The 115,343-nt window shown below is 42.3% G+C and carries 78 protein-coding genes, 1 tRNA gene, 3 rRNA genes and 6 pseudogenes; 49 read left to right on the top strand and 39 right to left on the bottom strand.

Annotation, left to right across the window (positions count from 1 at the left end; all coding sequences use genetic code 11):
• Positions 1-49: 49 nt before the first annotated feature.
• The 5 genes from CTT31_RS18890 to CTT31_RS18910 all read left to right on the top strand — a co-directional run bounded on the left by CTT31_RS18890 (position 50) and on the right by CTT31_RS18910 (position 6,435).
• A complete protein-coding gene (locus tag CTT31_RS18890) occupies positions 50-1,057 on the top strand; it encodes a LacI family DNA-binding transcriptional regulator (RefSeq protein ID WP_211857364.1) in 1,008 nt (335 codons plus the stop codon).
• A 6-nt stretch (positions 1,058-1,063) separates the two neighbouring features.
• Positions 1,064-2,650 (top strand): sugar porter family MFS transporter, encoded by a 1,587-nt coding sequence (locus tag CTT31_RS18895; protein ID WP_260492777.1) that lies wholly within the window; start codon positions 1,064-1,066, stop codon positions 2,648-2,650.
• A 314-nt stretch (positions 2,651-2,964) separates the two neighbouring features.
• Positions 2,965-4,713, top strand: coding sequence for a hemopexin repeat-containing protein (locus tag CTT31_RS18900; RefSeq protein WP_260492778.1), 1,749 nt, complete (start codon positions 2,965-2,967; stop codon positions 4,711-4,713).
• Between the two features lie 120 nt (positions 4,714-4,833).
• Complete coding sequence (gene ltaE, locus CTT31_RS18905; protein WP_260492779.1) at positions 4,834-5,844, top strand: low-specificity L-threonine aldolase; 1,011 nt, start codon at positions 4,834-4,836, stop codon at positions 5,842-5,844.
• Positions 5,845-5,931: 87 nt separating this feature from the next.
• Positions 5,932-6,435, top strand: coding sequence for a hypothetical protein (locus tag CTT31_RS18910; RefSeq protein ID WP_260492780.1), 504 nt, complete (start codon positions 5,932-5,934; stop codon positions 6,433-6,435).
• Between the two features lie 61 nt (positions 6,436-6,496).
• Here the strand turns inward: CTT31_RS18910 and CTT31_RS18915 are convergent, their stop codons facing one another.
• The 3 genes from CTT31_RS18915 to CTT31_RS18925 all read right to left on the bottom strand — a co-directional run bounded on the left by CTT31_RS18915 (position 6,497) and on the right by CTT31_RS18925 (position 11,756).
• A complete protein-coding gene (locus CTT31_RS18915; RefSeq protein ID WP_260492781.1) occupies positions 6,497-8,659 on the bottom strand; it encodes a TonB-dependent siderophore receptor in 2,163 nt (720 codons plus the stop codon).
• A gap of 105 nt (positions 8,660-8,764) precedes the next feature.
• Positions 8,765-8,926, bottom strand: a complete 162-nt coding sequence (locus CTT31_RS18920) for a DUF2256 domain-containing protein (protein ID WP_084204152.1) — start codon at positions 8,924-8,926, stop codon at positions 8,765-8,767.
• 562 nt (positions 8,927-9,488) lie between these two features.
• Positions 9,489-11,756 (bottom strand): aminotransferase class V-fold PLP-dependent enzyme, encoded by a 2,268-nt coding sequence (locus tag CTT31_RS18925; RefSeq protein ID WP_260492782.1) that lies wholly within the window; start codon positions 11,754-11,756, stop codon positions 9,489-9,491.
• 255 nt (positions 11,757-12,011) lie between these two features.
• Here CTT31_RS18925 and CTT31_RS18930 point away from each other — a divergent pair, with 255 nt between their 5' ends.
• Positions 12,012-12,914 (top strand): sulfite exporter TauE/SafE family protein, encoded by a 903-nt coding sequence (locus tag CTT31_RS18930; RefSeq protein WP_130165337.1) that lies wholly within the window; start codon positions 12,012-12,014, stop codon positions 12,912-12,914.
• A gap of 269 nt (positions 12,915-13,183) precedes the next feature.
• Positions 13,184-15,595, top strand: a complete 2,412-nt coding sequence (locus tag CTT31_RS18935; protein WP_260492783.1) for a TonB-dependent receptor — start codon at positions 13,184-13,186, stop codon at positions 15,593-15,595.
• 104 nt (positions 15,596-15,699) lie between these two features.
• On the opposite strand, the gene CTT31_RS18940 is transcribed toward CTT31_RS18935, so the two are convergent.
• The 4 genes from CTT31_RS18940 to CTT31_RS18955 form a co-directional block, all read right to left on the bottom strand.
• Entirely contained in the window at positions 15,700-16,575 is an 876-nt protein-coding gene (locus CTT31_RS18940) for an AraC family transcriptional regulator (RefSeq protein ID WP_260492784.1), read from the bottom strand.
• Between the two features lie 121 nt (positions 16,576-16,696).
• Complete coding sequence (locus tag CTT31_RS18945) at positions 16,697-17,899, bottom strand: response regulator (RefSeq protein ID WP_211857353.1); 1,203 nt, start codon at positions 17,897-17,899, stop codon at positions 16,697-16,699.
• 46 nt (positions 17,900-17,945) lie between these two features.
• Positions 17,946-19,151 carry an EAL domain-containing response regulator gene (locus CTT31_RS18950; protein WP_130165311.1) on the bottom strand — a complete coding sequence of 402 codons (1,206 nt, stop codon included), beginning with the start codon at positions 19,149-19,151 and terminating at the stop codon, positions 17,946-17,948.
• Between the two features lie 29 nt (positions 19,152-19,180).
• Entirely contained in the window at positions 19,181-23,875 is a 4,695-nt protein-coding gene (locus CTT31_RS18955; RefSeq protein WP_211857351.1) for an ATP-binding protein, read from the bottom strand.
• 70 nt (positions 23,876-23,945) lie between these two features.
• Between CTT31_RS18955 and CTT31_RS18960 the strand changes: the two genes are divergently transcribed.
• The 3 genes and pseudogenes from CTT31_RS18960 to CTT31_RS18970 all read left to right on the top strand — a co-directional run bounded on the left by CTT31_RS18960 (position 23,946) and on the right by CTT31_RS18970 (position 28,726).
• Positions 23,946-24,362: a GAF domain-containing protein gene (locus tag CTT31_RS18960; RefSeq protein ID WP_260492785.1), complete on the top strand. Its 417-nt coding sequence runs from the start codon at positions 23,946-23,948 to the stop codon at positions 24,360-24,362.
• A 572-nt stretch (positions 24,363-24,934) separates the two neighbouring features.
• A pseudogene (locus tag CTT31_RS18965) lies at positions 24,935-25,824 on the top strand (cation diffusion facilitator family transporter).
• Between the two features lie 118 nt (positions 25,825-25,942).
• Positions 25,943-28,726: a hybrid sensor histidine kinase/response regulator gene (locus CTT31_RS18970; RefSeq protein ID WP_260492786.1), complete on the top strand. Its 2,784-nt coding sequence runs from the start codon at positions 25,943-25,945 to the stop codon at positions 28,724-28,726.
• Between the two features lie 43 nt (positions 28,727-28,769).
• Here the strand turns inward: CTT31_RS18970 and CTT31_RS18975 are convergent, their stop codons facing one another.
• The 4 genes from CTT31_RS18975 to CTT31_RS18990 all read right to left on the bottom strand — a co-directional run bounded on the left by CTT31_RS18975 (position 28,770) and on the right by CTT31_RS18990 (position 33,256).
• A complete protein-coding gene (locus tag CTT31_RS18975; RefSeq protein ID WP_260492787.1) occupies positions 28,770-29,612 on the bottom strand; it encodes a putative bifunctional diguanylate cyclase/phosphodiesterase in 843 nt (280 codons plus the stop codon).
• A complete protein-coding gene (locus CTT31_RS18980; protein ID WP_260492788.1) occupies positions 29,569-31,206 on the bottom strand; it encodes a sensor domain-containing diguanylate cyclase in 1,638 nt (545 codons plus the stop codon). The genes CTT31_RS18975 and CTT31_RS18980 overlap by 44 nt, the downstream gene beginning before the upstream one ends.
• Entirely contained in the window at positions 31,167-32,303 is a 1,137-nt protein-coding gene (locus CTT31_RS18985; RefSeq protein WP_260492789.1) for a ligand-binding sensor domain-containing protein, read from the bottom strand. Before CTT31_RS18985 ends, CTT31_RS18980 begins: the two co-directional genes overlap by 40 nt.
• 71 nt (positions 32,304-32,374) lie before the next feature.
• On the bottom strand, positions 32,375-33,256 hold the full coding sequence (locus CTT31_RS18990) for a ligand-binding sensor domain-containing protein (protein ID WP_260492790.1): 882 nt from the start codon (positions 33,254-33,256) through the stop codon (positions 32,375-32,377).
• 481 nt (positions 33,257-33,737) lie between these two features.
• Here CTT31_RS18990 and CTT31_RS18995 point away from each other — a divergent pair, with 481 nt between their 5' ends.
• Positions 33,738-33,932 carry a (2Fe-2S)-binding protein gene (locus tag CTT31_RS18995; protein ID WP_260492791.1) on the top strand — a complete coding sequence of 65 codons (195 nt, stop codon included), beginning with the start codon at positions 33,738-33,740 and terminating at the stop codon, positions 33,930-33,932.
• 32 nt (positions 33,933-33,964) lie between these two features.
• Here CTT31_RS18995 and bfr (CTT31_RS19000) read toward each other — a convergent pair whose 3' ends face one another.
• Positions 33,965-34,429 (bottom strand): bacterioferritin, encoded by a 465-nt coding sequence (bfr, locus tag CTT31_RS19000; protein ID WP_010375235.1) that lies wholly within the window; start codon positions 34,427-34,429, stop codon positions 33,965-33,967.
• A 15-nt stretch (positions 34,430-34,444) separates the two neighbouring features.
• Positions 34,445-34,912: a bacterioferritin gene (bfr, locus tag CTT31_RS19005; protein WP_010607507.1), complete on the bottom strand. Its 468-nt coding sequence runs from the start codon at positions 34,910-34,912 to the stop codon at positions 34,445-34,447.
• A 272-nt stretch (positions 34,913-35,184) separates the two neighbouring features.
• Here bfr (CTT31_RS19005) and CTT31_RS19010 point away from each other — a divergent pair, with 272 nt between their 5' ends.
• From CTT31_RS19010 to CTT31_RS19090, 17 genes and pseudogenes are all read left to right on the top strand, one after another.
• The gene (locus CTT31_RS19010; RefSeq protein WP_045987649.1) at positions 35,185-35,511 is read left to right on the top strand and encodes a DUF2946 family protein; all 327 of its coding nucleotides are present in this window, start codon (positions 35,185-35,187) and stop codon (positions 35,509-35,511) included.
• A gap of 380 nt (positions 35,512-35,891) precedes the next feature.
• Positions 35,892-37,001: an efflux RND transporter periplasmic adaptor subunit gene (locus tag CTT31_RS19015; protein ID WP_211857345.1), complete on the top strand. Its 1,110-nt coding sequence runs from the start codon at positions 35,892-35,894 to the stop codon at positions 36,999-37,001.
• A gap of 13 nt (positions 37,002-37,014) precedes the next feature.
• Positions 37,015-40,143 carry an efflux RND transporter permease subunit gene (locus CTT31_RS19020; protein WP_211857343.1) on the top strand — a complete coding sequence of 1,043 codons (3,129 nt, stop codon included), beginning with the start codon at positions 37,015-37,017 and terminating at the stop codon, positions 40,141-40,143.
• Positions 40,144-40,200: 57 nt separating this feature from the next.
• Positions 40,201-41,085, top strand: coding sequence for a cation diffusion facilitator family transporter (locus tag CTT31_RS19025; protein ID WP_260492792.1), 885 nt, complete (start codon positions 40,201-40,203; stop codon positions 41,083-41,085).
• Positions 41,086-41,192: 107 nt separating this feature from the next.
• On the top strand, positions 41,193-41,711 hold the full coding sequence (locus CTT31_RS19030; protein ID WP_211857341.1) for a hypothetical protein: 519 nt from the start codon (positions 41,193-41,195) through the stop codon (positions 41,709-41,711).
• Positions 41,712-41,725: 14 nt separating this feature from the next.
• The gene (locus tag CTT31_RS19035; protein ID WP_211857339.1) at positions 41,726-42,337 is read left to right on the top strand and encodes a superoxide dismutase; all 612 of its coding nucleotides are present in this window, start codon (positions 41,726-41,728) and stop codon (positions 42,335-42,337) included.
• A 142-nt stretch (positions 42,338-42,479) separates the two neighbouring features.
• The gene (locus CTT31_RS19040; RefSeq protein ID WP_260492793.1) at positions 42,480-43,838 is read left to right on the top strand and encodes an AlkA N-terminal domain-containing protein; all 1,359 of its coding nucleotides are present in this window, start codon (positions 42,480-42,482) and stop codon (positions 43,836-43,838) included.
• Positions 43,835-44,296, top strand: a complete 462-nt coding sequence (locus CTT31_RS19045) for a methylated-DNA--[protein]-cysteine S-methyltransferase (RefSeq protein WP_039491647.1) — start codon at positions 43,835-43,837, stop codon at positions 44,294-44,296. Before CTT31_RS19040 ends, CTT31_RS19045 begins: the two co-directional genes overlap by 4 nt.
• Before the next feature lie 104 nt (positions 44,297-44,400).
• Positions 44,401-45,126, top strand: a complete 726-nt coding sequence (locus tag CTT31_RS19050) for a type 2 periplasmic-binding domain-containing protein (protein ID WP_249122359.1) — start codon at positions 44,401-44,403, stop codon at positions 45,124-45,126.
• Positions 45,127-45,182: 56 nt separating this feature from the next.
• The gene (locus CTT31_RS19055; protein WP_010374832.1) at positions 45,183-45,761 is read left to right on the top strand and encodes a thymidine kinase; all 579 of its coding nucleotides are present in this window, start codon (positions 45,183-45,185) and stop codon (positions 45,759-45,761) included.
• Positions 45,762-45,940: 179 nt separating this feature from the next.
• Positions 45,941-47,335: an ATP-binding protein gene (locus tag CTT31_RS19060; protein WP_211857335.1), complete on the top strand. Its 1,395-nt coding sequence runs from the start codon at positions 45,941-45,943 to the stop codon at positions 47,333-47,335.
• A 401-nt stretch (positions 47,336-47,736) separates the two neighbouring features.
• Positions 47,737-48,993: an efflux RND transporter periplasmic adaptor subunit gene (locus tag CTT31_RS19065; protein WP_260492794.1), complete on the top strand. Its 1,257-nt coding sequence runs from the start codon at positions 47,737-47,739 to the stop codon at positions 48,991-48,993.
• Between the two features lie 14 nt (positions 48,994-49,007).
• Entirely contained in the window at positions 49,008-49,730 is a 723-nt protein-coding gene (locus CTT31_RS19070; RefSeq protein WP_045964506.1) for an ABC transporter ATP-binding protein, read from the top strand.
• Positions 49,731-49,733: 3 nt separating this feature from the next.
• Positions 49,734-51,046: pseudogene (locus CTT31_RS19075) on the top strand (ABC transporter permease).
• Between the two features lie 18 nt (positions 51,047-51,064).
• Positions 51,065-52,267: an ABC transporter permease gene (locus tag CTT31_RS19080; protein ID WP_260492795.1), complete on the top strand. Its 1,203-nt coding sequence runs from the start codon at positions 51,065-51,067 to the stop codon at positions 52,265-52,267.
• Positions 52,268-52,373: 106 nt separating this feature from the next.
• Entirely contained in the window at positions 52,374-53,714 is a 1,341-nt protein-coding gene (locus CTT31_RS19085; RefSeq protein ID WP_211857332.1) for a sigma-54-dependent transcriptional regulator, read from the top strand.
• A gap of 8 nt (positions 53,715-53,722) precedes the next feature.
• On the top strand, positions 53,723-55,012 hold the full coding sequence (locus CTT31_RS19090) for a sensor histidine kinase (protein WP_211857331.1): 1,290 nt from the start codon (positions 53,723-53,725) through the stop codon (positions 55,010-55,012).
• 39 nt (positions 55,013-55,051) lie between these two features.
• On the opposite strand, the gene CTT31_RS19095 is transcribed toward CTT31_RS19090, so the two are convergent.
• From CTT31_RS19095 to CTT31_RS19115, 5 genes and pseudogenes are all read right to left on the bottom strand, one after another.
• Positions 55,052-55,690 carry a 2OG-Fe(II) oxygenase gene (locus CTT31_RS19095; protein ID WP_260492796.1) on the bottom strand — a complete coding sequence of 213 codons (639 nt, stop codon included), beginning with the start codon at positions 55,688-55,690 and terminating at the stop codon, positions 55,052-55,054.
• A gap of 63 nt (positions 55,691-55,753) precedes the next feature.
• Entirely contained in the window at positions 55,754-56,227 is a 474-nt protein-coding gene (locus tag CTT31_RS19100; protein WP_260492797.1) for a low molecular weight protein-tyrosine-phosphatase, read from the bottom strand.
• Positions 56,228-56,355: 128 nt separating this feature from the next.
• Complete coding sequence (gene hmpA, locus CTT31_RS19105; protein ID WP_211857328.1) at positions 56,356-57,525, bottom strand: NO-inducible flavohemoprotein; 1,170 nt, start codon at positions 57,523-57,525, stop codon at positions 56,356-56,358.
• Between the two features lie 25 nt (positions 57,526-57,550).
• A pseudogene (locus CTT31_RS19110) lies at positions 57,551-58,768 on the bottom strand (NnrS family protein).
• Complete coding sequence (locus CTT31_RS19115) at positions 58,769-58,993, bottom strand: hypothetical protein (protein WP_010374807.1); 225 nt, start codon at positions 58,991-58,993, stop codon at positions 58,769-58,771.
• Between the two features lie 161 nt (positions 58,994-59,154).
• Between CTT31_RS19115 and norR the strand changes: the two genes are divergently transcribed.
• The 8 genes from norR to CTT31_RS19155 all read left to right on the top strand — a co-directional run bounded on the left by norR (position 59,155) and on the right by CTT31_RS19155 (position 69,810).
• On the top strand, positions 59,155-60,717 hold the full coding sequence (norR, locus tag CTT31_RS19120) for a nitric oxide reductase transcriptional regulator NorR (protein WP_211857326.1): 1,563 nt from the start codon (positions 59,155-59,157) through the stop codon (positions 60,715-60,717).
• Positions 60,718-60,958: 241 nt separating this feature from the next.
• A complete protein-coding gene (gene bfr, locus CTT31_RS19125; protein WP_010374801.1) occupies positions 60,959-61,429 on the top strand; it encodes a bacterioferritin in 471 nt (156 codons plus the stop codon).
• A 3-nt stretch (positions 61,430-61,432) separates the two neighbouring features.
• Positions 61,433-61,915, top strand: coding sequence for a bacterioferritin (bfr, locus tag CTT31_RS19130; protein ID WP_211857325.1), 483 nt, complete (start codon positions 61,433-61,435; stop codon positions 61,913-61,915).
• 152 nt (positions 61,916-62,067) lie between these two features.
• Positions 62,068-63,297 (top strand): ABC transporter substrate-binding protein, encoded by a 1,230-nt coding sequence (locus tag CTT31_RS19135; RefSeq protein WP_260492798.1) that lies wholly within the window; start codon positions 62,068-62,070, stop codon positions 63,295-63,297.
• A complete protein-coding gene (locus CTT31_RS19140; RefSeq protein ID WP_260492799.1) occupies positions 63,294-66,605 on the top strand; it encodes a response regulator in 3,312 nt (1,103 codons plus the stop codon). Before CTT31_RS19135 ends, CTT31_RS19140 begins: the two co-directional genes overlap by 4 nt.
• A 78-nt stretch (positions 66,606-66,683) precedes the next feature.
• Positions 66,684-68,837, top strand: coding sequence for an exonuclease domain-containing protein (locus CTT31_RS19145; protein WP_211857322.1), 2,154 nt, complete (start codon positions 66,684-66,686; stop codon positions 68,835-68,837).
• A gap of 1 nt (position 68,838) precedes the next feature.
• Positions 68,839-69,207, top strand: coding sequence for a DUF1294 domain-containing protein (locus tag CTT31_RS19150; protein ID WP_039491603.1), 369 nt, complete (start codon positions 68,839-68,841; stop codon positions 69,205-69,207).
• A 90-nt stretch (positions 69,208-69,297) separates the two neighbouring features.
• Complete coding sequence (locus CTT31_RS19155) at positions 69,298-69,810, top strand: Mpo1 family 2-hydroxy fatty acid dioxygenase (protein WP_260492800.1); 513 nt, start codon at positions 69,298-69,300, stop codon at positions 69,808-69,810.
• A 48-nt stretch (positions 69,811-69,858) separates the two neighbouring features.
• Here CTT31_RS19155 and CTT31_RS19160 read toward each other — a convergent pair whose 3' ends face one another.
• Positions 69,859-70,815, bottom strand: coding sequence for an FHA domain-containing protein (locus tag CTT31_RS19160; RefSeq protein WP_260492801.1), 957 nt, complete (start codon positions 70,813-70,815; stop codon positions 69,859-69,861).
• Positions 70,816-71,405: 590 nt separating this feature from the next.
• Between CTT31_RS19160 and CTT31_RS19165 the strand changes: the two genes are divergently transcribed.
• Positions 71,406-71,993, top strand: a complete 588-nt coding sequence (locus CTT31_RS19165; protein WP_039491599.1) for a CBS domain-containing protein — start codon at positions 71,406-71,408, stop codon at positions 71,991-71,993.
• A 121-nt stretch (positions 71,994-72,114) separates the two neighbouring features.
• Here CTT31_RS19165 and CTT31_RS19170 read toward each other — a convergent pair whose 3' ends face one another.
• Positions 72,115-73,032 (bottom strand): M14 family metallopeptidase, encoded by a 918-nt coding sequence (locus CTT31_RS19170; RefSeq protein ID WP_260492802.1) that lies wholly within the window; start codon positions 73,030-73,032, stop codon positions 72,115-72,117.
• Between the two features lie 91 nt (positions 73,033-73,123).
• Positions 73,124-73,531 carry a hypothetical protein gene (locus tag CTT31_RS19175; protein ID WP_010374784.1) on the bottom strand — a complete coding sequence of 136 codons (408 nt, stop codon included), beginning with the start codon at positions 73,529-73,531 and terminating at the stop codon, positions 73,124-73,126.
• Between the two features lie 426 nt (positions 73,532-73,957).
• Here CTT31_RS19175 and CTT31_RS19180 point away from each other — a divergent pair, with 426 nt between their 5' ends.
• On the top strand, positions 73,958-74,350 hold the full coding sequence (locus CTT31_RS19180) for a tellurite resistance TerB family protein (protein WP_039491593.1): 393 nt from the start codon (positions 73,958-73,960) through the stop codon (positions 74,348-74,350).
• 125 nt (positions 74,351-74,475) lie between these two features.
• On the opposite strand, the gene CTT31_RS19185 is transcribed toward CTT31_RS19180, so the two are convergent.
• Positions 74,476-76,020, bottom strand: a complete 1,545-nt coding sequence (locus CTT31_RS19185) for a methyl-accepting chemotaxis protein (protein WP_260492803.1) — start codon at positions 76,018-76,020, stop codon at positions 74,476-74,478.
• 357 nt (positions 76,021-76,377) lie between these two features.
• On the opposite strand from CTT31_RS19185, the gene CTT31_RS19190 reads away from it, so the two are divergent.
• Positions 76,378-77,079, top strand: coding sequence for a MauE/DoxX family redox-associated membrane protein (locus tag CTT31_RS19190; RefSeq protein WP_260492969.1), 702 nt, complete (start codon positions 76,378-76,380; stop codon positions 77,077-77,079).
• Between the two features lie 91 nt (positions 77,080-77,170).
• Here CTT31_RS19190 and iadA read toward each other — a convergent pair whose 3' ends face one another.
• Genes iadA through CTT31_RS19205 form a run of 3 tightly spaced genes read right to left on the bottom strand, consistent with a single transcriptional unit; the run spans position 77,171 to position 82,706 of the window.
• Positions 77,171-78,337 carry a beta-aspartyl-peptidase gene (iadA, locus tag CTT31_RS19195; RefSeq protein WP_260492804.1) on the bottom strand — a complete coding sequence of 389 codons (1,167 nt, stop codon included), beginning with the start codon at positions 78,335-78,337 and terminating at the stop codon, positions 77,171-77,173.
• A 4-nt stretch (positions 78,338-78,341) separates the two neighbouring features.
• Positions 78,342-79,745 carry a putative basic amino acid antiporter YfcC gene (gene yfcC, locus CTT31_RS19200; protein ID WP_260492805.1) on the bottom strand — a complete coding sequence of 468 codons (1,404 nt, stop codon included), beginning with the start codon at positions 79,743-79,745 and terminating at the stop codon, positions 78,342-78,344.
• Between the two features lie 36 nt (positions 79,746-79,781).
• Positions 79,782-82,706, bottom strand: coding sequence for a TonB-dependent receptor domain-containing protein (locus CTT31_RS19205; RefSeq protein WP_260492806.1), 2,925 nt, complete (start codon positions 82,704-82,706; stop codon positions 79,782-79,784).
• Between the two features lie 489 nt (positions 82,707-83,195).
• On the opposite strand from CTT31_RS19205, the gene CTT31_RS19210 reads away from it, so the two are divergent.
• Positions 83,196-84,824, top strand: a complete 1,629-nt coding sequence (locus tag CTT31_RS19210) for a cyanophycinase (protein ID WP_260492807.1) — start codon at positions 83,196-83,198, stop codon at positions 84,822-84,824.
• Between the two features lie 99 nt (positions 84,825-84,923).
• Here the strand turns inward: CTT31_RS19210 and CTT31_RS19215 are convergent, their stop codons facing one another.
• Positions 84,924-85,691, bottom strand: a complete 768-nt coding sequence (locus CTT31_RS19215; protein ID WP_260492808.1) for a DNA/RNA non-specific endonuclease — start codon at positions 85,689-85,691, stop codon at positions 84,924-84,926.
• A gap of 731 nt (positions 85,692-86,422) precedes the next feature.
• Complete coding sequence (locus tag CTT31_RS19220) at positions 86,423-88,144, bottom strand: alpha/beta hydrolase (protein ID WP_188249508.1); 1,722 nt, start codon at positions 88,142-88,144, stop codon at positions 86,423-86,425.
• A gap of 859 nt (positions 88,145-89,003) precedes the next feature.
• On the opposite strand from CTT31_RS19220, the gene CTT31_RS19225 reads away from it, so the two are divergent.
• The 3 genes from CTT31_RS19225 (at position 89,004) to CTT31_RS19235 (ending at position 92,523) form a co-directional block, all read left to right on the top strand.
• Complete coding sequence (locus CTT31_RS19225) at positions 89,004-90,269, top strand: tyrosine-type recombinase/integrase (RefSeq protein ID WP_260492809.1); 1,266 nt, start codon at positions 89,004-89,006, stop codon at positions 90,267-90,269.
• A gap of 276 nt (positions 90,270-90,545) precedes the next feature.
• Positions 90,546-91,949 carry an AAA family ATPase gene (locus CTT31_RS19230; protein WP_260492810.1) on the top strand — a complete coding sequence of 468 codons (1,404 nt, stop codon included), beginning with the start codon at positions 90,546-90,548 and terminating at the stop codon, positions 91,947-91,949.
• 10 nt (positions 91,950-91,959) lie between these two features.
• Positions 91,960-92,523 (top strand): hypothetical protein, encoded by a 564-nt coding sequence (locus tag CTT31_RS19235; RefSeq protein ID WP_260492811.1) that lies wholly within the window; start codon positions 91,960-91,962, stop codon positions 92,521-92,523.
• Between the two features lie 8 nt (positions 92,524-92,531).
• Here CTT31_RS19235 and CTT31_RS19240 read toward each other — a convergent pair whose 3' ends face one another.
• Both CTT31_RS19240 and CTT31_RS19245 read right to left on the bottom strand, forming a co-directional pair.
• A complete protein-coding gene (locus CTT31_RS19240; protein ID WP_260492812.1) occupies positions 92,532-93,413 on the bottom strand; it encodes a site-specific integrase in 882 nt (293 codons plus the stop codon).
• A complete protein-coding gene (locus CTT31_RS19245; protein WP_095728257.1) occupies positions 93,406-93,627 on the bottom strand; it encodes a hypothetical protein in 222 nt (73 codons plus the stop codon). Before CTT31_RS19245 ends, CTT31_RS19240 begins: the two co-directional genes overlap by 8 nt.
• 632 nt (positions 93,628-94,259) lie before the next feature.
• Here CTT31_RS19245 and CTT31_RS19250 point away from each other — a divergent pair.
• Positions 94,260-95,927 (top strand): TIGR04141 family sporadically distributed protein, encoded by a 1,668-nt coding sequence (locus tag CTT31_RS19250; protein ID WP_260492813.1) that lies wholly within the window; start codon positions 94,260-94,262, stop codon positions 95,925-95,927.
• Between the two features lie 67 nt (positions 95,928-95,994).
• Here CTT31_RS19250 and CTT31_RS19255 read toward each other — a convergent pair whose 3' ends face one another.
• From CTT31_RS19255 to CTT31_RS19270, 4 genes and pseudogenes are all read right to left on the bottom strand, one after another.
• Positions 95,995-96,819, bottom strand: coding sequence for a hypothetical protein (locus CTT31_RS19255; RefSeq protein WP_260492814.1), 825 nt, complete (start codon positions 96,817-96,819; stop codon positions 95,995-95,997).
• 381 nt (positions 96,820-97,200) lie between these two features.
• Positions 97,201-97,413 (bottom strand): annotated as a pseudogene (locus CTT31_RS19260) (IS3 family transposase); the annotation flags it as partial.
• A gap of 18 nt (positions 97,414-97,431) precedes the next feature.
• On the bottom strand, positions 97,432-98,484 hold the full coding sequence (locus CTT31_RS19265) for an IS110 family RNA-guided transposase (protein ID WP_260492815.1): 1,053 nt from the start codon (positions 98,482-98,484) through the stop codon (positions 97,432-97,434).
• 192 nt (positions 98,485-98,676) lie between these two features.
• A pseudogene (locus tag CTT31_RS19270) lies at positions 98,677-99,644 on the bottom strand (IS3 family transposase); the annotation flags it as partial.
• A 65-nt stretch (positions 99,645-99,709) separates the two neighbouring features.
• Between CTT31_RS19270 and CTT31_RS19275 the strand changes: the two are divergent.
• Complete coding sequence (locus CTT31_RS19275) at positions 99,710-99,937, top strand: hypothetical protein (protein ID WP_260492816.1); 228 nt, start codon at positions 99,710-99,712, stop codon at positions 99,935-99,937.
• 518 nt (positions 99,938-100,455) lie between these two features.
• Here the strand turns inward: CTT31_RS19275 and CTT31_RS19280 are convergent.
• Together CTT31_RS19280 and CTT31_RS19285 are read right to left on the bottom strand one after the other, a co-directional pair.
• A tRNA-Pro gene (locus tag CTT31_RS19280) sits at positions 100,456-100,532 on the bottom strand.
• Positions 100,533-100,695: 163 nt separating this feature from the next.
• Entirely contained in the window at positions 100,696-102,114 is a 1,419-nt protein-coding gene (locus CTT31_RS19285) for an alanine/glycine:cation symporter family protein (RefSeq protein WP_010607547.1), read from the bottom strand.
• A gap of 594 nt (positions 102,115-102,708) precedes the next feature.
• Between CTT31_RS19285 and CTT31_RS19290 the strand changes: the two genes are divergently transcribed.
• The 3 genes from CTT31_RS19290 to rrf all read left to right on the top strand — a co-directional run bounded on the left by CTT31_RS19290 (position 102,709) and on the right by rrf (position 107,623).
• Positions 102,709-104,241, top strand: a 16S ribosomal RNA gene (locus CTT31_RS19290).
• Positions 104,242-104,508: 267 nt separating this feature from the next.
• A 23S ribosomal RNA gene (locus tag CTT31_RS19295) occupies positions 104,509-107,392 on the top strand.
• A 117-nt stretch (positions 107,393-107,509) separates the two neighbouring features.
• A 5S ribosomal RNA gene (gene rrf, locus CTT31_RS19300) occupies positions 107,510-107,623 on the top strand.
• Together the 16S, 23S and 5S rRNA genes form the textbook arrangement of a ribosomal RNA operon.
• 111 nt (positions 107,624-107,734) lie before the next feature.
• Here rrf and CTT31_RS19305 read toward each other — a convergent pair.
• A pseudogene (locus CTT31_RS19305) lies at positions 107,735-108,774 on the bottom strand (IS630 family transposase).
• Positions 108,775-109,102: 328 nt separating this feature from the next.
• Positions 109,103-109,960, bottom strand: a complete 858-nt coding sequence (rlmF, locus tag CTT31_RS19310; protein ID WP_260492817.1) for a 23S rRNA (adenine(1618)-N(6))-methyltransferase RlmF — start codon at positions 109,958-109,960, stop codon at positions 109,103-109,105.
• Between the two features lie 175 nt (positions 109,961-110,135).
• Here rlmF and CTT31_RS19315 point away from each other — a divergent pair, with 175 nt between their 5' ends.
• Positions 110,136-111,056, top strand: a complete 921-nt coding sequence (locus CTT31_RS19315; protein ID WP_260492818.1) for an alpha/beta fold hydrolase — start codon at positions 110,136-110,138, stop codon at positions 111,054-111,056.
• Here the strand turns inward: CTT31_RS19315 and CTT31_RS19320 are convergent.
• Both CTT31_RS19320 and CTT31_RS19325 read right to left on the bottom strand, forming a co-directional pair.
• Positions 110,998-112,464 (bottom strand): tetratricopeptide repeat-containing sulfotransferase family protein, encoded by a 1,467-nt coding sequence (locus CTT31_RS19320; protein ID WP_260492819.1) that lies wholly within the window; start codon positions 112,462-112,464, stop codon positions 110,998-111,000. The genes CTT31_RS19315 and CTT31_RS19320 overlap by 59 nt on opposite strands.
• A 98-nt stretch (positions 112,465-112,562) precedes the next feature.
• Complete coding sequence (locus tag CTT31_RS19325) at positions 112,563-115,160, bottom strand: TonB-dependent receptor plug domain-containing protein (protein ID WP_211857306.1); 2,598 nt, start codon at positions 115,158-115,160, stop codon at positions 112,563-112,565.
• Positions 115,161-115,343: the final 183 nt, after the last annotated feature.

The raw sequence follows: 115,343 nt of genomic DNA on the forward strand, positions 1-115,343 counted from the left end.
AAAATTGGTATAGTGCGCAGATACAACTGATGGAATAAAAGTAATAGGTATGGCAACGATTTACGAAGTCTCAAAAGCTGCTGGGGTATCATTAGCCACGGTGTCACGGGTGATGAATGGCAATGCAAAGGTGAGTGACAAAACCAAAGAGAAGGTGCTCGCGGCAATGTCAGAGTTAGGTTATAAACCTAACGCCATCGCACAATCTTTAGCTTCTAACCGCAGTAACAGTGTGGGGCTTATGGTATCTGAGCTACACGGTTCTTTCTTTGGTGACATGATGAGCACCATAGAGAGTACGCTGAGAACGGCGGGTAAACATGCCATTATTGCGGCGGGCCATAGTGATGAAGAAAAAGAGCAACAAGCCATCGAATTTTTATTGGATAGGCGCTGCGATGCCTTAATTGTGCATGCAGAAGCAGTCAGTGATGAATATCTCATTGAGCTTGCGGGACGAGATGTAGAACTGGTGCTAGTGAACCGCCACATTCCAGAGTTGGCAGAGCGCTGTTTTTATACTGACAACGAACTGGGTGGATACTTAGCGACTGAGGCGCTATTGCAGCGCGGACACCGAGATATCGCGTATATCAGTGGACCGCTATTTAAGCTTGACGCCAAAGCGCGCTTGGCTGGTCATCAAAAAGCCTTAGCTGAATACCATGTGTCATTTGATCCTAAGCTCTCATTTGAAGGCGGCTATCATGAAACCGATGGCATCGCGGGATTTAAGCATCTAATGCAAACAGGGCAGCGGTTTAGTGCCTTGGTTTGCGCAAACGATGAGATGGCATCAGGTGCGATGACTGCGGCCAGAGAAGCTGGACTTGATGTCCCATCAGCGCTTTCCGTTGTAGGCTTTGACGATGTGTTATTTACCAAATATCTTTATCCAAAACTCACCACCATAGATAACCCTATTCGTAAAATGGGCAATGCGGCCGCGCGTTGGGTACTTAAGCATGTGTATAAAGAGAAGCACCAACCCGATGTTGAAAATCTCTACCCACCAACCTTAATCTTGCGCGATTCTATCGCCGTAAAAGCAGAGTAATAAGCGATGACCAGCCTGTCGATATCCAATGCATTGAAGTACACCTTAATTGTATCGTTAGGCGGGTTTATTTTTGGCTTTGATGCGTCGGTGATTTCGGGCGCAATTGGCTTTATCAGCGAGGCCTTTAAGCTCACCCCATGGCAGCAAGGGATAGTTGTGAGTGCGCCTACCTTAGGAGGGTTGGTCGCAACACTTATTGCAGGGCCGGTGGCTGATGCTATTGGCCGTAAGCAAACATTGCTGATGACCGCGTGTTTGTATTTTGTCTCCGCGATTGGCTCGGCTTTTGCGACTTCGTTTGAAGCATTGGTGATTGCGCGTTTCATTGGTGGAATGGCATTTTGTTCTTTGATGGTGGCGCCCATGTATATTGCTGAGATCAGCTTAGCGGATCAGCGCGGGCGTTTAGTATCGGTTAATCAGCTCAATATAGTCGTTGGCCTATTTATCTCCTATTTCACTAACTATTTCTTACTTCAGCTCAGTCATAGCGAAGCAATGTGGGTGTCTGGTTGGCAAATAGATACTCAAACATGGCGTTGGATGCTTGGTGTTGAGGCGCTGCCAGCACTGGCGTGGATTTTGTTGTTACTGTTATTGCCACGAAGTCCTCGGTGGTTATTGATGAAAGATCAGCAGCTAGAGGCTAAACGCACATTAACGCGATTGTTTGGTAGCAACAATGCACAACAGCAACTTGATGCTATTCAAGCCGCGTTACCGAAACTGCAACTGAGTAGTTTGTCGCTTGCGCGCAAAATGGGCAGTTTGTTTAGTAAGCGACTTCGTGTTCCTTTGCTGGTAGGCATTGTGCTTGCCGTCGCGCAGCAAGTCACCGGGATCAATGTGGTGTTTTTTTATGCTCCGACCATTTTTGAGCAAAGCGGTATTGGTACTGATGCTGCATTTATGCAAGCGATTTGGATTGGTCTTATCAATGTAGTTTTTACCATCGTTGCGCTACTGACCATAGATAAACTCGGACGGCGGCCATTGTTACTTATTGGATTAACGGGCATTTGCTTTAGTATGGCGCTGTGTAGCTGGGGCTTTAAGCAAGCAACTTATCAGCTAAATACAGCGCATATTGCTGAAATTAAGAAAGAAGTAGCCGATTTTCCTGCGCATGCATTAGCGCCAATATTAGGCCAGACTTTCACCTCCGACGTTGCATTTAATGACGCGATAAAGCAGCGTTTAACTGCAGACGAGTATCGGCAATACAAGTCGGTGATTTTCGCACACAGCATTAATATGCCAGCAAAACTGGTTTTGCTTGGGATTTCTCTTTTTGTTGCGTCGTTTGCGATGTCGCTGGGGCCAGTCATGTGGGTAATGTTTTCGGAGATATTTCCAAATGCAATTCGAGCCGTTGCGATTTCCGTTGTCGGTGTGATTAATAATGCCGCCAGCTTTACTGTACAACTAGTGTTTCCGTGGGAGCTTGAATATTTAGGTGCAAGCACCACCTTCTTATTGTACAGCCTGTTTTCATTGCTTTCGTTTGCGCTGGTATTTTTGTTTGTGGAAGAAACCAAAGGTAAGAGCTTGGAGCAGCTAAGCGAAAGTTTGGAAGCGAAACCTAGTTAACCTGAGCTGCGGATAATTAATGCCTTTCTAGCAGCCAGTTTTAGCGCTAACTGCGTTGAATTCACTTCCAATAGCCAGCTATTGGTGCGTAAATTCGCCTTGTTTTCCCTAAAACTCTCTGGCTAGATAAGGAGAAAACTAAGTTGTGCTTTAGCAACAATGAGTTGGAACATTCCTTATCCAAACCTCAGGTTAGTTAGCAAAACCCGCGATAAAATATTTCTCTATGTAATTTTTTTGTAAACGATTATTCATGTTTGGGATTTATTATCTTCCTTGGACTAGTCCAGAAATTCACATTTAAAGGAAAGATAATGAAATTACCCGTGCTTAGCAGTGCATTACTTGCACTTTCATTTACCGCAAGTGCAGATGCACTTGAAAACAAAGTATTGCTCATTGGTATCGATGGCCTGCAATACGAAAAAATAGGTGTAAATAATACACCGAACTTTGATCGCCTATATCTAGCTCAAGCTTACACTGGCGGGATCGCAAAAACACAAACACAGCAAAAAACCAAAAGTGGCCCAGGTTGGGCGACAATTTTAACTGGGGTTTGGGTGAATAAGCATCAAGTGCCGAGCAACGACTCAGGCCTAGCAAACAAAGCCTATCCCAGCCTTTATCGTTACATCGCAGAACATGATGCTAACGCCGATATCTCAAGTTTTAGTACTTGGGGACCTATTCATACGCAATTCTTCAGTGACGATGTCGCCTTGATGGACAGAAGATCGGAGGGAGGCGGCGATGATGATAATTTAAATAAAGCGCTGGCTACATTAAATAACGGCTCACCAGATTTTGTCTTTTTACATTTAGATGAACCGGACGCTGTGGGCCACAGCTTATGCTTTGGTTCTGCCTACAATAAATCGGTAGAAGATGCGGACAAGCGACTGGGTAAATTACTCGACGCGGTTGAAGCAAGAGAGCAAAACGGTGAGAACTGGTTGGTGATGGTCACGACCGATCATGGCCGTACACCGGTTGTTGGTTGTCATCATGGTGAGCAAACTGAGCCGGAAAAAACCATCTTTATCGCCACCAACAAAGTGTTGAATAAAGAATTTAGCTCAAAAGATGTTAATCCTGCTAATACCGACTTCTCTGGTTTATATGGCTATCCAGCACAAACAGCGATTGTACCGACCATTTTATCTTACATGGGTATTAAAACAAATGTGCAAGCGGGTTTTGAAAGCACGCCGATGTACGGTGACTTAGGAATTCGTAAACTCAATTATGCCAATAAACTATTTACGTGGCTAAATGGTGCGAATGCGCAAACGCGTGTTTATCGAAATAATCAACTAATTGAAACTTTGCCTGCGGGTGTTGCCCAGTGGCAAGATCCGCAGCCCGTATCTGGCATCAATAACTATAGCTTTGAGCAACAGGGTGTGCATGTTGGTTATCGAGTTACCGAGCTGAAACTCAATGCGGCGCATCAGTGGCATAATACTAAAAGCTACTTTTTCTCTGAAGATGCGCGCTACTGGCGTTACGATACGGTGTTAGATAAAACGGATGATGGTTATCCGGTATCGGTGACTAATGGTAACTGGCCAGGACTTGGCGATTATGCAGAACAAATTCGTGCGAGTTTTTATAAAGACAGTGGTACGGTGTACTATTTCCTATCGGATGGTCAATACCTGAGCTATGACATACAGAGCGATAAGGTACGAGCAGGTTACCCTAAAGCAATTGATAACAATACTTGGCCGGGGCTTGCTGCCTACGCAAATAAAATAACAGCAACCCTTCGTTGGACGTCCGATAAGGTGTATTTCTTCCTAGATGATGGTCAATACTTACGCTATGACTTGGGAGATGACCGAGTGGACAGTGGGTATCCCAAAGCTATCAACGATAATACTTGGCCGGGACTTGGTGCTTACGCGACAAAGATAAGTGCAGCATTAAAGTGGAACGACACGCGTGCTTATTTCTTCTTAACTGATGGTCGCTATCTAAGATATAGCATTACTTTTGACAAAGTGGATGCGGGTTATCCTAAAGCCATTGATAATGGCACTTGGCCCGGGTTGCAGTAAACACTGCAAAAGTAACGGATCTTGAAGGGAGTGAACAACTCCCTTTTTCATCTTGTTTTATACTTCAATGCGCGTTTTTCAGTTATGCTGTGCGCTCCTCTTTTGACAAGGATAAGATTGATGGATTTTAGATCTGATACGGTTACGCAACCGACCCCCGCCATGAAACAAAGCATGTTTGACGCGCCGCTTGGTGACGATGTTTATGGTGATGATCCGACAGTGAATGCACTTGAACAGTTTGCCGCTGAGCGTCATGGTTTTGAAGCTGCGCTGTTTACCAGCTCAGGCACGCAAGCAAACCTGCTTGCACTGATGAGCCATTGTGAAAGAGGGGATGAATATCTTTGTGGCCAACAGGCGCATAATTATAAATTTGAGGCGGGTGGAGCGGCTGTGCTTGGCTCTATTCAGCCGCAACCATTGGAAAACGAGGCCGATGGCAGTATTTGCTTAGAAAGAATTAAGCAAGCGATTAAACCTGACGATTTTCATTTTGCGAGAACTAAGCTGCTTAGTTTAGAAAACACTATTGGTGGCAAGGTATTAAGTCTAGAATATATCGCACAAGCCAGAGCACTGTGTGACGAGCGTGGCTTAAAGCTCCATCTTGACGGTGCAAGAGTCTATAACGCTGCAGTCGCCTTAAAGGTTGATATCACAGAAATCGTAAAGCACTTTGATTCATTTACTATTTGCTTATCTAAAGGACTTGGCGCGCCGATTGGCTCTTTATTGCTTGGTGATAAAGCATTGATAGAAAAGGCGAGAAGGCTTAGAAAAATGCTTGGTGGCGGTATGCGTCAGGCGGGCATGCTCGCGGCGGCTGGTCTTTATGCTTTGCAACATAATGTAGAGCGTCTAGAGGAAGATCATCAAAACGCGCAATATTTAGCTGATAAACTTGAGCAACTGCCTGGGTTTAAGCCATGCAAGCACTTAGTACAGACAAATATTATCTTCGCTGAAGTGGAAGCCGGCATCGATCTTTTTACGATAGCAAAGCAGTTAAAGGCAAAGGGCATTAATATCACTCCAGGATATCAAGGCATGCGATTTGTGACGCATATGGGAGTGAATCGCGCCGATGTGGATGAGCTAATAGCAGAACTCACTAATTTGTTGATGTGATAGGTATTACACTTATTTACATTTGGTGTGTTCTATTTGGGAACGATTGCTGCTAGTTTTGTGCGAAAGTTATATAAGGAAAATTTAATGTTCTCTTCGTTGATAAAGACCACTTTTGGTATTTCTGCTTTGCTAATCAGCACCGCAAGTGTTGCCAATTCGGTCGATTTTTCTGCTGGTACTGGCTATCCATTTTTTGGTCAAATTGAACTGTCACTTCCACAAGCCGATAGTAATAGTCGATGGTATGGGAATTATCTCCTCGGTTTAGATGATGGGTTTTCTGTCGGTTATGAAAAAGCGGTATCTGAAAACAACAAACATGCTTTAGGTGTGGTGCTTGGCGCATTAGGGGCGAGAGATGCAGGTCCAGTATGTAAAGAAGAGGGCACTGTATGTGATATTTTCGAGCCGCTTATCGATCTCTTTGATAGTGAAACGACAAATGGTATCGGTGTAAGTTATAGCTACTATTTTACCAGTATCAATCAACCAGGTTGGCGGGTTAAATTGGTTGCAGGTTATGGTGAAAGTGATAGACATAACGTTGAGCGTGCTGATGGCAGTTTAATTTTTAGCTATCAGTTTTAAGTCATCGCCCTATTACCATTGGTCTCGGTTCTAGGGCGATTTAGTTCTTATAATTTAATCGTTAAAACTTGTATTTTACGTTGGCGCTGATGGTTCTACGCTGTCCGTAAAAACAGTCTCCACGGAACAAGCAGCTGGTAATCACCGTTTTATCGCTGACATTATCGACTTGTAAACTGAATTGATATTGTTCAATGTCATAGCCAATCATCATATCAACAAGCGTAAAGTTGTCGGTCACTAATTGCTGGTGCAGTGTTTGTCCGTTTAGTTCAACTGTACGACTGCCATCATAAGTTTCTCCCACATGTCTGATACCGGCACCAAACTTAAGCCCAGGAAGCCATTCATCTGCGCGGTACGTTGCCCAAATTGAAGCTAAGTGCTTTGGTGTTGCTGAGAGCTGAGTATCATCTGTGATTAACGTGACCAAGTCCTGTGCTACATAGAGTTCTGTGGATGATAGCGGAGAAACGTCTTGCTCTGTTTCCAAGTAAGAGTAAGCGGCATAGATATCAAGGTGCTGCCATTCAAGCTGGGCTTCAAGCTCTAATCCTTTTACTGCAATTTCACCGTCTTGTACTTCAAACTCAGGGGAAACTTTTCGTATTTGATTTTTGTCTTTAATTTCAAATATAGAAGCAGTGATAAGGTGTTCAGTACCCGTTGGCTGATATTTCAAGCCAAGTTCAACTTGCTCGCCCTCAAGCGGTTTATATGCGCCACCTTGTGGTTTTTGTCCAAATACAGCCTTAAATGATTCAGAATAGCTAGCATAGGGTGCTATGCCATTCTCAAATTGGTAAAGCACACCGATCCTACCTGTTGTGGCATTCTGACTATTTTTGATTGCACCTACCGTTTGCACCTGATTTGAAACGTCATCATAGCGAAGTGCCGCATTGAGTACCCAGCTGTTTACTTCCGCAGTAACTTGCGCATAAGCACCAAGCTGCTTGTTGTTGAGCGTATTCTCGGGGTTATCGACAACCGCTGTTGGTAACTCAGTGCTTTGTCCATACACTGGGTTATATAAGTCTAGTGGTGCAGCAACGCCGCGGCCGCGATCAGAATCCGTATCCGCATTTTGGTAGTCAACACCCGAAACCATAGTTAATCTCACCGTATCTAGTTCCAAATATTTATGGAATTGAAGATCCATCGTCACACTACGTGCACTTGAATCGGTGAGGCTGGCGATACGCTTAACAGTGCGTTTGTCGGCTTCAAATTTTGGTGGCCAAGAATAAATGGTACGGTACTCGGATGAACTATCGCTGTAGCGACCGGAGAACTTTATATGTGTGTCTAAATCAAAGCTGTGCTCAACGATAGCGGTGATCGCTTGTTGCTCAGTATCATATTTATCCCAACCTGGCTCGCTGACGAAACGTTCACTGGGAATTTGGCCATATTGTGCAGGTAGAATAGTGCCTTCATGCGGGAAGAATTGCGTTGAAGAGCCTGATTCATTTCTCTGAAGATTGGCAAGCAAGGTAATTTTAGTTTCATCTGAAGCAAGCCAGCTAAAGCTTGGTGCAAGCATCAGGGTGTTGTCATCAACATAATCGGTCTGCGTGCCGCTGTCTCGATACATGGCAACAGCACGTGCCTGATACTCTTGCTGCTCACCAAATGTGGTGTTGTAATCAAGTGCTAGTTGCTTACGGTCGTAGTTGCCCACTTGTGCCCAGATCTCACCTTCAGTGTCTGCTTTTGGCAATTTTGATACTGCGTTGACGATACCACCTGTAGACCCCTGTCCGTAAAGTACTGATGAAGGGCCTTTTAAGATCTCTACGCTTTCAAGCGCATAAGGGTTCGTACGGGTATTGTTGTAATTGCCAAAAAGCTTTTGCAGGCCGTCAACGTAGAGTAAGGGGTCGACGCCACGAATTTTAGACCAATCGCCTCGAGTATCAACACCATATGGCCCATTATAAACACCTGCAACATACCCAATCGCATCTTGCAGTGTTTCTGCGCCTAAATCAGAAATACGTTGCGCTGTTAAGACTGAAACTGAAACAGGCGTTTTGACGATAGGAACTGCTGTTTTTGATGCTGTAGCGCTAACGTATGAAATCAGACCTCTTGGGCTAACTTCGATGATTTCAATGTCGTCTTTATCTTGTTTTGTTTGCTCTTGTGCAATTGCGGAGCAAGACAACGCCAATGCAACACTGGCTATAAGGCTTGGATATTTGTATTTAAATGAGCGCATGATTAATCCCTATGATCTAAGTTTGCGCAAATGATATTGTAGATGAGAGTGATTATCAATATTATTGTTCTGTAATTTGCAAATATTACAAAGCTTTATTCTAGACTACGTATTGTTGTGCCTTATATCTGGGCGGTGCTCAGCTGCGCAGCGCTTTGAGCAGTATTTAACGTTTTCCCAATCTCTTTGCCATTTTTTCCGCCAATAAAACGGGCGTTTGCAAATAGGGCATACTTTATAAGGTAGGTTTACTTTCTTATGAGCCATTTGAGGTTTATACCAATTAGTCTTAATACTTGCTCAATTTGAAGGAGCAAATCTGACGCTAACTGCGTTAAAAATTTCTCATTTAGAACAACTAAATAACCTGAGCTGCGGATAATTAATGCCTTTCTAGCAGCCAGTTTTAGCGCTAACTGCGTTGAATTCACTTCCAATAGCCAGCTATTGGTGCGTAAATTCACCTTGCCTACAGGATGTAGGTACCTTAGCGAGAGCAGGACGCGGAAGCGGTGTTTTCCCTAAAACTCTCTGGCTAGACAAGGAAAAAACTAAGTTATTCTTTAGCAACAATGAGTTGGAACATTCCTTATCCAAACCTCAGGTTAAATAGCAAAATTTTCGTCTTGCCTACACGGATGTAGGTACCTTGGCGATAGCAGGACGCGGTAGCGGGGTTATCGACAAGATTTTCTCGCCTCAAAATGATCACTTAAATAAGCGAATTGGTATTCGTCATTTTTAGTATTCATACGGTAGTGATAAAAAGTGAGATCAAAAAAGCCCCATAGCAAGTGCTGTAGGGGCTTTAGAAAGGAAATAGGACAGGTTATGCTGATGGGATGAGTGCATATCCTCCTTTTAAATGTCCGATATTATGAAAGCCAAGTCTCGCCAGTGCTTGTGCGGCAACTTGTGAACGGCTGCCGCTTCGGCACACCAACACCAACTCTTTCGACTTGTCTTGACTATGTTTGCAAATAAAGTCAGTAAGGCGGGTGAGGGGCACATTTTGATCAAATGCTCTGTCGTGGTTTAGGGCATATTCATGCGGTTCACGTATATCAATTAACAGCACACCTTCGTTGTTAGCGATGTGAGCATTGAGCTCTTTTGTGGTGTACTCGTGCAGTTCAAATTGGTTTTTATTGCAAACCGTTGCGCCACACATGATCTCGCTGCCAGCCTCATCAACAATGTTTTTGTCTATTTGTGCCTTTTTCTCGACAAATACATCAACTGCAACGTCATGTTGAAGCACACTGTTTAATAGCAAATTACGATTACACTCTGCCGCTAGGGTAGTTGCAAACTCATTGTTGTAGTCGTGGCTTGGACATAACAAAGTATCGGTTTCGATAAGTTGAGCAAGTAGCTGAATACTGTGTAGCATCGCTTGTGATGAGCTGGTGGAGAAGTTGGTCCTACCAAGTGCTCCCATCAGGATTAGGTCACCACAAAAAACGTATCTAATGGTGTACTCACCTTGCTGTTGCTCCAATAGCATAAAGGTGAGGCTATCTTCCGTATGTCCAGGGGTGGCTAGTTTGGCAAGGCGGTAGTGACCAATAACTAGCGCTTCAAGTGACTGGCCTTTAAATTCAATGTGTGTAGCTTGAGTAGGCCAGCCTAAATGGTCACATGCTTGCTTTGGTAAATTCAGTGCGGTTCGACTCGATTCGTGATCGGCGTGCCCATGAGTATCAAGTGCGGCGAGCAGTGTCAGCTGCTGGCATTCCAGTATCGTATTAAGACGTTCTACCAGCTCAGGAAGTGGATCGATAATAATCGCCGTTTTTGACTGCTTATCTGCAAACAGCCAACAGCATGCACCACCCACTTTAAATTGTACTAGGCCGTCAAGTGCTTCTTTATTGTTAACGCCATTCGCCGCTTGCATGAGACAGCTGTGACCGAGTGCCTGAGCACAATGGAGAATGCGCTCACACGCCGCGTCTATTTCAGTTTGGGTTGTGGCAGGGCCAAAAGACAGTCGAATAGCCGATTCGCTTTGCCATGCAGGGAGTCCCATGGCATCTAGCACAAAACTGCGCGTTACCTTTGAACTGCACGCTGAACCCGAGCTGACACGGATGTTTGCTGCGTCGAACAAATCCATGATTTCTTTTGAGCTAAATCCCGGAATTGCAAAGTTTAGTGTAGTTGGAACGCTATTACTGAATTGATTATTAAATACAATTGTCGGGAACGCATCTTTAAGTGTTTGCGCCAGCTGATTTCGAAAATCGTGTAGTTTATCTACGCTTGCAAATTGGCTGTCATTTTCTTTTAGCAGTTCGTCAAAAATCACATTCAGTGCGGCAAGGCCAGGCAAATTTTCTGTTCCTGAGCGCAAACCGCTCTCTTGACCGCCTCCTGCAATAAATGGCGTAAACGGCGCGGTTTCTCGAATATAAACAAAACCGATGCCTTTTGGTGCATATAGCTTATGGCCGCTAAAAGGTGCGTAGTCAATTGTTGTTCTTGCTAGGTTTAAGCTGCGTTTTCCCAGGGCTTGCACACAGTCAACCATCCAAAAAATATCTGAATTATGCTTTCTTATTACTTCTTCTAATTTGTTCAGGTCTTGATATACACCGGTTTCATTGTTGACAGCCATAGTGCAAATCATTAGCGCATTAGGCACTTCACTGGCGATAAACGCTAAATCCAGATTACCTGCACCATCAACCGGGATGGCTTTGACATCGGCATTAATTTCTAAAATTTGATTCCAATGTTTGAGTGATTCAGGCACTGCTTTGTGTTCAGTAGCCCCGTAAAGTAGCGTATATTTTTTGTTTGGCTGTATCTTCTTTTTTGCTTCACAAAGGGCTGATAGTATGCCGGTCTGGATGCCCTCGGTTGCGCCGCTGGTGAAGATCACTCGACCATGACCAGAACCTAAAACAGCACGTGCTTTTTGGCGAGTGTGCTCCATCAGTTGCTTCGCTTGAAGGCCTGTAATATGGCTGCTGCTGGGGTTGCCAAACATGGTTTTCATGGTAACCAATGCTGCGTCTGCTGCTTGCTCTAATACAGGGGTTGTTGCATTAGCATCTAGATATATTTGAGGTAACACCGTTTCTACTGTCATGACTGAGCCTTTAGGTATAAGCAAATTACAGATATAACAAAAAGTAATAAGTAATTATTTATAGTTATAATAAGGGAGATAGGCGTACGTTTCAACTATTGAGGATGTGTTTCTTGCAGACTAGATAGAGTGACGTTTAATGTAAAATTAATTTGAAAAAAATGTGCTCATCATGTTTAATTGCGTTCGCTCAAAGGCAATGCGAGCAAGGTAACTGTAATGGTAAGGAAAGGCTCTTAGAGTAATGGATGAATGATGTTGCAACGAATAACAAAACCGACAATGTGGCCGTTATTTTTTACACTGGGTGTGTACGCTACGTTGATCTGGGTACAAGGCTTTTATCAGGCACTTGGCCAAATTATCAGTGAATCCCATATTGCGCTTACCATGGCGTTGGGATCGTTTGTGGCTGGTGGAACGGCATTAGGTGGTGGCGCCGTTGCGTTCCCTGTGATGACTAAATTATTAGACATAGACCCCGCTACTGCCAAGGTATTTTCTCTCGCGATACAAAGCTTTGGTATGACGGCCGCGACCATTACTATTTTCTGTCGCCGTATTCCGGTATATAAAAACGTTATTTTAATGGCGTTGCCAATGGCTGCGCTTGGTGTAACGCTCAGCCTATTGTATATCGCGCCTCTGGCACCAAGGCTGCTCGTTAAGTCTATTTTTAGTTTTTTGTTGCTCTGCTTTGCACTAACACTGATTTTGAGATGGTGGCGTAAGGCACATCACCAACCAAGCAGTGAGTTTATCCAGCCTAAAATGCTACGCTTTATGGCCGTAGCGTTAATCGGAGGTATCGCGAGTGGATTAGTAGGGTCGGGTGCAGATATTGCACTCTTTGCCTTGTTGGTGATTGCTTATAATGCAGATGTGAAAAAGGCGACTGCAACCTCTGTCGTGGTGATGACGTTTACCTCATTGATCGGAAGTAGCATCAATGCGTGGCACCTCAATACGATCACCAGTGAAATAAACGGCTATTTGCTAGCGGCAATACCGATTGTAGTCGTTGGTGCTCCGTTAGGGGCTTATGTTTGTTCAAAAGTAAAAGTAGGGCACCTGGTCAGTTTTCTTTTAGTCTTGATTGGGCTTGAAGTGAGCTTTACCTGTTATGAGTTATATCCGACGCTGCTAGGATTGTTTTAATCTAATGCGGTTTACAAAATGGGGTAAGCCGCGAAGCGAGGAAATAACGAAGTTAGATTACTCTCGCTAAATAAAAATATCCATCCGTTACACTTTATTATCATCTTTGCGTGTATTGCAAAAAACATTACAAATTTAAAATGTAAATGATAGTTGTTATCATTACTATTGTTTTGCTAAACTTCGCCCCCTCTCTGATAAATTATTTTCTGAAATAGGTATTCGTGGCTATTTCAGAAAGATCCAATTGCGTAGTTTGGAGTTAAAAAATGCAATACTCTCGCTCTTCTGTTCTTTCCGCCTCATGCGTTGCAGTTAAGTTGGCTTTACTTGGTGCAAGCACAACGGCTTTCGCTTCTGAAGACATAGAAAAAATCAGTGTCTATGGCAAACATAATAAAATTATTTTGCAATCTGGAACTGCAACTAAGTCTAATATGGATCTTATGCAGACCCCCGCAGCGGTTGTTGTTGTTGACAAAGAGCTACTAGATTCGCAAAGCGCAGCGACTTTACAAGAAGCACTACGCAACGTAAGTGGTTTATCTCAGGCAGGTAATAACTACGGTATTGGTGATTCGCTAATGGTTCGTGGTCTAGGCGTAAACTATACCTATGATGGTATGTATGGTGGTGCTGACTTAGGGAACAGCTTTAACCCAACACGCTCCTTAACCAACATCGAAAGTATTGAAGTGTTAAAAGGTCCTGCTACTGGCCTTTATGGTATTGGTGCAGCAGGTGGTGTAGTCAACTTAGTCGAGAAAAAGCCTCAATTTGAACAGGCGCTCTCAATTAACGGTAAAGTGGGTGCATGGAATACTTATGGCTTGGGCGTTGATTTTACAGATGCAATTACTGACCAGCTTACCTACCGTGTTGTTGCAAACCATGAGCGTAGCGACGGCTATCGAGATCTAGAATCTAATAGAGACGAGATCTATGCAAGCTTACGTTTCGACCCAAGCAGCGAGCACTCATTTTTACTTTCAACGGCTTATATTGATGATTCGCAACAAGTAGATTCAATTGGCGATCCTGTACGCATTATTAACTGGGATAGCATTACTGGGCAACCAGGACTGGTTACAGCTGATCGCTTGCCAAATGACCCACAATATGATGCTGAGAAAGGTAAGTGGTTAGGTGTACAACTGAATGATGAACAGCGCGCGCAACTTGCTGAGTCAATCCGTATTGGCGATGGCTTAAAGCCTTTCAATCTTGGCGATGGGAATCTTATTTCTCCTTTATCTCGTCCAAATGAAGGTGAAGAGTTACGGATAAAGCTTCGTCATGATTGGTACTTAAATCGCAGCTCAAAGCTAACCCAGCAGATCTTATGGCGTAGTTACGATTCGGATTTTGTTCGCCAAACAGGTGCTTATAATTATGTTTATTGGGAGCGCAATGGTGTGATCAATGCAAACCCAAGAGCCCCGCTTGTGATTGATGATGTACTATATCCTTATGCAGCTCGCCGTCAAGAGTATCGCCGTCAAGTTGCCAGCGAAAAAACTTGGCAGTACTTTGCTGATTTACAGTTAACTTGGGATATGGGTTCTTTGAGCGGTGAGCACTTAGTTAGCGTTAACTATGAAAATCGTGATATGCGCTTAAAAAGTTGGTCTGCATATGATGCCGATGGCAAAGGCTCAATTCCATATATCTTAGATATTCGCGAGCCAAACTGGCCGACAGGCGAATTCGAGGATTATAACCCATCGCTACGTAGTAACTACGATAAAACACTTACGGCGTATGGCATTAGTGCACAAGAAGTGGTGTATATCACTGATGCACTAACTGCTCGTGCTGGCCTTGCATATACTAGCGTTGAACAAAAATATCAGCATTTAGGGACTGACCGCTCACCTGAAGAGAGTGAAGAGCTGGACACTGATGATGCTGGTATGACGTATAATATTGGCTTGAATTATCAAGTGACTTCTCAGCTTTCTGCTTTTGTAAATATGGCAAAGGGTCGTACTGCATACAGTGTACTGGGTAGCCTAGAAAATGAAGCTGATGCGAACCGTAAAAACAGACCTGACTCGGAATCTGAAACGTTAGATATTGGTGTGCGTTTTACTGCGTTTGACGAAGATTTATTGGGGTCATTAGTGTGGTTTGAAACTAAACGCACAAACCTAATGTATAACAACCCAGAGTATAACGAGCAGCCTGGTGAAGACTACAATGTGAGTGTTCCACGCTATTTCTTCGATGATGAAGATGAGTCAAAAGGTGTAGAACTTGACTTAAATTTAGCATTGAACGACCAAATCAGTGTGAACATGAACGCAACCTATCAAGATGCTGTTGAGATCCGTTCGAATGAGCGCTCAGGCCAAATGAAAGGAGTGCCGAAAAAGTTTGCCAGTACGTGGGTTAAATATACTCAACCCGTAGATTGGTTTGAGGGGGCGCTAGAGTACAGTCTTGGCATTAACTACGAGAGTGAACGAACAATTAACTCTGTTTCTTTCGGTCTGCCTACGGCAACCATTGATGGCTATACCCGCTGGGATGCTGCAATTAAGTTCGATGCTGAGCAGTTCGATATTCAGCTCAACCTTGAAAACCTAACTGATGAGCGCTATTACAGCAAAGCATTGTTTTTAGGCGGTACGCCTGGCAACGAGCGTAATGCTAAGTTGAGCTTTAACTATAGGTTCTAATTGGTTCACAAAGAAGAAGGAGGGAAGTCCCTCCTTTTTCTTTCTAAGCAGTCGATGCTTAGTCACGTTTAGATCAGTTAACCCCTGAACAGGATAAAAAGTAGTTATTTAATGTAACAAGTGATACGAGTGAGAAGCTCGTGTGGTGGTGTATCTCTGACATCATTTAAGTACTCTTCGATAACAGGCACATCGGCAGGTTCAAACTCACTGTTAGGTAACCATTGTCCAAACAGATACTCGTAAGGCGTTTCAAGAGAAGCATAGTCACCTTGGTAAAGTAAGCTAGCTGTTTTGCCCGGTGGAATGGCGAATTCACAAAACCCCTCTGGGAGAGATGCTGTTGTCTTTGGCACTAAAATTGTTGCTATTGATTTCAGTTTGCTTTCCTCGACGGTTTTTGGGTCGTCAAAATACACACCAAAGAAACGCGTATCTTCACCTAATAAGCCTTGTTGCTGCGCCAGTACGTTTAACTTCTCAAATGCTTGACCGATTTGCATGTAATCGCCATGGTGCTCAAGCCCGATTAACATCATTTGCTCATTACTGCTTATTTCTACATTAAACATATTCGAATCCTCATCTACCTTAATGATATAAAACTCGGCCGCACAGCCTTTTGCCTTAGCCTGTTCATGTTGGCGAAATAGGCTAGGTGGTTGCTTATATCGTTGAGAAAATGCTCGGCTAAACGCTTCAATACTTGCGTAGCCAGTTTGCTCAGCCACCTTTGCAATGGAGTCTTGGGTGCGAATTAACATACCTGCTGCAACATGTAGTCGCATTCTTCTCACGGTTGCATTGATGGTTTCCCCTGCGATTGAGCGATAAACACGGTGAAAGTGATAAGTCGACATATGGCATTGATCAGCAAGCGTGATCACATCAAGTTCGCGATTAATATTGTTATAGATGTAATCAATAACAGTATTTAAGCGAGTAGTGTAATGGCTCAGGGTCGTTGCTTTTCTAGTCATCGTTCACTTCGTTGTTGGTTTATGCGGCCAATTACAACTCCGAAACTTACGTCAGAGCTGATATGGCTTATCATGGCAGAACTCGATTTGATAATGTTTGCTGATTTGTACTTTACGCAACTTATTGGTTTTCCGTAAGTGCTTTTTCCACGGCTTTTAAAATAGATGATTTGGTAGACGGTTTGGTGATGTACCCTGTGAGCCCCAAAGACGCCCACTTTCTGATTATATCTTTGTTTTTATTGCTAGTTAGCGCAATGATAGGAAGCTTTTTGCAATGTGGAATATTGCGAATGTTTTTGGTTGCATTGTAACCATCAAGCTCTGGCATAAATAAATCCATAAACACCATAGAAAACCTGTGCTTTCGCAACTTTTTAATTGCGCTCAACCCACTGGTGACACTTTCTACTTTGTATCCTTCATCACGTAGGATCTTGGCTATCATTTCTCGATAAATTTCGTTGTCTTCCACCACCATTATTTTTACTTCTTCTTGCTTGGTTTCAAGTGCTTGTGGTTCGCTGACATCGACTTCACCCGTATCACCTACTGGCAATACATTTTGCGCTAATTGCGCGCACTTAGAGTTGTCTTTTTCGCTCAGCAATGCAGTAAGCTCAGCGATAGAGAATTGTTTGTCTTTTAATCGCTTCGTTAATTCATGAACACTCTCGGCAAGCTGATGTTCTAATTCATCCAAAAGTGGTGATAAATGTTTTTGTTTTAGTTCATTTAGTAAGTCATCTTGAACTTTATTAATCCCTTTTTCATTGTCGAGATTACGTCTTACCGTTTGTAGCGTCTCATCCGCTTTTTGATGGTACAAGGCTGCATCATCAATCAATTGCTTTAGTTTGTCATCTATGCGACCAAAATGTTCCTCTCTGATTTTGGCAACTTCAGATGTGCCTTCTGTGCGAACTAAGGCATTATGTAGGATCATACGAAATCGGTAGTTCTCATACATAGGTTTGTAGACAAAGTAATCGGTAAAAATACCTTTCATACAACACCGAAAGGCCACGCCTGATTCTTTATTTTCACACAGTAAAATATTCTCATGAGCATAGTTAAGTAAGCCGTGCTTGGCGAGCAAGCTATAGATTTCGACACTTTTCGCGACCGTTTTTCGAGCAATAACGATGACATCTGGTGGAGACTCAGTTAGCACTTCAGCTACTTCTTTATGACTAGTGAGAGTACGGTATTCATTGACTTGAGAAGCGACAATATCGACAACGCCAGTCATTTCAGCTGGATCGTCGCAAATAATAATCACTTTTGGATGTCGTTGTGCGTGTTCAACGTCTTTTTTATGCATAGATTCCCTCTGGCTATGAGAGTACAACAAAGCCCATTAGTTTTAATTATTTACTAGAATGAGACTTTTGCAATGCGGATTCTGAGACAGTTTGCAAAAACTCCGATGGCGTACAAGGTGGGTAGTAATAGTAGCCTTGAACCGATTCTACTTCGTAGCTCTGTACAACGACAAGGTCCTCAACCTCTTCGACACCCTCAGCGACGACTTCTAGTCCAAGTTGGTGAGCCATCTCACAGGTGCTCGCGATAATGACGCGTTTGTTGGGTTGCGTTGAACAGCCATCAACGAAGCATCTATCGATTTTGAGTTCATCAAACGGCAGCTCGTTAAGTTGCTTAATAGAAGAATATCCAGTACCAAAGTCGTCAATAGACAGCTTAAAGCCTTTAAGTTTTAAACGCAGCAACACATCAAGCGCGCGCTTGATGTTATCTAACAAGTGACTTTCAGTTAACTCTAAAGTGATTTGAGAGGTGGGTGTGCAATACTCTTCGCAAATGGACTCGAGTTTTTCTGGGAGTTTTATATCTTCAAGCTCTTTAACGCTCAAATTAATACTGAATTGAAGCGATTTAAGAATATCTCGATTATAGCTAAGCAAGGACAAAGTCTGTTTTAATAAACTATATGAAAGCAAATGAATAAGATTATGCTCTTCCATTGTCGCGATAAACTGTGAAGGTGGCACAGTGCCATCGGTATTATGATGCCATCTCGCAAGTACTTCTGCGCCAATAATTGCACCGGATGGACTTGCGACTTTTGGTTGGAAATAAGCACAAAACTCTTCTCGCAATAACCCCTCATAGATCTCATCTTTACTATAGTTTTGTAGTGCGTGTTGGGACTTGGTGGATGTATTTTGAGACTGGAGCTGACTGTAAAGTTCTTTAAGTTTGGTTGCAGAGAGTGGCTTTTCTAAACTAGATATAATGGTGAGGCCATGAAGCTCAGCCAGCGCAGCGGTATTTTTGATAAATAGGCCTTTTTCGCCACTTAGTAATGCGATAGGTGCTTGGATGCTTAGTTCGGCAAATTTCCGCAATATCTCTACACCATCCATTTGCGGCATGTTGATATCAAGCAAAATAAGGGAAGCTTGATGGAGCTCTTGACTTTCTAATGCAGATAGGCCGCTATTAAACCCTTTAAAAGTGCATGGTGTCTGGTTAGAAATCAACAATTGCAATTGCGTAAGAATAAGCTCGCTATCATCAATCGCAATAATAAGGTGCTTTTCATTTATCATACATACTAGACCTGAATTTTTAGCACGTGTTAAGTTAGATCTTCCACATTAAGTATAGAAGCGATTTCAGCTTGTGCATTATCAAAAAGCATCAAACATTGATTCAATAAATTTTCAATTTTTATCTGCTTACCCTCACTTGCAGCATGCTCAAGTTCTGCCATTTTTTCAGAGAGTTGTGTTGCGCCGACTGCTTTTGCCGAGGTTTTCCCTTGATGTGCAATATTCTTGACACTTTCAGGATGTTCTAGGTCTACCCCTTGTAACAGTTTTTTTGTGTCGTCAACAAAGCTTCTTAAGAAAATACTCTGTAGCTCTTTATCTGTACCTACATATTCACTGAGTATCACCAAATCGATATGTCTGGTTGGCGCATCTAGTTCCTCCATCAGTGAGGGAGTATTCTCCGCTTCTTGGCTGTTTGTTGGAATGTTGCTTGAAAACCATTTTTTTAGCTTTTTGTTTAATTTTTGCAAGACAATGGGCTTTGCAATGTAATCGTCCATCCCGGCGTTAAAGCAAATATCTTTCTCACCGTCTAACGCATTAGCCGTTGCTGCAATGATAGGAATGTGCTCTAGATTGCGTTCACGTTCATGCTCGCGACGCTGTTTCGTGAATTCATAGCCATCCATCACTGGCATATGGCAATCCGAAATAATAAGTGAAAAGTGATACTGTTCGAGTAGTTGCAAGGCAACTTTACCATTGTCGGCGATAATGCATTGATAGCCTAGCAGTGCCAGCTGTCTTTTGAATAAATCCTGATTATAAACATTGTCCTCAACGACTAAGATTAGTTTGTTAAGTGCTTGGGCATCACTAATTGTAGGCAATGTCTTAAATTTAGTATCGCTGTCGTCATTTGTTGATTCACTGTCGATTAGCCCTTCTAAGGTAGCGATGTGTGAAACGACTTTATAAGCGTAATAAGGATATAGCGCGAGGTTTGAGACGTTGATATTATTTGCATGCGGAAGCTTATCCTGATTATTGTCTAGCAAAATATACTTGCACTCGCTTTCCGCGATGAAAACTTCTTTTCCTTCTGTAGTGAGTTGTTGGAAGGCCTCTGCAGTGATAACGAGATAATCAAATTGTTGACTATCAATTAGTTGCGCATTAAACAGTTCTCGAGGGAATATTTCACATTGGGCTTCATAGATGCGAAGTTGATTTTGCAGGTCTTTTTCAAATTTGTCCTCGTCGCCCACTACGGCAATTTTTAGTCTGTCTAAGGTTAAGCTAATAGCGCTGGTTTGTTTTGGCACTTCACAGTATGGCAGAGTAACAATAAAGTTGCTGCCAAAACCCTCTAGGCTTCTACAGTCAATTTCCCCCTCCATCATGGCAACAAGTTTGTGGGTAATGGAAAGGCCCAGTCCGGTACCGCCATATTGGCGTTGAATACTGCTATCTGCTTGAACAAATGGCTTAAAAAGGTTTTCTACTTGTTCTTCGGACATACCTTTACCATTGTCTTTCACGCTAATTTCCATATAACCATCATCGGGAGAGCGCCCAATAGTCACTTCTACAAAACCGGAGGCTGTGGCGGTAGTTTTGGTGAATTTTAACGCGTTACCGATTAGATTTAATAAAATTTGGCGCAGTCTAACCGGATCCCCTAATTGCCAATTCGGTAACTGTGGCGAAAGATAAAAGGCAAGCTTGAGCTTTTTAGAGTCCGCTTGATATGCAAGTAGCTCCGCGAGTTCTTTAATAATTTCTTGCCAGCTAAATGGTGTGGATTCAAGTTGCATTTTTCCAGCTTCGATTTTTGAAAAGTCTAATATGTCGTTAATTATTCGAAGTAGCACCAATGCTGAACTTTTTGCGACTTTGGTGAGGTGAGATTGCTCATGATCAAGGTTAGATTGGGCAAGAATATCCAGCATGCCTACCACGCCGTTCATCGGCGTTCTTATCTCGTGGCTCATTGTTGCTAGGAAACGAGACTTTGCTTCACTTGCTTGCTCTGCTTTTATGCGAGCTTGCTCAAGCTCTGCAGAAAAGTTGATACTTTTAGTGATATCATTCTGGTAGATGAGAGTGTATTTCCCTGAATCTGTGGTGATGTTTTTCACTAACACGTTGAACCAGTGAAGGATATCTTCACTGACATACTGGCACGTTGTTAGTGCTTGATATTGTTCTTTGTCTTTTGCCTCTTCTAACATGGACAGTAATTCGCTATTGTCTGTCATTGGAAGCTGGGTAATAAATGCTATAACGTCAGAGCCTTTGTTGAGAGAGCTTCCCATGAATTGGTATTCGTTGTGATCAGTTCTTTTGATGTGTTCGTTAAACTGATTCAGCATAGCTATATGCTGGTCTTCATCAATTAGCAGGATAAATGCTGGAAATGAATCAATGGCTTCTTGAAGCAGCTTTTCTGTCGACTTTTGGACTTTAAGTAAATGCTGCGCTGACATTCTTTCCACGTCAGCTTCATGCATTTTTTCTAGGGCCTCTTTTCTCGCAGCGACGAGTTCCTTTTGTATTCTCTTTTGGCGATTGCTTTCATTAACTTGATTCGTTACATCTTTTACAACCCCGACAACAAACTGCGAATTTTCACTTGAGTAGTATTTTAAATTGAGAATTACATTTAGATATCTAGTTGAAGACTCGTCTCTTATTGTCAATTGAAGTTCACTAGATTGATCGTGAGTTAAGGAACGTAAGTTTGATTGCAACTTCTTCCTATTGTCACTATCGAGCAATTTTATAATTGGTTTTAAATTATGGTACTCAAGTTCGGGAGTTAAGTTAAACAGCGTCCTAAAGCCTTCAGAAGTATGTGCTAGTTGTTGTCCAACAGCCACCTCAAAACTGCCGATGGCGGCAAGCTTTTCAGATGAATTCAATAAAGTTTGGCGCTTTTGGATAGCGTCTTTTGCAGCTTGCTTGTCTAATTTTGCTTTTTGTTGGGCGCGATAGCTAATTGCTAAACCAAATAAGCAAAATGCAACTAATGACAATACCTGCCAGATAAACTTAATTTCTATAGTGTAGAAGAGATCTTGATTAAATGCTTCACGTGAATAGGCATAGGTACCCACTTGAAGCTCCTGATCCCAGATTTTTGCACTTAGAAAGTCGGTTTGGTCAAGATTATTAGTAAGCAGTAATTGGCTTAATGGAGTATGTGTGCCGCTAATTTTAATCGCTTCGACTTCCTGCTTAGTGTAGTAACCTGATGCGTTTTCTAGGCGAGTATCAAGGCTGAGTTCTAGGCTGCCAAGTAACACATCTAGTTGAGCTTCGTACCAATACAGTGTTTGCGTCAGCCCCTTATCGGATAGCCCAAGACCCGTCATAATCAATATACGGTGACCATCATTACCCCTTATGATTTGTGTAACTACCCCTCCACGGTGCAAACTTTCTTGATATTGAGAATAAAACGACGCGATCTGGCTTTTGTCTATATACGGAGTGTTATTAAGCTTATTAACGTCTAGCGTTTGCAACTGAGATGGTTTAGTGAGATTGGCATTGGTACCAATACTGGCATATCTAAGGCTTTCTATATGTGGCTTATACCATAGCGTTTTAAGGTGGTTGATACGCTCTAATGAGTGGTTGTTTAGCTGCCTAAGAGTTTGCACTTCAGAGAGGTACAATAGCTGCTTTTGGCTTGCAAAATGTTCCACAAATAGCACGGCAAGTACTGACGAAAATATTACAATGAGCTGTGCAGTTTGTGTTCTAAGCGGTGCCGTTTTATATATTTTTAATTCGGTAAACGCTTTAATCAATAGGCAAATTAAAATGATATAAAGCAGTGCAATAGTTAAAGAGATAATGAGTGAGGTTTGAGCTCGCTCTTGTGACTTTTGTATAGATGCAGCAGCTGAGTCCTTCATATATTTAAGTAAATTCAAGCTACCACTAGCGAGCAGGTTCAAATAGGCAGTACTGTTATCCCACCACACATAGTGTGGTAAGTTGGCTTCAGCTCCACGGCTAAAGCGGTTTAGGGCTGAGGTGACATAGTCATACTCTCTAGACGCCGTAGCAGCATTGTATAGCTGTACGGTATTTTGATTATCTTTGAGGCTGTCCATCAGTGTGACATGAGTGGCGTAGTATTGTAGCGCGCTTCTCATTGCACTTAATCTAGTGGCCTCTTCATCTGCCGTTAGGTATCGGCTGATCTTAGCTCTGAGTCTGCCCCCTAACTCTATCGCTCTGATAAGTGTGTGAATATTCTGATACTGTGTTTTGTCCTCGTTGCTACCAAAGTTATGGATGAAGGACTGCTCAGTTTGTATGTTTCGGACTGTATCGATTAAGTGATTTATCAAAATTGTGTAGCGAAGAAATAGTTGCTCGTGATTGATATTTGCTTGTCTATTGAGCTTTCTCAGTGTTTGTATATCGTCTTTTATGGTCAATTGAAACTGATCGAAGTTATTAATGCTCGTGAGTTTTTCAGCTGTGAGTCTTATTATTTTTTCGTCCGTTTCCTGATAATATGCAAGTAGCCGCGCGTCGTGTTCTTCCTCGGACTTAAATCCCGTGGACATGCCGCGTTCACGTTGCAGACTAAAGATCACTTCAATCGCTTTATCTAGGGCGGAAAGGTTGTTGTAGTATAAAGTCAGACTCTGGTGAACCACACGATTTTTATTAAACTCGTTGATTTCGAGGTAAAAACCACTCAAGCAGACTAGGGAAAAAAGGGTTAGGGAGATTATTTTAAAATACTTGCTCACATTTGCCACCTGCGTTATCTCACAAAACAAACTATAGTAGAAATATAAACACTGTCTAATTAAGTAGATTATGAAAATCCCTGAGTTACCTAAAAACGAACCCGCTAGGTTACATGCGCTTAGGGAGCTTGCGATACTCGATACAAAACCAACACTTGAATTGGACCGAATTACTCAATTTACTGCCCATGTTTTTGATGCTCCAATTGCGTTGGTAAGTCTTGTTGACAAGGACAGGCAATGGTTTAAATCCCGCTTTGGATTAGATGCTGAGCAAACGTCTCGTGACGTTTCATTTTGCGGCCATGCAATATTAGAAGACACGGTATTCGTAGTTTCCGATACGCTCGAAGATCCTCGCTTTATGGACAACCCTTTGGTGTTAAATGCCCCTCATATTCGATTTTATGCGGGTGCGCCTATCATATTGTCTAGCGGTTTTCGCGTTGGAACTGTGTGTGTTATCGACCTAGAGCCCGAGAGTTGAGTGAAGCTGACTGTGAAATACTAAGGCAAATCGCAAACGACGTTGTGACTCAACTGGAGAAAATCTAATTGTACTTTTCCACAAGTAAAAGCGATAAGCGCTAAAATTCCATCAAGTCGGCCGTTACAGCCGCAAATGTTAGTGCATTTAACTCGTGGAAACGTTACAATTGAGACTGTATATCATTGCCATTTAGGGCAATGTTTAAACGATAACTAACCTGAGGTTTGGATAAGGAACGAGGTAACTCATTGTTTCTAAAGTAACATTAAATTACTTCTTTATCTAGCCAGAGAGTTTTGGTGATAACTAGGCGAATTTGCGCACCAATAGCGGGCTATTGGAAGTGAATTCAACGCAGTTAGCGCTAAAACTGGCTGCTAGAAATGCATTAATTATCCTAAGCTCAGGTTAACTACGTATATTTCTAGATTTATTTCTGTATTTTTGAATCACAGCTTTTTCCTACACGGTATAAAAAGATAAGGTGAGGTGCATTTAGTCAAGTGGCTCCATCTTATGCTGTGGTTGTACGTAGCATCTTATATTAAATTAGGTACACGACTCATTTCATGACAGATATCACTACGCACCAAGCTTCTCGCCGAAGACTACTGATTGCGCTTGCAATCACTTGCTCTTTTATGATCATTCAAGTTATTGGTGCTTATTACGCTAATTCTCTCGCAGTATTGGCTGATGCTGGACACTTGTTTGTTCACAATAGTTCTTTGTTTATCGCGTTGATAGCGTCAAGTGTGGCTGTTTATCTTGCTAAAACATATAACGATGGTTACAAGCGGGCTGAATATACTGGCGGGCTTATCAATGGCATCCTCTACCTTTCAATTGCGGTAATTATTTTACTCGAAGGGAGTGAGCGGTTGTCTCATCATGCGGGCGGTCATGACCTAGAGGTGAACAGCTATTTAATGTCTATGATTGCTGCAATTGGGTTTTTGTTTCACGGCGCTTCCGCTTGGGTGTTGTACAAAGGCCGTAAAGACAGTATTAACGTCTATGCTGTTTTCTTGCACTCATTTTTTGATTTACTTTCCACCATATCGACATTTATCGCAGGTGTGATCATACACCTCACAGGCTGGGAGGTGGTTGATATTCTCTCAAGCATGCTGATTTCCGTCTTTGTATTGTTTACAGGTATTAGGGTGATAGTTGCTTGTCTTAAAGGGCTTGCTACACCTCCAGAAGTTTTGCCTACGGTTCAAGAAGTTGAGAGAACGATTGTGTCTACCGAGCATGTTGAAAGCGCCCATAATATTACGGTTAGCAAAATTGATGGGGCGGTTGTCGTTGGTGCACATGTGTATTAAAGCATCACTGTACTATTGAATCTCATGATTCAGCGTGTCGTGTAGAAGTGGAAGAAGCGTTGAAAAAGTCCTTTAATGTACTGAGTAGTGTGCTACAAATAGAGAGCCATGATTGCCCTCATCATTAGGGTAAACATATCCTAATGTGTGATATATTTTTTAGTTATTTGTTACACTACCTTGGCAGGTTTTAAAATATTTTTTATTGTTATACATAGGCAGTATCACAAACCGGTGGTGTAACATTTGAATCAAAAGCAAGCGCTCATCATAACTTTAGTCTTAGGTGTATTAGGCGGGCTGGCCAATCTGTTGCCAATTTGGTTTTTGGATAGCTCTGAGTTTCTTTTTGGCCAGCTGTTTGTACTATTTATCCTGCTACTATGCGGATGGCGCTATGCCATTATTGCTGTGATTATTGGTGCCGGCTTTATTTGGTATCGATGGGAGCATGCTTGGCCCTCTGTGGTTTTTTTCTTCGAAGTGTTGTGGCTTCACTTTGTTTGTGTCCGTTTCGCCAAGCCATTTTTTGTTCGGGGTATCGTTTATTGGATTTTGTTGGGTTTGCCTGCATTATTTATTTTTGGCTATTTTGCCCTCGAATTACCGTTACTCGTTATATTCACTGCACTGGCTAAGTACCTAATCAATGCAGGGATTTGTCTCGCTGTGGTCGACTTGCTGAGCTTTTTCTTTACTCGCAGCAAGTGGCAAGGGATGCCGCTCAATCAAATTCTTAATTCTACCGTCAACCTTGTTATCGTTTTGGTTGTATTGATGACAACCGTTGTATTGACAAACAATTACTACAAAAGAATTGAAGCTGAGATAAAAACACAGCTTGAAGAAGCCTCTGGTTCTATTGTCGCTCAAATTGATGACTACCTTGATGCATATCGTCGCGCGATGGTGATATCCGCAACAGATGTATCCTTAGGGATTGATGCCGACTATGTTATCGAGCGTTTGCTAAAAACTCATGCGAATTTTAGAACCGCGATTGTCGCGGACAAAGATGCTAATGTCACTCACCTTTATCCGCAGCATTTTGCTGATACGATGAAGGGAACAAATGCCAATGTATCTGATAGAGATTATTTTATTAAAGCATCTGAATACCCAGAAGGATTTGTGTCGGGCATATTTCAAGGACGTGGTTTTGATGAAGCACCTATCGTGGCAATTTCAGCACCAATCTTTATCGCTGAAGAGTTTAAGGGGATTGTGGAAGGGTCTTTAATATTTGGCTCGTTTGAACGCTTTATTCCAAAAATTCTTGCTGAAGATGCTAATTTGATTGTGTTGGATAAACACAAAAGGGTCGTTTATAGCTCGTTAAAGACCGAATTTAAAACCCTAGATATGCCAAGTGATGTGGTGTTGCAAGCCTTATTTGATAAGGAATCCTCAACTTTTGAAGATTCTACCGAGCAAATCTTATTTAAACAGGCTGCGGTATCTAAACAATATGAGTGGTCAGTTATCACTATGCTCGACCGTAAATATCTTAACTTAGTTGCTGCTGAAGCTTGGTCAGATGCATTGGGACTTGCGCTTGCGATTATTATATTGAGCTCTATTTTTGTCCGTCAGCTCACGCGATTGTTGGTGCGTCCAATTGTGGCGCTCAGTCATGATATTCGTGCTTACGAACCTTCAACTTTAATCGAAAATTCGGCTAATGCAGACAGCAGCTTTCTAGAAATAATTGAGTTGCAGCAACAGTTCAATCAGTTGGCGTTTAAGCTAACACTGAGTTTTACAAAACAAAACCAAGCAAGCTTGGAAAACGAAAGACTTAACCGCAAGCTTACCGACTTCAATCGTGAGTTAGAGCAGCAAGTCGCTGAGAAAACGGAAGAGCTAACCAAAGCCGTTGAAGCCGCTAATGCCGCCAACCATTCCAAGAGCCGGTTCCTCGCCAATATGAGCCATGAAATTAGAACGCCGTTAAATGGAATTATCGGTATGTCGGATAGCTTGATCAGAGAGCAAAGCCTTAGCAATGAGATGGCAGACCAAATAACAATTATACGGCAATCGGCAAAGAATCTAATGCTTATCCTCAATGATATTTTGGATTATTCTAAAATCGAGGCGGGGGCTTTGAAAATAGAACGTCGAGTTGTGAACTTGCAAGAAATGCTCGACAGTTTGGTCAGCATTTTTAAAATTTCCAATGTCAGATATGGCGTTGAATTTAAGTACGAAAAGGGTAGTGAACTACCTACATACCTTGAGTTAGATGAATTACGCGTATCACAAGTGGTAAATAATTTACTCAGCAATGCTGGAAAGTTTACCAACAAAGGCCAGATCACATTCTCCGTTCATTATGACAGTGGGATATTAAAGTTTACCGTTGCTGACACTGGGATCGGCATTTCAAAAGCGCAACAGGAAACGTTATTTCATGAGTTTACACAGGCAGATCTTTCAACCACAAGAAAGTTTGGTGGTACCGGACTTGGCTTAGCGATTTCTAAAAAACTAGTTGAAGCGATGCATGGTGAAATAAGGATTCACAGTGAGCTTGGGCTTGGTAGTCAATTCTATGTAGATATTCCGGCCTCAAAAGGGCAGGGGGTCAAGAGAGAGCAACAAGAAGTTGGGGCACCTGATTTCAACGGCCTTGATATTCTATTGGTAGAAGACAATAAAATTAACCAAGTGGTTGTTGGTAAGTTGCTCGAGAAAACCCATTGCTTGTTAGACAAAGTGGACGACGGAGTCGAAGCCTTAGTAGCGATGAAGGCGAAGAACTATGCCTTGGTTTTAATGGATTGCCAAATGCCGAATATGGATGGTTTTGCTTGTACCAAAGCAATCAGAAACGAGCCAAATATTTATGGCAATCCACATATTATTGCGATAACAGCCAACGCCTACGAGGAAGATAAACAAAAATGTATCCAGGCGGGCATGGATGATTTTATTGCAAAACCCATTGATATTAATGAACTCTATCAAAAACTTAGTGAATGGCAGCGCTCAGAACTGCCTGATAGTGAAACGCTAGATAAGGGCTAACGCTTGTTAGCCCGCAGTCACTATTAAAGTATTGAGCCCGAGGTCAAGCTCTTGAGCGTTCATGCTGTTCGTAAAATGCCAGTAAATCGTCAATCGCCATAGGCTTTGCGAAGTGATAGCCTTGCATATATTCACAGCCTACGTCTCTTAGGTAATTAAGCTGAGATTCTGTCTCTACACCTTCTGCAATACACTTCATGTTTAAGCTTTGTGCCAGTAAATAAATGGTTCTAATGATAGATTTATTCGCGGGTTTTGCGCTCATGTTACGTACAAATCCTTGATCAATTTTTATGATATCAAGAGGGAACTCATTCAGGTACGTAAGTGACGAAAAGCCGGTGCCGAAGTCATCGAGTAGTAATACAAAGTCAGCCCGTTTCATTTCGTTGATAGTTGCCCGAGCCTTAACCATATCAGACATAAAGATTGACTCGGTGATTTCAAGTCTTAAACACCGGTTAGTGAGACCATGCGCTTTTAAAATCTCAGTGAATTGGTGGGCAATGTCTGAGCGTAAAATATGAACTGCGCTTAAATTAAGAGATAAATAAAAGTCGGGTTCTTGTGTAAACAATGGACGCAATTCTATCAAGGCTCTGATAAGCGCTTGTTCAGTCAAGGTTTCAATCAAACCGCTTTCTTCTGCTATTGGAATAAAATCGCATGGAGGAATTAGCATGTCATTATTGCGCCAGCGCATAAGTAATTCGACGCCTGCAAGCTGACCTGTAGTGGTATTGATGATCGGCTGATAGTGATTGAAAAACTCACCGTCTTTAACCGCCGTTTTCATTGCGGTTTCTAACCGAAGCTTTTTACTGATCTCTTCATTCATTGACTCAGTAAAGAACTTGAATGCATTTCTTCCCGGACTGCTTTGCATGGATCATGGCGATATCCGCGTTACGGATCAAGGATTCTGAGTCCGGTGCATCGAATGGATAAACCGCAACGCCAATACTGGCAGATACACTCATGGTGATCCCATCAATTTCAATACGTTCGGGTATGTGCTTCACTAAGCGGGTAACTACTTCACTCACATATTCGATACTAGGGAAGGACTTAATTAGCACGAGAAACTCATCGCCGCTCTGTCTTGCTAAGATACAGTTATTGTTAATTTGCTCTTTGATCCGCTTAGTTATCGCGACCAGTAATTTATCGCCGATATGGTGTCCGTAGGCATCATTGATTGGTTTAAATTTATCTAAATCAATAAATAGCAGGGCGCAGCTTTGCTGTGTATTGTTTGCGTTAAACAGTGCAAATTCAATATGCTGTAGCATTAAGCTGCGATTTGGTAGCTCCGTCAAAGCGTCGAAATTGGCGAGATATCTAAGTTCATTCTCGGCTTTTTTCTGCTCTGTCAGATCGGTAACAACGACCACGAAGTATTGGAGGTTCACATTGTCTTTGGAAACCGCGCTAATACTAAGTTGAACCGGGTGCACTTTATCCCAGCCGTCTGTAACTTGAACTTCCTGTCTTAGATATTGATTCGGTCCAAGAGATTTTAAATTTGCAATTAAACCGTGAAACTTCTTTTGCCCGATAGCATTAACAAAACGCTCAGTTGTTAAGTCGTTTAACGCTTCGTGTTCCTGCAGTTGAAACGCTCTACAGAAGCTACTATTGACTGAAATGGGTTGTAAATTAGGGTCTAAAATCAAAATCCAATCGTTCACTTGGCTGAAGGCTTCGCCCAGCATATTTGCGCGCATCTGGTTCGCTTTTTGCGTGGTTACATTGGTATAAATGCCGTGCAGTTCAGTGGCTTTACCTTGTGAGTCAAATTCTGCGACTTGGCCAAAGTCGTGAAACCAATGCCAATTATTGTCTGCGCAGCGCAGTCGATAAGATAGAGAGAGCTGCTCTTTAGTGGGGTTAGAAATAAATTTCTTCCAAGCACGCTCGACGAGTTCTCTATCATCCGGGTGAATGGCGTTATAGTGCTCTTGCAGCGTCATAGTATCGCTCTCAAAGCCCAGCGCTTCGGCCCGCTGTTGTGTGATCTGGCGTGCAGCGAGATCCGCCGACCAAACACCGCTTTTGGTTGATTTCAACGCCAGTTTTGTCTGTCTTCCCGCATGCGTAACGGCTCTAAGTGCCGTTTCAAGCTGACGTTGTTTTTGTTTGTGCTTAATAATGATGAGCAATATCAGCGCGAATGCACTTAGACTGTATAAGCTTAATGCAAAAGGCGAGCGCCAAGGAGAGTGGGCAACATTAAAGCGCAAGTTGAGTGCGTTGCTAAGGTCTTCACTGTCAAGTGAACGCGGTGCAATGATTAACTGATAATCACCAGGGAGTAATTGATTTAGAAATACTTTATTTCGTTTTAAGCTTGAAAACGTCAGTGCACTTGGGCCATGCAAAGAAGCTTGGTATTGAATGTGATGATCGGCATTGAAGTCAAAGTCAGAAAACTGTAGCTCTATGCCCATGTCGTCAAACTTAAAATCAAGTGCTTGCAAAATTGCGTCAGGGCTAAGTAGGTTTGATCTCTGCTTAAGATATCCATTTGGGTGATCAGTAGTGGGCGGCGCTTAACAGCACTATCTGAGAACTGTTCCGGATTAAAAGTGATAGAGCCGTTGACTGTGCCGAACATCAGCTTACCAGATTCAAGTGCTGCTGCAGCGCCGCCGTTAAACTCAAGCGTCGGCAGACCTTGATTCGTTCCGAAGGTTTCCAAGACTTTATTTATTGGGTCAAATTTAAACATGCCGCGTTGACTGCTGGCCCAAATCATTCCATCTCTGTCCAACAGGAGGTTGTAGATAGCATTACTCATCAAACCTTGTTCAGTCGTTAGCTTGTATTCTTCGGCGTAAGTATCTTTATTGATCCCGACAAGACCTTCGGTTGAGGTTGCCAACCATAGCGTTCCAGCTCTATCTACTACCCAACTATTAACGGCTGAGACCAAGTGTTTATCCAATTTGTTGTAAATCGTTGTTAGGGTATCTGTTGACTCATTATATTTGACCAAACTGATGTCCGTACTTATCCAATATTCATCATCGGTCGCACCCAAAGGCGGCAGGATCAAAAAGCTTTGTGCCGCTGCCAGCTGTTTTGATAATCCCTCTAATGCGCGTACCGTATTGGTGGCTGCATCATATTCGTAAAATCCATTGCTATTGATAAATGGAAACTTGCTTTCTGAGTACTTAGCGATACCCCAACTATATGGCTCAAGTTTGTCACCACTTTCAAGCGTAATTGGGCTTAGCTGTTTGGTGTCGATGTTAAATAGCGCGGTCTCTTGAGTTGTTTGGATTAGAAAGGTATTTTCGTCGAAATGTGAAGAATTAAAAATCGAGAATACGGCATCTGCTCCGTATAGTGCTTTTGCATCTCTATTTTGCAAATAGCTAGATTTCAATTGGCGGGTGCTTAAATCAAACTCGTTAATGCCGTTATCTGTACCAAGGAGCACCGTATTTTTTCTGGTAGGATGAATTGACCAGATATTGTTATTGGCAAATCTGTCTTGAGTACTGATGAATGTGGTAAAACGTAGGGAGCTGGAAGGCCATAAATATGCGCCATCATTATATGTACCCATCCATAGGTTGTTGTTTCTATCTGCGTAAAGCTTAGTGATACTGGGATTAGTGAGGCGATATTGTCCCTCGGTTAAGGATAGGACTTTTGAGCTGGTTTTTTTCTTCTATCAATAAGAAACAATCCATGCTCCGTAGCAATAAACTCGCCATAGGGAGTGATTTGGTGTCCCCAAATATTTTTCTCAGGAACAAGCTCATAGCTTTTTGAAGCAACCAGTGTTTGGTTACTGACTGGGATGACATATAAACCTTCTACAGTACCAACAAGGAGTCCCAACGATGGGTCGCGTTTGAGTAATTTAACATCATGACTGAGTTCTGATTTTGAATCAGTGTAACTTATTTGCTCTACGTTACCGGTTGCAAGAGAATAAGTGAACAGGCCTTCTGTTGTACCAATAATCACAAAGTTACCGATAATGTTTATGGCGCGAATGTAACTACTTGGTTTGAAGTGAGTGAGTAATTCAGATTTTAACGTATTGCTGTCTAATGTGTAGAGGTCGCTTTCAATGGAAAAGATGATATTTTCTCGATGACCAACAGCTGTGGCGATGGGTTTTGGAACTGCGTTATTGTCTTGGCGTTTACCGTCGTAGATTTGTTGAATTGTGTAGTCATCTACATTTAGTAAAAACGCGCCGCTGGCACCTGTAGAGATCAAAAGCTCATCATTCGATATATTGAATAACCCAACTATTTCTTGTTCATCAAGACCCTTAGAAGCGGCAATATTAATGAGTTGATTGCCGTCATAACGGTTTAACCCTTGCAGAGTACCTATCCAAATGAAGCCATGTTTGTCTTGTGTTATGGCAGTGATTGCAGATTGGCTTAAGCCTTCTTCGACAGAGAATCGAGAAGTATATTGGCCGAAGTTATGGGCGTGACTAGGCGCGACTATGCAACACAAAGAAAATAATATAAAAAAACACAATAGCGCTTGCTTCATTAAAAGACCTTTCTCTATCCAATCTCATTTAGTCCTTTAACAACATGTTACCAAATCAAACTAAGCTGATCCGCGCTAATAAAACTGTTAGCGGTGACGCGCAGTCTAGCGGAAATACTAGATTGAAATCAACTTAAACCTTGGTTTTTATGTAATACATTTAACAATTTATACATGTTTAAGGTTTGTCATTTGTAGCAAATAAAACAATCTACTTGGATGCAAGAGCACCCTTACTCTTATGTGTAAAGTAACGCTTATCAAGTTAATTTAAGCGTAGCAGTTTTATTGGATTTTTCTTAATTTTATAGAAATAACCATCGGCTAGAGAAAGGTGTTTTGCTGAGCATGAATCACTAAGTCTTTGCAGCAGCTTACAAAGAAAAATAATTCGCATTTATAGCTAAGGTATGTGTTGATAATTGTTATCGTTTAGATTAAACTTGTTTGCAGTTAATGAGTTTGAGATTGGTTTTCATTTATGTACGTATGCATTTGTCATGGTGTTACAGATAAAAATATTGCAGAGACGATAGACAATGGTGCTCGTTCGATGCGTGATCTTAGCCAGACATTATCTGTTGGTAAGCAGTGTGGAAAATGCTGTAACTGTGCGAAGAAAATTTTAAATGAAAAGCTGATTGCTATTGTTGATGTCACTGATCAGGTTGCGTAACAACACATTATCACGCAACCTCAATTCAATACTTATAGTTGAGACTGTAAGTAGTTTTCTATTCCCATCACCTTAATTAGGTGCTGCTGAGTTTCAAGCCAGTCAATTTGCTCTTCTTGCTCGTTTTGAATTTTGTCTAGCGCTTCACGGCTAATGTAATCTTGCTTTTCTTCACACAACTTAATTGCTGCTTGCAGATCAACCAAAGATGCTTGCTCAAATGCCATATTGCAATCAATCATCTCAGCGCTGTTTTCACCAATCTTTAAACGACCTAAATCTTGTAAATTAGGCAGGCCTTCTAAGAACAAAATTCGCTCGATAAGGCGGTCAGCGTTTTTCATTTTTTGGATTGAAACTTTATAATCCGCTTTATCTAACTGGCTAAAACCAAAGTCTTTAAACATACGTGCGTGCAAAAAGTATTGATTGATACCCACCAATTCATTGGCCAATACTTTATTAAGCGCTACGATTACTTCTCTATCACCTTTCATTTGTAGAGTCCTTAATTAAAGCTGAGATTGGATATAATTAGGAGCACCGATAAGATCAATCAGGCGAATTTGCTGCTCTAGCCAGTAAACATGATCTTCTTCTGTATCAAACAACAGCTTTTCAAGCGTTTCTCGAGATTGGTAATCTTGCTCTTCTTCACAGATTTTGATTGCTTCTTTAACGCATTCGACGACTTCAAGCTCTAGTTTTAAGTCGTTTTCCATCATAGACTTAACATCTTGGCCGATGAGTAGATCACGACGTTTTGTCATGTTAGGTACCCCTTCCAAGAAAAGAATGCGTTTGATCAACCAATCTGCATGCGTGGTTTCTTCTTCACGTTCATGCTCAAGGCGTTGGTATAGTTTGCTCAAACCCCAATCTTCGTACATACGTGAATGGATGAAATATTGATCGATAGCTGCAAGCTCATTGGCTAATAGCTTATTGAATGCGTCGATGACTTTTTGTTTACCTTGCATGCTGTTACCTCAAACTGTGAATATGCGGCTAGTCTAACGGATTTATGTGATGTGTCAATGAAAAATCTTTATAAAACAGTGTGTTATATATTGATTATAATTCGCATTTAAGTTGATATTTTGGCCTAACAATGCAAATTATTGTTATTTCATTTTGAGTAGGATCAGTAATGACAGCAAAAAATAAGACTTAAAGCTTAGCGCTACTATTGACAGAACAAGTGCAGGTGGTAAATTGACATCGATCTTTTGTGTTAAAGAGAAATGTAGATTTGAATAAGCTAATCCTGATTTTTGTGATGCTTCTACTTGCGGTGCAATCCGTAAGTGTATTTGCGTCTGAATCTAGCTTCCATCAAATCGAAGTGTCTCACCTCCAACATACTCACGACCATGCTGAAGATGTGCAAGCAGACTCCAGCGGACATCATACAAAAGATTGCCACCACTGTGGTCATTGCAGTGGGACGCATTTGAATTTAGTGATTTTAAAATCTTTTATCCCCTTTGAAATGCGACCAAATAGCGAAATTTATCCTCAATCAGATACCAAAGTGCGCGCTTTTGTAGAGCAAGCACATCGTCCACCGATCGCTTAAGTAGCGGTTATCATTGAAGGTGTGATCTCAATTTAACTTAACTAACCTGAGTTTAGGTTGATGAGTAAATTGATAAATCCAACTTAGCGCAAATTCGTGTTTGTGAGTAAACAGCTAGGCCTGTTTTCTATGCTTAGTTCTGCTTTCAGTGGTACTGCCTACTCCGTTTATACCAATTGTATTAAGTCAATGAGCTACGTTAACACTAATTGGTATTACTCCTTCTTAGCTGATGGCGTTGATTTCAGATAAATCACGTCTGCTTGAGAAGCGCATTCTTGTTCGCGAATTGGCACTGTAAAAGCAATGCTTGGTGCAATTCGCTAAACAAGCTAACGGTTTTGAACGTCAACTTACGTTCTTGAGTAAAAGAGTATCGAATGACAAACTTTAAAATTTTCTCCATCTATTTCGCGGTGAACGCGCTTTTTAGCTCGCTGGCATATGCCGGCGACGGTCATGAAGAACATGAAGAGGAAGAAAATGCCATCGTACTAACGCAACAGCAGATGCGTTTTGCCGGAATTCAGACCAAGGAAGTCAAGCTGGAAAGCCATGAGCGTTTTTATTTTGCACCTGGGGAAGTAAAAGCCAATGGCTATACCAGCTATTTAGTATCGCCAAGAGCCGATTCAATCGTCTTAAAGCGACACACTACGCTTGGTTCTATGGTTAATGTTAACGACCCACTTATCACCTTATTCTCAGAGGCAATGGCGCAGGCCCAAGCGCAGTATTTGGTCGCTTCAACAGAGTGGGATAGAGTTAAACGCTTAAGTAAAGAAACCATCAGTGAGCGTGAACGCGTTCAAGCAAGTGCCGATTTTAGTTCGGCTTATTCAAAGTTGTTGGCACTTGGAGTAACAGAAAAGGAGATTAGAGAAATAGCCACTAAGCCCGCCAGTGAACTTGGCCAATATACGCTCGTTGCTGAGCGCGAGGGGGTGGTAACTCAAGATGCCTTTACTCAGGGCCAGCATGTTGCTTCTGGCACAACTTTAATGGCAATCACTGATGAAAGCGAGCTATGGGTGGAAGCCCGTTTACAACCGAACTCTCAACTTTCGTTAGCTGTTAACTCTAAAGCATTGATTGGCATAGAAAATCAGCAATATGCGGCTCGCGTTATCCAAGAAGCGCATACTATCGACCCCATTACTCGAACCAGACAGATCCGCCTATTGGTTGAAAATAGTGACGACAAGCTACACGCAGGGATGTTTGTAAACGTCAACTTTATCATACCTTCAAAGGAGTCAACCATTGCGCTACCTGCAGACGCGTTAAGTCGCGGTCCTGACGGTGATTGGGTGGTGTACATCGAAGAAGCGCCCGGCGAGTTCCATCCCAAAGAAGTGACTTTAGGTGAAGACTTTGGCGCTCAGGTTGAAGTTATCGGTTTGGCTGTGGGTGAGCGCGTGGCCGTAACCGGAGCGTTCTTTATTGCCTCAGAACAAGCCAAATCAGGCTTCGACCCGCATAACCATTAAGGGGAGCCTCATCATGTTTAATCGAATTATCGATTGGTCTGTAAACAATCGGCTTCTAATTATTCTTTTTTTACTCGTTATCACAGCAACGGCTGGTGTGACTATTCCAAAACTCAACTTAGATGCGTTTCCCGATGTAACGAATGTGCAGGTTGCGGTGAATACTGAAGCGCCGGGACTGGCAGCGGAAGAGGTTGAGCAGTTAATCACCTATCCAATTGAGGCTGTGATGTATGCCTTGCCTGATGTGCAGCAAGTGCGTTCAATTTCTAAAACAGGTCTATCTGGCGTTACGGTGGTATTTAAGGAAGGTACCGATATCTATTTTGCCAGACAGTTGGTATTTGAGCGCCTCCAAGCTGCAAAGGAGTTGATCCCAAGTGGTGTGGGTACGCCGGAAATGGGGCCAAATACATCCGGGCTTGGGCAAGTATTTCAATATATGCTGATGAGCGAGCCGAACTCTGAATATGATGCAATGGCCTTGCGTAGTCTCAATGACTGGGTGGTCAAGCTGTTAATTATGCCAATTGATGGAGTAACTGATGTATTGGCTTTTGGCGGCGATGTGCGTCAGTATCAAGTCAATATCGACCCAAATAAGCTATTGGCTTATGCACTCACTCAGCAAGATGTGGTGAGTGCCATCGAGCGTAATAACCAAAATGTCGGCGGCTGGTATTTAGAGCGCGGTCAAGAGCAGTTGGTGATCCGCGGAACTGGCTGGTTTCAAAGTGGGGAGAAGGGGATCCGGGAGATTGCCAACGTACCCGTCAAAACCATTGATGGCACGGTCGTGACTGTGGCTCAGGTTGCCACTGTATCGATTGGTGGAGAAATCCGTCAAGGCGCGGTGACGATGTCTAGAAAAAGCGCCTCTGGTGAAGTGGAACAGCTCGGTGAAGTCGTAACAGGTATAGTGCTTAAGCGAATGGGAGCAAACACCAAAGCAACCATTGATAGCATTAACAACCGCGTGGAACTTATTAATAAAGCACTACCTGAAGGGGTAAGGTTTGAGCCGTTTTACGATCAGTCTGATTTAATCAGCAAAGCAGTACAAACAGTCGTTGAAGCCTTGGCACTGGCATTTATTTTTATCGTTGTGGTGCTCGCGCTATTTTTAATGAACCTGAGAGCGACTTTTCTGGTGCTCATCTCAATTCCTATTTCAATTGCCATTGCACTTGTGGTTATGGCGTGGCTTGGCGTCTCGGCCAACTTAATGTCGCTAGGCGGTATCGCAGTCGCGATAGGGATGTTAGTTGACGGCTCAGTGGTGATGGTAGAAAACATCTTTAAACACCTAACAAGGCAAAAGGAAAGTGATGACTTTTCTGTAGGACTCATTGTTGAGCTCGCAGGAAAGGAAGTGGCAAGGCCAATCTTTTTTGCTGCCAGTATTATTTTAGTGGTGTTCACCCCGTTATTTAGTTTTGAAGGGGTTGAAGCTAAATTATTTCAGCCTATGGCAATCAGTATTATTTTGGCTGTCATTGCGGCGATATTTGTTGCCCTTATCATTGTCCCAGCGCTTGCGACCTACTTATTTAAACATGGTGTTAAAGCGCGAGAGAGTATTATTCTCGTCGCGCTAGAAAAAGGCTACCGCTGGATGTTAAATCGAGTGTTGCATAGGCAAAAGTTGTTGATGGCAATGGTCATATTATTGATGGCGGCGGCCGGTTTTACGTTCACTAAAATTGGTACCGAGTTTGTCCCTGAACTTGAAGAAGGCACCATCAACTTAAGGGTAACGCTGGCACCATCCGCCAGTCTTGAAACCGCGCTTAATGTTGCGCCTGAGCTGGAAAAAATGCTGCTCACTTTTCCTGAAGTAAACTACGCGCTAAGCAGAATTGGTCGAGCGGAGATAGGTGGCGATCCTGAACCGGTAAATAACATTGAAATCTATATTGGCCTTGCGCCAGTAGCACAGTGGCAAAGCGCAAATAATCGCTACGAATTACAAGCTTTGATGGAACAAAAGCTGTCGGCTTACCCCGGCTTACTGTTTAATTTTTCACAGCCTATTGCGACGCGTGTCGATGAATTACTCTCAGGTGTTAAAGCGCAGTTGGCGATTAAGTTGTTTGGCCCAGACTTAGCTGTGCTTGCAAAAAAAGGTAAGGAAATTGAGGCTGCCGTGGCGCAAGTTGAAGGAACAGAGGGCGTACAACTTGAGCAAATAGCTGGTGAGTCACAGCTGATCATCACCCCAAAACGTCAAGCGTTATCGCGCTATGGTTTAGCTGTTGGCGACGTTATGGCATTAGTGCAAGATGGCATTGGTGGCAGTAAAGCGGGGCAGGTCATCAACGGTAACGAACGCTATGATATTTATGTCCGCTTGGCACCTAAGTACCGTCAAAGCAAACAGACCATTGAAGAAATACGTTTACAATCAAGTTCAGGGGCGTGGATCCGGTTGGCTGATGTTGCGAATGTTGAATATCAATCTGGTCCACCGCAAGTAAGGCGAGATGACGTTCAACGTCGAGTGGTGATCCAAGCTAATGTGCAAGGTCGGGATATGGGCAGTGTAGTAAATGATATTCGCGCGGCTATTGATAGTAAAGTTGACTTACCAACAGGTTATGGTGTTGAAATCGGTGGTCAATTTGAAAACCAGCAACGAGCACAAAAGCGCTTAGCAATCGTGGTGCCGCTATCTTTGGCGCTAATAGCACTCCTACTTTACTTTGCATTTGGTTCAATTGCTCAGGCTGCGCTTATTTTAGTGAATGTGCCGCTTGCGGTCATTGGTGGGGTATTTTCTTTATATATTTCAGGACAATATCTATCGGTCCCAAGCTCGGTTGGGTTTATCACCTTATTCGGTGTCGCGGTACTCAATGGTGTGGTCATGGTTGAGAGTATAAACCAGCGATTGGCTGCGGGAGAATCGCTTCATTCAGGTGTCTTTGAGGGAGCAATTTCAAGGCTTAGACCCGTGCTTATGACTGCGATAACCTCAGCACTTGGACTTATTCCTATGCTGTTATCGACAGGAGTGGGCGCTGAAATTCAAAGGCCGCTTGCCAGTGTAATTGTTGGTGGATTATTAACGTCAACCTTGCTGACTTTGTTTGTATTGCCAGCACTTTATCCACTATTCTCAAAGCAAATTAAAAATTCGTAATGCCTGTGGGGGCCAGTGAAAGTGGCCCCTTCTTCGGATCAATAAATAGGATTGAGTATGTCTCATGCACATCATCACCATCATGGAAACAAGCTCGGTTGGGCCGTATTTGTTAATATTCTACTGAGTGTCGCGCAGGTCGTTGGTGGCATTCTTTCTGGCAGTCTCTCTTTGGTTGCTGATGCGTTACATAATTTAAGTGACGCCGGTGCGCTTATTATCGCGTTAGTCGCTCAAAAAGTTGCAAGAAAGCCGGCCTCACTTGAACTCACTTATGGCTATCAACGCGCTGAAATAATCGGGGCGTTAATAAATAGCGCGATACTCATTGTTGTTGGGGTTTATCTGCTATTTGAGGCGATTTCTCGATTTTTAAATCCAGAGCCAATTGATGGCTGGATAGTGGTGTGGCTCGCGGCCTTGGCGTTAGTTATCGATGTTATCACAGCGCTTATTACCTATTCTGCAGGTGCAAAAACCAGCCTAAATATTCGTGCGGCATTTATTCACAATGTTTCTGATGCTGCGGCTTCCGTTGCGGTGATCGTGGCTGGAACATTAATCATCTTATATCAATGGTATGTGGTGGATCTTATCGCCACTGTGTTGATCTCCGCGTACGTGATTTACCATGGCGTAGAACTGAGTAAAAGTAGTATTAGAATTCTCATGCAGGCAACGCCAGATAATATGAATATTCAAGAAGTGAAGGAATACCTTGAGACTCAAGAGAATGTTAAGACAGTAAGCCATATTCATGTTTGGCAGCTCAATGAGCATGAATATATTTTAGAGGCGCAAGTTGTCATTACGTCCTTGAGCGACCAAAGCACGCTAGTGCGGTTAAAAGAGGGGTTACAGTCGCGGTTTGGATTGTCGCATACCACACTTGAATTAACCGAGGACTCTTTGGTAACACATCAGTGTGTAGAAATTAAATAAATACAAATGAAAATGGTTTGCATTAATGTTTGTGTGATCGTATAGTGCCCCAATAGCTTATACTGGTTTGCTTGCACAAGTAAGCTAGTTCGGTAATAGGGTAGAATATGAAAAATCGCATGGACCTTAGTGCAAATCGCTTCGCCAGCGGAGCTTGCGCGTTATCTTCAGTGCTGTCACCTTGGCAAGCTAAAATACTCTCTGGTAATCAAGCATATCAAGCGCAAATATTTCTGCGTGCTCGTGACGAATATCAAGTTGCATTGACACTCGCAACAGGTATTTTAGATGAGTTTTTATTATGTCAAAAAGACAGTGTCGTGATGAGTGCCATAGCGCACAGTTTACCTGCCGTCGTGGTATCCGCGCATAATCTAGCTGACACCTTTATTGCACTTGATCAACCAAATAGAGCGTGCCAGCAACTTATCTCAATCCATCTGAAGATACATGCAACCTACCTTGAATATAACAACGAACTTGCACCTATCGTCTTGCATCATTTGCATAAAACTCGACAAGAGTTAATCCATTTTGCAAAACGCTATCCGCACTTACCTGAGCTGATTCATCAAATTAACGAAGCGATGCTGGTTACGCACCTGCATTCTCGCGTTTTACATTAACATTTGGAGGTCGAATGGCTTATACCTTACCTGAGTTACCGTACGCATATGATGCACTGGAACCACATATCGACGCGAAAACGATGGAGATCCATCATACTTTGCATCATCAGACATATATAAATAAAGCAAACGCCGCGTTAGAGGGGACGGAGTTCGCAGGCAAAGACACCGAAACGTTGCTGAGAAATATTAAAACGTTACCTGAAAACTTACAAAAAGCAGTGCAAGAACATGTCGGCGGGCACAATAACCATAGTTTGTTCTGGCAAATTATGACTCCAAATTATGCGCCTCTATGTGACGGGCCGTTAAAACAAGCGATAGAAAGTGAGCTCGGTGGTTTTGATAGCTTTAAAACTGAATTTACAAACGCTGCTGTCAGTCGATTTGGCAGTGGCTGGGCATGGTTAGTTGTAGATGAAAATGGCAAGTTAGCGGTGACGAGTAGTCTTAACCAAGATAGTCCCTACATGGAGCAGCACACCCCAATATTGGGTTTAGATGTGTGGGAACATGCTTATTACCTCAAATATCAGAATCGTCGACCAGAATACATCGCGGCTTTTTACAACGTCATTAATTGGTCCGAAGTCGAGCGCAGATATAATCAAGCAATAGGTTAGTACTTTTCTTATTTCCTCAGTTAGTTAAGCCCCTAGTGGGCTTTTTTCATGAATACTCCAAACATGGTTGAGTACCAAAAATGGCTAGTTTGCTATAGTGATAGCTATTAGACTGAGTGAAAACGAAGTACGAGCGAAAGTCATGTATACACCAGAAGTTTGTTCTCAAGCTAGAAATAGTCGCGATGCTAGATTTGATGGGTTGTTTTTTGTTGCGGTCAAGAGCACCGGCATTTATTGTCGGCCAATATGCCCAGCACCTGCTGCAAAAGAAAAGAATGTAGAGTATTTTCAATTTGCCCACAATGCTGCGCAAGCAGGCTTTAGGCCTTGTATTCGCTGCCGTCCCGATAGTGCACCGGGTAGTTATGCATGGCTTGGCACTGAAACAACCGCAGTTAGAGCCAAAAAGTTAATCGATGAGGGAGCCTTAATACGTCATTCGACAGAAGACTTAGCCGATAGGTTAGGCATTTCGGTCCGTTACTTAAATAAAGTATTCAATCAATACTTTGGTACCAGCCCCAAACAATATGCACTTTATAAGCAATGTGACTTAGCTAAGCAGCTGTTACAGCAAAGTGACCTTCCTGTCACGCAAGTCGCGTTTGCCGCCGGGTTTAATTCATTACGACGCTTTAATGATGCATTCCAAAAGCTGTATCAGTTATCACCAAGTCAACTTAGAAAAGACGCCGGTAGTGGCTCTGCCATTGCGATTTACTTGTCTTATCGGCCACCGTACAACTGGGATAAAATGCAGCAGTTTTTAGCGATGAGAATTGTGCCAGGTATCGAGTGGTTAACAGAAAACAGTTATGGGCGAACCGTCATGATACAAGGTGAAACAGGGCGTTTCACCGCGACAATCGAGCCTGAAAAACATCGCTTTAAAGTGGCTATCGCGCTCAGCGATTTATCCTTGTTAGTTCAGATGATTGCACAGATCAGGCGGGTGTTAGATTTAGATGCGGACACCTGTTTTATTGAGTCTCACCTTCATGAAGCCGCGCCTGATTTGCCGCTACAAGAGGGACTCAGATTACCCGGGATCTGGAGTGAGTTTGAAGCGGGCATGAGAGCTATTTTAGGTCAACAAATCAGTGTTCAAGCGGCAAGAAACTTACTCGTTTTATTGGTCGAAACGCTCGGTGAGGTGGCTGAAGATGGCATGCGTTATTTCCCTAAGCCTAAGGCCGTATTTGATAGTGATCTTGCCTTTTTCAAAATGCCTGAACGACGAAAGGCGGCTATTAAAGCTTTTGCTGAACAATACGTTGGTTCGGAACATGTTGAACTTGATAACTGGTTAAATATTAAAGGTATAGGTCCTTGGACTGTCGACTATGCAAAAATGCGCGGATTGAGTCACCCAGACATATACTTGGGTGGTGATTTGGGTGTCAAAAAGGCAATGGAAAAATCCTTAAAAACAATAGATATTGAAAAGTGTGCTCCTTTTCGTTCTTATCTAACTTTTCAACTATGGCAACAATTATGATTGAAACTACATTAGCCTCACCCACTGGAGAGTGGATAATACAAGCATCCAACAATGGTTTACGATATGTCGGCTTTTTTCCAAAAGCGCGCTACGAGCAAGGGGAAAATCGGCATACAGAAATGGCAAAAAAACAGTTAACAGAATACTTTGCTGGCAAACGCCAACGCTTTGATGTGGCGCTTGATGTGGATGGTACGCACTTTCAAAAGCAAGTCTGGCAGGTGTTGGCACAAGTACCATTTGGTGAAACGCATAGCTATGGTTGGATAGCTGAGCGCTTAGGTAATAAAAATGCTGTCCGTGCAGTTGGCGCTGCTAACGGCAAAAATCCAATTAGTATCATCGTGCCTTGTCATCGCATTATTGGTGCAAATGGCAAACTAACAGGATATGCTGGCGGACTTGAAGCGAAAGAGTGGTTGTTACAACATGAGGGAGTGAGCTTCAAAAAATAGAGTATACTAGTGGTTAATCGTTGTTATTTCGATTTACTACATGTTTGGAGTGAATGTTGAGACTGCTATTTATTGCTTTTTGCGTTTTTACTTCGTGGGCCTGTATGGCAACAGAGGTTCGCTTTTGTTATGAAGATAAACATGCTCCACCCTTTATCCATGGTGCAGGACAAACTGTGCCATCGGCAAATCCAGGCGTCACGATCCAGATAGTGCAACAGCTTGACGAGCACGTAAAAGAGGTGAGCTTCACCTACACTCGAAAACCATGGAGCCGTTGTTTGCATGAACTGGAAAATGGCAAAGTTGATGCTGTGGTGGCAAGCCATCGAGCGTCTAGAGAAGGGCAAATGGAGTATCCAAAGAATCCCGATGGCACGATTGCACAGCAATATGCAATTAATCGGATCAGCACTTGTTTACTCAAAAGCAAAACTAACAAAGCAACATTAAATCTGAGCAAAGAAATAGAACTCGCAGTCCCTCGTGGCTATGCTATTCGAGAAAGTATGCCTAAGCATTTTTCCATATTTGAAACCGACTCGTTGGAGCATGCTATTGCACTGGTTGAAAATGAATTACTTGATGCGACCATTGGCCTTTGCCAAATCGGTAATATGCCAATCACATTATCGCCCCCCTTTAACCACTTAGAAGCGGTTTTTCCACCGTTAGAAACGTCGTTTGGTTTTATGGCATTTTCTGAGCAGTTTTATCAGCAGCACCCTGAGTTAAGCTGGCAAGTGTGGCGTGCAAGTCAGCTTATTAACCTCGATACCTTATATAGTGAGTATTTGCGTTCGCAACCCAGCCAAATGGATAAGCAATAGATCTTTTAATCGTTAGCCAGTAAACTAGCGCGAATTTGTATTTCGAAATATCTATTATGGCCCAGCTTTATTTTTACTATTCGGCAATGAATGCCGGTAAATCTACGACTTTATTGCAGTCAGCATTTAACTACCGAGAGCGAGGCATGCGCCCGTTTATTATCACCGCTGCAATTGATAACCGTGCTGGAGTGGGCAAAGTAGCGTCTCGTATCGGCTTAGAAGCTGAGGCGCAAGTTTTTGAAAGCCAAACAGATGTGAAAGCATTACTGATGTCTGCCCATACAGAGAATAAAATTGACTGTGTATTGGTAGATGAGTGCCAGTTTCTAACAAAAGCTCAAGTCGCAGAGCTGACGGATATCGTCGATGAGCTGCGGATCCCGGTATTATGCTATGGTCTTAGAACTGACTTTCGTGGTGAGCTGTTTGAAGGCTCGCAATATTTGCTGGCGTGGGCAGATAAATTGATTGAGCTAAAAACCATCTGTCACTGCGGTCGCAAAGCAAACCGAGTGCTTCGCACCGATGAGCACGGTAAAGCTATTGCGGATGGCGATCAAGTTGTGATTGGTGGTAACGATAGGTATGTTTCTCTTTGTAGAAAACACTATAAGGATGCCCTAAGCGCATAAGTATATTCAAACCTGATGTACTGTGAAGAGTGGCTTCTTAACAGTACAGATCCCGTTCTTGTCACTCAGCATTTCTTCCTACCATAGTGCTAAATATATACCATTTTATGGTGCGAATAATTTGGTAAACCTGCGGATTTGTACCATCCTTAAGAAATAGGAGTAAGGGTGTCATTTTAATGAGTCAGCAGCCATTATCTTTCTTAAACGTTTCAGAGCCTGATGAACAAAGCCTAGGTGAGTGTGCATCTCCTTGGGTCGTGTTGATTGTCGATGATGAACCTGAAGTCCACGATGTGACTAAACTTGTGTTAACGGCTTACAGGTTTGAATTAAAACCGCTTGAACTACTCCATGCCTACAGCAAAAAAGAGGCAATTGATATCCTTAGCAATCGAGATGATGTTGCATTAGTGTTGCTCGATGTCATCATGGAAAGCGAAGAAGCGGGTTTAGAATGTGCGCAATACATACGTGAAGAACTTGGCTATCATAACGTGAGAATAGTACTACGCACCGGCCAGCCCGGCAGTGTGCCGGAACATGAAGTCATGCTGCGCTATGATATCAATGACTATAAAAACAAAACTGACCTCACAAAATCTCGTCTATTCACTATGTTAACTAGCTCGCTGCGCTCTTATCGAGATTTAAATCGACTTGAGTTGTTGACCGATGAACTAACCAAACTTAACGAAGGATTGGAAGAAAAGGTCAAGCAGCGCACCCATGAACTTGAGTCGTCAAATGATGCCTTAAGAGAGGCATATAATCGTATTGCTGAGCAGCAGCAAGCCTTAATCCAATCAGAAAAGCTCGCTTCAGTAGGACAGTTTGCTGCTGGTGTAGCCCATGAAATAAATAATCCGCTTGCGTACTTAAAAAGTAACTTAGAGTTTGTACAAAGTTCGTTGGTTAAGTTGTATCGAGCTTGGCAATTTTTGGCAAATAACTCGCAACTCTCGCCTGAATGTGCAAAATCGCTGAGTGAATTGGAAAAAGAGTATCAGCTAAACTGGGCTTTGAGTGAAAGTGATGATGTGATGGCTGAAATGCACTCAGGACTCGACAGAATTCAACTGATTGTTAAAGAGCTGAGTGTGTTTTTTGAGAGCAATCAAACTCAGTTTCAGCAAGTAGAATTCTATTCTCAAATTATGGATTCTGTGATGATTAATTTGGAGTTGGATGGTACAAACTTGAGCCTAATTGAATTTGAAAAAGGAGAGCGGTTTGAGTTGCACTGTGCCCCAGCACTCCTAGAACACAGTATTTACTGCCTCATAAAGAACGCTTTAGAAAGTACGGGTAGAATGCGAAAGGCCATTAAAATAAACACGAAAGTTGAGGATCAAACACTCTCTATCGATATCTTCGATTGTGGTGAGGGGATTGCGGATAAGCTGGTACATCGAGTATTTGATCCGTTTTATACCACTAAAGCCTCAGAAAAGCATGTGGGACTTGGGTTAACTATTGCATCGAATATCATAAAATCTCACGGTGGTGAACTGCTCATAAAATCTACTATCGGTAAAGGCACCAGAGCGACTATAAATTTGCCACTTATTTGAGTTCCACTCTGGTTAATGCACTCTCCAATTATTAAATCTGAACTTAAAGAAATCAGTTAGTTCGCTATCTATCCAATCCTTAGGTTATCTCTTCAGTCGATATATTAAGATGCAGAAATGTGGCGACTGACACTTATAGCGCTATAACTTTAGGTGAAGAAGTGTCCGCTGCGGACACTTTTTCCGTCCGCGGACACATTTCATCCACTTCTAAAATAAAATAAATCAATAATATCAATACCTTAAGTTTTGGCACAAAGTTCGCCTCTTTTACTGCATACAAACTAATGAAGAAGATACGTTATGTGGTTAAGTACTGCTTTTTTAATTTCACCCTTGATGATGTTGGCTGTAGCAACGGTCGTGGCGGTATTTGACTCGTTAATTCGAGGAGAATCATTATGATTAAAGACACAAGCGGGCAAGACGAAGTGCTCCAAACTGGTAAATCCAAAAAGAAGCTTGGTCTTGTAATAGCGGGTGTTGTAATTATTGCAGCGCTTAGTGCACAAGTCGTGTTTGGTGGACCCAATGCGAGTAGCTCCGTGGCCAAAGATAGAGTGCAAATTGCAGCCGTGACTTTCGGCGAGTTTACCCGCGATATTGCCGCCACAGGTTTTGTCGTTGCTGCAAATGCACCACAAATTTACAGTCCGGAGCAGGGTTATGTCTCTTTACAGGTTAAAGCGGGTGATAGCGTGACTCAAGGTGAAGTGCTAGCCACGGTCAAAAGTCCAACTTTAACCAACCAGCTCCAACAAGAAGAAGCGGAGCTGCAAAGACTGAGTGGTGAGCTTGAAGGGAAAAAGTTAGATGTTAGACGTCAAAACTTGGCGTTAAATCGCTCCTTAGATCTCGCTCGTGTCGAACTATTAGCGGCAGATAGAGAGGACCGACGAGCTCAGTTATCTATCCAAAAAAACCTCATCAGCCAAATTGATTTAGAAGAAGCGCAAGACGACCTCGCGCGGGCAAAATTAAACTTCAATCATGCAGAGCAAGAAGTTGCGCTAGGCAAAGATACCTTGGCCTTTGAACTTAAATCTGTTGAGAATCAGCTTGAGAGGCAACGTTTAATTGTTGAAGAATTAAAACGTCAAGTTGCAAGTTTAGATGTGATTGCGCCGGTTTCAGGCATAGTCGGTAATTTACTAGTTGATCAAAATGCGCTTGTTAATGCCAATCAGGGGTTGATGAAGCTCGTTGACTTAAGTGCTTATGAAGCCGAGCTGCAGGTTCCTGAAAGTTATGCGGCAGAGCTTGGGCTCGGGATGGCTGTCGAACTTAGGATTGGCAACCAAAATATTTCTGGCGTGTTATCTGCGATTTCTCCAGAAGTAAATAACCGTGAAGTCACCACTCGAGTACGCTTTTCGGACGAAAACATTGATGGCATTAGACAAAATCAACGTTTGTCTGCTCGGATTTTACTAGAGCACAAAGAAAACACCTTAATGGTCAAACGTGGCGCTTTTATGAGTGAAGGTGGACACATTGCTTACAAACTAAGTGGTGATATCGCTGAGCGAATTGAGATCACTACCGGTACCTCAAGCATCAGTGAAGTTGAAGTGCTTAATGGCTTACAGCAAGGCGATCAAATCATCATCAGTAGTTACGACGCATTCGAACGTGCGCCCAGCATCTTATTAAGATAAGAAGGAAAATAATAATGTTAGTTATGAATAATATCGGCAAAGTATACCAAACTGATATGGTGCAAACACACGCACTCAGAGATTTTAACCTGCAAGTAAATGAAGGAGAGTTTATCGCGGTAACAGGTCCTTCAGGCTCAGGTAAAACGACCTTCTTAAATATTGCTGGGATGCTAGAAGGGTACTCTAGTGGTCAATATATGCTAGATGGGATTGATGTTGGTAAGCTCAACGACAATCAAAGAGCTGATCTGCGAAACCAAAAAATCGGTTTTATTTTTCAAGGCTTTAACCTTATCCCAGATTTAAACTTGTACGAAAATGTTGAAGTGCCATTACGCTATCGTGGTATCAAGGCTGCTGAGCGCAAGCGCAGAATTGAAAACTGCCTCGAGCAAGTTGGTCTTGCTGGCCGCGCAAAACATTTGCCACAACAGTTGTCCGGCGGACAGCAGCAGCGTGTGGCTATCGCAAGGGCGCTTGCTGGTGAGCCACGCTTTTTACTCGCCGATGAACCAACGGGGAATTTAGATAGTTTAATGGCGCGTCAGGTGATGGAATTACTAGAACAAATTAACCGTGACGGCGCAACGATAGTAATGGTTACCCATGATCCGGAGCTCGCAAGGCGTACACCAAGAAACATCCAAATTGTAGACGGACAGGTTGCGGATTTTACTTTGTATCAAGGTAAAGATGCGGCTTCACAAGCGTTGAAATCTCAGGTAGGAGCGTAAGTTATGTTTGCCCATTACCTTGATTTGGCATGGCGTAGCCTAAAAGCCACGCCGCTTGCGACTAGCCTAATGGCGCTGGCTATTGCCATTGGCATTGGCGTCACTATGGTGAGTTTGTCTGTGTATCACATGATGTCCGCCGATCCAATTCCAAGCAAAAGTAGCAAACTCTATGCTGTACAGCTACAAGTGATGGATGAGGGACAAACCTATCATTCAGCTGATGATATTCCCTTTCAGCTGACATTTTTAGATGCGAAAAACCTGTATCAAACGCTAAACATCGACAAAAAAGTCGCGATGTTTAAATCTGGTTTTGCGGTTCATGTAAACAACCCCGAAGTGAGCCCCATGTTGCAAACGACACGGTTAATAACCCGAGAGTTTTTCGCTATGTTTGAGCTGAATTTTTTGTATGGTGGAGTGTGGAGTCAAAGCCAAGCAGACAATGCTGCACCAGTGACTGTTATTGACGAAACTATCGCACAAAAGTTATTTGGTCGCAGTGATGTGGTGGGAGAAAGTATTTATTTAGCGCAGCGAAGATATCAAGTAGTAGGGGTCACTAAGGAGTGGCAGCCAAACGTTAAAATGTATGACTTAAACAATGGCGCGTTTGCTGATGCCGAGCGTATCTTCATTCCCTTCAGTCATGCGGCAGCTTATGAGATTGATACTTGGGGAAATACAAACGGTTGGAAGCGCGAAGAGATTAACAACTTCACGGACAAAATGAATTCAGAAATGCTTTGGACTCAGTTTTGGGTTGAATTAGAGAATGAAAAAGAGCAACAAGCGTTAGCAACACAACTAGATAATTACATCCAAACCCAACAAGATTTGGGAAGATTTAACCGTAAAACACGAGAATTTTCACTTCGAAATGTCACTGAATGGCTTGAGTACAATAATGTGGTTAGTGAAGATAACAAAGTCATGATTGGTTTAAGTTTTATGTTCCTTGCTGTTTGCTTAGCCAATATTCTTGGATTGTTACTTGCGAAATTTCTTAAACGTGCCCCTGATGTTGGCGTAAGAAGAGCACTTGGCGCAAGTAAAACGCAAGTCTTTTACCAACACTTGGTTGAAGTGGCGTTGCTTGGTTTTATGGGGGGGTGATAGGGATAGTTTTTGCTCAGCTTGGCTTATGGGGGATCCGCAAAACTAGCCATGTCTACGAAAGTCTTGCAACGATGGATGTCTCTATGCTGATAGCAGCGCCGAGCATCGCTATTGTGACTTGTATTCTTGCAGGGCTTTACCCAGCTTGGATAGTGTGTAAAACATCACCTGCTACTTATTTAAAAGTGCAATAAGGCAATAAGGAGAGTCCCATGTTGGAATTAAAACCCATTATCAATGCGTTATTGCGCTCTAAAGTCGGTGCTGTACTTGCTATCCTACAACTTGCCTTGACGTTGGCAATTGTCAGCAATTCGCTTTCTATTATTAGTGAGCGCGTCACCTATCTCAATAAGCCAACTGGCTATCCAGAAGAGTCGATAATCACCTTCAGTGTCATGTCGTTTGACGACAAGATAGATGCAAACCAGCAGCTTATCGTTGATGAGAGAATACTAAAAAGTATCCCTGGAGTTATAGAAGCCGTGGGAGTGAGCTCGGTTCCGCTTTCAGGAGGAGGCAGCAATTCGGGATTCAGCTTAACTCCAGAAGACGATGGTAAACATACAAACTCGGGGCATTTATACGCCAATGAACAAGTGATCCGTACCTTGGGCGTAAAATTGATAGAAGGCCGTGATTTCACATCTGGAGATGTCTTGATCTCAAGTGAATACGCTAAGCAACCAGATGTTGTTATTGCCAGTAAGGCTTTTACGGACGAGATATTTGGTGAGGGTAAAGGATTGGGCGAAACGATTTATTATGGTGGTGGCCCGTTAAAAGTCGTGGGGATTGTTGAGCGTATGACTAATGCTTGGCCGCGGTTTAGAAATGCTGATCGCTTAATTATTTTTCCCATGGTGAATGCGAATGAATTTCAAGATTTCTTAGTTCGCACCGATCCGAGTTTGCGTAGTGAAGTAATGAAAAGAATAGAGGCGGCGCTGCTTCAAGAAAATCCTAGTCGTGTGATCACAGGCATTAAAGGGCTTGATGAGGTGAAAGGAAAGTACAATTCTAAAGACCTATTGATGCTAAGAATGTTGCTAGTGCTAATCACTGCATTGGTCGTCGTGACGGCGCTGGGAATATTTGGTCTTACTCAGTTTAATATCAGTAAACGTACTAAACAGATTGGTACTCGCAGAGCTTTGGGGGCGCGTAAGTCTGCAATTGTTCGTTACTTTGTGGTAGAAAACCTCATTGTTTGTGCAATTGGCTTAGTACTTGGCACTGTGGCTACGGTTTTCCTAGGACAAAAGCTAATGTCTTTGTATTCAGTGCCGCCGCTAGAAGTAAGCTATATTTTGATAACGGCGCTGGGGCTTATCGTGCTCTGTATCGCGTCAGTTATTTTTCCTGCTAAAAAGGCGGCGAACATTTCACCGAGTATTGCAACAAGAAGTGTATAACCCTTATGCTAATCAGGTTGTGCGAGCAGCCTGATTAGCATTACGTAACTTGCCTTGTATTAGTTGTGCTAGTATAGGTAACACGTAATAACAAGAATAAAATCATATGGATAAAATCTTAATTGTGGATGATAACCCAGCAGTGCTTGATGCACTGTCATTGTTACTTGAGCTGCATGATTATCAAGTGGTTACCACGTGCTCACCGTTAGAAGCAATTAAAGTGGTGTCGTTTCAGCAGATTGCACTAGTTATCCAAGATATGAACTTTAGTGCAGACACCACATCAGGAGAGGAGGGGGCTGCGCTATTTCACCAATTGAAAGCATTAAATGCAAAACTCCCTATTATCTTATTAACGGCTTGGACAGAGCTCACCACGGCGGTTGAACTGGTAAAAGCAGGAGCGGCAGACTATCTAGCTAAGCCGTGGGACGATCAAAAGTTACTCACCACGATTGCAAACCTCATTGCGCTTGGTGAGGCACATAAGCAAGTTGCAAACTTTGAACGGGCTGAACAAGAACGCCAACAGTTTAATCAAGGTGCGGATTTATGCGGGTTTGTATATAAATCGGTGGCGATGCAGCGAGTCATAGATATGGCGCTGCAAGTCGCTAAATCTGATGTGTCAGTGTTAATAACCGGTCCAAATGGTAGCGGTAAAGAAAAAATCGCAGAGATCATTCAAGCGAACTCACCACTAAAAAACCAACCCTTCGTAAAAGTGAATGCAGGCGCGCTCCCAAGTGACTTAATCGAAGCTGAGTTATTTGGTGCTGAGAGCGGTGCTTATACCGGCGCGAATAAGCAGCGTATTGGTCGCTTTGAAGCTGCTGATAAAGGCACGTTATTTTTGGATGAGATTGGTAATTTACCTCTTCCTGGGCAAACAAAATTGCTACGTGTTTTGCAAAGTGGCGAGTTTGAGAGGTTGGGTTCAGTCGAGACAAAAAAAGTCTCGGTTCGTGTCATCTCAGCAACGAACGCGGATCTGCTAGCGGATATTCGAGGGGGGAAATTTCGTGAGGATCTATATTATCGCTTAAATGTCATCGAGCTAAACTTACCCGCGCTGTCAAAGCGAGTGGATGATATTTTACCTTTGGTCGCGCATTTTTTACCTGCAAGGGGGCTTACTTCGGATGCCCAGCAAGCATTATGTGAACACCCTTGGCCTGGTAACGTACGGGAGCTTGAAAATGCCTGTAAACGGGCGGCTGTATTGAACCCTGATGGCGAGCTCAGTGCGAAGGATTTTGGTCTTGATGTGCAGGCAAATACAGCACAAGTTAGCGTATCACATACCATACGAGAACCCAGTAAAGAAGAATTGGAGCAGGCGCTCAAGACTCATCTTGGTGTGATTGCGAAAGTGGCGCGACACTTTAACATGAGTAGACAAGCGCTTTATCGTCGCTTGCAAAAGTTTGGCATTGAATATTAAGGACAATAATGACGACATCGCAGCAACATGCATTGATCATAGCTATCAGTATTATGATTGGCCTTATTCCTTTATGGTTTTTACTCGATGATCACAGCGGTTTCATTGTAATAGTACTGGGCTCCGTCAGTGTTGCGCTTGTGCTGTATAAACTATTTATGCGTGAAAACAAAGCGGGGTGGGAGGCATTAGAAGTCGGCTTGATGAACTTTAAAGATGGCGAATTTTCTACGTCCATTACCTATAACGCTAACAATGAGCTCGGTCGACTGTGTCAGCTATTCAATGAAACGGCAAAACAGTTAAGAGATGAAAAACAATGGATTTATCAGCGTGAGCTGATGCTTGATAAAGTGCTAGAGTCGTCACCTCAGGTACTTGTCCTCGTCGACTCACAAGATGTGGTGGTATTTGCCAACAATAGTGCAAAAACGTTTTTTAACTGTGAGCATCGCCTTGAAGGTGAGCGTTTTAGTAAGTTGTTATCCGGAGTTCCCGATGAACTTCAGCACGCTGCAAACAACCAACTTGATGGCTTGTTCTCAATACAAAACAGCTGTGGTGAGTCGCAAATGTGGCATCTCGCCAACGGTGAGTTATTACTCAACAACCACTTTCACAAATTATATATTTTTAAGCAATTCACTCGAGAGTTGAGCCGCCAAGAAGTGCAAGTTTGGAAGAAAGTGATCCGCATCATTAGCCATGAGTTAAACAACTCATTAGGGCCTATTTCATCTATGCTGCACAGTGGACAGATCTTGGCTGAACGCGTGGATGAACCTAGGCTAAGTCGAGTCTTTGCGACGATAGAAGAGCGCATTGTGCACCTTAGTGAGTTTGTTCAGGGCTATGGTAAGTTCGCTAAACTTCCTCTGCCAAACATTGAATCTGTGGATTTGCAGGTTTTGTGTGAGCGGCTGCAAAGCCATTGGTCATTCCAATATCAGCTTAATCAAACGCAATTACAGGCGGACACGACACAGTTAGAACAGTTACTTATTAATTTGATAAAGAATGCGACCGAGTCTGGCTCAGAGATAGAGGAAATCTGTGTTCAATCTGAGCAGCGCAGCGACGAAGCTTATATTTGGGTGCTCGATAGAGGCGAAGGCATGAGTGACACTGTGATGGCGAACGCCTTAATTCCATTTTACTCTACCAAAGCGTCAGGAACAGGGCTTGGTTTAGCGCTGTGCAGAGAAATTGTGGAAGCACACAACGGTAAGATCAGCCTCTATAATCGCGAAGGTAAAGGTTTGTGCGTCGAAATTCGGTTACCGAACAAATTATCCTGAGTTTACTCAGGATAATAAACTTAAGACTGAGCTCATCAATTATTTTGGTGGATCAATCGAATGATTAATGCTGGCGTTAACCCTAAACCACCCTGCAATTGAATAGCGCTTTTCGTTGGCAACCAGTACTTCATGAGGAAATTCATCACTTAAAAAGGTAACTAGCGTGCCGTAACTTGGCAGTACCGTTGTGAGTATCTCGTCGTGATTATCGGGATTGTAAACAACTAGTTCGCCGCCATTGTCTGACGCCCAAGACTGATTTAAGTACAATACCGTGGTCAGAATTCGGTTGGTCTTTCCCTTAAAGGCGTCCATATGCTTTTTGTAAAACGCCCCTGGAGGATAAATGGCAAAGTGGCTTTCATAACTAAAGAGTCCCATAAACAGCCGTCTGTTTAAATAGGACTTTAGCTCGCCCATGTAGTTGAGCCAAACAGATTCCAACTCATTGCTGGTGTCTAACCAGTGAATTTTATCTCTGCGAATTTTCTTATTTTGCTCGTGAGAGGCTAAACGACCAATTCCAGCTTGCTTAAAATCATCACTGCTGAGTTCTGCTATTCTCAATTCTAACTTGGATAAAATGTCGGGACTGACGAAATTTGGCAAAATACTAATGCCTGTGGTTTGTAAGTCCTGAGCTAATTTCTCGAACGGAAATTCTAAATCTAACAATAGCGGCGCCTCTGAAAAAGGTCTTTTTACCGCTTTGTTTGGTACCGATCCAGCGAGTTAATTTTACCTTGTCGATAAGCGAATTTTGTTAATGATGTTTTCACTGGCGGCTTCGATTAAATCAAGCACATGTTCAAAGCCACGTTCACCACCATAATAAGGATCGGGCACTTCATGCTCAGTCATGTCACCAAACGCTAAAAACAGCTGAACTTTATGCGCTAAGTCGTTAGGACAAATGGAGAGTAGATCGCGGTAATTAGCGTTGTCTGCACACAAAACTAAGTCGTAATCTTCAAAATCGCTGGGTTTTACTTGCTGCGCTGATATGTCTGAAAAGTCATACCCTCTTGCGCTGCCTGCTGCGACACTTCGTGGATCCGGAGGGTTACCTTGATGATAGCCAATGGTGCCAGCGGAATCGATACGGATTGTTAACTCTGTTGCTGCGAGTTTATGCTTTAATACCGCCTCCATAGTTGGAGAGCGGCAGATATTACCCATGCAGACGACTAAGATACTAGAAATTGCGCTCATATTGTTGTCCTTCAAGTACGCTTTTATACCAATAGTATTCATTCTCCAAGTCTACCGACTTTTTAATTCAGAGCAAAATATAAGGCGCCGGCTAATACCAACAGTATTAGGGCGCCAAATTTAACTCGTTAGTTTGGAAGGTTTTCGTGAGGACCGAATACCTCATAGAATATTTGCTCGGCTTGTACACCAGCATTCATCAGTTGGGTTTTGATAAAGCACATAAAGGCAACCGGACCGCATAGGTAGAACTCTCCATCTGTGAGCGGCAAAGTATCTTTGATTGCGTTGATATCCATCAGTCCGGAATGCGTACCGTCGGCTTCTGACTCCAACCAAGTAACCACATTAAAATCTCGGATATTGCTACCAAGATCATTGATTTCTTGGTTGAAACCTAAGTCACTGTGAGTTTTATTCGCGTGTAAAAAGTGTGCTTCGACTTCAGGTGAATGTTGGCTATGAACACCAAGCATGCAAAGCATAGGGGTTATTCCAACCCCTGCGCTAATGTATACCTTTGGACTGGCTGTGTGTTGTCTGACAAAGTCTCCAGCTGGTGGAGTGAGCTTGAGGGTGTCGCCCGCCTTAAGTGTATGAAGATATTGCGATACTGCACCGTCGTGTTTAGTAGAGATCCTAAGGTACGAACCATTGGGGGCAACAGACAAAGAGTATTGGCGGATCTGCTGAAACCCTGCCACTTCTTTTGGTACAAAGACAGAAACAAATTGTCCAGCTTGGTAATGAGGTAGGGCTTTACCGTCGACAGGCTTGAGATAAAAGCTTTTAATATTTTCAGTATTGCTTATCACCTTTTCAATTGTAAATTCACGAGTTCCTTGCCACCCACCTTGCTGCTCAAGCGCGGTTTGGTACAGGCCATGCTCTGCGGTGATAAATAAATCGGCTAAAAACTGGTAGGCACTAAGCCAAGCTTGCTCTATTTCATCTGTGAATTGATCGCTGAACTCGGCTTTGAGCGTTGCAATTAAATGTCGGCCAACAATAGCGTATTGCTCCGGTAAAATCCCAAGGCTAACGTGCTTATGGTTGATACGTAAAATGGCGTCACTGAGCACTTCTGGTTGATCAATGTAATTGGCATAGGCCGCTAATGCTGAAAATAGTGCCAATGGCTGTTTTCCCGAAGCTTGATGGGATTGGTTGAATACCCCTTTTAACTCTGGGTGTTGATTGAACATCCGATGATAAAACTTGGCGGTGATCTCGGGACCAACCTGAGCCAATAGCGGTGCACTTTGTTTTACCAACTCAATCGTATTGTGTGTAAGCATTAATATCTCCAGTTTGAGAGTAGAGTTAACCTATTCGCCCATCGACGCGTTTTTGTATCAGCATGGGCGTGAAGGTAATGGAAAAAAGCATAAAACCAAAAATCCAAGTCACAGCACTTAATAGCCATGCATTGTGCGGGTTTATAAAATGAATAAGGAAAGCGCGGATAAGACCTGATACCGCGATACAGATAAATGCCAGTGTAGTTGTCGTGCCTACCTGTAATAGTCGACCAGTGTGGCCCAAGGTAACGCGAGTCATCATGGCTAAGATCATTAATCCCATGCCATTAATTGCCACTAAGTGAAGGTGGCTACGTAAATGCTCTGGTGCAAAGGTATTGTTGTATGCGTTAATTATTAAACCCACTGCGATTGCACAATATGACAGGTACAGTGACCAAAGCAGCGGTACGTTAAATAATTTACCGTTAAACCAATAAATTGCTCTTATCGAGTGCAGTAGCCCAAGGAGCAGAAGTGCAGCACTCAAATAGTGAGTATTGGGTATTGTAAACTGCAGGATATAGGTGAAAACGCAGATGATGGAGAGGTAAAAGATCGCCCTGTCTAACCTTGGAGTATGTGGTTTTTGTGCTTGCTGCAATCCTCGGGCAATAAAAAACGGAATAACGCGGCCACCCACCACACCAATCAACAGCATGTAAGCAATAAGTGTTGCTTGGCTTGCAGCGCTTAGCAATGAGAAGTGCTGGTTGTGAAGTAAAATTAAAAATACGATGTTGCAGCCACACAACATGCTTACAGCAAAAATAAAAACACGATTGTTTTTGGATTTTGCATCAACAATTACGCTCGTTAAATTGAATAGTATAATGAGCCAAAAACTCAGTTGTAGTAGCAAGGTGATGATGATTGATGGAGTTGCCACAAAAAAGCTCAGCCTAGCGGCTCACCAAATAATACAGAGTGACAGCAGTGCGCCACCATGTAATGTCTGTCTTTGCGTCCAATTTTTTGCTGCGGTTAGCAAAAATCCGGCGACGACAGCACCGCCAAAGCCAAACAGCATCTCGTGGGCGTGCCAATAGGTCGCTGGGTAGCCATTACGCCAAACAACATTGCCATTGAGCAATAAAGCCCATACAGAAATGCTCACGACAGCGAATAACCCCGCGAGTAAAAATAGCGCTCTAAAGCCGAGCATCAACACGGGCCAAGTAGATGGTAAATACCAACACACTGCTTTTGGACTGGGCTCTTCTAGTTGGATTAAACTCATTTATTTAACCTCCAAACCTAGGTGGTATAGACAAACAAGGCGGATGACGTAGGCGAGCTTAATCAAGGCGGCCAATACGATAGTACTAATATGTGCTGCAATTTGTGAGAAGAGGCTGAAGCTTTCAACGCTAAAAAAACTCACTTGCAGTGACAGCATAAACGCTGCGAGAGAAGTGAAAATGGCGATGTTGCTATATCTTAAAAGTTGGTATGCACGGCTCATCGTTAACTCTGCGAATGTTGATATATAGACTGCACATTGCAGGTGTCACGCCAACTTTAAAATGCTATATAAATCATTGTATTAGTATTCTATTATTGATATTTGAGTCAAATTGACCTATCTTAATTAGTGTTTATTTGAATAAATTGAGTCTTTTTGACATGAATTCGTTAGCACTCTCCAAATTGCTTGAGCTTAGTATGTCGTTATCACGACTTTCGTTGGCGCAAGAAGGCCGCGAGGTTAAGCAATACGCTAAGTCCTTGCTTTCAGCATTGAGTCAATCTGTTACCGCTGATGCCATCGCCATTCTTTATGGCGATCAGCATGCATTAACTATCCTAGCTTGCAATGGGTTGAGTGCGGACGCTGTTGGGCGGCAATTTTTGCTTACAGAGCAACCTAGATTGAAGTCCATTTTCGAGTCTGACGAACTAGTTAGTTTTCCTGCCAATAGCGACTTACCCGACCCTTACGATGGTCTGTTGCTCGCCGAAGAAAGTCGCTTACCAGTGCATGCCTGCATGGGATTTAAGGTCGCGCTCCAAAGTAGCACCTTATTGATGACGTTTGATTGTCTTAAACCGGATAGCTTTGAGCACTTGTCTGAGGTTTATATGAAAACCCTACAAGCAATTGTCTCAAGTAGTGCATTACGCATGTTTGAGGCTGAGCGCCTCTATGAGCAAGCACGTGCATCTACACTTACCCAATCTCAAAAGTCCGTTAAAAAGCAAATTTTAGTAGGAGAGAGTGCGGTGATGCACTCGCTTAAATCAGAAATTGAACTGGTTGCTGGTTCTGAATTTAATGTTCTTATTCAAGGCGATACGGGAACGGGTAAAGAGTTGGTAGCAAAACACGTACACTTTAATTCCCAACGAAATGACAAACCGTTTGTACAAATTAACTGTGCGGCGCTACCTGACTCGATAGCAGAAAGTGAACTCTTTGGTCACAAAAAAGGGGCGTTTACTGGGGCCGATAAAGACCGGTTAGGCAAATTTGCAGCCGCGGACGGCGGCACGCTGTTTTTAGATGAAGTTGGTGAGCTGAGTTTGACTTTACAGAGCAAACTATTACGTGTGCTGCAAAGCGGTGAGGTGCAAGCGGTAGGTGCTGACCACATTCATATTGTCGATGTTAGAGTGGTTGCTGCGACTAATCGCGATTTAAAAGAAGAGGTGAGGCGCGGAAAATTTAGGGCTGATCTTTATCATCGCTTGAGTGTGTATCCTTTATTTGTCCCTCCACTGATCGAAAGGCTAGATGACATCCCGCTGCTGGTTGGGTTCTTTTTAGAGCAGCTAAGAGGTACGCTCAACGCAAAACAAGTGGTGATGGATAGGCAAGCACTCAGCCGGTTAATGCATTACGACTGGCCGGGTAATGTCAGAGAGCTTGAACATTGTGTCAGTCGTGCAGCGTTAAAAGCTAAACATCAACAGTGGCAGGCTAATATCATTGAGATCCATGACATAGATATCGCGCCAAAACACCATCAACAAATTCAGCAGGCTGAGTGCATGACCACGCAAGAGAAAGCACCTCCTGTCGCCATGAAATTCGCCGTCGAGCTACTACAAAAAGACATGATCGTTAACGCGATGGAACGTCATGGGTTTAATTGGTCGGCAGCTGCAAGAGAGCTGGAAATGGATAGAGCAAATTTAGTTCGACTGGCAAAGCGTTTAGGGTTGGATGTTAAAAAGCAGATGAGTTGAGTAACCGGAGCTGCTTTTATCAATCTCAATAACTTAGCAAGTTTTTTATTCAAAGTTTTGATTGAATACAAGCTGTTCAAAAAATGAAACCCTAAATGTAATGAAAATTGTTATTAATACTCTTATAAGTTGTTTATTTTAAAAGGGTATATTAAGAAAACTGTTATTTTTATTTAATCTTGCGAAGAATAAATATTGAACTAGGGTTATAGGGCGTCACTCGACATTATTAGGGGGCCCTATGCAGGGTAATAAGCAAGTCATAACAGCGCTAAATCAAGTGCTTACGCTAGAGTTAACATCGATAAACCAGTTTTTTCTACACGCAAGAATGTACAAAAATTGGGGGCTTGAAGAGCTAAACGAGAAAGCGTATAAAAAATCAATCAAGGACATGAAGCAAGCAGATGACCTTATCGAGCGCATATTATTCCTTGAAGGGTTACCAAATCTCCAGCATTTAGAAAAGCTGCGAATAGGTGAGCATACAGAAGAGATGATGGCGTGCGACTTAGCGTTTCAACTCGATCAGCTTCCGACACTGCGCGATGCAATTGCGCTGTGTGAACATGAACAGGATTATGTTAGTCGAGAGCTACTTGAAGATATTCTTGAATATGAAGAGGGCTATGTGGATTGGCTCGAAACACAACACTTCTTAATCAAAAATACTGGCATTGAAAACTATCTGCAATCGCAGATTGAGGGGTAAGTTATGCAAGGCAATTCTACCGTTATCGACTTACTCAACAAACAACTTACGCTTGAGCTTTCTTCTATGGATCAATATTTGGCTCATGCCAAAATGTATGAAGATTGGGGACTGGAGAAGCTACACCATAAGTTATCTCACGAATACGAAGAAGAGCTTGATCACGCTAAGCGGATCTCGGAGCGCATTTTGTTTTTGGAAGGCACGCCAGATACCGCTTCTCGTGCGCCGATCCACGTCGGTACTGACGTGAAAGAAATGCTAGAAAATGATTTGGCTGCGGAAATTCTGGTAAAAGATCACTTGAAAAAGGTGATAGCAGTGTGTGAGCAAGCGCAAGATTATGTTACCCGTGAAATGCTCGAAACCCTGTTAGATGACACCGAAATGGATCACATTTATTGGCTTGAACAGCATATCAATTTAATCAAACTAATTGGTTTACCAAACTACATTCAGAGCCAACTTGCTAATAGCCCAGAATGATCCCAATCACCGCGCCTACCTTTGGGTGCGGTTTCTTTGTGCGCCATGCATTGTCTTGCTAATTTATAACGAGCAAGGTATTCGCTATAAAATTGAGCAATCACAATGATTTGAACTAAAGTTTAGTTATGTATTGAGTGATTAGTAATACGATGAAAATATTATTACTGTTTTTCTGCCTCCTGAGCTCGGTTTGTCTTTCAGCAAACTCCAAGCAAGTGTTTCGTATTTATCATGACGCTGATTATTCTAATTTAAATGAGTCAGCCGAAGCGATAAAAATGGGATTTCTAACCGCATTAGATGAAGTAGATAATCAAATCCAAGGTTATAAGGTTGAATTGGTGGCCAAAGACCATCGTGGTAATAGTAATCGTAGTTTGCTTCACTTTAAGCAATTTTTAAAAGACCCGAATGCCTTACTCGTGCTTGGTGGTGTTCATTCTCCTCCTTATATTAAATTTCGTAAATTTATCAATGAGAGTGAAGCGCTGCTGTTGGTTCCTTGGGCCGCTGGTGGGCCAATTACAAGATACCCGAGTAAGGATAATTGGATTTTTAGGCTTTCTGTGGATGACACCAAAGCGGGTAAAGTACTCATCAATTATGCAAAGCAACAAGGTTGTGTTGCACCTCATTTACTCCTTGAGGATACCGCATGGGGGCGCTCTAATTACGACACATTGCTAGAGGAATATAAAACGGCCAAGCCTAACAACGCGCTGCCTGTATCTTGGTTTAACTGGGCAACACAAGAGAATGAAGCACGGATCATGGTCCATAATATTATTGAAAGTGAGCCGCAATGTATCATTTTTGTTGGTAATGCGATTGAGGGCGCAGAGTTTGTAAAGGCCATGGCAAGTATTGACGAGGCACAGCGCCTGCCCATTGTTAGTCATTGGGGGATAACTGCGGGTAACTTTTTTAAAGTGGTTGGGGATAAGCTATCTGCAGATGTCTCATTGGCGATCCTACAAAGCTGTTTTTCTTTTGAGAATAAACCATTAAGTGCGTTTTCGGCACGGGTATTTAATCGTGCAAAACAGCTTTTCCCGACCGAGTTTGCCAAGCATGGATTTGTTCAAGCAGCTCCCGGATTTATCCATGGCTATGACATTGCTAAGCTTCTTATTGCGGCAGCGGAGCAGATAAAACTGACAGATTCAGTCGCCACCAACAGAGCCTTATTAAAAAGCGCGTTTGAGGATTTGCAATCGCCGGTCAGCGGTCTAGTAAAAACGTATCAACGGCCTTTTAGTGTCTGGAGTGATAAAAATGATTCAGCCCATGAAGCGCTAACCGTGCAAGACTTGTGTATGGGGCAATACCAGTCTAATGGCAGTATTAAACTAGTTTATAGTTACCCGGGGTCGCATTGAAAACTAAACTTACCTTAACGAGTAATCGCGCTTTTTACACCTTTTTAGGACTAACGGCTATCGTTTCACTTTTGCTCAGTGCACTTTTTGTTGGGCTGAGAGCAAACGTCATTGTCGAAGACTTAGTGAAAGAAACGAATGAAACCCAAGCTCAACTCGCAGTTAACAACTTAACTCAGTATCTTGAGAGCCGTAAACAAATACTATTCGATCTGTCTACACACCCTATTATTGTGAATGGTGCGATGGGTACGGGACTCTCCGCAGCGAAGTTACGAGATTTTTTGCGCAGCTTTCAAATTATAGGCAAAGAAGAAAAGCTGATGGTAATCAATATTCTCGGAGATGTGGTGTATGCAAACTTTGACTCCCATGAAGTGTTAGATCAAGAACCAAAATGGCTAGAGAAAGTGATTAACGCTGAAGTGGGTAATGTGATCGATTTAACCGCAGTCACCAATGAGCACTTTTTTACTGTCGCGGTACCTATTTATTATAATGGTTTTGCTGAGGGGGCGTTGGTTGGTGAGTTTTCGACCAGTCTTGAAACATTATTGGCGACCTCTTTAGATCACCAACTTCATAGTATCTCGTTAAAAGGCCAGTGGCTTGAGTTCTCTGATGTTAAACGCGTAGAAGATTACTTTAGTATTAAGTCATTAGCTATCGGGACTACCGGACTCCAGTTAGACTATCGCTTGCGAAAAAGCTTGGTCACTGACGAAGTGAAAAGATTTGTGTGGGACCTTATTGGTGCTATTGCTTTTGGGCTATTCCTATCATTTGGCTTGCTCTATTTGTTTGGAAAGCAACTTCTGTTAAACCCATTCAAAAAACTAGAAGAATCAAGGACAACACTCAAGCGCAGTGAAGAGCGATTTAAACTCGCAATATTTGGTAGCGATGATGGTCTTTGGGACTGGGACCTTGAGCGAAATGCGGTGTTTTATTCAGACAGATTCAAATCTTTACTAGGCTTTTCGCAAGAGACACAAGCCTTATTCTCTGCGCATATTTCTAGTTTATTTGACCGAGTCCACCCAGAAGATCTCCCCAATTTAGAAAACTCAATTAAGTTTCATATGACGGAAGAACAGCCTTTTGGTGTCGAGTGCCGAATAAAAACGAGGCAAAACAGCTATCGCTATTTTTGGCTAAAAGGTGCGGCGGCACTTAAAGATGGACAAGCGAAGCGGATAGTTGGCTCACTGTCGGATATTACCGATCAAAAGCTTCATCAAGAAGCACTGAAAAAGGCAAAGGAACAAAATGATTTACTCGCTCAAGCAATAGAGTGCGCAAACGTCGGCATAACGATTGTTGACGCGACTAAGCCTGGATTGCCAATCGTATTTGCGAATAAAACATTTCAACAAATCACCGAATATGGTGATGAAGTGCTGGGTAAAAACTGTCGCTTTTTGCAAGGTGAACATACCCAACAGCAAGCGTTAGATGAAATCAGGGAAGCAATAATAGCTCACGAATTCGTCAAAGTTGAATTGATCAATTACACCAAGTCTGGAAAGGCATTTTGGAATAGTTTGCAGATCTCTCCGGTGTTCAACGAACAAAATCAATTAACGGCATTCGTCGGTATCCAGCAAGATATTACCGCTGCTGTTGAGGCGAAAAAAGAGCTAGAACAAGCGAAGCAAGCGGCGGAGCAGGGTGCGCAAGCTAAAAGCGAGTTTTTAGCGTCAATGAGCCATGAGATCCGCACGCCAATGAATGGCGTAATAGGCATGTTAAGTCTGCTAGAAGATGAGCACCTTACTCAAACTCAATTACATAAAGTGAGTCTAGCAATGGGCAGCGCCAAGTCGTTATTAAATCTCATCAACGATATTTTAGACTTTTCTAAAATTGAGGCGGGTAAGCTTGAGCTTGAGTCACTAGATTTCGATGTTAGGGCATTGCTTGGCGAATTGGTTGAATCCGTTGCGTTGCAAGCGCAGAAAAAGGGACTTGAACTTATTCTAGATGTTACCCAACTTGAAAAGCCATTGGTGCAGGGGGATCCGAGCCGCATTCGACAAATAATTACCAACCTAATCAGTAATGCAATCAAGTTTACCGAGCAAGGCGAGATCATCATCCGAGCTTGGTTTAGTGAAGAGGATAATAAACTGAGATTTCATTGCTCAGTTGAAGATACCGGCATAGGGATACCAGAGGACAAAGTGGATAGGCTTTTTGCTAAATTCTCTCAAGTTGATGCCTCTACTACTAGAAGGTATGGAGGGACTGGGCTGGGGCTTGCCATTGTCAGACAACTCTGTGAATTAATGGATGGCGATATCGCCGTTAGTAGTCGGTTTGGACATGGTAGCCAATTTGAATTTTTCGTGACTTTAATCCATGGTGATAATACTCAATTCGAAGCTGCAAAAATTGATTTACAAGGGATAAAAATACTCCTAGTTGACGATAACCTCTCAGCCTTAACGAGTTTGGAGTCTCAATTGAGGCACTGGGGGGCGGATGTGTATAAAGCCAGTTCTGGAATACAAGCACTATCGCTGTGTGAAGCTGAATACCAACGTGATAAAAATGTGTTTGATATTGCCTTACTGGATATGACGCTTAGAGGCATGTCGGGTGAGCAGCTTGGTGCTGCACTAAAGAATGATAAGCGATTCAAAGTCATAAAACTTATCATGATGACGCAAATGGGTACTAAGGGGGATGGCCAGTTTTACGCGGATCGTGGCTATTCAGGCTATTTTCCAAAGCCCGTGACAACCAAAGACCTTTTTGATGCGTTAACCATTTTAGCTGAAGATGGCAAAGCGCTGGCGAATGCGAAACCACTAGTTACGAGTCACTATCTGAAGCTAGTAAGAAAGGCGAACGAAGCCGAATTTACGTGGCCAAAACCTTGTCGTATTCTACTGGTTGAGGATAACAAGGTGAACCAAGTTGTCGCATTAAGTATGCTCAAAAAATTGGGGATAACCCATATTGAAGTTGCTGAAAACGGACTGCTTGCTATTGAGCTGCTCAAGTCACATCAAGATGAATGTCAATTTGAGCTAATTTTAATGGATTGTCAGATGCCAGAAATGGATGGCTATCGGACTACCGAGTTAATCCGAGACGGAGCTGCAGGTAAAAGTTATCAGGGCGTGAAAGTGTTAGCCATGACAGCCAATGCAATGGCTGGTGATAGGGAAAAGTGTCTAAATGCAGGCATGAACGATTACCTCACAAAACCCATTTCGGAAGAGCCACTGAGCGAGAAACTACAATATTGGCTATACAAAAGCGAATACGCTTCCACAGACGATACAGAAGAAACGACTTAAGGGGGTAACTGAAGCAAATAGGCAATATTTCCTATCTATGATAATCTTTACTGTATATAAAAACAGTTATCTGAATTTGTGTTGAGAAAAGAGTTACCCGCCAAATATTACTTAAGCCACTTTAGTGAGCTTAGCGATTATTTACTTAAAGTATGTCAACCGCTATTAAGTAGTGCTCAGCGTGAGCTGCTGGCTGGGCTACACCGCTTGCCTGAAGATGAATTGTGTTTGTTAGTGCGGTTTATTTCCCGCAAAACTCCTTTTCTGGATATCAATTCACTGCGCTACGAAGAGATCAATAATATTTGTGAAGTCGCGTTTTCATTAAAAGCTAAGGGATTGCTTCGTCAAGTACAGCAAGACGACTTTCAAGCACTGCTACATTGCTTAACTAAACCATGTTTAATGGAACTTGCCGAGCGAGAGAGCTTAACTAAACTGCCAAGTAAATCGGCAAAAAAATCGCTCTGGGTAGCGCATATCAATCAATCTGTCTGCGTTGAACATCTAAATGCACAAGAATACCTATCCCAGTATCTCACGCTCTCATTTCAAGCCGATATCGACTACTTTCTATTTTTGTACTTTGGCAAGGTAGGCTTTAGCTTAGCGCAATTTTCGATGCGAGATCTTGGTGTAATGAACACCCGGAGCACTGACGCTGCTTACCATGCACATTTTGAACAAAAAGCAGAAGCCGTGAGCGCGTTTTATTATGCAAATGCACTCAGTGAGCTCAAAAATGCCTCTGAAGATGAATTAGTGTGGCGTGCTAGACAGGCCGCAGCGCAACAATTGCCTAAGGTTGATGGGCAATATGCAGTGACTGCACATGCAAAGTACCTGTTAACGCTTGCCAGAAAGTTAGGTCCTGAATTTTCCCATTTTAAAACCTTACTGGGTATGAGTGAGCACCCTCAAGCTTGTGAGATGTTGATACGACATAATTATAAACAAGGTGAGATTGAGCTGGTGAGAGAGCAATTAGAGCGCATATTGCAGGGGGAAAGCGATGAAACATTGATGATCTTCGCGGAAGACTTTTATCAGCGTAAATTTAACCAAAAACGCACTTCTGTACTTACGGATATGCTAAGAAAAAGTCAACCTGCGATCCAAATTGATGAGGCTTTTAAGGGACAAACAGAGGCTGGCGTCATTGCTTATTATAAACGTCATGACATTGAGGCCTATCATGTTGAAAATGAAATTTGGCTGGCCTTATTTGGATTGAGCTTTTGGCAAGAACTGTTTTATCACCCAAAAAGTATCGTTGCTAATGGGTTTTCTAGAACTCCGCTGGCGTTAAAAGAAAATCGCTTTTACAGCGAATTTGAGGAGGAAATTGAATGTCGCTTAGCGAGTTTTACAGATACTTCTGCTTGGATGAACTGGCTTTTACGCCAGATGAGCGAACATTACGGAGAACCTAATCGGTTGTTTATTTGGCACGATAAGATGCTCGACTCAATAAAAATATTATTGTCTAACTTGTCAATTGAGGATGTCAAACCTGTTTTAAGGCTAATGTGTAGTGATTTTCATCTGATGAAATCTGGTTTTCCCGATCTGATGATAGTCGACAAAAAAGCGGGTTTAAGGTTTGAAGAAATCAAGGCACCTGGAGATAGTCTTAGCCGAAGTCAGCTAGTTAACATTTCTAAACTTTTGCAATGCAATATTCCCACGCGACTGCAAACCGTTGAATGGCATATTTGCAAAGAGCAACCTTATGTCGTTGTCGATATTGAAACCACCGGTGGCAACAAGGAGTTTGATCGCATTACCGAGGTAGCCATGGTAAAAGTCGTTAACGGCGAGGTCGTTGCTAAATGGCAATCACTTGTTAATCCGATGCGTCGTATCCCACAAAAAATCACTGAACTGACAGGGATCACTCAGGCAATGGTGAGTGATGCTCCAGTTTTTTTTGAAATTTTGGAGCAAGTTGAGCTGTTTAGCCAAGGTGCTATTTTTGTCGCGCACAATGTGAACTTTGATTATGGCTTTATTCGACAGGAGTTTGCTCGAGTCGGCCGAGAGTTTTCTCGTGCGAAGTTATGTACTGTGCAGTTAGGCCGAAAGTTTGTGCCGGGCCTGCGCTCTTATGCGCTCGGGGCGTTTTGCCAGGCGATGAATGTATCTTTGATTAATCATCACCGAGCGATGGATGATGCTTATGCTACCGCTAAAATTTTCATTCAAATCAATACAATAAGACAGGAAAAGTAGCATGTCAGCGGTTCGTTTAATGCATCAGCAGATGGGCCTGTTTTGGGGAGCAGGCGTGTGGTTAGGGGCGCTTTGCGTATCTAAACTACCTTGGCAAGCGATTATTTCTGCAGTGGTGTTGTTGGTTATCAATGTATTTATATTTGCACTTTTTTGGTGGGATAAGCGCGCTTCAACGCTTGCTCAATCACGCATTCCTGAGCGTAATTTACTACTGTGTGGGTTACTTGGGCTCAATATTATCACACCAGTGGCAATGTATATGCTCAGGCATAAAACCATCAAACCTAGCTTTAATTTTAAGCTGTTGATGGTGTTCATAATGCAGACTATTGTATTCGGTATGCTGTTTATTTGGTTATTTATATAGGCCCTAATACGCTAATAGAATTTTTTATTGATAAATTTTCTTTGTTGACTAATTATCAGTAGGATAATTGGTATCAATGAGAGAACAATAATGAACAAACTAGAGACGTTATTAAGCCAATATGCGTTGTACCATCGCAGCAAAAGAAACATTCTGACTCACTTTTTTGGGATCCCGTTAATTGTGATTGCTGTTGTGGGTATGACTTTTATCCCGCTATTCAGTGTATCAGGAGTGACCATCACCCTTGCCGCGCTGATAGGGGGAGTTTTATGTGGCTATTACCTGATGTTATCCCCCATTTTTGGGCTCATGATGAGCGCCATCATACTGGCTTTTTATTTCCTTGTTCAAACGTTGAATCCGCTCATCGTTAATGCAGGAATAATGACGGTATTGTTTTGGGCTGGTGTTTTCTTTGTAGGTTGGGTGTTACAGTTTATAGGGCATTATTTTGAGGGAAAAAAGCCTGCGTTTGTCGATGATTTGATTGGTTTAGCAATTGGACCACTGTTTGTACTTGTGGAGATTTTATTCGTATTGGGGCTATGTAAAGATCTCGAAAACAAAATAGTGAATAATGCTGGAGAGTATAAAGCGTAGGTAAATAGCTGGGCCGAAATGCTATTTCTGCCCAGCTAACAATACCGCTTAAGTTGTCATGCGAGTTTCTAATTTAGAGCCTTTTATTATCGTGATATCTTGGCAATTCAATCTTACTCGACCACAGCGAGTTTCTAATAAAAAGGTTGCTTCTGGGTAATCTTCGCCACCGGAATCGACAAATTGCTTGCGTGCGCGGTGAACCATAATGTTCATGTGGTTTGTTTGTACGCCGAGTGCTTTTGCTAAGTCATCGCGGTAAACCCAACCTTGAACATCCGATTCAAGGCCTGCATCTTTATCTTGGATCCGAGTTCTGGCAAGCAGCAACAGTAAGTAATGATGACTTCTGACGCCTAAATCTAGGTGTTTATCATCAACACTTAGTGTTAGTTGAGTATCTTCCTCGTCTTGACTTACATTGAACTCTAGTGCCATTGGCTTGGCTGCTTTTTGGCATTCAAGGTGTTTAGTTACCGCGATGGTCGTGGCAGAAAAAAACATCCATTGGTCGTTCATCAGCGATAAAATACTGCCATCTATTAAGGCTTGTCGATCTGAGGTATTGAGATCTTCTAAAAACCAATAGTTGAGCAATTTATCATAGTAAATGATGTGTTTAGGGTCATCTTCACTAGGAAGTAGAAGTTGATTCGTTACTTCTACTACTTTTTGGTTGTTTGACTGAGAAACTAAATATTGACACTCGGTTTGCAAGTTCGCCGCTACAAACGAGTTTTGACCAGGTGCTGCAAAATCAATCTTATCATTTTCGAATAGCTGATACGGCAGGTTCTTGTCGAGCTTTTTATCGTTTATCCAGATGCCGTTTGTACTCACATCTCTGATAAACCATTTGTTTTCATTGAGTTCGATAATGGCGTGATGTCGCGACACTCCCGGCTTGTCTATCAAGGTGTCTACACTATATTTATAGCGGCCTACCGTATGATAGCTTTTAAGATAGACTCGTTCGAGTTTCTGTTCGTCGATTAAATAAGCCATAGTTAGTTCCGTATAACTTTGATGAAAATTACATGCTTATACAAAATAGATATCACAATTCAGCAAGGCGTAAATTTCATCTATATCAATGTATAAGTGCCGTGAAGCATACAATTTTATTTCCTTCTACTCAATGATAAAGACCCACGAGGTGGGTCTCGTTGAGGGAAGAATTCACCAGTACTTACGTACCGGCTTGGTCTAATTTGGAATTACAGTTTTTCTAGTTTGACGCGAAATTCCAATGCCTAAACCAATTGTTTGATATTAGGGTGATAAATCCTAGCAAACATCTTCAGTCTAAATCGTTTACTTAAATTTAGCTATTACACGGCATTACACTGAGATTACAGGAGTTTTAGACTTCATTGACTTGAATATATGCACTGTATAAACCATATTTTAATTAGAGAGGTGTGAGATTCGCTCTCATGTGCTCGAACTTTCGTGATCTCTCTTACTTTTCCAGTTACCTAAAATAATTTTTTACTGCCTTTACACTGGTTGTTCTTTTTATTTTTAGTTGTGGATTGTTCACAGCAACATAAAAACCAGACTTTCGAAGGGCTTTATAAAAGCAGGAGTATAAAATGGGCCAATACAAAGCGTTAAAAACCGTTAAGTTGGAAGGAGTATTTCAGCTTTGTGATCACTTCGATTCAGAACCGTTAAATATGGACAGTAGTGCGGTTAAGGTGGTGACCGACTTTACTCGCAGGCAGCCTCAGGTGATAGCAAAAGACGTCGATATTGATCATGCTTTATACATGATGAAAAATGGCCATGTGCGCTCAAAACTCGTTGTTGACGAAGATGATAATTTCTTGGGAGTGGTAAACTGTCGTGACCTCACCGGCAGAAAGGTCTTAAGTGTTGCACAAAGAAAACAGGTGTCGAGAGAAGATGTGTGCGTTGAAGATGTGATGGTGACAAAAGAAGAGCTCTATGCTGTTCCCTATGAAATGGTTGCTAAAAGTACGATAGGGGATGTGCTTGAAACATTACAGAGTTTAGGATTGCAGCACGTTTTATTGGTTGGTCCGGAAGGACTAAGAGGTATGATCTCAGCTAGCGATATCGCAAGAGCATTGCATATTCCAGTGAGTATTTTGCAAAAACCAACTTCATTTAAAGAAATCTTTGGGGTGGTTAGCGGTAAGGAAGACTTAGCGAATTAGGCTTTATTATAGCAGTTTGTGTTGTTTTCGTCGGAAAAGTTTAACGCTGCGCAATATGACAATTTGGTAGGTTCTGTCCATTCTCCTAGGTGTGGTTTAACAAACCACACCTTCTTAAATCTTATAGGCTCTCGCTTTGTAAGTACTTAATGGCCCCTCTAATTGCTGCCACTTGACCCGCGATACAGTTTTCTGGTGTTGCGTTTTGACCATCAGGGTAAACTTCAGTTGTTGTTACAAAAGCGGCATCTGTCATACCCATACATAAGCCTAGCGCAGTGCCATCATAATTTATTACACCGTACTGTTCTAAATCAACACCTATTAGCTGCCCATGCTCATCGGCGTCGGCAATTTGCGTTACCGCAGCCACTTCTTCGATAATGCGTTTTTGAAATTTAGCTTCCGGTTTTTGAGTATGTCCAACTAAATAGAAACCGTCAGGAATGTTCCAATTGTGATTCTCTTTACCATCTCTTGCTGCCAATGCAGGGCGGAATTCAGAATTATCAGAATCTGTGGTTTCATGTAAATCAACATGACACAGAATATCTGCTGCTTTCTTATTGACAAAATCCATTGCTGATCGAGATTCAGGTGCTGGACTATCCGCATAAAAAGAGCGATTAGGGTCAACGGCTTCTGGATTCCAGCGGTTTATCGTTTCATAGCCCCAAGGACTTAAGCAAGGCAAAATAATGAAATTATAAGCCTGTTCATATTGTTGTGCTTCTGATTTTGCAAAAGCGAGCGCACCATGTACACCACTTGTTTCATAGCCATGCACGCCACCGGTAACGAGTATGGTCGGTTTGTTTTGCTGCCAGTTTTTTGTTGTTAATGCATATAGAGAATAAGTTTGGTTGGGGTAGTCAAGCTGACCATACTCGGTGATGTCAAAAACGTGCTTGAGCGCTTCTATTTGAGTTACGACCTCTTCAGAGTATGAGCGTTTGACCGATTGGCTTTCCAACCACAATGTTTTTTCTTTGGAAGTCCAAGGTACACCGGGCGTACCTATAGCATATTGTCTTTGCATAATAACCTCGTTATAAATTTAGGTTATCTTACTCAATGCCTCGTTTTGAAAGCAACTTTATAAGGTCTACTACACACCAATAAACTTGGAATTAAATATATCCCAGTAGTTTAAGGCTTTGTTGTTGCGCAAGGTTGGGTTTGAAAGACCAAATTCTTAGTACACCGCTTGTTAGATAAAGCTTGGTATAACTAAACCAAAGTAATCGTTCCACAGAGATTTTTTCCACTTCTTCTGCTGGAATATAGTGCTTTTGGCCTAACAGGCTGTGATAAACCACGCCTTGATTGCAGATGATTACTCTACTTTGACCACTGAATATTGCCCATAGCCCTGTAACAATATAAAACATGATTGCAGCAGATAGCGTTAATTGGACAAAAGAAACCATGCTGATTCTTTCTGACACGATTAAGGCATCTAGAACAAGTAAGGTAAACGCTATAATAGAAAGGGAAATGAAAAATGATAAGTTCATTCCTAGTTTTAACTCTTTCATTGTTGTTCCTATTTTTCTTTGATTGATTCTGAGAGTGTGCAAATTATTTCAACAAAATGAATCAATTGTGGAGGTAATGATCTTTTCTTACTAAATCAAACTTTATAATTGATGTTTTCTCTAAAGGCTGCTTCTTTAGTAGTATGTATTAGAGGTGTTGCTTTGCAGGCATGACGCTTTTTAGCGATAGAGGTGATAATGTTGGCAGTGTTTGGGAACTTTTTAATTGTGAAAAATGAAATGTAATAAGTGGAGCCTTCTTATTTTTTCGACTTTTTTACGGCCTACGGAATGTGATGTAATTGAACTTGCACTTTTTTAATATGACAAATGGAAAAAGTTAGCATATGTTTAAATCTTAGCGTTTTTTGTTCCGTCTTGAAATATCTGTGATCTTGTCTTGCAGAAAAGGGTTAAGGAAGAATTATGAAATTTGAACAGCTACTCAATCACTTTGACACAGGTATTTGTGTCGATCAGATGCAAAAAGAAGCCCTAATTGATATCGCATTATTATTTATTGGTGTTGATGGCGTTATCAGTGAAAGTGAAAAACATGTTGTGAGAAAGTGGGCAAAAAGTCTGCAGTGGAACTCTGCAATCGCATTAGACGATTACATCGAAGATAGCCTTTCAAAATCTGTTGTAGCGATAAAAAATAATGACATTGAAGCTTATGTGCAACACCGCATGAATAACATTATCGATGAGCCGATGCGTCAACTTGCGAAAGACTTAGCCGTGCGTGTTATTGAAGCCGATGGCAATGTGAAACAGGCAGAAAAGGACGCACTCGCCATTCTTGAGGCCGAACTATAGTACTGTATTTAGCTGCAAGGTCAGTGGACCCAAGGTATCCAATTAAATACTGAGGTCCACTGATATCTAAGCGTCTATTTGGCTCTGAATTACGCAAATAATAAGTTGTGGTCTATTTGGTTTTCTCATGTTTGAGAAAACTGTTGAATTAGGCGTGTTTGCTGCTCAATTTGACTTAGTAACTCTTGACTTAAAGTAAAAGATTTCTCGCCGTGTTCTGTGCCTCTCTCTGCGAGCGTAGTCACGCTGTCAACGTTTATGCTTATTTGTTTTACCACACAACTTTGTTGTTCAATGGCGGCGGCAACACTGCGATTTAAATCGGCTAAATGCATGACATGGCTTTGAATGGTATCAAGGCTTGAACCGTTATTTTTTGCAAGGTCAACACTTTGATTTGATAGACTATTACTTTTTTGCACTGACTCAACAGCGGAGCTGGAAATATCATTTAGCTCTTTAAGTAATTGCGTTATTTCTTCTGTGGAAGTTTGTGTGCGCTGTGCAAGTGTGCGAACCTCGTCTGCAACAACTGAGAATCCTCGGCCATGATCGCCCGCTCGGGCGGCTTCAATTGCGGCATTTAGCGCAAGCAAGTTGGTTTGATCGGCAATAGAGTTGATAACACTAAGAATATTTTGAATGCGATCATTTCCTGAGACTAAGCGATTTACGGCATTGTTCACTTCCATTAAATGCTCATCAAGATAGTGAATAGAATCGATAACATCCTTTACTGCGGCTTTACCAAGCCCAGCCTGGTGCTCTGAATTATTGGCTGCATCTGCAGCATGGTTTACGTTTTCTGAAAGTTCATCAATCGTTTGCGAAAACTCGTCCATGCAAACAACCATTTCTTTTGCCTCGCTTGTTTGCTGCTTTAATAACTCGGCAACAAATTGACCGCTTTGTGTGGTAAGTTTTGCATTTTCACTTACTCGAACAGATACATCGTTCACTCGACCTACTACCGCAGAAATTTTCGCCTTTTGCATTTCGAATGCCAGTGTAATATCGGCAACTCTGTCTCGAGATTGACCGTATATCACAGACATTAAATCATTATCAAAAATCGTTTTAGCTTGTGTGAGCAAAGCTTTATATTTAGAACGAAAACGTGCGGTTAACGCAATCGTGATGCATAACAGAGCCAATGGTAGCAGGGTAAACCAATGGTTGTTTAATAGTGACGCTAGAGGCAAAGTTATCGCGACGAAAAGCAATAAAATAAATGAGAGTCGCGTGCTGTCATAGCGGCTCGTTTTTTGTTGGCTATCAAGAGTGCGATAAGCATTTTCTGCGCGTTTAATTATTTCGGGAGAAGGGCAAGTTCTTACAGATTGGTATTCAACTATGTTGCCTCTCTCGTCTTTAATTGGTGTGACGAATGCGTTTACCCAATAGTAATCCCCATTTTTTGTTAAGTTTTTAACCGGTCCCATCCAAGATTGACCGTTTTGAATAGTAGACCACATATTTCTAAATGCCGCTTTTGGCATATCCTGATTACGAACTAAGTTGTGCGGCTGACCAAGCATTTCTTCAATGCTAAAACCCGCGATGTCACAAAATGACTGATTTGCGTATGTAATTCGACTGTCAAGATCCGTTGTTGAAAGCAATACACTGTGTTTGCCTAACTTTATTTCCCTACCCATTATTTTTGACATTTGTTTTTATCTCGGTAGCTAAAGACAAGGCGAAATATAAGTCTAAGACTTTATAGTCAGAAGGTTTTTTTAACCGAACCTTGGTTTAATAAAAGGTTTGCTGACCAAGATCAGGTTTATCTATGGTTACCTTAACCGAGATTAATTTGATTGTGATACATCAATAAATCCAACCCGCTTTCATGTTATTGAGTGTAATGAAAGGTGGTATGGAATTCGCTTTAGTTACAATCATTAAGCTGAAATTGCGTTAATGTCGGCAGATTTTTCTTAGCTGATTTACTCGGTCGGTAATTTCTACTTATGTTTGTAATAGAATAGGGAGGGCCACCATTGAAAAATGCAACACTTTACCGAATGCATACCTCATCGCACATTTGCCCTTTTGGTCTCAGGGCTAAGGATTTGCTTTCACGAGAGGGTTTTTCTGTAGATGACAGAGTGCTCAAGTCAAGGGAACAGACGGATGAATTTAAAGCCACTCATAACGTTGACACTACACCACAAATATTTATTAACGATCAACATATTGGCGGCTATGAAGCGCTACGCCGATATCTAGGCAAGCCGTTACATAAGGAAAAGAAAAACGTATACTGGCCAGTACTTTCAATATTTTTAGTCGCGCTGCTGGTCACATTCGCGACACAATTTCCTGCCGATAATCTTGTAGAATGGGTAATGCCCTTTATTGGGTTTTCCATGCTGTTACTCGCGGTACAAAAGATACGCGATGTTCATAGCTTTACAAACTCTTTTATCACTTACGACTTGTTAGCGATGCATCATCTAAAATACGCGTATGCTTACCCTTACTTGGAGTTATATGCCGGCGTTTGTATGCTAACAACTTTGCCTGCCATTTATTATGCACCAGTGGCAATATTCATAGGGTTTATAGGCGCAATCTCGGTGTTTAAGGCCGTATACATTGATAAAAGAGCGCTTAAGTGTGCATGCGTTGGTGGTGACACTGATGTGCCCTTAGGCTTTATATCACTAACTGAAAATGTAGTTATGTTTGGTGCTGGGGCACTTATGTTGTATAGCTATTTTTGATTTGTCCTGAGGCTCGGGTAAGGTACGAGCTGGTTGATTACTTTTAAAACTTCCGTAAATTAGCAGGCAGCATAGTGCTACCTGCTAAACTTTAAGAGAAGAAACCGCTGACTAGTGGCTTATGACTTTCAACCATTTTTTGACCGTTACACCAAACGCTATGTGGCGTTAGCGTGTTTGCGTCGAGCAAAACAAGATCGGCGTCACTACCGACAGAGATCTCACCTTTATTTAACCCTAAAATCCTCGCTGGATTGGACGTAATAGATTGCAAAGCTAAATCAAGTGGCACATTAAATTGCTGCACCGCTTGCTGGAACGACCCAAGCAGCGAAGACTCTGAACCCACTTCAAATCCAATTAAATGATTTTGTTCATTATAAATTGGTAAGCTTGCATGTCCGTCGGAGCTCATGGTCAATTGCTGTGCGTTCACGCCTTTGTCTAAGCAATATGCCAACGCCTCGGCTGCTGCTAGCTCACCATTGGCTAAGTCGTACTCGGTGGTGCTAGTGGTAAAGTCGATGGTTCCGCCAGCTTTGCAAAATGCAACCCCCGCAGTTAGCAATTCGGCATTTCGATTCATATGAGTTGGGTAAAACTGACTGAGCGGTATTTCACTAGACAGTGCTACTTCATGGAGAAGCTGTAAGTGCTCAACACCTGTTCCAACGTGAATGGAAACAGTACCACGTTTGCCACTCAATAGGCCTGCAGTTCTCGCTTCTGCTGCAATGGTTGTAAGCTCTTTTACCGAAGGCTGCGTACCTCGATGATCGGCGATTGCAACTTCCCCAACTCCGATGATTTCGTCGATATACATAATGTCGTGACGGATACTGTGACCAAGCGTTTTTATTGGCAAGTGGTAAGAGCCTGTATGGCAAAAGGCGTTCAACCCCTCTTGTTTTAACCCTTTCGCTTTAGCAACTAGATCGGTATGTGTTCGGCTGACATCATCGGTGCCAAGTGCGCCAATGACAGTCGTGATCCCATATAGCGTTGCATCAGTGAGGTTCATTTGCGGGGTACGGCTCGCAAAACCCGCTTCGCCACCACCGCCACTAAAATGTACTAAAGAGTCGACAAATCCGGGGGCTAATATAAATCCCTGTCCGTCAACGATAGCGAACTCCAAGTTGCTGTTTATTTCGATATCCTCCTCGATTGCGAGGATTGTTTTCCCAGCAAAAAGGACATCACGCTTTCCGAGCTTTTTAGGCGTAAAAAGCTCAACATTTTTAATAAGTGTTAGCATAAATTTATTGGTAATTTGTTAAGTGAGCAAATATGGTGACCACACTTGCTAATGTGAAAAGAAGTAACATAAAGCGCCAAATAAACTGCACCCAATCGTTCCAAGAAAGTTTAACAACCCCTAAGCAGCCAATTAAGCTTGCTGAGGTTGGGATAATGATGTTGCTCAGTCCATCTCCAAGCTGAAAAGCCAGTACAGAAGTTTGTCGAGAAACACCAATTAAGTCTGAAAGAGGTGCCATAATGGGCATAGTAATAGCTGCTTGTCCGGAGCCCGAAGAAACAAAGAAGTTGAATAAAGATTGGAATACATACATAAACCAAGCTGCCAACGCATCAGGGACTTGGGTTATTAAGGTAGCCGCATAATAAAGCACAGTATTTAAGATTGAAGGTGTTTGGAGATCGCTCCCGCCTAGTAATAGTACAAGCCCCTTGGCGAGACCAACTAGCAAAGCTGCTGGCAGCAGATCTGCGCTTCCTGTTTTAAATGCTGCCACTGATTGGCTAATAGACTGGCGTCCTCCCAATTTAGCGATTAGGGCGATGACCAGCCCCAGCACAAAAAACTGAGTGGCAAGTTCAGGGATGTAGTACCCTTTTGCAGTCACACCGTAAATGACCCAAATAATTACCATGAAAAACGCAAGCAATAACGCCTTATCAACAAGTTGTAGCTCCGTGGGCGAAGTACTTGCAATGATATCCTCATGATTTTTTCGTACTTTTGCAGCGTAGCGCACCGTAAAAACCAGTCCGACGAATGTGAATAGGGTGGTGAGAGCAACCCTAAACTCTGCGCCTGAGAATACCGGTAACTGAGCGATACTTTGTGCAATGGCAATGCTAAAAGGGTTCATGGGGGAAGTAGCAAACCCGATTTGCGTTGCAACATAAGTCACAAGCACGGTAACTTGGGCGTTATAGCCAAGCCTCATCATGATAGGGTAAAGCACAATACAAAATGCGATAGCCTCTTCACCCATGCCGAATATGGCACCACCCAAAGCAAAGGTGATGAACAGACTAGGGATAAATAGCCAATCAATCCTTTGTGTAGAATTGATCAGCGCCATAATGCCATTATCTATTGCTTTGGTCTGCATTAACACGCCAAATGCACCACCTGTTATTAGGATAAAAGCAATAACCCCAATAGCGGCTCCATTTCTGTCGCCACTCACGAGCCCCTCAAATAGCACGTTGAACAATCCTGCTTCACCTTGAGTGGCAAACAAAGGTAAAGGAGCGAGTGTTTGTGCTTGTGAAAACTGTGAAAGTGCAACGGTATCATTAGTTCCTGATAGCTCGAACGAGCCGGGCAAAATAAAGTGTGACACCGCATAGCACAGCCCTGCAATCACCAGCAAAATAACGAATGCGTCAGGCATTTTTATAGTTTTTCGCATATAAAGAACGAAAATGGGGTTACCCCCATTTCTCCATTAGAACTGGTAAGTTAATCCGAGAGTATAGTTAGTGCCTAACGCGTTGTGATTGATTGAATCGAAGCCTCGCGATGAGCCATAAACCACTGGCGGCTTTTTATCGAAAAGATTATCAATACTGAGCCTCACTTTTAGGTGCTCTGAGAACTCATAACCCGCACTAACATCAACCACTGTCCAGCTATCAACATCTCGTTTCCCTTCGCTATCGAGTTGCCCAAGTTCAGCTAACTCGTCGATTTCTCGACCACGTAGCCCTTCGATGTCGTCCTCATAACTGTTAGTATAGTTTGCACCCAGCGAGATATAAAAATTATCAGCGTTATAAGTCACTGAAACTCTGCCTATATTTTCAGGGTATCTAAAGGTACCAACAAGTTCTTCACTCAGATCAGAACCAGGTTTATTGCGTTCGTATTCAAGGTAATGAGTTGCATCCAGTTTCACGGTTAAGTCAGCGTTATCAAATCTAAATCTATGATTAAATTTAATGTCCAACCCAGCAATATCTTGGCTACCTGTGTTCTCTAATTGAATAACATGATCGCGATATAGTTGTAGGCTTTGAGCGCGAGGGTCAAATTCATTGATATAAGCCGCCAAAATTTCGCTTAGATCAGCGCCGCTTTGATCTATGCTTAAACCTTGTGTATCGGTTACGCTACACACATCTTCATCATACGAAATACCCATCTGACCATCAGGCACAAGGCCACAATGACGCAACGACGGATCTGTAATCGCACGACTGAGTACAGCGGTCATATTTGTATCAATAACGTCGGTATATTCAAATTGCCAGTAATCAATCGCGATAGTGGTATCTCGAGTTGGGCTCCAGGCTAAACCTAGAGAAATAGATTCAGACTCTTCGGCATTAAGTTGGCTGTTACCAAGCTCTAAGGAGTTAACCGTAACTTGCGTGCCATCACCCTCACAATACAGATCGGCGACAGCTTGATTCGCGCCGCAATCGAAAGTTGAAGTCGTTGTTCTCAGCTTAACCCCCGCCTGCGTTAAAGACGGTGCTCTAAAAGAAGTAGACCAACCTGCTCGTAACATTAGGGTATCAGTAGGGCGATAGCTTATGCCGATTTTTGGATTAAAAGTTGAACCAAAGTCGTCAAAGTGGTCATATCGTCCAGCCACCTGCATTTCTACTGTTTCTGTTACTGGAATGTATAGCTCTACAAATGCACCTAGCTGCGTTCTTTTTGCGTCCGCGATGCTAGAGCCATAACCAAATACATCAACTAAGTAATCGTTGGCAGCATCTGCAACCGCATCATTTGAAGGGGTGTCCGACAGCTCTTCTTTTCGTGCTTCGACACCAAATGAGGACTGTACCGCGATATCTTGCCAAGAAAAGAGCTCACCCGATACAGTAAAATCCCAGCTGTAAATACGGCTTGTACCTTCTCGGGTTGGACGTGCTTTGGTAAGTGCAAGTGTTGCATCGTTAGGGGCATTGCCTACTAAGAATGGGTTATAAAAGTCGAGCAGGTTACTATTAGCACAGCTTAACTGGCCGTCGTTAATGCTGGCAATGTTCCCATCACCACATAGCTCCCCGGCCAAAGCGGCATGAAACTTATAACGATTGTATACCCCATCGGTGGCCACCTGATCTGATTTAGATTCAGAGAACATAATCCCAGATACCCAATCCCATTCGCCTAGCTGCCCTTCTAGGCTTGAAACCAATCGCATATTTTGGCTTTCGACTTTAATGGTGCGGGGTGAGGTAAAGCGAGCATCAAACTGAAACCCCCATTGCTCCTGTCCAAGTTGTGTGTCGAATGGGTCGATGTAAAGTGAATCAAGTAGCGAGTTGTTACCGCTTGCGTCGCTATAAATGAAGAGGGCATCCTCTCTCACCCACGGACCTTCACTGTCATCAATCTGATTGATTGCGGCTGGGGTTGAATAAGCGGTTGATTTTGTTTTACTGATAAAAAATTCAGTTTTCCAAGTTAACTCGCCAACCTGCTGATTGAGCATTGCACCACCAGACATACTCTCAAATGGTGTGCTTAGGACATCATCTTGATTACCATAGTAAGCACAGATCTGCTCCCCATACTCAGTGGTAACCAGCTGGCTCATACAGCCAGGTGATGGAAGCTCATTACCGTCGCGACTGCTGTAATAATAAATATTAGGCGTATTGTTGAGTTTAGGAAGATAAGAATATCCGTTAACTAAGTTGGGTGTTGCTAAGAAGTCTCTATCTGTTGCGTTAAATTGGTTTCGGTCGTAAAAATCTGCAAACAACATAAGGCTGCCATTACCAACTTCAGTTCCCCAAATTAGATTGACTTGTGTTTTGCCCTCATCAGAGCTTTCAAGACTGTTACCATAGCTAACCTCAAGTTCTGCACCATCGTAATTGTCTTTAAGAATATAGTTAATCACACCCGCAACGGCGTCGGCTCCATAGATTGCGGATGCCCCAGTCGCTAGGATCTCAACTCGTTCGATTGCCGCTAAGGGGATGGCGTTTACATCAACAAAGTTTTGTGTGCCCGCCGCAAAAGAGCTTGGCGCGACACGACGACCATTGATCAAGGTTAACGTCGCTGAAGGACCCATGCCTCGTAAACTGGCAGCTGCTTGCCCCGCGGGTGTTGAGGTTGACGTACTGCCACTTTCGCTTGTTGAGAATGTGCCAGAGCCACCTTTTAATTGAGGAAGGTCTTGAAGTAGCTCGAAAATTGAGGAAGCACCTGAACGGTCTATGTCTTCTGAGCTCAAGATAGTAATGGGCTGTGTACCTTCTAAATCAACGCCTTTTATGCGAGAGCCTGTGACCTCAATTCTTTCAACGGCTTTTACGTTTTGATCTGTTTGTTCTTCTGCATGAGTATTAAAACTTGAAGCAGCCAAGGCTGCTGAAATTGCTACGAATAGTTTGTTGTACATTACTTCACCTACTTTCTGTTGATGAGCGGCTTGGTAAAGGCGAATGGCGTTGCTGTAGAATTTATTTGTTGTGTTTATTGCTCTACCGCATTGAAACTTCGCAATCGTCTGTGCTTAAAAAGCGTTAAAAACAATAGGTCAGTTTCAATTGGACAGATAAAAACCACGCCACTACGAAAAATAATCGCGATAGTACGCCTTAAGCCAGCCGTTTAATTTTTATAGAAATCAAGAAGTGGGGTTGCAATTAATAGACAACGCCACGGCTTTACACCGTGTGTCTACTCGTCGAACCACTCAGAAAGGTAGTGAGGTGAGTAGAAGTAGCAAACAAATTTGAACGCATTCTTCAACATATTTTCATCTCGTGTTTTTTGACAATGCAAACCAGCGTGTGCTAGCTTGCGCTTCGCAATGTTCATTAAAATTTATAGCACAAGCGTTTTTGTGCTGACAAGTCGTTTTTAACAAATTTGTTTGGAATTTATCATGAATGTTGTATTTTTTATAACCACAGTGTTAACTGTGGGTACGCTTTTCTTCAGCTTAACCTCTTCTGCACAAACACTTTATTTGATTGGCGGTGCACTCAAAACCTGCTCTAGTATGGCCACAAAAAATTGTGCAGAAAATGTCGAATTTTCAACGGCTGTGAAAACACATTCGCTGTTTTCTGTTGATGAAATGGCAATAAATAAATTCACTAAAGGTTGGCCAACTAACAATCGCGCGCACCTTAGGCGCACCCTTAAACTGCTTAAGAAATTACCATCGAACAAAGTCTTATCTAAACTACAGCTTGTGCAGCATGCGAAACAATTTGATGAAGGCTTATATCGCAGTTGGAGTGATAAAGAATATAACTTCTTCTTCGATATGCTTGAACTGCCCTTGTTGTATCAGCATAACCGCATACCTGAAATAGTTAATACTAACGGAAATAATGAGCCAGCGAGCACCGAAATCATAGAAGATATTGCTAAGCGCATTGGCAAGACAAAAACCAAAAGATTGCTGCTTGTCACTGCATCTTCTCGTGATCCTTATGAGTCTGCTGATTTCTATGAAGGGCTATTTCAAAGCTACGATGTTAATGCTCAATGGTTCCCCCTTACTCCAGCATTAGCCGCAGCACTTAGTCGCGATGACTGTGAAAACCTAGATAGCTATCGTAACCAGCTCAATGGGGTTTATAATCGTGAAGTCATTTATCCTGATAGAACATTAACCGAATATAATCTTTGCCAGCAAGGGATTGAGAAGGTGAAACAGCAGTTGGTAAATGCGGATGCGATCATGTTTAACGGCGGTGATCAATCACTCACTAAGCTAGTAATGTATGCTACCGATAAGCAAACGCCTTATCCTTGGACTGAAGTTCTAAAGGAGATACCGATAATTATCGGTACAAGTGCCGGAACAGCGGTGCAGGGTGGCGGAAAAAATGCCTTCGGTAATGTTCCCATGATCACCAATGGTAGCAGCGTCGAAGCTATATTAAATGGCGCGATAAATGCCTCTGCTCCAGTACAACACTGCGAAAAGCATGGTGGGTGTGGCAAGCTAAATGCCGATGCATTAACTTATGATGCTACAGGTGGCTTAGGAGTCTTTTCCTTTGGCGTTTTAGATACGCATTTTAGTGAAAGAGGCAGAAGTTTTAGGCTTGCGGTGTTAGCACTAAAAAGCGGCCAAAAATTTGGTTTTGGTGTGGATGAAACCACAGCACTAAAATTTGAAAGTACTGAAGAGGAGTTCTCGGTACTTGGTAAGCAGGGCGTAGTTGTGATTGAAACCCATAAGCCACAGCATTTCTACTATTCGTTTTATCCTGCAGGCAGTACGTTTTCAATGTCCAAGTTTCATTCAAAGAACAAAAGCGACAGTAATGTGGTGAACAAGGCAAAAGGCAAACGTCTAGTTGAAAATCTAGTCGAAGATAATGCGCTCCGTGAAGTGACACAACTTATGTGTTTAGAGCAACTTAGTGAAGTGGAAGCCTCACAGGTAGACCTGCCAAACATTCATATTGAACGAACCAAGCAGAGCCGCTGTGACAGGCAGGCCAATGGGAAATTCCGAGTCAAAAACATAACTGTAAAATGGCATGAAAAGTAATGTAACCTAAACCTTAAATAAGGCGGGTATTCATCGAGCAAATACCTTGAAGCAAATTACAAAGTGAATTAAAGGGCTACCAACTGGTAGCCGTCATAATTAGCAGCCTAGTTGTGAGCTAAGACCGCCGACTCGAGCCTCAATGTCGGTGGCTTTATAGCTTGGCAGGCTAGGTAGGATATTCAGGCCTGCTCTTTGCTCTACTTCGTCAATGGTTACTTCTGTTTTGCAGTAATCAAGATATCTACCAGAAGTTTGCTCCATGATAAAAGCAGAAGCCTTCACATTTGAGCCTGCTATTGTGACAACGACCTTAAAGTAGCCTGACGGAATAGTGTGAGATTCATCAGCACCAGGCAAGGTAGCAAAGTAATATTCATACAAGGGACCCGTGAACACATAGGCATTTTCGCCTGTTCGCACTAAACTTCTCACTGCATTTTCTAATTTAACCCATGGACCTTGATTAAGGTTTGATGATTGCGGGGTAATGTTCGAGAGATAGTTAGTATCGCTCCAATTGGATGTATTGGAAAACGATGCCAAAGGCACTTGATGACCTCTATCTGTATGAATAGTTGCCCATGCATCGCTGTAGTCACTTGGCTCTAGCGTGTATCTACTTGCAATTTTAGGGTCAGATTTCCAAGTCCTTGAACGGCTTGGGCCATCAATTGTGCTTGATGTGACTTTGTATGCTACCCAGTCCGCAAACTTTGTTGTGCGATTATTGCTAAGCACATATATAGGTCGCTCAACGATATCATTACTTGATGGTGTGCCAGTTGGGCAACCGTAGTTGCTACATATGTTGGTGTTTGCATTTGCAGTCGCACTGACAGCAAGCATGAGTATTGCGAATTTCATTTTAATCTCCGTGCTTAATTGAAAGTCACGCAATACTAGGTTGGTTATTTGTCAGTATTATTACTTTAATGTAAATATATTGTGTTTTTTGATTGCTGCTGTTAGTTGAAAACTACAGTGAAAGAGCTGACTTATAAGGCGTTATAGCTATAAAGTATGTTAAGAATCCCTCATTTTCATTTTACTAATTAACTGGAAAATAGAGGCTAGGAGCAGAGTTATAATTTCAATTGTTGTCCACTATTAGCAATCTCGCCTTGAACCCTTGTCGGCAAATTACTCAGCTTATATTTGGGCACTCTGTATGGTTTTACAATTCTTGCTTGATCAGGAATTTTTCACCCAGGCTAGATAAGGTAGTAACGCTTTTGTCGATACAGAAATCGGTTGAGTTGGAAGAAGCGTTCAGGTTTTGCGTCTTCAAATAGTTAGATGCTGATTTCTGCAGGATTAAACTTTTGATTTCAAAGTTCTCAAATCCATAAAGCTTTATTACTGCTTTGGAGAAAGTTGTGTAGTGGTCAATGCTTTTTGGCCACCACATTATAAATTCTCAGTATTGCAGTTCTTGCATAATAGTAGAGGTAACCATTGTTGTGCTGATCGTAGAAATTCTCCTTATAAACTATTTAACTTTATGGGAAAGTTACACCCGCATGCGTCAATGTGCCATGATCGTGTCTACTCTCACGCAAAGCGTTTTGCGGTATGCTTTTAAAAGGTCGCCTGGTCTAGCGAGCAATGCTAATATCATCTAAGATGATTGACATGTTTTGGCTTGGCGTAAAACTAATATTTAATATTATCTCATCAGTATTACTACTCTCTGCTATAAGTTCGATAGGAAAAACAACGGTCTGAAGTAATGGCTCTGTAGGTGGATAACTTACATCTTTGTTCTCCAGCTCTGAATAGTCTGAAGTTAACAGCGGGGAAATGCTTCCTGGGGAAGTAAAATTCTGATTAATTACGACGCCATACTTATTGAGAATTTCTATTTTTATGTCAGACAACAGATTATATGGGCTACATTCTCTGTTCTTTTCAGAGTCCAACACTGCTATTGCAAAAGTTAAAAACTTATCTTTCATCGTCAAGCCATCGATTGACGCTAATTTAACTTGAAAAGAAGTTTCAACTTGTTTCTTGAGTTTCAGAGCTAATACATTGTTTGGTGTATCTACGCCACCTCTTAATTGCTCCTTTACAATTGAAGGCATGCCCAATTGCTCCTGGCCATCAACCAAAACCTTATACCTTTTACGATCTGTATTGAGAATGTCAAAGTTCTCAATAACTTGAAAAGCTGAAGTTATATATCGAGAGACATAGATGTCCTTGGGAAGATCAAACTCTGAGATTGGAGGTCGTCTTAGTATATTTTCATATTCTTTCTTCCCTAACAAAGTGAGATCAATAAAGGCAGATACAAAGACTTTGGTCAACTGCTCTTGCTGTTTAGGCGACAATAGCTTTTTATAAAATCTTTTGCTTCCTCCCCAATGAGTATCATTAGACATATCTTGATTAAAATTTATGTGGTTAGCTTTATATACGTAAATTGAATACTTTACATAGTCATTACCGTCATCAAATAACGTTCTTTGCCATTGCTGACTACCAAGAAACTGATAAACGTCAGCATCGTGCCCTCCTTGCAGTACTAAGTAATTAGTGTTTCTTAGAATGTTTTTGCCATTAGCATGTTGATATTGACCATCCATTGGTGCTAACGCGACTACCGATTTAATACCGAAACCAAACTCTGTAAGCTTATCGCTATTTGGTAAGGTTTTTAAATTATTGAATGTAGAGGCTAAGGAGACGGCTTCCCCTCCTCTAGACATACCAATTAATGCAATGTTTTCCAAATCAAGTTTGTTATAAAAAATGCTATCCTGTTTTCGATTCCAAGAACGCAGTAGCTTAAGGTGTTCCAACAATACCCAGCCACGAGCGCCGCTTTCTCCCATTAAGCCATTTAAATAAGTTTGATCTACCTGAACAACGACGTAACCGCGACTAGAAAACAACTCACCTAAATAATCAAAACCTGGGTCTGAATTGCCATGAACTAAAAGAATAACAGGCTTCTTCTCTGAAGTATCAGGAAACCAAACTTTACCATCTAGCGCTAAATTTGCGCTTTCAAATGTATGGTATGCGTCATATTTATAGCCCTGATTTTTGGAATATTCAGCAAGAAAGCTTGGTAGCGTGATGGTAGGAGTAATTATGTCGGGCTTATCAATAGAGAATAAAAATGGCTTTTCCCCGTAGGTAATCACGTCAAATTTATACTTCCCTCTTTCGGCAGGGTTTGATAAGCCACTCTTTTGTGTTTTAGGAAAAATGTATTTATCTGAAACACACTGTAAAACCTCATAGGCAGTAGCTGAAAGGGAAATCGATAGAATGATGATAGATACTAAATGTGCAAGTAAACGTTTCATTATTATCCTTAACACTTTATTTACTGAGTTTTATGTTAACAATGTAGGAGTTGAGGCTTTAGACGCAAAAAATATAAAAAAGGTTTAAAGGTTTTGAGAATAGGACTAGTCAGCATCCTTTTTTCTGCGATTGCAATTATTCTGTGTACTAACTTATTCCTCTTCAAAATTAAGTTAGATCCAATGTCCATTTCCTGTAACTTGTAGTGGTCAACTAATTCCGGACAGTGAACTAAGTTTTTCTTCTGCGACTGCTGGAGCTTGCATATCGTTATGACTATGTGGCCTTCTCCAGTTGTAATAGTTCATAAAGTAAAAGCTAACGTATTGTTCAGCTTCTTTAAATATAGTGGAGTTTAGTTTTGGGGCGCTTCTCACAAAAAGATTCCTTCTAGTCTTTCAGGCTTCAATTTCATCTAATTAAGATCTAAGAGCAATTCTACTCATTAGAGGCGCTATTAGGTGTCGTCCTATAAATCCTCCCCTAAAAGGCGCTGAAAGGACAAAATAATTTTATTGAAATATGGTGCAGCAAGTGTGCGATGAAACTAATGTGCGATAAGAATGATAGTAGATAGAGTTAACTTATTGAACAGGGTAAGGAAAAGCTGGTCGGCATAGCAGGATTTGAACCTGCGACCCCTGACACCCCATAAAAATTAACTGTGTTCAAACGTGTACAATCATGAACAAACGTGACCCATCGTGAGGTATCCCAATAAAACCTAACTTATTGCTGTTGCTAATAATTACGCTGTAAATTATACATAGTGAAGCAACGTGATGAATCGTGAGTTAAAACCAGTTGGTGCGATAACTGTGCGATAAATTTATTGGCTATGTGTTAGGTGTGCGATAAATGGTGTCAATTAAAGAAAAATTAACAGAGTCGGTGATCAAAAATATTCCACTAGAGATCACCCGAATAACAGATACTGAGCTATCAGGTTTTTATCTCAATGTTGGCAAGCCTAACAAAGATGGGAAGCGTTCTTTAGTTTACTACCTGTATTATCGATTAGGTGGCCGAGGCTCAAAAGAAAGGCGTTTAGCATTAGGCCGTGCGCCTGCTTTGAGCGTTGTTAAAGCTCGTGAGCTAGCAAAGCAATACATTGGTGATGTATCACGTGGCATAGATGTATTCCTTGAACAAAAAGAAAAAACCAAAGCGCAAAAACAAGAAGCTGAAGCGCCAACGGTACAAGAATTAGCTACAGAGTTTCTAGATCGCTATATCAAGGTTAATCGCAAAGACCCTCTAGAAGTTGAACGTATGTTTGAAAAAGACGTGCTACCAGCGATAGGGGGCGTTAAATTAAAAGACATTACCCGCCGAGACATTTTAAGCAAAGTATTAGACCCAATCACCGACAGGGGAGCAGGCACTCAAGCCAATAAAACCCTATCGATCCTTAAGCAAATGTTCGACTTTGCCGTTGAGCGTGACCTAATGCAGGGCAATCCCATTAGTACCGCCAAGAAAAAGAACGTGGGCGGTATTGAAAAGCCACGAACACGCGCCCTTGAGTTTGAAGAGCTGATACAAGTATTCGAGCGTCTGCCTAAGCTCGGCGTAAGCACGCAAGTGATCTACGCTTTGAAGTTTATAGCTCTAACTGGTTGCAGACCGATAGAAGTGACGGGCGCGCAGTGGCAAGAATTCGACTTTGATAAAATGATTTGGACCATTCCCGCCGAGCGAGTAAAGCAAAACAAAGGCGGGGAGCGAATCCACAAAGTACCCATCACCCAAAATATGATCATTATGCTTGATGAGCTGCGCGCTTCATTCAGTTATTTAGGTTCAAAATACGTGTTTCCAAGTACTACCTGTACCACAAGCGCTGTAGGTGAACAGCCCATTGATAGGCATTCACTTTCAAGAGCGGTAAACCGAAAACAAAAAGAGCTGGGTGTTCCAAAGTTTGTCCCACATGACCTACGCAGAACAATGGCTACACGGTTAGGTGATGATGATATTGGCGCTGATCCGATAGTGGTTGAAAAGATACTTAACCACCAATTGCAGGGAATGCAAAAGGTATATAATTTGCAGGAGTATATGGAGAAGAGGTTGAGTGCTTTGCTGGGCTGGGGAAATAAACTGATGTGCCACAAAAGTTAACAGTAATTGAGAGTAATGTTTGGTTGACTGTTAGTATTACTCTTTTTATGCTTGCATAACAGGTACACGTCAAAGGAAACAAGCCTCTGTACGATAACTACAGTGCATGGTACGATGATGGATCTAATTAGTTGACATATATGACTTACAGCATCACTCTTGTGAAAAATATTGTGATTTTTACGATTGATACCTTTATTATCAAATTAGTCTTGTTTATACATATCTGTTGTTTACAATGAAAATGGAAATACAACCAAAAATTGATGTCCATCTATGAAATTAAAAGTTGATATTAAGAACTTTGGTAAAGTGAGGGATGCACGGCTTAAGCTTGCTCCTTTTACTGTTATTGCTGGAGCGAACTCTTCTGGTAAAAGTTTTGTATCTAGAGCACTTTACAGCTTCTTTAGTACGATTAATAAAGACCATGTTACTGATTCATCCGTTGCATCATTTGATCGCATCCGAGATTTGTTGTTTCCTGTCTTGTCGACAGTGAAGAATCCTAGCTTAACTGTGGTATTGATTCATGAGGGGCTTGTCGAACTTTTAATTGAGATAGAAAATACACTAGAAGAAGAACTAGGTAGTTGCACGTTTTTAGAACAAAAATCTCGTTTGACAATTCTGAATACACAAATCAATAAATTCGAGAGCATGTTAAATGGATTTCGGCTTGAAACTGAAGGAAAGAAAAAATATGAAGAGTTAAGCTCGAGACTTTTTTTAATCCAACAAAACCTTAGAGGCTTAATAGCAGCTCTTGAAAGCCCTTTGGAAATACTGTCTGATAATATAGAGAAAGGTTTTAGAGAAGCACTTACAGAAAACTTTCAAACCCCTAACCTGTCGGACTTAAGAAGTTTTGAATCAGAGGACTCCGAAATTACTTTTGACTTTGGGGATTTTGGTAAGATAACCATATTAGATGAAAGTATTGGATTCTCGTTAAATACTGAAAGTGTAGACCAATTTCAGTCTTTATTTAATGTAGTTTTTATCGAATCTCCTATTTATTGGAAGTTGAGAAAACCTCTTCTGCGCCTTATGGAAAAGCCCCGTTTTCTTTGGTCTCGTCGTCATTATCAAGAATCTCTTAGCGGTGTTCCAAAATATTTCTACGATCTGATTGAACTTGTTGAAAAAAATATTAAGCCCAAATCAAAAAGCATAGACATTTCCAATGTACAAAACATTTTAAAAGACGTCTTGGGTGGTGAATTGGAAATTAGTGAGGGGGGGGATATTTTTTATAAGCATTCGAACTCACATTCTCTTGTAAATCTCAACTTAACTGCTACAGGAGTGACCAATCTAGGAGTTATCGGTTTATTACTTAAGAGAAATGTTATTGCTAAAGGCAGTTTCATTTTTATTGATGAACCGGAGGTCAATTTACACCCTGCTTGGCAAAAAATAATGGTTGATGTTTTATATAAGCTCAGTACTTGTGGTGTTAACATAGTGATTACTAGTCATAGTATTGATATGATGAAATATATAGAGAACATAATGGAGAGTTTAGAAGACGAACAGTTATTGAAGCACTTTGCTATAAACAGGTTATCCAATACTGGAGTATCTACTGATGTTGAAAGCCCACCGCTGCAAGCTCTCGCAAAAATAAAAGAAGATTTAGGAGCTCCGTTCTATGAGATGATGTTGGAAAGCTGGTAAGGAAATAGCTGTGGTAAGTATTAATCAATTTTTAGAGAGTATGGATCACGAGTTCAGTGAATACTCTGACATATCTATTCGACGAAATGGCTTCAAGGTTGATGGTGAACGAGGTATTAAAGTTTATCTAAAAATGAATGAGCTCAAATCTGTAGACTATTTTCATGACGGTAATGAATGCGGAATGGAGTTCATAGAGTTTAGTGATCTATATAGACAGAAAAATGGACTAGATGAGTCTAAAAAGCACTTAAAACACTCGAATTTAGATAAACCCACGAAGGCAAAAATGTTGAAGAAATTGCATAAAGAAATCAATATCGAGATGGTTAATAAATATAAAGACTCTCAACATATTTTAAGGGGATTGCTGGAGCACCTTTACGATGTCCCTAAATCTTTTACAAGCGATCAAAAAAGCTACTTAATTATAGTTTGTCCTCTCACAGAAAAAAATAAGTCAGATATGAGCCGATTCATTGATCAACTCAGAAATAATATACGATCCGCATTACCTAGCTATATGTTTACCCGCGTCAACGTAATCCCTCTAAACTTCTATAATATTGGATAAGCTAGTATTTAGATTAAATAGAGTTCAGTTATCTCAGCCCTAAAATGCCCCATCTCCTGTGAAACGGTCTCTAAGGCCGTTTCATATTTATACCCCAAGCTTTTCAGCTCAACCATCCGCTCTTGAGCATAACTATGTCTAAGACCATGCGCGCCAGTCGAAAATAATAGTGCGCGGTTTGACGCCTTAGAGAACGAATCAGACCATTTTTTACCGCCAGCGATATCATAGCGCTGAAGGTAGTTAATTTTTCTGTCTACAACGGTTATCGGTTGCGCTAAACGTTGTTGTTCTAGCTTATTGGTGAGTGTGGTTGGAATTAGCACATGGCGAATTAAGCCGCCTTTACCTTGCACGGTATATAGCTCGCCGCTTCGACCATGCCATTTTGAATCTAAGGCAGGGCGTTTGTCTGGGCTTCGCTCACTAGCTTTGGCAAGTGTTAGCAGCTCATGGGCGCGCAGACCTGCGGCATAGGCGATTTGTGTAGCGAGTTGATGCTTTGCTGTTTGCAGATGTGAAATAGCTCTGGCTTGATCTTTAGTGTAAGCCCGAGAACGCTTGATTTCTTCTAAACATGACTTTACTCGATAGAGTGTTTCTTTTGGCTGTAGCTTACCGTTTAGTTGCATCATAGCTTGTATTGCTTGACGCTCCATATCTAGGGCTTTTTGGCCGACAATTTCAGCTCGGTAGCCGAGATAAATTCGGGCTTGTTCAATACTCAAAGATTGAATACCGTTTATACCAATATCCTTTGACCAACTGGCAACCGTTTTTAGTGCCTGCTCGTAGTTTCTAGCTGTGCCTAAAGAGCGTATATGTTTTGCTTTGGTCAGCCCTTTGATAACGTTTTTGGCTTGTGTGCTGGCTTTGGCAAATTTAGGCATTTTTATCGAGCCACCGCTTAACGGTCGTCCACTGTACAACGATACCTCTCATGGCAAGCCAGCGTTGTAACTCAGCTTTAGTTGCACCCGCGTCATATAGTTTACAAAGTTGAGTGTGGTACTTATCAAGTTTGGATGATTTATGACGTTTACGGGCACGTAGTTTTGTTTGCGCTTTTAATAAAGCGACTTCAGTATTTGGGTTAAAAGTCATGCTTGTTCCTTGGTTGTAAGATTAACTGGCAACACCGTTGCTCAGCGGCACTAAAGCCTATTCGCCCCAGTTAAGCGCAACAGCGCAAGGCTCGGACTGATCTCGCCTAAAATAAAAACCTCAGATACGTGGAAGCGGCAGCAACTAAGCGCCGAATTTGAAAAGCGCCATAAATGTGGCGCGGCATGACATAAATATTAAAACAGTGAGGGTCCTCACTACGTGTTGTCGGCAGCTGAACAGCGCCGTTTTTCTTCAATGCCCTAAGGGCTAAATCAAGTTTAGGTTAGCGTTAAATAAGACAGCTTTCAATCTGCAAATAAAAATCTGCGCATAGGCTTAACAAAACCAAGCCCCCCCGCTATGAAGCGAGCGATTTATCGCTTCGACATAGCGGGGGGCGTAGCCCCTTTTAAAAGAGGAGGAAATTGCTCATGATGCCTCGGTTAAAAGGGCTTGGTTGTGTGTTTGCTGTATTCACAATTATGAAATACGCTTAATTGAAGTAAGGATGATTTTTAAGCTTTTATCACCTAGTTTTTTTGCTATTAATTTTAAATTTGCAATTATAACTAAGGTAAGCAGTCGAGCAAACAGCATCCTAATTTACAGACTGAAAAAGGGTGTGCTCGATGAAGAGAAATGTTGTAGCTTTTCTAGGAAAGAAAAATTTATCAATAGATGAGCTTTTAGATAATACCAAAGCCCATAGCAAGCATTATCTTGACCCATCAGAACAATCGAATAATGTTTTATGTTTGGCGGATCATAAGAGCCCTGCTGAGTGGTCGGCGTTGTTTTCGAGCTTTAAAGTTGATGAAAAAGATTTCCAACAAAGAACCGTTAAGGGCGTATATTTTGTTAAAGTAGAAGACCGCTACGTGATTTACACGTTTGGCTATGGTAGATGCCTAGTGAATAAATCTTCTATTGAGAGAGGGTTTGGGTTAAGGGTTTCAATGAACCTTGGTGATCCAGAGCAACTTAAGTCAATCGATAAGGCCACTTTAGAGCGTGTGGCCAGAAACACTCGCTCCCAAGTACTCAAAAAGTCCAGTATTCAAGATTTCCATTTTGAGTTTGACCACGAAATTCTCAAGTCTTTAACTGCAATCGTAGACAATGGCAATGATTGTTTAGAAATGGTTTCTGGAAATGATTCTGTCTCTTTATATACTGAAATCGAATTCGAAAAGTTTGCATGTATATCTGAAAGATTAATAGATGCTTATTTAAGTCAGGATTACAAAGAACAATACCCTTGGGCAGAATTTATAGGCATTGAATCAGACCCAACCGTTATAGAAAAGCTAGAAACAAAGTTGCTACAAAGGTTGAATGAAATACTAGGTTCAAAAGAAAATGAGCCTTGGGATGTTTGGCTAGCACCACCAGAAATTATTGACTATGCAAACTTTGCAGGTTTTGTATACCCAGCTGAAAAGAGACAGGGACATTCATCCGGCTCCCATCCAGAGATGAACTTAAGACAGTTCCTACTTGAAGCTAACTTTCAAAAGAAAAAAGGAATAACAATCAAAACTTTAAAGTCAAAGTATATTTTCTTAGTCGATGGCACTGAGCGTATACTAGATAAGTACCGTGCCTATGATGCGTTAAATGGTGAATTTAGCTTGGATGAAGTCAAGTATGTGTTAAATGATGGCCGTTGGTATCATGTAAAAACTAGCTTTGCTCAAGAGGTTGAATCTTATTTTGATAAGCTTCCACGATGGAAAGGACTAGAGTGCAAACCCTACCATGATTTGAGGGAGTGTTGTTATTTAAGGCGAATAGCTGATGGTGAAGAAATTGCATTACTTGATCAACATTGGGTTAGAAATAAAGAAGTACCACAAAATTATGAATTCTGTGATTTGATGACCAAAGATAACAGATTGATCCACGTAAAACATTATGGAGGGAGTAACGTAATTAGTCACTTGTTAGCGCAAGCCTCGAATGGTGTGGAGATGCTACTCAACAGTCCAGAGATAGTTCCTCAAGTACAAGAGCACCTGCAAAATACGACCATTAACTTTTATTTTGATAGGACTAAACCCCGTCAGCAGACAATAGTTCTCGCGATAATCCAAGCACGAAAAGGAGAGTTACATTTGCCATTTTTTTCAAAAGTAAACCTCAGGCATCATGCTCGGAATATCCAGAATAAAGGCTTTACAGTTGAGTTGGCTAAAATACCTGTAGATAAACTGGAAACAGCAAGGGTAAAAGATAGTGGTGTTAAATGCAAATGTCAGGCGAAAACAGCGGAATGCACAAAAGAGTTAACAGGTTAATGCTAAGGTCAGAATAGAACTTGGGCCCTTACAAATGAGCTGGTACAAAAAACACTGGCGCCGTGAACTAAGTTGACTTTTTGATGCCTGTCGCAACTATTCCTGGTAACAAAGCTTCTATAGCATCTATGGTGGTGACACATTTTTCCGTGAAAGCGAATGACAAAGGTTTCTTGCCATATCCAAATGCCCAAAGAAAGACTTCAACCCCAAATGGGGACGGTTTACACACGATACCAGGATCAGTTGAAAACCCAGTGTACGATTCAAGTCTATGCTTATCGCCATAAACCCATGATTCATCTATTAACCCGTCTCTAGCAAGCCCATGAAATATATGATCTAAGAGTTGAGCATTATTTAGCTCGTCATCACTAAAGTCCATTGCCTTGGCAAACACTTCAAAAGGAAAGTAGATTTGCATTTCATCTCTATCTTTTTGTAAACAAATATTATAGTCACTTTCTTTGAATAAATTGATGATGTTGCTATAGATAATATAATGAGCCCTCACATGATAAGATGATAGGCTCTCTATTACCTTTGCAATCCTAGCGCCGCGGTCATCTCTTGGTATTTTTGTTCTGGATGATGCTAAAACACCACCAAAATACTCTGTTGTGATTAAATCATCTGAATATGAAGCATCATTTACAATCACCTTTAATACCTTAGGTGGTACCGCATGTGTTTTACTATCTTCCAGATTAACATCAGCTTTTTTTTGTGCGTTCAAGAAGATTTTCTTTAAATTAGTAATTCTTACTTCGGCTAGCTGTTTAATTTCTCCACCAAGATAATCTGCTGTAGGCCCTAAAAGTTTAGAAACGCCATCTTTTCCCAAGTAAGCGACAATAGCCCCAAGTCCGACAGTCATTAATGGTTCCGTCATAAATATCACTCCTTAAATGTAAAAATTTAGGTTTGTACGAAGTATCACAATCAATGCAGGCGCAGCAGTTTACTCAATATTCACACTATTAGTGGTCATTGTAAACAATTGCTTTGAACGCTTATATGCCTTTGATAAACTGTAATGGCTAGCGCCGTATTATGTGATCTATTCTAAGCAGCTACTAGGGAAGGTGTTTTTTCGGCGACTATTAATTCTTGGAAACTAAGAGTCTCTTAGCTTTAATGTTATTTTGATACTCAGGAATCCTTAGTTTTAATGTGAGAGGCTAAACCATGTTTTTAAAAGCATTGAAAGCAACCGCGTTAATAGCGCTTGAAGTCATGATCGACGACGATAAAAACTCAGACCATGTAGTGGTCAACTAATTTTGGCCACAGTTTTAGAATCTTGGTATCTAACCTCAGATTCATTTGGCGCTAAACCAGCATTATAATGATGAGGCCTAACGTTGTTATAATATCCGTTGATATAATCACTCACACCATATTTAGCATCTTTAAAGTTTTCGTATCCAACCTTTGGCATCCACTCCGTTTTAAAGCTTCTAAAAAATCGCTCCATTGGCTCATTGACGCTCCTATGTCAAGGTCAAGTTAGCTTTGATAAATCAGAAACTATTATTGGATATAACTCTCTTGCAATATAGCGTTTTAAACAACGCTGGATCTCTTTATTTGATTTCCCTTCTGATGAACGCTTTTCTACATATTTCCTTGTTCTGAAATCATTACGCATTCGAATCAAAGCTACAGTCCAAAGTGCATTATTGGCATCTCTTGATCCACCTCTGTTTAACCTATGACGTTGCTTTTTACCGGAAGATGCATCTAATGGACTAACTCCACATAAGGCTGCAAATGATGATTCCTTCTTGAGTCGCTCAGGGTTGTCACCAGCAGCCACAAGGAGTGTAGCTGCAACATAGCTTCCAACACCATATTGCTCTAGTAATGTTGAAGCTGCTGAGTTGGTTAAAGCTTTAAGTTTCTTATCAATTGTTTTTAGCTCTTGTGATAGCATCATCCATCGCTCTGCTAGCAGCTGTAACATTGATATTAATGTTTCTTCAAGTATGTTTACGGAGTTCATTTCTAATGCTTTACAAGCAGTAATGCACCGATAGCTCGAAGGAACATAACACTGTTGACGAATATGCTCTGGTGCTGTCACAAGTAAAGCTCGAATTTGATTAATAGCTTGTGTCTTAGACTTTACGGAGCTTTTCCTTGCGACAACTAAAAATCTCATTGCTTCAACTATGCCATCATGAGATTTTGGGATTGCAGTAGATTCTTTGGCTAATACAGAACGAGCCGCACTTTCAGCATCCGTTGGATCCGATTTCCCCCTTAACCTTCTTATAGCGCGATTAGGGCGGTTAACTTCAAAAACAGTAACCTTTTGCTCTTGTAAGAACTTACATAAGCCAGCACCATATGTGCCAGTTCCTTCTAATCCAGCTTGGTTCACCGTTCCAAATGACTTGCACCATTTGTACAGTTGGCTATAGCCGGTTGAATTTACAGTAAACTCTTGGGTGTCGACAACTTGACCAATATCATTAACGAGTACAGCAACATGGTTATCTAAATGAGTATCGACACCTAATGTTAAATTGTTAGAAATGTCATTGCGATTCATATCCTCAGCCCTCACAGTCTCAGTAACAGGACTAGACACAGATGTTGCAATACAATGCTCCTATTAGGTCACTGATACTGAATATAATGAAATTACTGACTAATGAATATCGACAGGTCAACACAAAGATATTTGATCAATCCCAGCACGGGTCAGATATTCACTGTCAGTATGACTAAGTATATTATCTATATCCCAACAATTTCCGCGCCTGCTCATACTTTGTGTAATTTTATAGCGCCATAAACGTTGGCGGTACTTCAAGGTTGTATAATGGCTTCCTTGGTCTGAGTGAAACATCAATCCACTTGGTTTACCTCTGCTTTCATACGCGAGTTCAAGCGCTTTTAGCGTTAAGTTAGTATCTGGCGACAACGACATTGCCCAACCAACGACTTTACGTGCAAATAAATCAACAACGACCGCTAAATAGGCCCAGCGATTGCCTGTCCAAATATACGTCACATCACCGCACCACACCCTATTCGGCTCAACAACATCAAACTGCCTATCTAGCAAATTTGGGATTTCAAGATGCTCATTACCACCCCTTTTATATTGATGTTGTGGTACTTGGCAGCTCTCTAGTTTTAGTTTAACCATTAGCTTAGCGGCGCGATAACGGCTTAATTCAAAATCGTTATTCGTTGCGATTGCTGCGATTGTCCGTGCCCCAGCTGAACCGCCGCTCATTGCATGTATGGCTTTAACTTCAGCTTCTAGCCTTATTTGCTCTGGTGTAGGCGTTGTATCCCGTATGGCCCAATATTTATAGCTGCTGCGATGCACATTGAATACGCTACACAACACGCTAATTGGGTAACGCTCTCGTTGATTTAATTTCTCAATTAACGAGAATTGTTCAGGGAGTCGGACATCAAGAGAGCTGTAGCCTTTTTTAATATATTCTTTTCTAATTCAATACGTTGTATTTGCTTTTTAAGTTCGCGGATTTCAATTTGTTCGGGTGTCATTGGTGAAGCTAATGGGGACTGGCCATTCCGTTCTTGCTTTAATTGAGTTACCCATTTACTTACAGTTGATTTACCACCCCCCATAGCTTTGGCTGCATCTTCTTGTGTGTAGCCCTGATCAACTACAAGCTGAGCTGTTTCTAATTTGATTGCAGCAGAATACGTTGCGCGTTTTAATTTCGTCATTTTTTCACCCAAATTTGTATGCAAATAGCATAACATTTCTTTCTTAATGGGTGGCCAAATTAACTATGCCACTACAGTTCTTCCCTAGCTCAATAGTCGACGACCACACATTGGCAGATGATCCCATCGGGCATATTTTTAAGCTGTTCGACATCGACAATAATTGCTTGGTTTTGTTGGGGGATAAGTTTTTCTTTGAACCGATCCGAAATGAAGTGAAAATGGTTTTCGAGAAGGCAATGGAGTTTGACCAAAAAGGGTCTCGTTTTCCAATATGCGAAGCCGATTTGTAACAAAACCATCCACCCGACGCCTTCCCAACGCGCCTTTTGTGCTTGGCGCGAGCGTCAGTTTAGTACAAAAGGCACTCTGGTCAGTTACGGGTGATGGCAGCGTTGAAGAGCCACTATTGGCACAGAGCTGTTCTTCGTCTATAACGAGTTTATGTTCAAAAACGCGCTAGAGTCGCCGTCTGCTTCTCTCTCGAATGTACCTGTTAGGTAAAACTTTGACCTAATTGCTAAAAGCATAAGGTCATACATGAGCTGCCACGATTCATTGCCCGTCTATTACAAATTTTTTCTGAAAAGCTTTTATAAAATTAGATCGTGAGGAAGGTAACAAAGGTGCCATTAGCTGTCTTCCTATATATCCCCCCCAATCAACACCTAATCTAACCTAAAAATGAGAAAATAATTTTAGATAAATATAGTGCGATAAATGTGCGATATAGAGTTAGATATTGCTGACGATTAGTGCGAAAACTAAGACGAGTAAGTGATATAACTTATTGAATGGGGTAAGGAAAAACTGGTCGGCATAGCAGGATTTGAACCTGCGACCCCTGACACCCCATGACAGTGCGCTACCAAGCTGCGCTATATGCCGACTTGTGCTTTACTATACGGATTTTTTTTTGAAAGGCAATAAGTGGTTGGTTTGTTTGGACATTAAATGAACTCAAGGGCGTATTTTTGTGTTCTTCTTCATTAAAATTGGGTTTTATAAGAAGAAGGCGCACTAAATATAAGCATTAGTGCGCTGTATTGGTCTATTTAGTCCAAATGCCTTTTGGTAGTGTTTTTTCTACTTCAGGGTTGGTACTAGGATCAAACTCTGGGGTTACGCCTGCTTTAAGCTGCTTTTTATAATCGTTGGCAAGCCATAGCACGACTTTGCGAAGCATAAAGAGCGCAACCACGTTAACTACAGCCATTAAGCCCATTGAAATATCAGCGAGTGTCCAAACCAGCCCAAGTTCGCTTACCGCACCAAACATTACCATACCTAATACACAAGCTCTAAATACCATCATGCCTTTCTTTGAATGGTGATCTAAGAATAGTAGGTTGGTTTCTGCATAACTGTAGTTGGCAACAATGGAAGTAAAAGCAAAAAATAGAATAGCTACCGCAACGAAAATTGCGCCCCATTCCCCTACATGATGAACCAATGCAGATTGCGTTAATTCAATGCCAGTTAAACCTGAGTTTGGCTCGAGCTGACCAGATAAAAGAATAAGCGACGCGGTCGCGGTACAGATCACTATGGTATCTACAAATACACCTAGCATTTGTACATACCCTTGTGATGCTGGATGATTTGGATTTGGTGTTGCACTTGCAGCAGCGTTTGCAGCGCTACCCATACCGGCTTCATTTGAGAATAAGCCGCGCTTGATCCCTTGAAGCATCGCTTGCATTACCGCGTAGCCAATAGCACCAGCACCCGCTTGCTCAATACCCATTGCACTTTTTACTATTAACATGAATATGTCTGGTAGCTGCGCAAAGTTCACAGCACAGACGTAAAGTGCAAGTATAAGATAAGCAACGGCCATAAAAGGCACGACAAGTTCGGCAAAGCGTGCAATAGTTTTTAAACCACCGAAGATGATAATCCCAGAAGCTGCTACTAACGCAATACCCATCACATACTTAGGCACATCAAAGGCAACGTTAAATGCTGCAGCAATGGAGTTGGCTTGTACTGCATTAAAGACGAAACCAAATGCAAGGATAAGGCAAAGTGAGAATAACACCCCCATCCACTTACGTTTTAAACCTAGCTCCATATAATAAGCAGGGCCACCACGGAAGTTTCCGTCATCATCTTTTGTCTTATATAGCTGCGCTAAGCAACTTTCAGCAAAACTGGTCGCCATACCAATCAAGGCAATGAGCCACATCCATAATATAGCACCAGGACCGCCTAAATAGAGCGCAACGCCAACACCTGCCATATTACCGGTACCAACCCGTGCGGCGAGTGAAGTACAGAATGCTTGAAAAGAGGAGATACCATCTTCAGCACCTTCGCGGCTTTGCATCATTACCTTCACCATATATGGAAATTGAGTGAATTGAATAAAGCCAAGCCTAATTGTGAAGAATACACCTGCAGCTATTAAGAGGTAGATAAGTAGATGGCCCCATAAAAGACCACTTATCGAGTTTAAGATATCAGCCATGTATTTAGCCTTTTTCTAAGAACGAGTAAATAATGGGGCGGTAATCTACCACAAAGAAAAGCAAAAGCCGAAATTCCTGTGGGTTATCCACAGAAAATGTGGATAAGTTGTTAGGATTCGGTGGGCTAAAAAGCATTTGAAAAATAAATAGAAAAAACCGAAAAAAAGGGTTGCACTAAAATCGGATCTCCCTATAATGCGCATCCACCGACACGGGAGCAGCGCTGAAAAGCAATAAGCCAACGAGTTGGTAGTCGAGTAAAACTTAGCGTTGAAAATTTAAGAGAAAACTTCTCAAGAAATTCAAAATTAAGTGTTGACAAAAAATTGGGAATGCTTAGAATGCACATCCCTCGAAACAACGAAATGTTTCGAAATGTTCTTTAAAAATATGAAGCAATCATCTGTGTGGGCACTCGTACAGATTGAGTTCTAACAGCAGATTCTAGTTCGCTAGATGACGCAAACAAATTTAGAGTCTCAATTGTAACTGAGTGACTATATAGTCAATTCGTTTTGATTTTACTTTTTTGAAAAGTAGAAACAAACAATCAGAATTCATTGAGCACGAAACTTAGGTTTCGAAAAAACTTTTAATTGAAGAGTTTGATCATGGCTCAGATTGAACGCTGGCGGCAGGCCTAACACATGCAAGTCGAGCGGTAACATTTCTAGCTTGCTAGAAGATGACGAGCGGCGGACGGGTGAGTAATGCTTGGGAACATGCCTTGAGGTGGGGGACAACCATTGGAAACGATGGCTAATACCGCATAATGTCTACGGACCAAAGGGGGCTTCGGCTCTCGCCTTTAGATTGGCCCAAGTGGGATTAGCTGGTTGGTGAGGTAAAGGCTCACCAAGGCGACGATCCCTAGCTGGTTTGAGAGGATGATCAGCCACACTGGAACTGAGACACGGTCCAGACTCCTACGGGAGGCAGCAGTGGGGAATATTGCACAATGGGCGCAAGCCTGATGCAGCCATGCCGCGTGTGTGAAGAAGGCCTTCGGGTTGTAAAGCACTTTCAGTCAGGAGGAAAGGTTAGTAGTTAATACCTGCAAGCTGTGACGTTACTGACAGAAGAAGCACCGGCTAACTCCGTGCCAGCAGCCGCGGTAATACGGAGGGTGCGAGCGTTAATCGGAATTACTGGGCGTAAAGCGTACGCAGGCGGTTTGTTAAGCGAGATGTGAAAGCCCCGGGCTTAACCTGGGAACTGCATTTCGAACTGGCAAACTAGAGTGTGATAGAGGGTGGTAGAATTTCAGGTGTAGCGGTGAAATGCGTAGAGATCTGAAGGAATACCGATGGCGAAGGCAGCCACCTGGGTCAACACTGACGCTCATGTACGAAAGCGTGGGGAGCAAACAGGATTAGATACCCTGGTAGTCCACGCCGTAAACGATGTCTACTAGGAGCTGGGGTCTTCGGACAACTTTTCCAAAGCTAACGCATTAAGTAGACCGCCTGGGGAGTACGGCCGCAAGGTTAAAACTCAAATGAATTGACGGGGGCCCGCACAAGCGGTGGAGCATGTGGTTTAATTCGATGCAACGCGAAGAACCTTACCTACACTTGACATACAGAGAACTTACCAGAGATGGTTTGGTGCCTTCGGGAACTCTGATACAGGTGCTGCATGGCTGTCGTCAGCTCGTGTTGTGAGATGTTGGGTTAAGTCCCGCAACGAGCGCAACCCCTATCCTTAGTTGCCAGCGATTCGGTCGGGAACTCTAAGGAGACTGCCGGTGATAAACCGGAGGAAGGTGGGGACGACGTCAAGTCATCATGGCCCTTACGTGTAGGGCTACACACGTGCTACAATGGCAGGTACAGAGAGCAGCGAGCTAGCGATAGTGAGCGAATCCCTTAAAGCTTGTCGTAGTCCGGATTGGAGTCTGCAACTCGACTCCATGAAGTCGGAATCGCTAGTAATCGCAAATCAGAATGTTGCGGTGAATACGTTCCCGGGCCTTGTACACACCGCCCGTCACACCATGGGAGTGGGTTGCTCCAGAAGTGGATAGTCTAACCTTAGGGAGGACGTTCACCACGGAGTGATTCATGACTGGGGTGAAGTCGTAACAAGGTAGCCCTAGGGGAACCTGGGGCTGGATCACCTCCTTATACGATTTAGAACTTATTTGTTCGAAGTGTCCACACAGATGATTGTTGCTTGGCCGGATGGCTAAGTGATATTGCTCTTTAAAAATTTGGAAAAGCTGAAAAATTAAATTCTGATAGATAACGTAAAGTTATTTGTCGAGTTTTCGAAAGAAAATGCCGATTAATCATTTCGATGATTAATTAGCGTCTACTTTAGTATTCAATATTAACTTCTGGCGAAGTTAAACTGTCTTTGACAGTACAACTTAAAACTATTTTGGGTTGTATGGTTAAGTGACTAAGCGTACACGGTGGATGCCTTGGCAGTTGGAGGCGATGAAGGACGTACTAACTTGCGATAAGCCTAGTCAAGCCAGTAAGAGGCGCTTGAGACTAGGATTTCCGAATGGGGAAACCCACCTGCTTGCAGGTATCGTTAACTGAATACATAGGTTAACGAGGCGAACGCGGAGAACTGAAACATCTAAGTACCCGTAGGAAAAGAAATCAACCGAGATTCCGAAAGTAGCGGCGAGCGAAATCGGACCAGCCCTTAAGCTTTAGTGTAGTTAGTGGAACATGTTGGAAAGCATGACGAAACAGGGTGATAGTCCCGTACACAAAAACTTATCTAAAGTGAAATCGAGTAGGTCGGAGCACGTGAAACTTTGACTGAATATGGGGGGACCATCCTCCAAGGCTAAATACTCCCAACTGACCGATAGTGAACCAGTACCGTGAGGGAAAGGCGAAAAGAACCCCTGTGAGGGGAGTGAAATAGAACCTGAAACCGTGTACGTACAAGCAGTAGGAGCCTACTTGTTGGGTGACTGCGTACCTTTTGTATAATGGGTCAGCGACTTATATTCTGTAGCGAGGTTAACCATTTAGGGGAGCCGTAGCGAAAGCGAGTCTTAACTGGGCGCTTAAGTTGCAGGGTATAGACCCGAAACCCGGTGATCTAGCCATGGGCAGGTTGAAGGTTGAGTAACATCAACTGGAGGACCGAACCCACTAACGTTGAAAAGTTAGGGGATGACCTGTGGCTAGGAGTGAAAGGCTAATCAAACCGGGAGATAGCTGGTTCTCCCCGAAATCTATTTAGGTAGAGCCTCGGACGAATACTTACGGGGGTAGAGCACTGTTAAGGCTAGGGGGTCATCCCGACTTACCAACCCTTTGCAAACTCCGAATACCGTAAAGTAATATCCGGGAGACACACGGCGGGTGCTAACGTCCGTCGTGGAGAGGGAAACAACCCAGACCGTCAGCTAAGGTCCCAAAGTGTATGTTAAGTGGGAAACGATGTGGGAAGGCTAAAACAGCTAGGAGGTTGGCTTAGAAGCAGCCACCCTTTAAAGAAAGCGTAATAGCTCACTAGTCGAGTCGGCCTGCGCGGAAGATGTAACGGGGCTAAACATACCACCGAAGCTACGGCTGCAGACTTTGTCTGCGGGGTAGGGGAGCGTTCTGTAAGTGGCTGAAGGTGTGCCGGGAGGCATGCTGGACATATCAGAAGTGCGAATGCTGACATGAGTAACGACAAGAGGAGTGAAAAACTCCTCCGCCGGAAGACCAAGGGTTCCTATCCCATGTTAATCAGGGTAGGGTGAGTCGACCCCTAAGGCGAGGCTGAAGAGCGTAGTCGATGGGAAACGGGTTAATATTCCCGTACTCGGTATGAATGCGATGGGGGGACGGAGCAGGCTAGGCAAGCATGGCGTTGGTTGTCCATGTGAAAGGCTGTAGGCTGGTGACTTAGGAAAATCCGAGTTGCCAAGGCTGAGAGTCGAGACGAGCCACTAAGGTGGTGAAGTTGTTGATGCCCTACTTCCAGGAAAAGCCTCTAAGCTTCAGTTCATACTGAATCGTACCCTAAACCGACACAGGTGGTCAGGTAGAGAATACTAAGGCGCTTGAGAGAACTCGGGTGAAGGAACTAGGCAAAATTGTACCGTAACTTCGGGAGAAGGTACGCTCTTGTTTGTGAAAGACTTGCTCTGTAAGCAAACGAGAGCCGCAGTGACCAGGTGGCTGGGACTGTTTATTAAAAACACAGCACTGTGCAAAATCGTAAGATGACGTATACGGTGTGACACCTGCCCGGTGCCGGAAGGTTAATTGATGGGGTTAGCTTAGGCGAAGCTCTTGATCGAAGCCCCGGTAAACGGCGGCCGTAACTATAACGGTCCTAAGGTAGCGAAATTCCTTGTCGGGTAAGTTCCGACCTGCACGAATGGTGTAACCATGGCCACGCTGTCTCCACCCGAGACTCAGTGAAATTGAAATCGCAGTGAAGATGCTGTGTACCCGCGGCTAGACGGAAAGACCCCGTGAACCTTTACTACAGCTTGGCACTGAACATTGACCCTACATGTGTAGGATAGGTGGGAGGCTTTGAAGCAGAGACGCTAGTTTCTGTGGAGCCGACCTTGAAATACCACCCTTGTAGTGTTGATGTTCTAACTTAGGCCCCTGAATCGGGGTTGAGGACAGTGCCTGGTGGGTAGTTTGACTGGGGCGGTCTCCTCCCAAAGAGTAACGGAGGAGCACGAAGGTTTGCTAAGTACGGTCGGACATCGTACGGTTAGTGTAATGGTAGAAGCAAGCTTAACTGCGAGACAGACACGTCGAGCAGGTACGAAAGTAGGTCATAGTGATCCGGTGGTTCTGAATGGAAGGGCCATCGCTCAACGGATAAAAGGTACTCCGGGGATAACAGGCTGATACCGCCCAAGAGTTCATATCGACGGCGGTGTTTGGCACCTCGATGTCGGCTCATCACATCCTGGGGCTGAAGTCGGTCCCAAGGGTATGGCTGTTCGCCATTTAAAGTGGTACGCGAGCTGGGTTTAGAACGTCGTGAGACAGTTCGGTCCCTATCTGCCGTGGGCGTTTGAGAATTGAGAGGGGCTGCTCCTAGTACGAGAGGACCGGAGTGGACGAACCGCTGGTGTTCGGGTTGTGATGCCAATTGCATTGCCCGGTAGCTACGTTCGGAACTGATAACCGCTGAAAGCATCTAAGCGGGAAGCAGGCCTCGAGATGAGTTCTCACTTTGACTTAGAGTCAACTGAAGGGCCGTTGAAGACTACAACGTTGATAGGCGAGATGTGGAAGTGCTGTGAGGCATTAAGCTAACTCGTACTAATTACCCGTGAGGCTTAACCATACAACGCCAAAGTGGTTTATAAGCGACAGAAGTTAATAGACTAAAGTAGACAAAAGAATTTAATAGCTTTTTCCAGATTTACATTGATGAGGGAGACTTCATTGATGAACAGAATTTCCTGGTGACTATAGCGTTTTGGACCCACCTGACCCCATGCCGAACTCAGAAGTGAAACAAAACAGCGTCGATGATAGTGTGGATTACCCATGTGAAAGTAGAACATCGCCAGGGCCAAATAAGAGAAACCCGTTGCAGTAATGCAGCGGGTTTTTTGCGTTTGAAGTAAAGTACTTCCATGTAGCATCTCCCCTTCGCGCGTCCTTGCGCTCATACCAATCCATCTTAACTTTTTCCCACCTCTATCCAGTCACGTTGACACATTTTAACCACTCGTTTTGTACATGATACAAAGTCATTCCAAGCCTCACTACAACTCTCAACAATATCTTCATAACCTTTGAAACAACGATTCGCTAAATGATGCTGACGCAGCCAACTCCATACTTGCTCTATTGGGTTCAGCTCTGGTGAATAAGGAGGGAGTTTGATAATGGAGACATTATCAATATCAGTTACCAGTGATCCCTGATGCCATCCTGCACCGTCCATTAACACAACAGCATGCCGTCCAGGTGCTGTCTTCTCAGATATTTGTTGCAAATGCTGTTTCATGACACTCATATTCACCCATGGTGTGATGAGTGCTTCAGTCTGTCCTGTTGAAGGGCACACAGCGCCAAATAGATAAGCATAATCAAACTGTTGTTGTTTGACTGCTCTAGGCCGAGTTCCCTTTTTTGCCCAAAGGCGTGTCGTGGTGTTTTGCTGACCAAATCTGGCCTCGTCTTGAAACCAGATATCCACGTCATTCAGGTTGATAAATAGCGGGATCGTTTTGATCAATTCTGTTTGCAGTTTTTTTAAAGTCCTGCTGAACTTGTTCGGACTGTTTCGGGTGGCGAGAGCGGCTAGTTATCCAGCTAAAGCCTAATTTATCAAATAATTTATAAATCGCATTAGGGTGGTAAGAGACGTTAAATTCATCTTCAATGTATTGCTTTATACGATACCCTGTCAGCCTACCACCGTTGTCATTTTGACTGTATTTTTCAATATACTGGCAAAGTTGTTTCTGCTGCGCATCGTTTAGATAACAACGTTTACCGATAGGTTTTTTTAGCGTCAAGGCCAGTGAGCCCATCATTAAGGTAGCGCTTTACCCACTCATTTACCATTCTTCTGCTGACATGCAGCATGGCAGCAATTTGCGTTTTATTGTGATTATCACGGTAGTGCGCGACCGCTAAATAACGGATCTTTTTACGCGCGTCTTTTTCTGATTTAGCTAACTTGAAAAGTTCGACAGAAGTATGAGTATTCAAAGTTTATTTGTCAGTTGAAAAATAAATACAATTAGATCACAAATCATTACTGAATGGTATAAGAGAAACCCGTTGCAGCAATGCGACGGGTTTTTTGCTATGTGTGATTTGAAAATCTCGCGAGGTGAACTCGCTCCCACTCCCACTCCCACCACAGTATCAGCAAAGTGTAATATGGTAGGAGGTGGTTTACCCGCCGATGGGTTGTAATGAAGTTCCGGCAAAAAACCATGTACATCAAAACCCGTTGCAGCAATGCGATGGTTTTTTGCTATTTGGGGTATAGAACGTCTCGCAAGGTGGACTCGCTCCTACCATATACACATTGCTAGGGTTTGAAAAAACTCCAGGCGATAAAACGGCTTGACTTATTACCTTGTTCCATCTCGATCACTTTCACTTGCTCGGCAGCGACCTGTTTAAGTTGTTGTTTAAGTGGTTTTACGTTGTCTTTATTCGAGATTAGGGAAGTAAACCAGTAAACTTGCTCTTTGAAAGTGACACTCTCAGAGATCATATCCAGTATAAAGCGCTTTTCTCCACCTTCACACCATAACTCTTGAGCTTGGCCGCCAAAGTTTAGCGAGGCTTGTGGTGCTCGGTTAAGGTTTTTCCACTTTCTTTGCGTGCCCTTGTTTGCATCTGCTTCACTGGCATGGAAGGGCGGGTTACACATTGAAAAATGATAAAACTGGTTTGCTTTTATTATCGTTTTAAAAAAGTGATTAGGTTGCTTTTGTTGCATCACTTTTACCGGCAACTTATTTAGTTCTGCGATGGTTTTGGCACACCTCACAGCAAGAGGATTGATATCAGTGGCAACAAAGCGCCAGTTATACTCTCTTGATCCTAAGATGGGGTAGATCAAATTGGCACCAGTGCCAATATCTACACCTTGCACCTTATCGGGCAAGTTACTTTCATCTAACAGATCTTTCAGCGCATGGATATAATCTGCTCTGCCTGGAACCGGGGGGCATAAAAATTGTGCGGGGATATCCCAAACTTGTATATCGTAGTCTGACTTAAGCAGTGCTTTATTCAACAGTTTTACGGCATCTGGATTGGTGAAGTCGATGCTTTTTATGCCATCAGCTCGGTTGTAAGTAAAATTCTTTAAAGCGGGTTCAATTGCTATAAGCTTGTCTAGATCATAGCCTGAATTATGCTTGTTTCTTGGGTGCACAGGATTCTTCGAATAAATAAAAAGGATTATAACACTTTTAATCGAACGCTTAAGTCTTGAATACTGGCTTTATCTTAAAAGCATATCAACCCTTTATTTGCCCAGTTTAAAAGTTTACTTATCAATCAGTCAACTGGTACGATGAGGCTAGTGTTCAAAGAATAAAAACAAAGAAATGATAGCGCAAAAATCACTATTAGTAGATATAGCAGATGGACATAAACTCCACCTCAGATATATAGCGAAACCGGATAGTAGCGGCCCCGTTGTGTTTTTTATGCATGGTGCGGTTGAAAATGGCAAAATTTTTTATACTGAAAGCAATAAAGGGCTAGCGCCTTTTTTAGCTGAGCACGGCTATCGCTGTTTTGTTGGCGATCTTCGTGGGCGAGGAGAGAGTATTCCTAAAATCGACGCTGAAGCGGATTATGGTCAAACTGAATCAATCTTGCACGAAATCCCTGAAATGCTGAATTTTATCGAACGATATACCGGATCTAGAGCACAATATTGGATTGCGCATTCTTGGGGAGGTGTATTGATGAATAGTGTTTTTGCACGCTTTCCTGAAGAAATCCAGCATGTTAATGCATGTGTCTATTTTGGTTCTAAGCGTAGTTTACATAACAATCACCCGAGCAAATTACTGAAAGCAAACCTAATATGGTTTAACGTTGCGCACTATTATTCGAAAAAGCATGGATACTTACCTGCAAAAAGACTTGGTTGGGGGAGTGATGATGAGTCTTTAAAGTCACATGCTCAAAGCGCTGACTGGGCACAGAAGCACCCATGGGTTGACTCCGATGACGGTTTTAATTATGCCGCAGTATTAAAAGACATGACGTTACCTCCAATCTTGCACATTGCGGGCGTTAAAGATAAAGCACTAGCACAACCTGTCGATATTCAAGCATTTATTCGTGAATCGGGAAAGGGGATACAAGAACTCAGAATTTATGGAAAAAAGCACGGCCATCGGCACAATTATGGGCACATAGACATGTTAACCCATAAACATGCGTGTGATGATCAGTTTAAAGATTTGCTGGCGTGGTTTGATCGCTTTGCGGTTGAGCAATCATTTTCTCAATAAACGCTTCATAGCGCTGCCACTTTTCTAGTGGCTGCGTGCTGATTGGCTTTCTGACCTGCGCCTTACTTAAGGTATGCACCGGCTTTTTAGATTTGTGAAACTCCAAGCATTCAGGTTCGTATTTTTGATATAAAAAGCTTAAGCATTGTTTGATGGACTTTTCAGGCTCTGCGATAAGTTGTTCGTAACTGAGCGTAAAAATATCTCTTTTCATAAATTGGTTAAAATGTGACATCAAGTCGCTTTGCGCTTGCGCATACAAGGCAAATTCACTTAAAGAGCAAAAGTAGGGCTCGCTTTCGGCGAAGTGATTACTATAGACCGACCAGGCTGTCGCATTGAGGTTACGAGTTAAATGAATAATTCGTGCCTCAGGGAAGAGCTTGTGGATTAAGCCTAGGTTTTGAAAATTAGCTGGAAGTTTATTGATCACCACTTCTTCCGGCACTCGATGCCGCTTGATCTCGTCGACATAGAGTATGCGGCAATGATCTAACATAGAGTTACTTAGTTGGTCTAAACAAGCAGGGAACTCTGCATTATTGCGTTTACTGAGGTAAGGGACAATTTTATCGCTGATCACGGTATTCTCGCCTAGTGTACCAACATGTGAATGTTGCACTAGCATTTGTTCTAGGAGAGTCGAACCAGTTCTTGGCAAACCAACAATAAAAACAGGCGTAAATGTAGTCTTAACCCTATCACTAGGTTTATCAAAAAACGCTTTGCCGCAATGCTGTTTGATTGATTCAAAAAATGGCAGCATGTCTACAGTACGAAACTCGCTCATCAGCAGCTGTGTATCATTCGCTAAAGCATAGTTATCTTGAGCTGCATTAAAGTTACCTAATTGTTCATGACACTTAGCAAGAGCATAGTGAACCACTGTTTTTAGTCTCGGTGCTTCAAACTCATTTTCCAACTTTTCTAAAATCGTTAAGTATGCAGGTAATTCTTTGGCTGAGGACATCTGTACCAGTTCGTACAGCATAAAGGCCGTCACAGTACTATGAGGACAATCTAACCCCGCTTTAAAGACATTTTTAGCTTGTTCAATAAAGCCATAGTCCAGATAAAATTGACCAAGTTGGTAATGGGCTTGGGCATTATGTTTTGCCACGCTTAAGGTGTATTCAAGTACGGTTTTTGCGTCAACAGGTGAACCAACGGCTAAAAATGCATCGGCCAATGCGAAAAGCGGCTCGAGCATTTTTGGTAAATGTTCGCAGGCTCTTTTTAAATAGTAGATTGCGTTATCATACTGCTCTAAACGCATGCAAATGCGGCCTAAACCAAATAGAGCAGGACCGTTGTTAGGTGACTGTTTAAGTACAGACTTGTACATAAACTCAGCTTCTCTAAGCTTATTTTCGGCCAATAATTCGTTGGCTCGCTTTAATAACAACATTTTTTTATTCAGAGTTAACTACTTTGCTATATAGGATAAAAATAAAAAGGCGAAATAGCTAATGCTAGTTCGCCTTTGTTTCTGGGTTACAGTAAAAGTTAGAACGTATAGGTTGCTTTCACATAGTAGAAACCACCATTAATACCATATGGTGAAGTTTCATAGTATTTGCCACCCCAATTGTTATTTGGGATACCTGTAGCGTCAAAGAAGTCTAGTTCTTCAGCGTCTTGGTCAAAGATATTATTTGCACCAACAGATAGACTGATTGAATCTGTTGCAAAGTAGGTAAGCTCTGCATCAAATGTGATTGTCGCGTCCGCTGTTTTTGCTGTTGCATCATAATCGACGTGAACGCCTTGGTATTCGCCAAAGTAGTTCATACGAACAAAACCTGAGAAGTTATCCCATTGCTGTGCCCAAGTTAACGTGCCTCTGTGCTTCGGTAAGTCGTTTTCTAAACGAGATACCTTGAAGTCACCTGTGATAGCAGAGAAGCGATCAACTTCGGTTTCATTCCAGTTGTATGCTGCACTGAATGTTGCATAGCCACCAAGCATATCCATAGAGTAGTTACCAACTAAGTCGATACCTTGAGTCGTGGTATCGAAGTCGTTAGTGAAGAAGCTCACCTGCGCCAAGTTATCAACGTTAGGAACACCCGCCGCTTTAAGGGCTGCTTTGTCAGCATCACTTAAAACGATTTTTTCAGACTGGCTTAGACGGTCAGTTACTTCAATGTTGTAGTAATCTAAAGTAATAAATAAGTCGCCAGAGCGATATACCGCACCTAGTGTATAACTTTCTGACTCTTCAGGAGTCAATTCAGTACCACCAAGCTGCTCTGAAACAGGGTTTGTTGGTGGTAATAGTGCTGAATCTACCAATACACCACTGCTTAAGTTTGTCTGCACGTTAGACACGTTAGCTTGACCTACCGTTGGCGCGCGGAAACCGGTACTGATTGAACCACGAACCGAGAAGTCTTCGGTAACATGATATTGACCTGTGATCTTAAAGTTTGTAGTCGAACCAAATGAATCGTAATCTTCGTAACGAAGTGCCCACCCCATCATAAAGTCTTCAGTAAATGGTGTTTCAATATCTACATAAGCGGCATAGTTACGACGAGTGTATTCTCCTGCTGCAGAAGGTTTAAATCCAGGGAAACCATTTGAACCTATGCCAAAGCCTTGTTCAGTCAGCGGTCCTGCAATAAATGATGCTTCGTCACCTGAAAGTACTTCGAATGTTTCTTCATGCCACTCAAGACCTGCTGCAACGTTTACATCGTAAGCTAGGTCAAAATCATAGCCTTTTGACACATCGAAATTAAAATTCTTTTCCAGTTGGATGTATTTACCTGGGCTGAAGTCCATTGGTGTATCAGCGCCAAGAGAGGCATTCACAGTATTAGTGATGAAATAACGTGATTCGTTACGGCCCACCGAGCCACTCAAATCCCAAAAACCGCCTTCAAGGAAACCATCTTTAAATTCCCCTTCAACACCAATAGTTAGAGAGGTATCAGTGATGTTACCACCAAAGTTTGGAGTGAAGCCGCCAGGTAAAATTTCATTAAAGGCAAAACAGTTTCTACCTAACTCTGTATCAGCTGCAATTAATTGATATGCTGGGATATTCGCTACATTTTTATCCGTTAGATTAACGACTGGACACTCGATACCAACACCTACGCCATCTAGGTCGCCTACAAGTAAGGTTTCACCACCGTCGTTAGAATAAACACCTGGACGGGTTTGAGGGTTTCGATAATAGAATCCGCCTTTAACGTCTCGCTCAGAGTAGTTACCAAACATATAGAATCGAGCATTGTCAGTGACGTCTACACCAACATTACCAAAAATACTGATATCGTCTTTGATTTCTGGTGCACCCCAAATTTGCGCTGGGTCACCAACGCCCTCAACTCCGGCACCAATGTATGCTGCTGCGTCAGGACGTTGAACACTGCGGCTAGTCGCATCCGCTTCTTTGTACTGAAAGCTTAGGTTAGCAAATCCATCGTCCGTAAATGGCAGACCTACGTTACCTTCGATCACCGTCGTATCGCCGTCACCTTCGTAATATTCACCTTGACGAATAGAGAAAGATCCCCCTTCGCTTGCGTCTTTAAGTACAAAGTTCATTACACCTGCGATTGCATCTGAACCGTACTGTGCTGCTGCACCATCACGAAGTACTTCAACTTGTTTCAGTGCGATACTAGGGATCACTGAAATATCAGGACCTTGAGCACCATCGTTAATACCACCACCTAAAAAGGCAATAACCGATGAACGATGGCGACGCTTACCATTTAACAAAATCAGCGTACTGTCAGCAGGCAATCCGCGTAGGTTAGCTGGCCTTACTAAAGTCGCTGCATCGCTGATAGGGTTCGCGTGTACGTTCAAAGACGGTACTGATCCTTTCAGTAACTCGAGCATGTCAGAACCTGCCGCCTTTGACATATCTTCTGCACCGATGATGTCGATAGGTACCGGTGACTCGCCCACAGAGCGAGGCGCCGCCCGAGAACCTACAACGGCGATTTTTTCGACTTTTTCATCTGCTTTAGCTTTTGTTTGATTGGCTTCTTCAGCCATTACGGTAGTGGTAAGAAGTGAAGTAGTTGCTGCTGAAGCGAGCGCGAAGCGAATTGCACGGCGCAGCGTGTTACTTTTTAGTTTCATCCTGTTTCCCCAGTTGATTGTTGTTGTCATACCAATAAAAAAGGTCATTTATAATATTTTTACCTTTAATACACATATAATTTAATTTGCTATGTGTTGGCAAGCGCTTTTTTAAAATTAGCAGTGATTTCTGAAACTGCAACTTTCTTAATAACTTTTTGTTTAGGCTAAGAAGAATTACAA

It is taken from the genome of Pseudoalteromonas maricaloris, from assembly GCF_024746855.1.
GTDB classification, from domain to species: Bacteria; Pseudomonadota; Gammaproteobacteria; order Enterobacterales; family Alteromonadaceae; genus Pseudoalteromonas; species Pseudoalteromonas maricaloris.

What these genes read in the sequence shown, in the direction of transcription:
- CTT31_RS19045 (WP_039491647.1), top strand. Translation starts at nt 43,835, where the DNA reads ATGATTGAAACTACATTAGCCTCACCCACTGGAGAGTGGATAATACAA.
- bfr (WP_010607507.1), bottom strand. Translation starts at nt 34,912, where the DNA reads ATGCAAGGTAAACAAAAAGTCATCGACGCATTCAATAAGCTATTAGCC.
- CTT31_RS18990 (WP_260492790.1), bottom strand. Translation starts at nt 33,256, where the DNA reads ATGAAGCAAGCGCTATTGTGTTTTTTTATATTATTTTCTTTGTGTTGC.
- CTT31_RS19255 (WP_260492814.1), bottom strand. Translation starts at nt 96,819, where the DNA reads ATGACGGAACCATTAATGACTGTCGGACTTGGGGCTATTGTCGCTTAC.
- CTT31_RS19220 (WP_188249508.1), bottom strand. Translation starts at nt 88,144, where the DNA reads ATGAAACGTTTACTTGCACATTTAGTATCTATCATCATTCTATCGATT.
- CTT31_RS19070 (WP_045964506.1), top strand. Translation starts at nt 49,008, where the DNA reads ATGTTAGTTATGAATAATATCGGCAAAGTATACCAAACTGATATGGTG.
- CTT31_RS18945 (WP_211857353.1), bottom strand. Translation starts at nt 17,899, where the DNA reads ATGCATAAAAAAGACGTTGAACACGCACAACGACATCCAAAAGTGATT.
- CTT31_RS19265 (WP_260492815.1), bottom strand. Translation starts at nt 98,484, where the DNA reads ATGAATCGCAATGACATTTCTAACAATTTAACATTAGGTGTCGATACT.
- CTT31_RS19230 (WP_260492810.1), top strand. Translation starts at nt 90,546, where the DNA reads ATGAAATTAAAAGTTGATATTAAGAACTTTGGTAAAGTGAGGGATGCA.
- CTT31_RS19160 (WP_260492801.1), bottom strand. Translation starts at nt 70,815, where the DNA reads ATGGCTTATTTAATCGACGAACAGAAACTCGAACGAGTCTATCTTAAA.
- hmpA (WP_211857328.1), bottom strand. Translation starts at nt 57,525, where the DNA reads ATGCTTACACACAATACGATTGAGTTGGTAAAACAAAGTGCACCGCTA.
- CTT31_RS18930 (WP_130165337.1), top strand. Translation starts at nt 12,012, where the DNA reads ATGTTGCAACGAATAACAAAACCGACAATGTGGCCGTTATTTTTTACA.
- CTT31_RS18900 (WP_260492778.1), top strand. Translation starts at nt 2,965, where the DNA reads ATGAAATTACCCGTGCTTAGCAGTGCATTACTTGCACTTTCATTTACC.
- CTT31_RS19085 (WP_211857332.1), top strand. Translation starts at nt 52,374, where the DNA reads ATGGATAAAATCTTAATTGTGGATGATAACCCAGCAGTGCTTGATGCA.
- bfr (WP_010374801.1), top strand. Translation starts at nt 60,959, where the DNA reads ATGCAGGGTAATAAGCAAGTCATAACAGCGCTAAATCAAGTGCTTACG.
- CTT31_RS18910 (WP_260492780.1), top strand. Translation starts at nt 5,932, where the DNA reads ATGTTCTCTTCGTTGATAAAGACCACTTTTGGTATTTCTGCTTTGCTA.
- CTT31_RS18940 (WP_260492784.1), bottom strand. Translation starts at nt 16,575, where the DNA reads ATGACTAGAAAAGCAACGACCCTGAGCCATTACACTACTCGCTTAAAT.
- CTT31_RS19210 (WP_260492807.1), top strand. Translation starts at nt 83,196, where the DNA reads ATGAATGTTGTATTTTTTATAACCACAGTGTTAACTGTGGGTACGCTT.
- CTT31_RS18995 (WP_260492791.1), top strand. Translation starts at nt 33,738, where the DNA reads ATGTACGTATGCATTTGTCATGGTGTTACAGATAAAAATATTGCAGAG.
- CTT31_RS19020 (WP_211857343.1), top strand. Translation starts at nt 37,015, where the DNA reads ATGTTTAATCGAATTATCGATTGGTCTGTAAACAATCGGCTTCTAATT.
- CTT31_RS19225 (WP_260492809.1), top strand. Translation starts at nt 89,004, where the DNA reads ATGGTGTCAATTAAAGAAAAATTAACAGAGTCGGTGATCAAAAATATT.
- norR (WP_211857326.1), top strand. Translation starts at nt 59,155, where the DNA reads ATGAATTCGTTAGCACTCTCCAAATTGCTTGAGCTTAGTATGTCGTTA.
- CTT31_RS19285 (WP_010607547.1), bottom strand. Translation starts at nt 102,114, where the DNA reads ATGGCTGATATCTTAAACTCGATAAGTGGTCTTTTATGGGGCCATCTA.
- CTT31_RS19150 (WP_039491603.1), top strand. Translation starts at nt 68,839, where the DNA reads ATGTCAGCGGTTCGTTTAATGCATCAGCAGATGGGCCTGTTTTGGGGA.
- CTT31_RS18890 (WP_211857364.1), top strand. Translation starts at nt 50, where the DNA reads ATGGCAACGATTTACGAAGTCTCAAAAGCTGCTGGGGTATCATTAGCC.
- CTT31_RS18950 (WP_130165311.1), bottom strand. Translation starts at nt 19,151, where the DNA reads ATGATAAATGAAAAGCACCTTATTATTGCGATTGATGATAGCGAGCTT.
- bfr (WP_211857325.1), top strand. Translation starts at nt 61,433, where the DNA reads ATGCAAGGCAATTCTACCGTTATCGACTTACTCAACAAACAACTTACG.
- CTT31_RS19035 (WP_211857339.1), top strand. Translation starts at nt 41,726, where the DNA reads ATGGCTTATACCTTACCTGAGTTACCGTACGCATATGATGCACTGGAA.
- CTT31_RS19115 (WP_010374807.1), bottom strand. Translation starts at nt 58,993, where the DNA reads ATGAGCCGTGCATACCAACTTTTAAGATATAGCAACATCGCCATTTTC.
- CTT31_RS19190 (WP_260492969.1), top strand. Translation starts at nt 76,378, where the DNA reads ATGCATACCTCATCGCACATTTGCCCTTTTGGTCTCAGGGCTAAGGAT.
- iadA (WP_260492804.1), bottom strand. Translation starts at nt 78,337, where the DNA reads ATGCTAACACTTATTAAAAATGTTGAGCTTTTTACGCCTAAAAAGCTC.
- CTT31_RS18975 (WP_260492787.1), bottom strand. Translation starts at nt 29,612, where the DNA reads ATGCAAAGCAGTCCGGGAAGAAATGCATTCAAGTTCTTTACTGAGTCA.
- CTT31_RS18895 (WP_260492777.1), top strand. Translation starts at nt 1,064, where the DNA reads ATGACCAGCCTGTCGATATCCAATGCATTGAAGTACACCTTAATTGTA.
- bfr (WP_010375235.1), bottom strand. Translation starts at nt 34,429, where the DNA reads ATGAAAGGTGATAGAGAAGTAATCGTAGCGCTTAATAAAGTATTGGCC.
- CTT31_RS19180 (WP_039491593.1), top strand. Translation starts at nt 73,958, where the DNA reads ATGAAATTTGAACAGCTACTCAATCACTTTGACACAGGTATTTGTGTC.
- CTT31_RS19080 (WP_260492795.1), top strand. Translation starts at nt 51,065, where the DNA reads ATGTTGGAATTAAAACCCATTATCAATGCGTTATTGCGCTCTAAAGTC.
- CTT31_RS19165 (WP_039491599.1), top strand. Translation starts at nt 71,406, where the DNA reads ATGGGCCAATACAAAGCGTTAAAAACCGTTAAGTTGGAAGGAGTATTT.
- CTT31_RS19205 (WP_260492806.1), bottom strand. Translation starts at nt 82,706, where the DNA reads ATGTACAACAAACTATTCGTAGCAATTTCAGCAGCCTTGGCTGCTTCA.
- CTT31_RS19025 (WP_260492792.1), top strand. Translation starts at nt 40,201, where the DNA reads ATGTCTCATGCACATCATCACCATCATGGAAACAAGCTCGGTTGGGCC.
- CTT31_RS19040 (WP_260492793.1), top strand. Translation starts at nt 42,480, where the DNA reads ATGTATACACCAGAAGTTTGTTCTCAAGCTAGAAATAGTCGCGATGCT.
- CTT31_RS19055 (WP_010374832.1), top strand. Translation starts at nt 45,183, where the DNA reads ATGGCCCAGCTTTATTTTTACTATTCGGCAATGAATGCCGGTAAATCT.
- CTT31_RS19245 (WP_095728257.1), bottom strand. Translation starts at nt 93,627, where the DNA reads ATGACTTTTAACCCAAATACTGAAGTCGCTTTATTAAAAGCGCAAACA.
- CTT31_RS18925 (WP_260492782.1), bottom strand. Translation starts at nt 11,756, where the DNA reads ATGACAGTAGAAACGGTGTTACCTCAAATATATCTAGATGCTAATGCA.
- CTT31_RS19215 (WP_260492808.1), bottom strand. Translation starts at nt 85,691, where the DNA reads ATGAAATTCGCAATACTCATGCTTGCTGTCAGTGCGACTGCAAATGCA.
- CTT31_RS19060 (WP_211857335.1), top strand. Translation starts at nt 45,941, where the DNA reads ATGAGTCAGCAGCCATTATCTTTCTTAAACGTTTCAGAGCCTGATGAA.
- CTT31_RS19250 (WP_260492813.1), top strand. Translation starts at nt 94,260, where the DNA reads ATGAAGAGAAATGTTGTAGCTTTTCTAGGAAAGAAAAATTTATCAATA.
- CTT31_RS19320 (WP_260492819.1), bottom strand. Translation starts at nt 112,464, where the DNA reads ATGTTGTTATTAAAGCGAGCCAACGAATTATTGGCCGAAAATAAGCTT.
- yfcC (WP_260492805.1), bottom strand. Translation starts at nt 79,745, where the DNA reads ATGCGAAAAACTATAAAAATGCCTGACGCATTCGTTATTTTGCTGGTG.
- CTT31_RS18960 (WP_260492785.1), top strand. Translation starts at nt 23,946, where the DNA reads ATGAAAATCCCTGAGTTACCTAAAAACGAACCCGCTAGGTTACATGCG.
- CTT31_RS19155 (WP_260492800.1), top strand. Translation starts at nt 69,298, where the DNA reads ATGAACAAACTAGAGACGTTATTAAGCCAATATGCGTTGTACCATCGC.
- CTT31_RS18920 (WP_084204152.1), bottom strand. Translation starts at nt 8,926, where the DNA reads ATGGCTCATAAGAAAGTAAACCTACCTTATAAAGTATGCCCTATTTGC.
- CTT31_RS19240 (WP_260492812.1), bottom strand. Translation starts at nt 93,413, where the DNA reads ATGCCTAAATTTGCCAAAGCCAGCACACAAGCCAAAAACGTTATCAAA.
- CTT31_RS19090 (WP_211857331.1), top strand. Translation starts at nt 53,723, where the DNA reads ATGACGACATCGCAGCAACATGCATTGATCATAGCTATCAGTATTATG.
- CTT31_RS18985 (WP_260492789.1), bottom strand. Translation starts at nt 32,303, where the DNA reads ATGGGTACATATAATGATGGCGCATATTTATGGCCTTCCAGCTCCCTA.
- CTT31_RS19185 (WP_260492803.1), bottom strand. Translation starts at nt 76,020, where the DNA reads ATGTCAAAAATAATGGGTAGGGAAATAAAGTTAGGCAAACACAGTGTA.
- CTT31_RS19325 (WP_211857306.1), bottom strand. Translation starts at nt 115,160, where the DNA reads ATGAAACTAAAAAGTAACACGCTGCGCCGTGCAATTCGCTTCGCGCTC.
- CTT31_RS18935 (WP_260492783.1), top strand. Translation starts at nt 13,184, where the DNA reads ATGCAATACTCTCGCTCTTCTGTTCTTTCCGCCTCATGCGTTGCAGTT.
- CTT31_RS19050 (WP_249122359.1), top strand. Translation starts at nt 44,401, where the DNA reads ATGGCAACAGAGGTTCGCTTTTGTTATGAAGATAAACATGCTCCACCC.
- CTT31_RS19315 (WP_260492818.1), top strand. Translation starts at nt 110,136, where the DNA reads ATGATAGCGCAAAAATCACTATTAGTAGATATAGCAGATGGACATAAA.
- CTT31_RS19015 (WP_211857345.1), top strand. Translation starts at nt 35,892, where the DNA reads ATGACAAACTTTAAAATTTTCTCCATCTATTTCGCGGTGAACGCGCTT.
- CTT31_RS19175 (WP_010374784.1), bottom strand. Translation starts at nt 73,531, where the DNA reads ATGAAAGAGTTAAAACTAGGAATGAACTTATCATTTTTCATTTCCCTT.
- CTT31_RS19030 (WP_211857341.1), top strand. Translation starts at nt 41,193, where the DNA reads ATGAAAAATCGCATGGACCTTAGTGCAAATCGCTTCGCCAGCGGAGCT.
- CTT31_RS19275 (WP_260492816.1), top strand. Translation starts at nt 99,710, where the DNA reads ATGCCACTACAGTTCTTCCCTAGCTCAATAGTCGACGACCACACATTG.
- CTT31_RS19135 (WP_260492798.1), top strand. Translation starts at nt 62,068, where the DNA reads ATGAAAATATTATTACTGTTTTTCTGCCTCCTGAGCTCGGTTTGTCTT.
- CTT31_RS19065 (WP_260492794.1), top strand. Translation starts at nt 47,737, where the DNA reads ATGATTAAAGACACAAGCGGGCAAGACGAAGTGCTCCAAACTGGTAAA.
- CTT31_RS19100 (WP_260492797.1), bottom strand. Translation starts at nt 56,227, where the DNA reads ATGAGCGCAATTTCTAGTATCTTAGTCGTCTGCATGGGTAATATCTGC.
- CTT31_RS19170 (WP_260492802.1), bottom strand. Translation starts at nt 73,032, where the DNA reads ATGCAAAGACAATATGCTATAGGTACGCCCGGTGTACCTTGGACTTCC.
- ltaE (WP_260492779.1), top strand. Translation starts at nt 4,834, where the DNA reads ATGGATTTTAGATCTGATACGGTTACGCAACCGACCCCCGCCATGAAA.
- CTT31_RS18915 (WP_260492781.1), bottom strand. Translation starts at nt 8,659, where the DNA reads ATGCGCTCATTTAAATACAAATATCCAAGCCTTATAGCCAGTGTTGCA.